This window comes from Corynebacterium guaraldiae, assembly GCF_053480195.1.
In genome coordinates this window covers 1-114,021 of sequence record NZ_JBRBAU010000001.1, presented here as the reverse complement: position 1 = coordinate 114,021, position 114,021 = coordinate 1, and the positions used below count along the sequence as shown (strand labels likewise).

Annotated in this window: 105 protein-coding genes, 1 tRNA gene and 2 pseudogenes (1 of these 108 only partly in view); 50 read left to right on the top strand and 58 right to left on the bottom strand. The window is 60.3% G+C overall.

Annotated elements, in window-relative coordinates; genetic code table 11:
* Nucleotides 1-1,304: the 5' portion of a CoA-acylating methylmalonate-semialdehyde dehydrogenase gene (locus tag ACUY3D_RS00540; protein WP_250223695.1), read on the bottom strand. The gene continues 211 nt to the left of window position 1, outside the view; 1,304 of the gene's 1,515 nt are visible here — the first part of the coding sequence; it begins with the start codon at nt 1,302-1,304; its stop codon lies off the left edge, out of view.
* Between the two features lie 232 nt (nt 1,305-1,536).
* Between ACUY3D_RS00540 and ACUY3D_RS00535 the strand changes: the two genes are divergently transcribed.
* Complete coding sequence (locus ACUY3D_RS00535) at nt 1,537-4,176, top strand: GNAT family N-acetyltransferase (protein WP_448240133.1); 2,640 nt, start codon at nt 1,537-1,539, stop codon at nt 4,174-4,176.
* Nucleotides 4,173-5,306 carry an acetoin utilization protein AcuC gene (locus ACUY3D_RS00530; RefSeq protein ID WP_448240132.1) on the top strand — a complete coding sequence of 378 codons (1,134 nt, stop codon included), beginning with the start codon at nt 4,173-4,175 and terminating at the stop codon, nt 5,304-5,306. The genes ACUY3D_RS00535 and ACUY3D_RS00530 overlap by 4 nt, the downstream gene beginning before the upstream one ends.
* Before the next feature lie 72 nt (nt 5,307-5,378).
* On the opposite strand, the gene ACUY3D_RS00525 is transcribed toward ACUY3D_RS00530, so the two are convergent.
* Together ACUY3D_RS00525 and ACUY3D_RS00520 are read right to left on the bottom strand one after the other, a co-directional pair.
* Nucleotides 5,379-6,128, bottom strand: a complete 750-nt coding sequence (locus ACUY3D_RS00525; protein WP_448240131.1) for an SDR family NAD(P)-dependent oxidoreductase — start codon at nt 6,126-6,128, stop codon at nt 5,379-5,381.
* A 49-nt stretch (nt 6,129-6,177) separates the two neighbouring features.
* Nucleotides 6,178-7,386, bottom strand: a complete 1,209-nt coding sequence (locus ACUY3D_RS00520; RefSeq protein ID WP_239248532.1) for an acyl-CoA dehydrogenase family protein — start codon at nt 7,384-7,386, stop codon at nt 6,178-6,180.
* Between the two features lie 229 nt (nt 7,387-7,615).
* On the opposite strand from ACUY3D_RS00520, the gene ACUY3D_RS00515 reads away from it, so the two are divergent.
* The 3 genes from ACUY3D_RS00515 (at nt 7,616) to ACUY3D_RS00505 (ending at nt 10,754) form a co-directional block, all read left to right on the top strand.
* Nucleotides 7,616-8,176 carry a TetR/AcrR family transcriptional regulator gene (locus ACUY3D_RS00515; protein ID WP_448240129.1) on the top strand — a complete coding sequence of 187 codons (561 nt, stop codon included), beginning with the start codon at nt 7,616-7,618 and terminating at the stop codon, nt 8,174-8,176.
* A gap of 159 nt (nt 8,177-8,335) precedes the next feature.
* Entirely contained in the window at nt 8,336-10,066 is a 1,731-nt protein-coding gene (locus ACUY3D_RS00510; RefSeq protein WP_448240128.1) for an AMP-binding protein, read from the top strand.
* A 187-nt stretch (nt 10,067-10,253) separates the two neighbouring features.
* Nucleotides 10,254-10,754: a MarR family winged helix-turn-helix transcriptional regulator gene (locus ACUY3D_RS00505; RefSeq protein ID WP_448240127.1), complete on the top strand. Its 501-nt coding sequence runs from the start codon at nt 10,254-10,256 to the stop codon at nt 10,752-10,754.
* A 77-nt stretch (nt 10,755-10,831) separates the two neighbouring features.
* On the opposite strand, the gene ACUY3D_RS00500 is transcribed toward ACUY3D_RS00505, so the two are convergent.
* The 5 genes from ACUY3D_RS00500 to ACUY3D_RS00480 form a co-directional block, all read right to left on the bottom strand.
* Complete coding sequence (locus ACUY3D_RS00500) at nt 10,832-11,596, bottom strand: enoyl-CoA hydratase (RefSeq protein ID WP_070563440.1); 765 nt, start codon at nt 11,594-11,596, stop codon at nt 10,832-10,834.
* A 40-nt stretch (nt 11,597-11,636) separates the two neighbouring features.
* Nucleotides 11,637-12,695 (bottom strand): enoyl-CoA hydratase/isomerase family protein, encoded by a 1,059-nt coding sequence (locus ACUY3D_RS00495; RefSeq protein WP_070563438.1) that lies wholly within the window; start codon nt 12,693-12,695, stop codon nt 11,637-11,639.
* Between the two features lie 37 nt (nt 12,696-12,732).
* Nucleotides 12,733-13,911 carry an acetyl-CoA C-acyltransferase gene (locus ACUY3D_RS00490; RefSeq protein WP_448240126.1) on the bottom strand — a complete coding sequence of 393 codons (1,179 nt, stop codon included), beginning with the start codon at nt 13,909-13,911 and terminating at the stop codon, nt 12,733-12,735.
* A gap of 198 nt (nt 13,912-14,109) precedes the next feature.
* Nucleotides 14,110-15,675: an aspartate-alanine antiporter-like transporter gene (locus ACUY3D_RS00485; RefSeq protein ID WP_070708415.1), complete on the bottom strand. Its 1,566-nt coding sequence runs from the start codon at nt 15,673-15,675 to the stop codon at nt 14,110-14,112.
* Nucleotides 15,676-15,797: 122 nt separating this feature from the next.
* Nucleotides 15,798-16,667, bottom strand: a complete 870-nt coding sequence (locus ACUY3D_RS00480; RefSeq protein WP_070520836.1) for a patatin-like phospholipase family protein — start codon at nt 16,665-16,667, stop codon at nt 15,798-15,800.
* Between the two features lie 35 nt (nt 16,668-16,702).
* Between ACUY3D_RS00480 and ACUY3D_RS00475 the strand changes: the two genes are divergently transcribed.
* A complete protein-coding gene (locus ACUY3D_RS00475) occupies nt 16,703-17,110 on the top strand; it encodes a hypothetical protein (RefSeq protein ID WP_070530594.1) in 408 nt (135 codons plus the stop codon).
* A gap of 6 nt (nt 17,111-17,116) precedes the next feature.
* Nucleotides 17,117-17,661, top strand: a pseudogene (locus ACUY3D_RS00470) (gamma carbonic anhydrase family protein).
* Nucleotides 17,662-17,789: 128 nt separating this feature from the next.
* Here the strand turns inward: ACUY3D_RS00470 and ACUY3D_RS00465 are convergent.
* On the bottom strand, nt 17,790-18,446 hold the full coding sequence (locus ACUY3D_RS00465; protein WP_144676580.1) for a sulfite exporter TauE/SafE family protein: 657 nt from the start codon (nt 18,444-18,446) through the stop codon (nt 17,790-17,792).
* 246 nt (nt 18,447-18,692) lie between these two features.
* Here ACUY3D_RS00465 and ACUY3D_RS00460 point away from each other — a divergent pair, with 246 nt between their 5' ends.
* The 3 genes from ACUY3D_RS00460 to ACUY3D_RS00450 are packed head-to-tail and all read left to right on the top strand — an operon-like array spanning nt 18,693 to nt 22,195.
* Nucleotides 18,693-19,889 (top strand): NAD-dependent epimerase/dehydratase family protein, encoded by a 1,197-nt coding sequence (locus tag ACUY3D_RS00460; protein WP_070563427.1) that lies wholly within the window; start codon nt 18,693-18,695, stop codon nt 19,887-19,889.
* A 6-nt stretch (nt 19,890-19,895) separates the two neighbouring features.
* The gene (locus ACUY3D_RS00455; protein ID WP_448240125.1) at nt 19,896-21,038 is read left to right on the top strand and encodes a glycosyltransferase family 4 protein; all 1,143 of its coding nucleotides are present in this window, start codon (nt 19,896-19,898) and stop codon (nt 21,036-21,038) included.
* A gap of 20 nt (nt 21,039-21,058) precedes the next feature.
* Complete coding sequence (locus ACUY3D_RS00450) at nt 21,059-22,195, top strand: DUF6882 domain-containing protein (protein WP_448240124.1); 1,137 nt, start codon at nt 21,059-21,061, stop codon at nt 22,193-22,195.
* A 3-nt stretch (nt 22,196-22,198) separates the two neighbouring features.
* Here the strand turns inward: ACUY3D_RS00450 and ACUY3D_RS00445 are convergent, their stop codons facing one another.
* Nucleotides 22,199-23,233: an enoyl-CoA hydratase/isomerase family protein gene (locus ACUY3D_RS00445; RefSeq protein ID WP_269948473.1), complete on the bottom strand. Its 1,035-nt coding sequence runs from the start codon at nt 23,231-23,233 to the stop codon at nt 22,199-22,201.
* Nucleotides 23,234-23,333: 100 nt separating this feature from the next.
* On the opposite strand from ACUY3D_RS00445, the gene ACUY3D_RS00440 reads away from it, so the two are divergent.
* Complete coding sequence (locus tag ACUY3D_RS00440) at nt 23,334-24,131, top strand: HAD family hydrolase (RefSeq protein WP_269948472.1); 798 nt, start codon at nt 23,334-23,336, stop codon at nt 24,129-24,131.
* 58 nt (nt 24,132-24,189) lie between these two features.
* Here ACUY3D_RS00440 and ACUY3D_RS00435 read toward each other — a convergent pair whose 3' ends face one another.
* Nucleotides 24,190-24,372, bottom strand: a complete 183-nt coding sequence (locus tag ACUY3D_RS00435) for a hypothetical protein (protein ID WP_070565752.1) — start codon at nt 24,370-24,372, stop codon at nt 24,190-24,192.
* Between the two features lie 226 nt (nt 24,373-24,598).
* Between ACUY3D_RS00435 and ACUY3D_RS00430 the strand changes: the two genes are divergently transcribed.
* A complete protein-coding gene (locus tag ACUY3D_RS00430; RefSeq protein WP_269948471.1) occupies nt 24,599-27,166 on the top strand; it encodes an acyltransferase family protein in 2,568 nt (855 codons plus the stop codon).
* Nucleotides 27,167-27,235: 69 nt separating this feature from the next.
* Here ACUY3D_RS00430 and ACUY3D_RS00425 read toward each other — a convergent pair whose 3' ends face one another.
* Together ACUY3D_RS00425 and ACUY3D_RS00420 are read right to left on the bottom strand one after the other, a co-directional pair.
* On the bottom strand, nt 27,236-27,556 hold the full coding sequence (locus ACUY3D_RS00425) for a putative quinol monooxygenase (protein WP_070563413.1): 321 nt from the start codon (nt 27,554-27,556) through the stop codon (nt 27,236-27,238).
* A 99-nt stretch (nt 27,557-27,655) separates the two neighbouring features.
* Nucleotides 27,656-28,246 carry a hypothetical protein gene (locus ACUY3D_RS00420; RefSeq protein ID WP_101736231.1) on the bottom strand — a complete coding sequence of 197 codons (591 nt, stop codon included), beginning with the start codon at nt 28,244-28,246 and terminating at the stop codon, nt 27,656-27,658.
* A 157-nt stretch (nt 28,247-28,403) separates the two neighbouring features.
* Here ACUY3D_RS00420 and ACUY3D_RS00415 point away from each other — a divergent pair, with 157 nt between their 5' ends.
* Entirely contained in the window at nt 28,404-29,318 is a 915-nt protein-coding gene (locus ACUY3D_RS00415; protein WP_448240123.1) for an AEC family transporter, read from the top strand.
* 36 nt (nt 29,319-29,354) lie between these two features.
* Here the strand turns inward: ACUY3D_RS00415 and ACUY3D_RS00410 are convergent, their stop codons facing one another.
* Complete coding sequence (locus ACUY3D_RS00410; protein WP_448240122.1) at nt 29,355-31,190, bottom strand: ABC-F family ATP-binding cassette domain-containing protein; 1,836 nt, start codon at nt 31,188-31,190, stop codon at nt 29,355-29,357.
* 91 nt (nt 31,191-31,281) lie between these two features.
* Here ACUY3D_RS00410 and ACUY3D_RS00405 point away from each other — a divergent pair, with 91 nt between their 5' ends.
* Complete coding sequence (locus tag ACUY3D_RS00405; RefSeq protein WP_448240121.1) at nt 31,282-32,592, top strand: hypothetical protein; 1,311 nt, start codon at nt 31,282-31,284, stop codon at nt 32,590-32,592.
* 27 nt (nt 32,593-32,619) lie between these two features.
* On the opposite strand, the gene ACUY3D_RS00400 is transcribed toward ACUY3D_RS00405, so the two are convergent.
* The 4 genes from ACUY3D_RS00400 to ACUY3D_RS00385 all read right to left on the bottom strand — a co-directional run bounded on the left by ACUY3D_RS00400 (nt 32,620) and on the right by ACUY3D_RS00385 (nt 36,650).
* Nucleotides 32,620-33,558 (bottom strand): 4-(cytidine 5'-diphospho)-2-C-methyl-D-erythritol kinase, encoded by a 939-nt coding sequence (locus ACUY3D_RS00400; RefSeq protein WP_448240120.1) that lies wholly within the window; start codon nt 33,556-33,558, stop codon nt 32,620-32,622.
* A complete protein-coding gene (rsmA, locus tag ACUY3D_RS00395) occupies nt 33,555-34,397 on the bottom strand; it encodes a 16S rRNA (adenine(1518)-N(6)/adenine(1519)-N(6))-dimethyltransferase RsmA (protein WP_448240119.1) in 843 nt (280 codons plus the stop codon). Before rsmA ends, ACUY3D_RS00400 begins: the two co-directional genes overlap by 4 nt.
* Before the next feature lie 33 nt (nt 34,398-34,430).
* The gene (locus tag ACUY3D_RS00390) at nt 34,431-35,579 is read right to left on the bottom strand and encodes a resuscitation-promoting factor (protein WP_070531704.1); all 1,149 of its coding nucleotides are present in this window, start codon (nt 35,577-35,579) and stop codon (nt 34,431-34,433) included.
* A gap of 246 nt (nt 35,580-35,825) precedes the next feature.
* Nucleotides 35,826-36,650 (bottom strand): TatD family hydrolase, encoded by an 825-nt coding sequence (locus ACUY3D_RS00385; protein ID WP_448240117.1) that lies wholly within the window; start codon nt 36,648-36,650, stop codon nt 35,826-35,828.
* A 24-nt stretch (nt 36,651-36,674) separates the two neighbouring features.
* On the opposite strand from ACUY3D_RS00385, the gene ACUY3D_RS00380 reads away from it, so the two are divergent.
* Together ACUY3D_RS00380 and ACUY3D_RS00375 are read left to right on the top strand one after the other, a co-directional pair.
* Nucleotides 36,675-37,169, top strand: coding sequence for a GNAT family N-acetyltransferase (locus ACUY3D_RS00380; RefSeq protein ID WP_448240115.1), 495 nt, complete (start codon nt 36,675-36,677; stop codon nt 37,167-37,169).
* An 8-nt stretch (nt 37,170-37,177) separates the two neighbouring features.
* Nucleotides 37,178-37,681, top strand: coding sequence for a GNAT family N-acetyltransferase (locus tag ACUY3D_RS00375; RefSeq protein ID WP_193629105.1), 504 nt, complete (start codon nt 37,178-37,180; stop codon nt 37,679-37,681).
* 216 nt (nt 37,682-37,897) lie between these two features.
* Here ACUY3D_RS00375 and ACUY3D_RS00370 read toward each other — a convergent pair whose 3' ends face one another.
* The 6 genes from ACUY3D_RS00370 to rsmI all read right to left on the bottom strand — a co-directional run bounded on the left by ACUY3D_RS00370 (nt 37,898) and on the right by rsmI (nt 44,670).
* Nucleotides 37,898-38,158, bottom strand: coding sequence for a HigA family addiction module antitoxin (locus ACUY3D_RS00370; protein WP_070520778.1), 261 nt, complete (start codon nt 38,156-38,158; stop codon nt 37,898-37,900).
* A gap of 34 nt (nt 38,159-38,192) precedes the next feature.
* Nucleotides 38,193-38,474 (bottom strand): type II toxin-antitoxin system RelE/ParE family toxin, encoded by a 282-nt coding sequence (locus ACUY3D_RS00365; RefSeq protein ID WP_070565735.1) that lies wholly within the window; start codon nt 38,472-38,474, stop codon nt 38,193-38,195.
* Between the two features lie 100 nt (nt 38,475-38,574).
* Nucleotides 38,575-39,768, bottom strand: a complete 1,194-nt coding sequence (locus ACUY3D_RS00360) for an MFS transporter (protein ID WP_448240113.1) — start codon at nt 39,766-39,768, stop codon at nt 38,575-38,577.
* A 5-nt stretch (nt 39,769-39,773) separates the two neighbouring features.
* On the bottom strand, nt 39,774-41,606 hold the full coding sequence (gene metG / locus ACUY3D_RS00355; RefSeq protein ID WP_448240112.1) for a methionine--tRNA ligase: 1,833 nt from the start codon (nt 41,604-41,606) through the stop codon (nt 39,774-39,776).
* Nucleotides 41,607-41,683: 77 nt separating this feature from the next.
* The gene (locus ACUY3D_RS00350) at nt 41,684-43,525 is read right to left on the bottom strand and encodes a BCCT family transporter (protein ID WP_070683862.1); all 1,842 of its coding nucleotides are present in this window, start codon (nt 43,523-43,525) and stop codon (nt 41,684-41,686) included.
* 296 nt (nt 43,526-43,821) lie between these two features.
* Nucleotides 43,822-44,670, bottom strand: coding sequence for a 16S rRNA (cytidine(1402)-2'-O)-methyltransferase (gene rsmI, locus ACUY3D_RS00345; RefSeq protein ID WP_070597491.1), 849 nt, complete (start codon nt 44,668-44,670; stop codon nt 43,822-43,824).
* Between the two features lie 38 nt (nt 44,671-44,708).
* Between rsmI and pmt the strand changes: the two genes are divergently transcribed.
* The gene (gene pmt / locus ACUY3D_RS00340) at nt 44,709-46,322 is read left to right on the top strand and encodes a protein O-mannosyltransferase (RefSeq protein WP_369816039.1); all 1,614 of its coding nucleotides are present in this window, start codon (nt 44,709-44,711) and stop codon (nt 46,320-46,322) included.
* Here the strand turns inward: pmt and ACUY3D_RS00335 are convergent.
* Nucleotides 46,319-47,008: a zf-HC2 domain-containing protein gene (locus tag ACUY3D_RS00335; protein ID WP_070520764.1), complete on the bottom strand. Its 690-nt coding sequence runs from the start codon at nt 47,006-47,008 to the stop codon at nt 46,319-46,321. The genes pmt and ACUY3D_RS00335 overlap by 4 nt on opposite strands.
* Complete coding sequence (locus ACUY3D_RS00330; RefSeq protein WP_070520761.1) at nt 46,995-47,408, bottom strand: DoxX family protein; 414 nt, start codon at nt 47,406-47,408, stop codon at nt 46,995-46,997. Before ACUY3D_RS00330 ends, ACUY3D_RS00335 begins: the two co-directional genes overlap by 14 nt.
* On the opposite strand from ACUY3D_RS00330, the gene ACUY3D_RS00325 reads away from it, so the two are divergent.
* Together ACUY3D_RS00325 and ACUY3D_RS00320 are read left to right on the top strand one after the other, a co-directional pair.
* Nucleotides 47,371-48,000: a methylated-DNA--[protein]-cysteine S-methyltransferase gene (locus ACUY3D_RS00325; RefSeq protein ID WP_448240111.1), complete on the top strand. Its 630-nt coding sequence runs from the start codon at nt 47,371-47,373 to the stop codon at nt 47,998-48,000. The two genes, ACUY3D_RS00330 and ACUY3D_RS00325, sit on opposite strands and share 38 nt — an antisense overlap.
* A gap of 41 nt (nt 48,001-48,041) precedes the next feature.
* Nucleotides 48,042-48,659 carry a DNA-3-methyladenine glycosylase I gene (locus ACUY3D_RS00320; RefSeq protein ID WP_448240110.1) on the top strand — a complete coding sequence of 206 codons (618 nt, stop codon included), beginning with the start codon at nt 48,042-48,044 and terminating at the stop codon, nt 48,657-48,659.
* Nucleotides 48,660-48,662: 3 nt separating this feature from the next.
* Here ACUY3D_RS00320 and sepX read toward each other — a convergent pair whose 3' ends face one another.
* The 4 genes from sepX to ACUY3D_RS00300 all read right to left on the bottom strand — a co-directional run bounded on the left by sepX (nt 48,663) and on the right by ACUY3D_RS00300 (nt 53,098).
* Nucleotides 48,663-49,892, bottom strand: coding sequence for a divisome protein SepX/GlpR (gene sepX / locus ACUY3D_RS00315; protein WP_448240202.1), 1,230 nt, complete (start codon nt 49,890-49,892; stop codon nt 48,663-48,665).
* A gap of 160 nt (nt 49,893-50,052) precedes the next feature.
* On the bottom strand, nt 50,053-50,769 hold the full coding sequence (locus ACUY3D_RS00310) for a GNAT family N-acetyltransferase (protein WP_448240109.1): 717 nt from the start codon (nt 50,767-50,769) through the stop codon (nt 50,053-50,055).
* A gap of 18 nt (nt 50,770-50,787) precedes the next feature.
* Nucleotides 50,788-52,080, bottom strand: a complete 1,293-nt coding sequence (gene glp / locus ACUY3D_RS00305; protein ID WP_070520746.1) for a molybdotransferase-like divisome protein Glp — start codon at nt 52,078-52,080, stop codon at nt 50,788-50,790.
* Nucleotides 52,081-52,168: 88 nt separating this feature from the next.
* On the bottom strand, nt 52,169-53,098 hold the full coding sequence (locus ACUY3D_RS00300; protein ID WP_070520743.1) for a UTP--glucose-1-phosphate uridylyltransferase: 930 nt from the start codon (nt 53,096-53,098) through the stop codon (nt 52,169-52,171).
* 70 nt (nt 53,099-53,168) lie between these two features.
* Between ACUY3D_RS00300 and ACUY3D_RS00295 the strand changes: the two genes are divergently transcribed.
* From ACUY3D_RS00295 to mscL, 3 genes are all read left to right on the top strand, one after another.
* Nucleotides 53,169-53,735: a 5-formyltetrahydrofolate cyclo-ligase gene (locus ACUY3D_RS00295; protein ID WP_070531661.1), complete on the top strand. Its 567-nt coding sequence runs from the start codon at nt 53,169-53,171 to the stop codon at nt 53,733-53,735.
* Nucleotides 53,736-53,790: 55 nt separating this feature from the next.
* Entirely contained in the window at nt 53,791-54,435 is a 645-nt protein-coding gene (locus tag ACUY3D_RS00290) for an SAF domain-containing protein (RefSeq protein WP_070531660.1), read from the top strand.
* A 374-nt stretch (nt 54,436-54,809) separates the two neighbouring features.
* Complete coding sequence (mscL, locus tag ACUY3D_RS00285; protein WP_070520733.1) at nt 54,810-55,238, top strand: large conductance mechanosensitive channel protein MscL; 429 nt, start codon at nt 54,810-54,812, stop codon at nt 55,236-55,238.
* 87 nt (nt 55,239-55,325) lie between these two features.
* Here mscL and ACUY3D_RS00280 read toward each other — a convergent pair whose 3' ends face one another.
* From ACUY3D_RS00280 to ACUY3D_RS00250, 7 genes are all read right to left on the bottom strand, one after another.
* Nucleotides 55,326-55,565, bottom strand: a complete 240-nt coding sequence (locus ACUY3D_RS00280) for a hypothetical protein (protein ID WP_070520730.1) — start codon at nt 55,563-55,565, stop codon at nt 55,326-55,328.
* The gene (locus tag ACUY3D_RS00275) at nt 55,565-56,158 is read right to left on the bottom strand and encodes a MogA/MoaB family molybdenum cofactor biosynthesis protein (RefSeq protein WP_448240108.1); all 594 of its coding nucleotides are present in this window, start codon (nt 56,156-56,158) and stop codon (nt 55,565-55,567) included. The genes ACUY3D_RS00280 and ACUY3D_RS00275 overlap by 1 nt, the downstream gene beginning before the upstream one ends.
* A gap of 108 nt (nt 56,159-56,266) precedes the next feature.
* The gene (locus ACUY3D_RS00270) at nt 56,267-57,757 is read right to left on the bottom strand and encodes a S1C family serine protease (RefSeq protein WP_448240107.1); all 1,491 of its coding nucleotides are present in this window, start codon (nt 57,755-57,757) and stop codon (nt 56,267-56,269) included.
* A gap of 132 nt (nt 57,758-57,889) precedes the next feature.
* On the bottom strand, nt 57,890-59,338 hold the full coding sequence (locus tag ACUY3D_RS00265) for a HAMP domain-containing sensor histidine kinase (RefSeq protein WP_448240106.1): 1,449 nt from the start codon (nt 59,336-59,338) through the stop codon (nt 57,890-57,892).
* A 158-nt stretch (nt 59,339-59,496) separates the two neighbouring features.
* Nucleotides 59,497-60,195: a response regulator transcription factor gene (locus ACUY3D_RS00260; protein WP_070520714.1), complete on the bottom strand. Its 699-nt coding sequence runs from the start codon at nt 60,193-60,195 to the stop codon at nt 59,497-59,499.
* Between the two features lie 239 nt (nt 60,196-60,434).
* Complete coding sequence (gene rpmF, locus ACUY3D_RS00255; protein WP_010187615.1) at nt 60,435-60,608, bottom strand: 50S ribosomal protein L32; 174 nt, start codon at nt 60,606-60,608, stop codon at nt 60,435-60,437.
* 15 nt (nt 60,609-60,623) lie between these two features.
* A complete protein-coding gene (locus tag ACUY3D_RS00250; RefSeq protein ID WP_070520710.1) occupies nt 60,624-60,893 on the bottom strand; it encodes a type B 50S ribosomal protein L31 in 270 nt (89 codons plus the stop codon).
* Between the two features lie 474 nt (nt 60,894-61,367).
* Between ACUY3D_RS00250 and rpmB the strand changes: the two genes are divergently transcribed.
* The 6 genes from rpmB (at nt 61,368) to ACUY3D_RS00220 (ending at nt 64,190) form a co-directional block, all read left to right on the top strand.
* Nucleotides 61,368-61,604: a 50S ribosomal protein L28 gene (gene rpmB, locus ACUY3D_RS00245; RefSeq protein WP_005279911.1), complete on the top strand. Its 237-nt coding sequence runs from the start codon at nt 61,368-61,370 to the stop codon at nt 61,602-61,604.
* Between the two features lie 2 nt (nt 61,605-61,606).
* Nucleotides 61,607-61,771, top strand: a complete 165-nt coding sequence (gene rpmG / locus ACUY3D_RS00240; RefSeq protein ID WP_010187624.1) for a 50S ribosomal protein L33 — start codon at nt 61,607-61,609, stop codon at nt 61,769-61,771.
* A 3-nt stretch (nt 61,772-61,774) separates the two neighbouring features.
* Nucleotides 61,775-62,080: a 30S ribosomal protein S14 gene (gene rpsN, locus ACUY3D_RS00235; protein WP_010187625.1), complete on the top strand. Its 306-nt coding sequence runs from the start codon at nt 61,775-61,777 to the stop codon at nt 62,078-62,080.
* Between the two features lie 15 nt (nt 62,081-62,095).
* On the top strand, nt 62,096-62,350 hold the full coding sequence (gene rpsR, locus ACUY3D_RS00230) for a 30S ribosomal protein S18 (protein WP_010187626.1): 255 nt from the start codon (nt 62,096-62,098) through the stop codon (nt 62,348-62,350).
* Nucleotides 62,351-62,590: 240 nt separating this feature from the next.
* Entirely contained in the window at nt 62,591-63,385 is a 795-nt protein-coding gene (locus ACUY3D_RS00225) for a hypothetical protein (protein WP_448240105.1), read from the top strand.
* Nucleotides 63,386-63,473: 88 nt separating this feature from the next.
* On the top strand, nt 63,474-64,190 hold the full coding sequence (locus ACUY3D_RS00220) for a TetR/AcrR family transcriptional regulator (protein WP_070597474.1): 717 nt from the start codon (nt 63,474-63,476) through the stop codon (nt 64,188-64,190).
* On the opposite strand, the gene ACUY3D_RS00215 is transcribed toward ACUY3D_RS00220, so the two are convergent.
* Together ACUY3D_RS00215 and ACUY3D_RS00210 are read right to left on the bottom strand one after the other, a co-directional pair.
* Nucleotides 64,187-64,867: a DNA-binding response regulator gene (locus tag ACUY3D_RS00215; protein ID WP_118854842.1), complete on the bottom strand. Its 681-nt coding sequence runs from the start codon at nt 64,865-64,867 to the stop codon at nt 64,187-64,189. The two genes, ACUY3D_RS00220 and ACUY3D_RS00215, sit on opposite strands and share 4 nt — an antisense overlap.
* Before the next feature lie 134 nt (nt 64,868-65,001).
* A complete protein-coding gene (locus ACUY3D_RS00210) occupies nt 65,002-66,342 on the bottom strand; it encodes a serine/threonine protein kinase (RefSeq protein WP_448240104.1) in 1,341 nt (446 codons plus the stop codon).
* Between the two features lie 144 nt (nt 66,343-66,486).
* Between ACUY3D_RS00210 and ACUY3D_RS00205 the strand changes: the two genes are divergently transcribed.
* Complete coding sequence (locus tag ACUY3D_RS00205) at nt 66,487-67,170, top strand: hypothetical protein (protein ID WP_070531647.1); 684 nt, start codon at nt 66,487-66,489, stop codon at nt 67,168-67,170.
* A gap of 17 nt (nt 67,171-67,187) precedes the next feature.
* Here ACUY3D_RS00205 and ACUY3D_RS00200 read toward each other — a convergent pair whose 3' ends face one another.
* Entirely contained in the window at nt 67,188-68,129 is a 942-nt protein-coding gene (locus tag ACUY3D_RS00200) for a serine hydrolase (RefSeq protein ID WP_232748470.1), read from the bottom strand.
* Between the two features lie 17 nt (nt 68,130-68,146).
* Complete coding sequence (locus ACUY3D_RS00195) at nt 68,147-69,061, bottom strand: hypothetical protein (protein ID WP_070531644.1); 915 nt, start codon at nt 69,059-69,061, stop codon at nt 68,147-68,149.
* Between the two features lie 277 nt (nt 69,062-69,338).
* Between ACUY3D_RS00195 and ACUY3D_RS00190 the strand changes: the two genes are divergently transcribed.
* Nucleotides 69,339-69,782 carry a hypothetical protein gene (locus tag ACUY3D_RS00190; protein WP_246818431.1) on the top strand — a complete coding sequence of 148 codons (444 nt, stop codon included), beginning with the start codon at nt 69,339-69,341 and terminating at the stop codon, nt 69,780-69,782.
* 115 nt (nt 69,783-69,897) lie between these two features.
* Here the strand turns inward: ACUY3D_RS00190 and purH are convergent, their stop codons facing one another.
* From purH to ACUY3D_RS00175, 3 genes are read right to left on the bottom strand one after another with little or no spacing between them, the layout of a single operon-like run.
* On the bottom strand, nt 69,898-71,430 hold the full coding sequence (purH, locus tag ACUY3D_RS00185; RefSeq protein ID WP_070565713.1) for a bifunctional phosphoribosylaminoimidazolecarboxamide formyltransferase/IMP cyclohydrolase: 1,533 nt from the start codon (nt 71,428-71,430) through the stop codon (nt 69,898-69,900).
* Between the two features lie 39 nt (nt 71,431-71,469).
* Nucleotides 71,470-72,075, bottom strand: coding sequence for a phosphoribosylglycinamide formyltransferase (gene purN, locus ACUY3D_RS00180; protein ID WP_070531639.1), 606 nt, complete (start codon nt 72,073-72,075; stop codon nt 71,470-71,472).
* A 41-nt stretch (nt 72,076-72,116) separates the two neighbouring features.
* Entirely contained in the window at nt 72,117-73,847 is a 1,731-nt protein-coding gene (locus tag ACUY3D_RS00175) for a cell division protein PerM (RefSeq protein WP_070565711.1), read from the bottom strand.
* 348 nt (nt 73,848-74,195) lie between these two features.
* On the opposite strand from ACUY3D_RS00175, the gene ACUY3D_RS00170 reads away from it, so the two are divergent.
* The 5 genes from ACUY3D_RS00170 to ACUY3D_RS00150 all read left to right on the top strand — a co-directional run bounded on the left by ACUY3D_RS00170 (nt 74,196) and on the right by ACUY3D_RS00150 (nt 80,305).
* Complete coding sequence (locus ACUY3D_RS00170; RefSeq protein ID WP_070520676.1) at nt 74,196-74,948, top strand: M23 family metallopeptidase; 753 nt, start codon at nt 74,196-74,198, stop codon at nt 74,946-74,948.
* A gap of 252 nt (nt 74,949-75,200) precedes the next feature.
* Nucleotides 75,201-75,752 carry a PadR family transcriptional regulator gene (locus tag ACUY3D_RS00165; protein WP_158011580.1) on the top strand — a complete coding sequence of 184 codons (552 nt, stop codon included), beginning with the start codon at nt 75,201-75,203 and terminating at the stop codon, nt 75,750-75,752.
* The gene (locus ACUY3D_RS00160) at nt 75,749-76,465 is read left to right on the top strand and encodes an ABC transporter ATP-binding protein (protein WP_070520666.1); all 717 of its coding nucleotides are present in this window, start codon (nt 75,749-75,751) and stop codon (nt 76,463-76,465) included. Before ACUY3D_RS00165 ends, ACUY3D_RS00160 begins: the two co-directional genes overlap by 4 nt.
* 1 nt (nt 76,466) lies before the next feature.
* Nucleotides 76,467-79,163 carry an FtsX-like permease family protein gene (locus tag ACUY3D_RS00155; RefSeq protein ID WP_070565709.1) on the top strand — a complete coding sequence of 899 codons (2,697 nt, stop codon included), beginning with the start codon at nt 76,467-76,469 and terminating at the stop codon, nt 79,161-79,163.
* A 386-nt stretch (nt 79,164-79,549) separates the two neighbouring features.
* Nucleotides 79,550-80,305 carry a M23 family metallopeptidase gene (locus ACUY3D_RS00150; protein WP_070565707.1) on the top strand — a complete coding sequence of 252 codons (756 nt, stop codon included), beginning with the start codon at nt 79,550-79,552 and terminating at the stop codon, nt 80,303-80,305.
* A gap of 4 nt (nt 80,306-80,309) precedes the next feature.
* Here ACUY3D_RS00150 and pcrA read toward each other — a convergent pair whose 3' ends face one another.
* Nucleotides 80,310-82,835 (bottom strand): DNA helicase PcrA, encoded by a 2,526-nt coding sequence (gene pcrA, locus ACUY3D_RS00145; protein ID WP_448240103.1) that lies wholly within the window; start codon nt 82,833-82,835, stop codon nt 80,310-80,312.
* 121 nt (nt 82,836-82,956) lie between these two features.
* Between pcrA and ACUY3D_RS00140 the strand changes: the two genes are divergently transcribed.
* The 3 genes from ACUY3D_RS00140 to pgi all read left to right on the top strand — a co-directional run bounded on the left by ACUY3D_RS00140 (nt 82,957) and on the right by pgi (nt 86,026).
* Nucleotides 82,957-83,319, top strand: a complete 363-nt coding sequence (locus tag ACUY3D_RS00140) for a chorismate mutase (RefSeq protein WP_070686363.1) — start codon at nt 82,957-82,959, stop codon at nt 83,317-83,319.
* A 68-nt stretch (nt 83,320-83,387) separates the two neighbouring features.
* Nucleotides 83,388-84,290 carry a chymotrypsin family serine protease gene (locus tag ACUY3D_RS00135; RefSeq protein WP_070565705.1) on the top strand — a complete coding sequence of 301 codons (903 nt, stop codon included), beginning with the start codon at nt 83,388-83,390 and terminating at the stop codon, nt 84,288-84,290.
* A gap of 101 nt (nt 84,291-84,391) precedes the next feature.
* Nucleotides 84,392-86,026 (top strand): glucose-6-phosphate isomerase, encoded by a 1,635-nt coding sequence (gene pgi / locus ACUY3D_RS00130; RefSeq protein ID WP_448240102.1) that lies wholly within the window; start codon nt 84,392-84,394, stop codon nt 86,024-86,026.
* Nucleotides 86,027-86,184: 158 nt separating this feature from the next.
* Here the strand turns inward: pgi and ACUY3D_RS00125 are convergent, their stop codons facing one another.
* From ACUY3D_RS00125 to ACUY3D_RS00105, 5 genes are all read right to left on the bottom strand, one after another.
* Nucleotides 86,185-87,252: an HNH endonuclease signature motif containing protein gene (locus tag ACUY3D_RS00125; protein ID WP_070520636.1), complete on the bottom strand. Its 1,068-nt coding sequence runs from the start codon at nt 87,250-87,252 to the stop codon at nt 86,185-86,187.
* Between the two features lie 52 nt (nt 87,253-87,304).
* Nucleotides 87,305-87,718 carry a YccF domain-containing protein gene (locus ACUY3D_RS00120; RefSeq protein ID WP_049155174.1) on the bottom strand — a complete coding sequence of 138 codons (414 nt, stop codon included), beginning with the start codon at nt 87,716-87,718 and terminating at the stop codon, nt 87,305-87,307.
* Nucleotides 87,719-87,728: 10 nt separating this feature from the next.
* The gene (locus ACUY3D_RS00115) at nt 87,729-88,550 is read right to left on the bottom strand and encodes a DNA-formamidopyrimidine glycosylase family protein (RefSeq protein WP_448240101.1); all 822 of its coding nucleotides are present in this window, start codon (nt 88,548-88,550) and stop codon (nt 87,729-87,731) included.
* 27 nt (nt 88,551-88,577) lie between these two features.
* Nucleotides 88,578-89,846, bottom strand: coding sequence for an alpha-hydroxy acid oxidase (locus ACUY3D_RS00110; RefSeq protein ID WP_448240100.1), 1,269 nt, complete (start codon nt 89,844-89,846; stop codon nt 88,578-88,580).
* An 87-nt stretch (nt 89,847-89,933) separates the two neighbouring features.
* Nucleotides 89,934-94,877: an Lhr family ATP-dependent helicase gene (locus ACUY3D_RS00105; protein ID WP_448240099.1), complete on the bottom strand. Its 4,944-nt coding sequence runs from the start codon at nt 94,875-94,877 to the stop codon at nt 89,934-89,936.
* 34 nt (nt 94,878-94,911) lie between these two features.
* Here ACUY3D_RS00105 and ACUY3D_RS00100 point away from each other — a divergent pair, with 34 nt between their 5' ends.
* A complete protein-coding gene (locus ACUY3D_RS00100) occupies nt 94,912-95,670 on the top strand; it encodes a 3'(2'),5'-bisphosphate nucleotidase CysQ (protein WP_239248575.1) in 759 nt (252 codons plus the stop codon).
* 41 nt (nt 95,671-95,711) lie between these two features.
* On the opposite strand, the gene ACUY3D_RS00095 is transcribed toward ACUY3D_RS00100, so the two are convergent.
* The gene (locus ACUY3D_RS00095) at nt 95,712-96,341 is read right to left on the bottom strand and encodes a TetR/AcrR family transcriptional regulator (protein ID WP_252970537.1); all 630 of its coding nucleotides are present in this window, start codon (nt 96,339-96,341) and stop codon (nt 95,712-95,714) included.
* Nucleotides 96,342-96,484: 143 nt separating this feature from the next.
* Between ACUY3D_RS00095 and ACUY3D_RS00090 the strand changes: the two genes are divergently transcribed.
* From ACUY3D_RS00090 to ACUY3D_RS00070, 5 genes are all read left to right on the top strand, one after another.
* Nucleotides 96,485-97,357, top strand: coding sequence for an NAD-dependent epimerase/dehydratase family protein (locus ACUY3D_RS00090; RefSeq protein WP_070563304.1), 873 nt, complete (start codon nt 96,485-96,487; stop codon nt 97,355-97,357).
* Nucleotides 97,358-97,427: 70 nt separating this feature from the next.
* A complete protein-coding gene (locus ACUY3D_RS00085) occupies nt 97,428-98,252 on the top strand; it encodes a thymidylate synthase (RefSeq protein ID WP_070563301.1) in 825 nt (274 codons plus the stop codon).
* Entirely contained in the window at nt 98,252-98,797 is a 546-nt protein-coding gene (locus ACUY3D_RS00080) for a dihydrofolate reductase (protein WP_448240098.1), read from the top strand. Before ACUY3D_RS00085 ends, ACUY3D_RS00080 begins: the two co-directional genes overlap by 1 nt.
* The gene (locus ACUY3D_RS00075; RefSeq protein WP_010187687.1) at nt 98,797-99,090 is read left to right on the top strand and encodes a mycoredoxin; all 294 of its coding nucleotides are present in this window, start codon (nt 98,797-98,799) and stop codon (nt 99,088-99,090) included. The genes ACUY3D_RS00080 and ACUY3D_RS00075 overlap by 1 nt, the downstream gene beginning before the upstream one ends.
* A gap of 71 nt (nt 99,091-99,161) precedes the next feature.
* Nucleotides 99,162-99,234 (top strand) — tRNA-Arg (locus ACUY3D_RS00070).
* Nucleotides 99,235-99,340: 106 nt separating this feature from the next.
* Here the strand turns inward: ACUY3D_RS00070 and ACUY3D_RS00065 are convergent.
* From ACUY3D_RS00065 to ACUY3D_RS00045, 5 genes are all read right to left on the bottom strand, one after another.
* Complete coding sequence (locus tag ACUY3D_RS00065) at nt 99,341-101,053, bottom strand: relaxase/mobilization nuclease domain-containing protein (RefSeq protein WP_448240097.1); 1,713 nt, start codon at nt 101,051-101,053, stop codon at nt 99,341-99,343.
* Nucleotides 101,032-101,493 (bottom strand): hypothetical protein, encoded by a 462-nt coding sequence (locus ACUY3D_RS00060; protein ID WP_448240096.1) that lies wholly within the window; start codon nt 101,491-101,493, stop codon nt 101,032-101,034. Before ACUY3D_RS00060 ends, ACUY3D_RS00065 begins: the two co-directional genes overlap by 22 nt.
* Nucleotides 101,494-101,754: 261 nt before the next feature.
* A complete protein-coding gene (locus tag ACUY3D_RS00055; RefSeq protein ID WP_448240095.1) occupies nt 101,755-102,066 on the bottom strand; it encodes a hypothetical protein in 312 nt (103 codons plus the stop codon).
* Between the two features lie 94 nt (nt 102,067-102,160).
* Nucleotides 102,161-104,383, bottom strand: coding sequence for a hypothetical protein (locus tag ACUY3D_RS00050; RefSeq protein ID WP_448240094.1), 2,223 nt, complete (start codon nt 104,381-104,383; stop codon nt 102,161-102,163).
* 372 nt (nt 104,384-104,755) lie between these two features.
* A complete protein-coding gene (locus tag ACUY3D_RS00045) occupies nt 104,756-104,968 on the bottom strand; it encodes a helix-turn-helix transcriptional regulator (protein ID WP_448240092.1) in 213 nt (70 codons plus the stop codon).
* Nucleotides 104,969-105,274: 306 nt separating this feature from the next.
* Between ACUY3D_RS00045 and ACUY3D_RS00040 the strand changes: the two genes are divergently transcribed.
* Nucleotides 105,275-106,489: a tyrosine-type recombinase/integrase gene (locus ACUY3D_RS00040; RefSeq protein WP_448240091.1), complete on the top strand. Its 1,215-nt coding sequence runs from the start codon at nt 105,275-105,277 to the stop codon at nt 106,487-106,489.
* Between the two features lie 192 nt (nt 106,490-106,681).
* Here the strand turns inward: ACUY3D_RS00040 and ACUY3D_RS00035 are convergent.
* A pseudogene (locus tag ACUY3D_RS00035) lies at nt 106,682-106,959 on the bottom strand (IS481 family transposase); the annotation flags it as partial.
* Between the two features lie 140 nt (nt 106,960-107,099).
* On the opposite strand from ACUY3D_RS00035, the gene ACUY3D_RS00030 reads away from it, so the two are divergent.
* From ACUY3D_RS00030 to ACUY3D_RS00010, 5 genes are read left to right on the top strand one after another with little or no spacing between them, the layout of a single operon-like run.
* Nucleotides 107,100-107,735, top strand: coding sequence for an MptD family putative ECF transporter S component (locus tag ACUY3D_RS00030; RefSeq protein WP_012714931.1), 636 nt, complete (start codon nt 107,100-107,102; stop codon nt 107,733-107,735).
* Nucleotides 107,732-108,457 carry an energy-coupling factor transporter transmembrane component T family protein gene (locus tag ACUY3D_RS00025; RefSeq protein WP_070529419.1) on the top strand — a complete coding sequence of 242 codons (726 nt, stop codon included), beginning with the start codon at nt 107,732-107,734 and terminating at the stop codon, nt 108,455-108,457. The genes ACUY3D_RS00030 and ACUY3D_RS00025 overlap by 4 nt, the downstream gene beginning before the upstream one ends.
* Nucleotides 108,454-109,923 (top strand): ABC transporter ATP-binding protein, encoded by a 1,470-nt coding sequence (locus ACUY3D_RS00020; protein ID WP_012714930.1) that lies wholly within the window; start codon nt 108,454-108,456, stop codon nt 109,921-109,923. The genes ACUY3D_RS00025 and ACUY3D_RS00020 overlap by 4 nt, the downstream gene beginning before the upstream one ends.
* 7 nt (nt 109,924-109,930) lie before the next feature.
* Nucleotides 109,931-111,679, top strand: coding sequence for an ABC transporter ATP-binding protein (locus ACUY3D_RS00015; protein WP_070529421.1), 1,749 nt, complete (start codon nt 109,931-109,933; stop codon nt 111,677-111,679).
* Nucleotides 111,672-113,444: an ABC transporter ATP-binding protein gene (locus ACUY3D_RS00010; protein ID WP_029158873.1), complete on the top strand. Its 1,773-nt coding sequence runs from the start codon at nt 111,672-111,674 to the stop codon at nt 113,442-113,444. The genes ACUY3D_RS00015 and ACUY3D_RS00010 overlap by 8 nt, the downstream gene beginning before the upstream one ends.
* A 359-nt stretch (nt 113,445-113,803) precedes the next feature.
* Here the strand turns inward: ACUY3D_RS00010 and ACUY3D_RS00005 are convergent.
* On the bottom strand, nt 113,804-114,021 hold a 218-nt coding region (locus ACUY3D_RS00005), incomplete at its 5' end, for an integrase core domain-containing protein (RefSeq protein ID WP_306495769.1).

The window sequence follows — 114,021 nt, the reverse complement described above, 5'->3', positions numbered from 1 at the left end:
TTGCAGAAGTCGCGGGCCGCGCCACCGTTCTGGGTGAAGATGGCGACGCCGTTGCCGTACATATGGTCATTCGGGTAAGAAACAGCCTCTTCCAGAGTTTCGGCACGGACCATAACCAGCACGGGGCCGAAGATCTCCTCGCTGTAGATAGACATGTCTGCGGTGACGTTGTCGAAGAAGCTCGGACCGGAATAGAAGCCATCCGCGAGGGAATCCTCGTTGAAAGACTTGTCAGACATGTCCAACTCCCGGCCGTCGGTAAGCAGCGTTGCGCCTGCTTCCACGCCTTCGGCGATGAGTCGGTGGACACGGTCGCGCGCCTCCGCGGTGACCAATGGGCCATAGTCGGCCTCTGGGTCGAGGCAGTGTCCCACCTTGAGCTCCGGAATCTTTGCCAGGATGGCATCGCGCAGGCGGTCTGCCGTCTCCTTCCCCACCGGAACCACGACGGACAGTGCCATACAGCGCTCACCGGCGGAGCCGAAGGCAGCGCCCACGATGGCGTCGGCGGTGGCGTCGATGTCGGCGTCGGGAAGCACAATGGCGTGGTTCTTTGCGCCACCGAAGCACTGGGCGCGCTTGCCGGTGGCCGCACAGCGCTCGTAGATGTACTGCGCAATCGGCGTGGAACCAACGAAGCCCACAGCCTTGATCGTCTCGGAATCGAGGATGGCATCGACGGCCTCTTTGCCGCCGTGCACAACGTTGAGAACACCGGCGGGGCCGCCGGCCTCAATGAAGAGCTCCGCCAGGCGAACCGGCACGGAGGGGTCGCGCTCGGAGGGCTTAAGCACGAAGGCATTGCCCGCCGCCAGGGCCGGGCCGGCCTTCCACAACGGAATCATGGCCGGAAAATTGAATGGAGTGATTCCCGCTACCACGCCGAGCGGCTGGCGCAGCGAGTAGGTATCGATGCCGGTGCCAACCTCCGAGGAGTACTCGCCCTTGAGCTGGTGCGGCGCACCGAGGGCAAACTCCAGAACGTCGACGCCGCGCAGCACATCGCCCTTGGCATCCGGGAAAGTCTTGCCGTGCTCGAGGGAGAGCTGGGTGGCCAGCTCATCCATGTTGGCATGGATGAGGCGGATCCACTCCATGATGATGCGGATGCGCTTCTGCGGGTTCAGCGCCGCCCAACCCGGCTGGGCCTTAGCGGATTCCGCAATGACGCTGTCCACGTCGGCCTTGTTCGCCAAGGCCACCGCGGCCTGCTCCTTGCCGGTCGAAGGATTCAGCACAGGCTGGGTATTGCCCGATGTCCCTTCAAACGTTTCTCCATTGACGTAGTGATACACAGTGCGCATGGCGCGTCTCCTTCCTGGAACCTTCGGCTCCCTGTATGGCTTGGGTCACACACTAACGTTGGACAACAACCGCCCGCCATAGAAATTGAGATACAGAACACGATTCACCCCCTGCAGTGATTTGCCATACATGTAATGTCCAGCGCTTTTGTGAATACCCTCCCCAAGGCCCTGTGGGGTGAATGCCGTTCACCTGTCCTGAGCTCAACGTAGCGTTGGCTAAGGTGATGGCATGGACCACCTGGAGCAGCCCACGGCTACCGCGCACACCGGCCCCGAGCCGCAGAATTGGGAAGCCGATGTCATCCTCAACGACGGCGACATCGCCACGCTGCGCCCCATCACACCCGCCGACCGCGACGCCATCCGCGCCTTCTACGACCGCGTCTCGGATCAATCGAAGTACTTGCGCTTCTTCGGCACGCACCCCGCGCTGACCGACGATGACCTAGACCGCTGGCTCCACACGGATGGCTATGACAAAGTCACCCTCGTCATGGTGGAACGCGGCAACATCGTGGCCGTTGCCGGATACTCCATTGTCGAGCAGTTCCTGCCCGCGCGGGTGGGCGATGTCTCCTTCCTTGTCCAAGATTCCCACCACGGAAAAGGCGTGGCTAATATCCTGCTAGAGCACCTCGCAGAAATTGGACGCGAAGGAAAAGTGGAGCGCTTCTTCGCCGAGATGCTGACGCAGAACCGCAGGATGGTGCAGGTTTTCGTTCGCGCAGGGTATTCCGCGAAGCCGGAACTTGAGGATGGTTTCATCCGGGTGGATTTCCGAATAGCGCCGAATGAGAACTCCCGCGATGTCATGGAGCGCCGCGAGCTGCGTGCAGAAGCGAACTCGATCCACCGTTTGCTCAACCCACGCTCCGTGGCGGTGGTCGGAACGCTGTCCAGCAAGCAGCTAGCTAGCGCCAACTTCGCCGGTACATTACGCCACCTTCACGGCGTGGAGGAGCTCAACGCCCTCGATGAGCCGGTGGATCTCGTCGTCATCGAGTTCCAAGGCCACGGCGGCGCGGAAGCTATGCAGGCTGCTGCCGCTGCCGGTGCCAAAGGAGTAGTCCTCATCTCCCGCAGCCAAAACCCCAACCTCTCCCCCGACCAGGCTCGCGACATCGTGCTCGCGGCTAGGGACTACGGCCTGCGAGCCCTTGGCCCAGCTGCGCTAGGCCTGATCAACACAGACGCGGCAGTGCGGCTCAACGCCAGCCCAGCACCCATGCCGCGTGCGGGACAGGTGGGCCTGTTTACTCAGTCTGCGGGTGTGGCGACGCTAGCTCTGTCTCATGCACTGCAGCTCGGATGCGGCCTAAGCAATTTCATTGCCGCCGGTTCCTTCGCTGACGTCACAGGCAATGACGTCATGCAATTCTGGAGCCAAGATGAGAACACACGAATTTGTTTGCTCTCCCTCGACTCGATTGGTAACCCGCGCAAATTCTTCCGGGTGCTGCGCCGCCTAGCGCTGGACAAGCACGTCGTCGTGTTCTTGCCCTCTCGGGCTCTGAAGTCGGCCCGCCACTACGCGGTGGAGGGACTATCGGCGGCGAGCCCGGCTGCGCTCGACGAGATCATTCGCTGCACCGGGGCAATGGTGGTCACCCGCCGCGATGCCATGCTCGACATCGCCCAGCTCCTCGCGCGCCAACCCGTTCCGCAGGGCCGCCGCATCGCAGTGATGTCGAATTCCTCCGGCCTCACCGCGCAGATGGAACAGGCCGCCTGGCGCTTCGGGCTGCGCCCGCACGCCACCACCGTCGTCGATGACCCCGCCCCCGCCATCACGGAACTGGCCCGGCGCGCCCTAGAAGATCCGGGTATCGACGCGGTGCTGTGCGCCGTCGTGGAAGTTGGTGAGTTCATCCTCAAGGAGGCCTACGTAAATCTGTCCCAGTTGGCGGCAACGACGACGGATACCCCGCTCATCGCCAGCTTCGTGGGTTTTGATATCCCCGATTTCCGCACCTCCGAGGGGCCAGAGGCGCCCGGCCAGCTTCCCGTGTTTGGCACCTACGCCGACGCCATTGAGGCTCTGGCCACCATCATCGATAATGAACGCCGCCGCGCTCTAGCACGCCCCAATCCTTCCGATGAGTTCGCCAACAGCACGGGCCTTGCAGAAGCGCGCGGTGTGGTCGCGGAGGTTCTGACTGATTCCCCCACGGGACGCTGGGCCACCGACGAGGAGTGCGCGCGAATCCTTAGGGCTTATGGCATAGAGATCGTCCCTTGGGCCCCGGTGCGCACCCTCGACGAAGCCATCGCGGCCGGCCGCGATTATGGTTGGGATGTCGTTCTCAAGTGCAGCTCGCAGATGGTGCGGGGCCGTTCAGAGCTGCCCACCGTCGTGCGAAGCATCCATGACGAGGAATCCATGGTGCGCGCGTGGACTACCATCACCCAGCTCACGCGCGATCTCCACTTGGGCGAGGATCCGGCCATTCTCATCCCAGTCGTGCAACGCATGGTCACAGCTGGCGCCTCTCTCACTGTGCGTGCCATCGAAGATCCCGTTGTTGGGCCCATGATTTCCGCCGGTTTCTCCGGTCTACCCTCGGATCTTTTGGGAGACGTCGAGTGGCGTGTGCCCCCGCTTCGTCGCACCGATGCACTCGACATGCTCAGCTGCCTCAAGGCGTCTCCCCTTCTTGCTGGTTACCGCGGCACCAAAGCTGCCAAACTGCACCGTGTCGAAGAGGTCATGATGCAGCTGGCACAGCTCAAGGACGACATCGCTGCACTCGTCGATATTGAGCTTTCCCCCGTCATCGCCGGGGTATCGCACACTGTTGTGGTGGGGGCTCGAATGCGCATCGCACCGCTCGGTGATGTCCGCGATCCTCTCGCGAGGTCCTTGTCATGAACCAGACGAAGCCTCTTCTTTTTGCCTCCGAGGAGATGCACCGCTATTCGCTGGGCCCAGGGCATCCGATGGGGCCGGATCGAGTCGCCGCAGCACTGTCGCTGGCCAAACACTTCGGGGTGCTGGAAGAATTCGACATCGAATGTCCCGCCCCGTTGAATACCTCCCACTTGGAGCTCGTTCACAGTCCTGATTACATCGCCGCCACCCGCGCCGAGGTGCCTTCCGCTCACTTTGGCTTGGGCACTGAAGACAACCCGATTAGCCACGGCTTATCGACGGTCGCCGCGCGCATCGCCGGTGGCACCCTAGCGGCCGCGCGCGCTGTGTGGGAGGGCCGCGCGCAGCGCGCCGTTAACCTTTCCGGCGGGTTGCACCACGCCTTCGCCGATTCCATGTCAGGGTTCTGCATGTACAACGATGCTGCGATTGCCATCCGTTGGCTTAAGGCAAATGGCGCCCAACGCGTGGTGTACTTGGACTTGGATGCCCACCACGGTGACGGCGTCGAAAAGATTTTTTGGAATGACCCCAACGTGCTCACCATCTCGGTACACGAATCGGGACTCTATCTCTTTCCTGGGACTGGTTATGCACACGAGATTGGTGGTCAAGGCGCGGAAGGGACCGCGGTTAACGTGGCCCTGCCCCGCGGGGTGAGTGACGAGGAGTGGCTGCAGGTCATCCATGCGGTCGTCCCGCCGCTCCTCAAGAAATTCCGCCCCGACTTCATCATTTCCCAACACGGTGCGGACCCGCACCGCTCTGATCCCCTCGCGGATCTGGAACTCACCATCGACGCGATGGCGCGGGCTTATCGCTCAGTGGCGGTGTGGGCGAAACAGTTTGCGGGTGGGCGATGGGTCGCGCTTGGCGGCGGCGGATATCACGTCGACGCCGTTGCCCGCGCGTGGACCCAGGTGCTGGCCGCAGTCGCCGACGTTGAGCTCGCAGCTTCGGAACGGATGCCGAACGGCTGGGAGGGCTCGCCCACCTTGGGTGATGAGGGTGCGTGCGCCGCCATTGGGGGTTTCGATCCCACCAAGGTCATGGCGGAAAAGCCGCACGCAGCGCTGGTGCAGACTACGCGCGCAGTCTTTCCCTGTTGGGGCCTGCCGGCTTATGGCTAGGCCCCGTATCGGAGGGGCGTCGACAATGCGCGCGTGATGGGTTTCTGAGGGTTGATTCTCGTGATGAGGCCCTTAGCGTGGCGGCATACGCAGCGCACCATCCAAGCGAATCGTTTCGCCATTGATATAAGGGTTCTCGGTAATGGACACAGCTAGGGCGGCGAATTCCTCCGGCTTTGCCAGCCTTGCGGGGAAAGGCACGGTGGCCTCGAGCTGTTCGCGGAACTCCGGAGTGATTTGTTCCATCATCGGGGTAGCTACGACGCCCGGCGCGATGGCATTGACACGGATTCCCAACGACGCGAGATCCCGTGCTCCTGTAATCGACAGGGCAGCCACCGCGCCCTTCGACGCCGCGTAGGCCGCCTGGCCAACCTGCCCTTCGAAGGCCGCGACGGAAGCGGTGTTGATGATGACTCCGCGCTGGCCGTCCTCGTCGAGTGGTTCTGCCTGGGCCATCGCCTCGGCGGCTGCGGTCATGACGTGGAAGGTCCCCATGAGGTTAACGTTGATCGTCTTAGAAAACAGCACCGGGTCGTGGGGGCCTTTTCGCCCGAAGATGCGTGCTGAAGGGCAGATGCCTGCGCAATTCACCGCCACGCGCAAAGGCTTTTGCTCGGATGCGGCGAGAACCGCCTCGCGTACTGCGGCCGCATCGGTGACGTCAACTGCCGTGTAATTGACTCCGTTTTGTTTCTCCTCCGGGACGGACAGATCGAGCACGGTGACCGTAGCTCCGTGCTCCGCGAGTGCTGCGGCCGTTGCGGCCCCGAGGCCGGATGCACCGCCGGTCACGACGGCGGATGCTTCGTGCAGGTTCATAATGTTTTCTCCTTGAATCACCGTGGGGTGTGGGGGTAGACAGGGCTGTTTAAACGAAAGCTGAAACGCCGGTGACAGCGCGGCCGACGATGAGCGAGTTGATGTCGTAGGTTCCCTCGTAGGTGAAGAGAATCTCGGCATCATCCATCATCTTCGACAAGTCGTATTCGGTCAGGATGCCGTTTCCTCCGCCGATGTTGCGGCCCGCCGCGGCGGATTCGCGCGCCAGGCGGGTGGTGGTTGCTTTTGCCAAAGCGGCAAAGGGCATTTCCAGCTTTCCTTGTTCTTGAACCTCTGCCAGCTGCGCCATCATGGCGAGTGACGCGGTGGCGTTGCCGAGGATACGAGAAAGCTGCTCCTGGACCAACTGGAATTTGGCGATTGGCCTGCCAAACTGCTGGCGCTTGACCGCGTACTCGCGGGCCTTGTCGAAGATGCCTAGTTGCAAGCCGGCTCCCTGCCAGCCCACCCAGGCGCGCGAGTAACACAGGAAGTCATTGACGTTGGCAAAGGATTCCGCACCCGGAATCAGGTTCTCGTGTGGGATGAGGACGTTGTCGAACTTAAGGTCCGCATTCTGCATGATGCGCAGGCCCATCTTGCGCGAAATCTTGCTGCGCGTTACGCCCTCGCGGTCGAGTTCAACGATGAAGGCCTTAATCTCATTGTCTGCTTTATCCCGTGCGAAGGTGATAGCAAAATCGGCGAAGGTGCCGGCCCCGATCCAACGTTTCGCTCCATTGATGAGCCAGCCTTCAGCGGTGCGCTCTGCTGTGGTGGCAAGGCCGCCGGCGATATCGGAGCCGTGCTCCGGTTCGGTCAACGCAAAGCAACCCACCTTGGTGAATTGGCGCAAACCTGCTAGCCAGGTGTCCTTTTGCTCTGGCGAGCCCAGTTTGTCGATGAGTCCGAGGACCAACTCGTTGTGAATGCCCACCAGGGCAGACAAGGACACGTCCGCGCGGGTTACTTCCGCGTACACCAGCCCGCGGTAAAGGCGCGAGGTATCCGTGAGTTCAATTTCGCCCAAGCCCATCTCCGCCATGCGGGGAAGAAGATCGAATGGCAGCTCCTCACGGTCCCAGTATTCGCCTACGACAGGGCGAATCTCCGTCTGCAAGAACTCGTGGATCTCTGCTAAACGCGCCTGTTCCTCTGGGACGAGACGATCTGCCACCGCGAAAATATCAGCGTGGGGGTACTTAATGCTCTCCAAATGTTTCCCGCTGGGGTGTTGCGAACTAAGAATCGGCGGCATAGCTTTCTACCTTTCTAGCTGGGTTTTAAGGTCGATGTATGGGCTTTCTCCAGGCCACATACAAGCTCTTGGACTCAGGCATCAATGGGCTCTTCACATTGAATGAGTACGAATATACATCTTTCCGTACTCTTACGCGCCGTGTTCTATGATCATTGTGCGCAACAGACTGGGGAGAACGCACACAAATACCCCACATAGCCAGGACCACCGAGAGGCAGAAAGACTCATGACCCAACCACTCACGCCACGACAACGCGAGCTGTTCAATGCCCTCTTGCAGGACTTTCTAGCCGAGGGCTTCGAATCCTTTACCATCGACGGCGCAACGAAGCGCTACCAATGCTCAAAATCGACCATGCACGCATTAGGCCCATCCAGAGACGCGATCATTCGCCGCGTACTGGTTAGCTTCTTCAAAGAAATCACCCGTCGCACCGCAGTCACCACAGCGCCCACATACGCCCAAGCTCTTGAGAAATACTTCTCCTCGATGACCATTGCCCTGGAACCCGCGAGCCCTGAGTTCATGCGCGACCTCGCCTCTGAACCCGCCGCTCAGGAGGTGTATAGCCTCAACACGAGGAGAGCTACCGAGACTATCCACAAGCTACTCAGCCAGGGCGTCGAGGCTGGGGAATTCACCGCCGAGTACACCGACTTTGTCTCCCGCCTTATCCAGCGCTCAATGAGTGATATTCAGCAGGGCTTTTACTCAGACACCCTGGCCCCAGCAGAGGCCTACCACACCCTTGGCCAGCTCATTCTCCACGGAATTTCACTACGCTAACCTGCATCTTTCAAAGGCAGTTCAGAAAATCTCTAGCCATTACTTCGAACTCGAAGTAAAGTAGGCTGCGACCCACGTCACAGAGACGAACGGTTTGGGACACGGGCCATAGCCAGTGCGCCGTCCTTCCCCATTTGAGCACAAGCTAGAGGAGAACCAATGACCACGGTGACCGAACAATTCCAAGCAGCCCGCGACCTGCTGGTTTCTTATCAGACTGATTATGAAGCAGCCCGCAGCAACTTCGAATGGCCGCGCTTCGAGCACTTCAACTTCGCACTTGATTGGTTCGATCACCTCGCCACTGCGGAGGAATCGAAGGACCGAGAGGCTCTCGTCATCTGTGAGACAGATGGCAGCAGCACCCGCCGTACCTTTGCTGAGATGTCAGCTCGCTCGGCACAACTGGCCAACTGGCTGGAGGCCCAGGGCGTCCAGCGCGGTGATCGCGTGATGCTCATGCTCAACAATCAAGTAGAACTGTGGGAGTGCATGCTGGCCTGCATCAAGGCAGGCTTCGTTCTTAACCCGGCGACCGCAATGCTTGGCGCGGCTGATCTGCAGGACCGCACTGACCGAGCCAATATTTCCTGGGTCGTGGCCAATGCCGAAGATGCCGTCAAGTTCCAAGATGTCAGCGGTGACTTCACCCTGATCCAGGTCGGTGACGAACCAGATGCGCAGACAGCGCATCCTACCCTGCGCTATTCGGATTCTTTTACTGGCTCGGAAAAGTACACGCCGAAGCAGGAAACCAAGGCTGATGAGACCCTCCTGCTGTATTTCACTTCCGGCACTACGTCGAAGGCGAAGCTCGTCGAGCACACTCACACGTCCTATCCAGTGGGTCACCTGACTACGATGTACTGGATTGGCTTGGCGCCTGGCGACGTCCACCTCAACGTTGCCGCCCCCGGCTGGGCCAAGCACGCATGGTCAAACTTCTTCGCGCCGTGGATCGCCGGGGCCACCATCTTCCTATACAACTATGCGCGCTTCGACGCCGCTGCGCTCATGGACAAGATGGAAGAAGAAGGCGTCACCAGCTTCTGCGCGCCCCCAACGGTCTGGCGCATGCTCGTCCAAGCAGACCTGGGCCGTATGAAGACCCCACCGAAGAAGCTGGTTGCGGCTGGCGAGCCGCTCAACCCCGAGCTCATCAGCACCATTTCCAAGGCCTGGAACACAAACGTTCGCGATGGTTTCGGGCAGACGGAGACGACGCTGCAGATTGCCAATACCCCAGAGCAAAAGGTGAAGCCAGGCTCGATGGGGCGTCCGCTGCCAGGCTGGGAAGTCGTACTCAAGGATCCCGCTACTGATGAGATTGGGGATACCGGAGAAATCTGCTTGAAGCTCGACCCCCGCCCAGTCGGCCTGACTGTGGGTTATTTCAATGACCCAGACAAGAACGCGGAAGTCTTCCGCGATGGTTACTACCACACGGGAGACACCGCGGAGCGCGATGAGGACGGCTACATTTTCTACATTGGCCGCGCCGACGATGTCTTCAAGGCCTCCGACTACCGCCTATCCCCTTTCGAACTCGAATCCGTTGTCATTGAGCACCCGGCAGTCGCCGAGGTAGCGGTGGTTCCCTCCCCGGATCCCATCCGCCTCGCCGTGCCAAAGGCCTACGTCGCTCTCGCCGGCGGCTACGAGCCGACGGCGGAGACCGCCGAGTCCATCCTTAAGCACTGCCGCGATGGGTTGGCCCCCTACAAGCGCATCCGCCGCCTCGAGTTCTATGAACTTCCGAAGACCGTCTCCGGCAAGATCCGCCGTGTAGATCTGCGCAAGCGCGAAAACGAGATCCACTCCGCTGACGGCGGCGAGACGAAGGCATCGACGGAATACGCGGATTCCGACTTTCCAGCTCTAAAAGGTTAACCCCACCGCCCTTCAGCAACGCAGGCCCCAGCCCACTGCTGGGGCTTTCGCACCTGCGACGCCATAATCCCCCGGTAGCTCTCCCCCGTCTGCGGCCCTATCTGCGATGCGTGTGGTCGGGTACTTAGAACAGCGAAGCTCTCATTTATAGTTATCTCACGTACCGCAAGGAGGTCCTTTTCCGCTCATGGATATCATCGCTGAAGCACGCCGTCAGTGGGCGAAGCGTTATTCCGCGCGCTCTGCTCGTGGCCTCGCCACGGTATCCTCCTTCGAACGTGCCGCACACATTTTGCGTAATGGCGCCGAAAATGTGCTGGCTCCTTATGGGGTGAGCTACAACCAGTTCGAGATCCTCGCTGTGCTCATGTGGTCACGTGCGGGAAGCATGCCCATGTCTAAAATCAGCGCTCGGCTTCAGCTTCCACCGGCGTCACTCACTCACACGGTGCGCAAACTTGAGAAGGACGAACTTATCGAGCGGGTCAGCGATCCAAAAGACAAACGCTCAACCTTGGTCATGATTACCGACCAAGGCATCGTGTTGGCCTCGGCGGCGGGGCCTGCTCTTGATCGCTATTTTGCTTCCGTTGCGCTTTCTACTGGCGAGCAAGACCGCATCATTGCTGCTGCCAACCGCATCCGTCGCGCAGCAGGCGAAGATGTCGAGGAGTCCGACCCCCAGTAGCCATCTGTTCTTTAAGAAGCGTGCCCCCCTCGCGCGTGCGGCCGAAGAAGCCAAAAAGGCTAACTCGCGGTTAAGGTTTAGGAGTGCTTAAACTCCGGGTCGCGCTTCTCTACAAAGGCTGCCATGCCTTCCTTCTGATCATGAGAAGAGAACAAAGCGTGGAAGGTACGGCGCTCGAACTGGATACCTTGGGACAATGAGAGTTCATCAACCGCATTGACTTGCTCTTTGATTTGAGACGTTGCCACGAAGGACTTCGAGGCGATGAGTTTTGCCGTCTCCAGCGCCGAGTCAAGGAGCTCACCCGCCGGAACCACGCGGGCTACCAAGCCGGAGCGTTCTGCTTCCTCGGCTGCCATCATGCGGCCAGTCAGGCACATCTCCATGGCCTTCGCCTTTCCGATAGCTCGGGTCAGTCGCTGGGAGCCTCCCATGCCTGGTGTGACTCCCAAGTTGACTTCCGGCTGGCCAAACTTGGCCTTGTCGCCAGCGATGATGAAGTCACACATCATAGCTAGCTCACAGCCTCCGCCGAGGGCGTATCCGTTCACTGCAGCGATGATCGGCGTGCGGGCTCGTGTGAGGACGTCCCAACCTGCGAACCAATCCGCGGTGTACATCTCTGTCGCCGACTTCGAAGACATTTCCTTGATATCTGCACCGGCCGCAAACGCTTTCTCTGAACCGGTAATGACGATTGCCCCTACTTCTGCATCGGCGTCGAATTCCTGAACTGCCTGGGTAACTTCAAGCATGGTGTCGTTGTTCAGGGCATTAAGCGCCTCCGGACGATTGAGCGTGATGAGTGCGACGCGGCCGCGCTTCTCGCTAAGAATTGCCATGGTAATAGTGTCCTTCCTGTGGTTCTTGATTGGTATTTAATCAGTGGTGATCGTTGAATTCTGGGGCTTCCACGCTGCCCTCGATGGGTTCAAGGACAGAAGCCACCACGTCGTCGGGGACGGCGCCGATGGACTCATATTCCCAGGAGGGATTGCGGTCCTTATCCACGATTTGCGCGCGAATTCCCTCCACAAATTCCTTGTGTTTTTGCATGTTCACGGACATCCAGAACTCCTGGGTCAAGGTCTCCGCGAAGCTCATCGTCGCATTGCGATTTAAGGATTCCTCGGTGACGCGAATGCCCAGCGGGGAATTCAAGCTCATCCGCTTGGCGGCCTTCGCCGCCCAATGCCCGTCGCCGCCTGCTGCTGCACGTTCTTGCAGGCGGGCAAGGGTCTCTTCAGCGGTGTCTGCGGCGTAGACGTCCACCATTTCGGCGCGGTCCTTACCGAAGCCTGGGCCCACTGACTCAGTGAACTTCTCAATATCGGCTGGGTCGCCCGTCTCCACCAGCTGCTCAACGAGAGCATCGAGCTTGTCCTTGGGCACGAAGTAGTCCGCGAAGCCGGTATCGATCGCCTCCGCGGCCCCCACGTGGATCGCGGTATACGCCAAGTGCCGGCCAAGACGATCCGCAGCTCGGGACAGAAGATAGGACCCACCGGCATCGGGCGAATACCCAATCCCAACCTCCGGCATTCCAATGCGCGAATCCTCGCAAACAATGCGGTGCGAGGCGTGCGCTGAGACACCAATTCCGCCGCCCAGCACGATGCCTTCCATGAGCGCCACATAGGGCTTGGAATAGGTGGAGATTAAATAGTTCAGTTCATATTCCGTCTTCCAGAAATGGGCGCCTGCCGTGCCGCCCTCCAGTGCATCGTGGTACAAGGCCGCAACATCGCCACCAGCACACAGCCCACGATCACCCGCGCCCCGGAGGATAACGAGCTTGACGCGATCATCGTCCTGCCAGTCCTTCAAAACTGACGTCATCTCATCAATCATTGTCTGATTTAGCGCGTTAATGGCCTTGGGCCGGTTTAGCGTAAGAACACCAGCATGGCCGCGGATGTCGTGGATAATTTCATTCGTCATCGTCTATTCCTCCTCTTTATGGACAATCGGGCGCGTTCTAGTGTGGAGCTTCAAGCAACAGCGCTTCACCCTGGCCACCGCCGCCGCACAAAGTGACACCCGCGCGATGGGCCTGGCCGCTCGCAAGGCGATGCGCCGCATGGGCTACGAGCCGGGCACCGGATGCACCGATAGGATGCCCCAGGGCAATCGCACCGCCCTGCGGGTTCACATCATCGGGATTGATACCGAGGACCTTGGCAGAATGAACCACCACTGCGGCGAAAGCCTCATTGATCTCAATGTGATCGAGATCAGCAATGCCCCAGCCTTGGCGCTCAAGGGCTGCGAGGAGAGCCCGAGCGGGTTGCTCCTGCAAGGATGAATCCGGACCGGCTACCTGCCCTGGCGCACGTAGGACCGCCATGACCGGCAGTCCTTCCTTTTCCGCGTGCTCACGTGTGGTGAGAACTACTGCAGCCGCCCCATCCGTGATGGGTGAGGAATTGCCAGCGGTAATACTCCCATCGCTCTGAAAAGCTGGTCGCAACCCGGCCAAGGTTTCTTCAGTAACCCCTTCCCGAATTCCTTCATCGCGTGAGATGAGGACCTCGCCGCGCTTGCTCGATACCGTTATGGGAGCGATCTCCTTGTCGAAGGCCCCCTCCTCACTCGCTTGCACAGCGCGCTGGTGGGACAACGCGGCACAGCGGTCTTGCTCTTGGCGGGTTGCGGGATAGCGTTCGGCATATTTCTCTGACAGCGACCCCATCGAAATCCCCAGGTCGGCCGCGCGCAAGCCATCGTGCTCCATATGATCGAGCAGTTCGACGGTACCGAACTTCTTCCCACTGCGTGACTGCGGCAGTAGGTGCGGCGCTTTTGACATCGACTCCATTCCCCCGGCAACCACCACCGTGGCTTCACCGGAGCGAAGGAGCCGGGAGGCGTCGATAACCGCGGTCAGGCCGGACAAACAGACCTTGTTGACCGTTGCGGTGTGCGCGTTCGGAGAAATCCCTGCCCCTAGTGCTGCTTGCTTCGTGGGATTCTGCCCCACACCTGCCTGCAGGACCTGGCCACACATCACGGCATCGACGTCGTCAGGGTGAACCTGTGCCTGCTCGAGTGCGGCAGCGATGGCGCGGGATCCAAGCTCCGTCGCAGACAAGGGTGCAAGGGAACCAAGCAACTTGCCGAAAGGCGTGCGGGCAGCGCCCGCAATAACGATGTCCATATTTCGCTCTCCAAACTGTACGAAGTTAACCAGAATTGTACCGATGGATTGTGTGCCGCGCCACCCTTTTGCATCAATGTATGCTCGCACAATGCCAAAGCAGCGCGACACAAAACAGTTTGAAGTGCGGTGAAGGCTCCAAAACGGCCAGCTGCGGGGAGCACTGACTAGGCTCCCCGCAGCAGTTTGCGTGTCGGATTAGACCGTGAGCATCAACGGAATGACCACGATTTTGACTATCTGCGCCACCACAATGGTGGCCGCGTATCCAGTCATAATGCGGGAATCCGTGCTGATTCCTGTGGCGTAGTCGACCACGGCAGGCTGGCCGAAGATGCCGGAAACGCCGCCCGCGGTGCGGGTTTCTGACTGGCCAAGGAACCTGTTAGCCACAGCGAAGAGGACGACGACAACCACGGTAATGATGGCGGCGAGAGCCATGCATTTCAGGCCCATCCAGGAGAATGCCGTGGACTGGAAAGCTTCACTTGAGGCCAGGCCCACCGAAGCCAAGAAGATAACCAGGCCCCACTGCTGAAGAGCCAGATTGATAGAAGCCGGAACCTTCCAGGGCACGCGGCGCGTGCGGTGCAGAGCTCCGAGAACAAGTCCGGTAATCAATGGGCCCAGCGCAAAGCCAAGCTCGAAGGACGTGCCACCCGGTAGTGGAACCACAATGAGCGCGATGAGGTAGCCCAGGAACAGACCACCACCGACAGCAACCCAGTTCAGCTGCGAGTAACCCTGAACCGAGTCACCGAAGTAATCGCGAATATCACCCAGGCGGTCCTGATCCACAATCACCGTCACCCGGTCGCCTGCATCGAGGTGCGTATCGAAGCTAGCCAGGAACTCTTCATCACCGCGTTGCACGTGGACAATGCGGCCACCGTAGCGCTTGAAGAGGTTGAGGTCCTCCACGGTTCGACCAGCAATATCGGAGTTCGACACCACCACGGTTTCAATGACCAAACGCTTGTCCACGAAGGGCACTTGAGGCTGACGCTTGCCTAGGGCAGCGGTAAGCTCGTGCCTTTTCGCCTTCGTCACGAGTACGCGCAGGATGTCACCCTTGCGAATCTCCGGATGGTCCCCGGCCACGGTTCGGATATTGCCGCGGCGAATCGTGGCGATAACAAACTGATCCTCGAATCGCTCCACCAGCTCCTCGTAGGTGATGTCCTTGGTCACCCGAATAGTCCGGGAGCGAAAGACCTCCTCCGCGGAATTGTCCTTGTCCTTAGTGGCCGGCCAGGACTGCTTGAGCAGAAAAGCTACCAGGAGGATAGCGACGGCCACGCCTACCGGATAGCCCAAGGAGTAGCCCACGGCGGGCAGTTCCTCGCCCGTTTGCTGTTGCGCCACGGCAAGCGATGCCGTCGAGGTCGTCGCACCGGAGAACACGCCCACGGAGAGCAAGGGCGACAGTCCCAACCAGCCGCCCGCGAGAAGTGCCACGGCGGCAGCACCCACCACCGCTATCGCGGCAGTAATCATGTGCTTGAGCTGTTCAGAGAAGCCTTTGAAGAAGCGCTCGCCGGCAGACAAGCCCTGCATATAGATGAAGAGGCCAAGGCCCATCTCCTGCAGGCTGCTTAAAATCGTGCCGTCGAGATCGATAAAGGCGCCGATGGCCAATCCCACGAACAAGGTGCCGGCTGCGCCGAAGCGCAGCGGGCCAAAAGGAATCATGCCAAATAACGTGCCGAGCAAAGCAATAAAGAAAATGCTCAGCCAAATATTTCCATCAAATAGTGCCAACACGGGAAATCATTGTAAGAAAACACTCAGAAAACTCCATGCATGGGTCCGCTTCTCCTCCCTAGAGGAGGCGCGACTCACACCGTGTTGGCAAAAGTGAGTCGCGCACGACCCCGCTGAGCTCACTAGCTGCTGAGGAATTCCTTCCACGCCGGCCATTCGGCATAGGTCTGCGCGCGCCCAGCCTCATAGTTGGAGCGCAGCTTTGTCACAGAACGCTCAGTCGATGCCACCTGCATATCCTCCGGGAAGAAAAGCTGTGCGCTCCCCTCCTTTTCCAGCTCCAGAAGCCGGTCCTTGGAGGCGTTGTACCGGGCCGGCCGAGCAATCATCGCCTCCGCTACGGCAGGGTACTTTCGGAAGATTCGTCGCAGCGCCGCCGGCCGCCCCACCTCAGGCCGCACGTAGCCACGCGGTTTCGACCCCAGGAACAGGAACTTCTCAAACCCGGCCTTCTCCGCCTGCTCGATGAGGATGCCGCCGGATTCCCCCATGGCGCCGTCGACATACGGCGCACCGTCGATGACGCGCATCGGCATGATCAACGGCAGCGTCGAGGAGGCGCGCACACGCACCATCAGGTCTTCCTGCGTCTTGATGTCTTCACGCCCCCAATACACGCTCTCCCCCGTATCTGCGCGCGCGGCGGAAATGCACACCTGCGCCGGGTTAGCGTCAAAGGCTTCCCAGTCAAAGGGCATGTCCTGGTCCGCAGCCTTCTCGTAGATGAACTCCGCATTGAAGTAGCCGCTACCGCGCAACAGTGAGCCCAGGCCGCCGAAGCTGGGGTTCTTGGCAAAGTCCACGAAGGATTCCTCGGAGCGAACCACATCGCGGGAAAGGAAGTTCACGGTGTGCGAGGAGCCCGCGGACACGCCTCCGACCCAGCCGAATTCCACCTCCTCCTTTAGGAGTTTGACGATGCACGCGGCGGTATAGGAATTGCGCATACCGCCGCCTTCAATGACGAGTGCTGTATCTTTCGCGTCAATCACACTGCACGATGGTACCCCCGCGCTAGGATCGCGCCATGAGTTTGTTTTCCGCGGTAAAGGATATCGTCGATAAGCTCGGCGGCTCCCCCACCGTCCGCTTGGCCTCCCCGGATCCCCACGCCGTCGAGGTCTCCGTAGACCACCTGTCCGTCCACACGGCCGGCGGCCTCATCATCCTGGTTACCTCCCCAGCCGGCGCACAGGTACTCAGTGAGGTGGCGCGCTCCGGCGAGCCCGCGCGCTTAAGTGGCTCTAAGACCACGGTGCATCTTTCCCCCACGACGAAGGCACAGCGTCCGGTCCATGATCCCAAGCGGGGCTGGGCCATCCCGCTATCCCCTGCGGAACGGGACATGCTGGCCCAGATCAGCGCCACGCCCGGCGATTATGAAGTCTCCGAGTCGCTTGCGGTCTCCATCGAAACCACCCCTGAAGAAAGCTAGCCTGCCATGCTCATCCTTCCCTTCCAAGGACGCACTCCCCGCATCCACCGCAGCGCCTGGATCGCCCCGAATGCCACCATCATCGGTGACGTCACCATCGGCCCTGACTCCTCCGTGTTTTATGGCTCCGTGCTGCGCGGGGACGTTGGTTCCATCCGTCTAGGCGCCCGCGTCAATATCCAGGACAACTGCGTCATCCACGTTGAATCCACCGAGCCGTGTGTGCTGAAGGATGATGTCACCGTGGGCCACATGGCCATGCTCCACGGCACGCGGGTGGGTGCGGGCACGCTCGTCGGGATGAAAGCCACCTTGCTCTCCGGCTCCACCGTGGGCCCTGGCTCTCTCATCGCCGCCGGCGCGGTGGTGCTCGAAGGCCAGGACATTCCCGCCGGCACACTAGCCGCCGGGGTTCCAGCCAAGGTGCGGCGCGAGCTGAGCCCTGAGGAATCCGCCGCCTTCATACCGCACGCCGCGCGCTACGTCGAAATTTCAAAAATCAGGCGCTGCTTGGCGACGCCCTCCCTCTCGACGCCGTCCTCTACGACTAGCAGTCGCAACTGCCGTTGTTGCCAAAACTCCCGAGCCTGCCGCACGATCTGGCCAGAATTTTGGCAACTAGGGCAGTTCCACCACCGCGAAGCTAGGACAGCTGCCGAGTCGCCTTGAAGGCAAGCCCCTAAAGCAGAGCGAAGATGCCCATGACCACCAGGAAAGCGGCCACGCCGTAGCCGCTCCACAATGTCACGGTGGTGGAGTTCTCCCGGGCCCACGCAAAGGCGCGTCCGGCCCAGGACTGTGGCTTCGCCCGCACAAGGGCGATGAATAATCCGCACACCGTCGGCAGCGAGAGCGCAAACGTGGCGTAGAAAAAGAGGCCACCATACTTAACGGTATTGCTAAAGTCCCCGGCCGCTAGGTGCATCAGGCCATAGAAAAAGGGCACGGAGGTCAAGGACTGGATAACGCCCATGGCATAGCCCACCACAACGGTCTTAGCCGAAGGAGTGCGCAGCGGGCCGAGCAGTTTCTGCACCATATCGTTGGGTTCGCCCTGGGAGCGCCAGGCTAGAAGTCCCAGAGCAAGGCCAATGACTACCAGCCCCCACCCCAGCAGAGGCGATTCCAAGGCCGCGGCAACCTTGTCCTGGATACCGACGAATACGAACATCACCACGGCGGCTGCGGTGAGCACACCGAACCAATCGCCGACGATGACGAGGGCCGCAATCTTGCGGTAGCTCCCCCGCGGAAGCATGATGCCGATAGCCACCAGGATTCCGATCAGTAGGGCGTTGACGGAATCGGCAAAGGCATTGAGCACGGCTTCAAGCATGCGGGCCAGTGTACAGGGCGCGTTTGCAGAACTTACTCTGGACACCGAGCCTCCTGCGCCCTGCACCATGCTTTGCTCTAGTGGTGCAGCCCGAGGAAACATTCACTCACTGTTTACCGTTAAGGGCCCTCATGTGAGGGCCGTCAACGGTAAGGTATTGAAAAGTGCTTGCCGCCGCGACGGGGTTTCCCCATCGTCGGCGGCGCCGTAGCTCGTGCCCCCGACAGTGATGTGGAGAGATAAGTAATGAAGGTAGCGATTCTCGGCGGAGACGGCTTCTGTGGGTGGCCCGCTTCCCTTTATCTCTCCGACCAAGGCCATGACGTCATCATCGTGGATAACCTCTCCCGGCGCGCCATCGATGAGGAGTTGGGCGCGGAATCCTTAACACCCATCGCCTCCATTGAGGAACGCCTGGCTGCGTGGACCGAGGTTTCCGGCAAGACCATTGGCTTCCGCAACCTCGACGTGGCCCAGGACTACGACGACCTGCTCGAGTTCCTGAATACCGAACGCCCGGATGCCGTGGTGCACTTCGCTGAGCAGCGCGCCGCCCCCTATTCCATGAAAAACTCGCGCACCAAGCGCTACACGGTGGATAACAACATCAACGCCACCCACAACCTGCTCGCCGCCATCGTGGAATCTGAGCAGGATATCCACGTCGCTCACTTGGGAACCATGGGTGTCTACGGCTACGGCACCGCCGGAATGAAGATCCCGGAAGGCTACCTGGACGTGCAGGTGGATGCGGGTGAGGGGGGCGTCGTCAAGCAGCAGATCCTGTACCCCTCCAACCCGGGCTCGGTCTACCACATGACGAAGGTGCTGGACCAGCACCTGTTTGCCTACTACGCCAAGAACGATGAGCTGCGCATCACCGATCTGCACCAGGGCATCATTTGGGGCACGCACACGGAGCAGACCCAGAAGGACGAGCGCCTTATCAACCGCTTTGATTATGACGGTGACTACGGCACGGTGCTCAACCGCTTCCTCATCCAAGCCGGCATCGACTACCCACTGACCGTGCACGGCACCGGTGGCCAGACCCGCGCTTTTATCCACATCCGGGACATGGTGCGCTGCATCGAGCTAGCTTTGCAGAACCCGCCGGCGCGCGGTGAGCGCGTCAAGATCATCAACCAGATGACGGAAACCCACCGCGTACGTGACTTAGCGGAGTTGGTTGCGAAGATCTCTGGCGCAGAGGTGGCCTACGTGCCGAACCCGCGCAAGGAATCCGCGGAAAATGAGCTCCACGTCACCAACGACACCTTCCTCAACCTGGGGCTGGAACCGACCACCTTGTCTGAAGGGCTGCTGCACGAGGTGGAGGAAGTCGCACGCAAGTACGCCGACCGCGCTGACCGCTCCAAGATTCCGGCGCAATCGCTGTGGACGCGCCAGCAGCACGCCGGCGTCCCCTCCACGGAGGCCTAGTCCTCCGTGCGCATCGCAATCGTTACCGAGGTCTTCCTCCCCAAGATCGACGGCGTGGTCACGCGCCTGACGCGCACTCTGGACCAGCTGGCCGCGATGGGCCATGAGGTCCGGATTTTTGCCACGGGCAAGGCCCCTGCAACCTACGCCGGCTTCGAGGTCACCCGCATACCCAGCTTGTCGCTGTGGGTCTACCCGGAAATCAAATTCGGCTTGCCTTCGTGGAAGTTCTTCAAGGAAATCAGGGATTTCGATCCCGATGTCATCCACGCGGTCAATCCCATTTGGACAGCGGCGCTCGGTGTCTTTGCCGCGCAGCGCGATGCCGTGCCGCTGGTGGCTAGCTTCCACACCAACGTGCCTGAATACGTCGATGCACTGGGCATCGGGTGGACCCGCCCGCTGACTGAGGCCGCTCTGAAGTACCTGCACAACCAGGCTGCGGTGAACCTATGCACCTCAGGCCCCATGGTGGATAAGGCTCGGGAGGTGGGGATCCACAACGCGCACCTGTGGCCCAAGGCTGTCGATACGCAGGCCTACCACCCCAGCCGCGCCACCGCGCAGATGCGCGAGCGCCTCACCGGTGGTAACCCGGACTCCCCGCTGGTGACCTATATCGGGAGGGTCTCCAAGGAAAAGGACTTGGAGCGCCTCGACCACGTAATGCACCTGGTGCGGACAGAGCTTGGTGACGCCCGCCTTGCCGTCGTCGGCGATGGCCCTGCGCTGGAGGAGCTCAAGGCCAACTTCGATCCTTCGCACACCGTGTTCACCGGTTACTTGTCCGGCGAGGAGCTCGCCGCTGCCTTCGCTGTCGGAGATGTCTTCCTCTTCCCCTCCGCCACGGAGACACTGGGCCTTGTGGCGCTAGAGTCCTTCGCCTCGGGTGTGCCGGTCATCGGCACGAATGCCGGCGGTATTCCCTTCGTCATTGAGGAAGGCGTTACAGGACATCTCATCGAACCCGATGCCGATGATGAGGCCTGGGCCAGCGCTACCGTCAATCTTCTTCGTGACGCCACGCGTCGGGAGACGATGGGTGCTGCCGCCCGCCGCGAAGCCGAAAAGTATTCCTGGGTAGAATCCACCCAAGCCCTCCTTCAGGCATATGAGGAGGCTATCGAGCATCCCTTCTTCAGGGAATAAAACCAAGTCAAGGAGCACTAATGGACTCAGCCCAGGACCTGTACTCCGCTGGCGCCTTCATTCAAGCCGGCATCGACGCCGCGTTCTCCTCACGCTTGGGCGACGTGCGCGACGTCGAGGTGAACTTTGCATCTTCCGACTCCGAGCCCGCCACCGATCAGCGCGCAGTGGTGCGTTTTACTACCGCCTCTGGGACCTATGACTTCGATGGCCTGCGCCTAGCCACAATCCAGGATGGCCGCTTGCACTGGTCTACGGGGTTGACGGAACACGCGCCGCAACCGGAGTTCCACGGCCCGCAACCCGATTCCGCCCTGCTCCGCGGCTTGGCGCGGCGGCTCGTGGGTGACCGCCCAGTCATCCGCGTCCCGCAGGGCGAGGGCGAGGCGCTCGTCGCCGTCAACTTCGCGGAGATCCACCCCGATCCCCGTGTCAGCATCCTGGCCGGGCTTGAGCATACGGGGGATATTGAGGGAGGCGTCGACGAACGCCTCGCCACCGCCGAGCTCGCTTCCTATGTGGGCGTGGCACCAGATGTTGTACAAGGCCTCGCGCACTTCCACGGCACCCGGATCACGGCTCTCCCCCATCCCTCAGGCCGCGACGGGCTCAGCGCACGCGATGTGCTGGCCGACGCCCACTTTATGGCCACCGAGCACAATTTCTTCCTGGAGGCCCGATTCCCCAACCTGTGGGCAGACCTTGACCCTGACACGTCGCGCACCGTGGTGAACTCCGATTATGGTTCGCTTACGGTTCCCTCCCATCTCATCGCCACCCTCAACGCCACAACGAACACCTTTACGTGGGCATGGGCAGACGAGCTCTCCGGTTCCATGTCCGCCCACGCCGCGGCGAACCTGCGCCGCTTCGGATATGACAATGCCATCCCCGAGCTGATTCGCGCCCGCGTACCCATCCCCGAGGCACGCTCTCTGCGCTTGCCGCAGTTAGCCATGCCAATTCTGGGGCTGTGGACCCTGCTGCCAGTGCAGCTACCCGACGGCCGCCAAGGGCTAGCACTGTCCGACGCCCCCGCGTTCCACCTGCCCGCGCCGTCACGGGCCGCCGCGCAGGCCACGCTCAATGTTGCGGTGCCGGCGGGAGTGGATGAGCAACGGGCGCGCGCCGCTTACCAGCGGGCACGCCCTATATAACCGCTAGGAGCTGAGCACCGCGCGGAATTCTTCGACGTCAACGTCCTCCGTGGTCGCCGGGTTAAACGCTGCGTCCTGGGTCTTATCCACCAGTACCGCACGCACGCCTTCGGAAAAGTCAGGGCGGCGATACATGTGCATGCCCAGTTTGAGTTCTAGCAGGAGCGCCTCCCGGATATCGTCGACAGCGGCTTCCGCCTCATAGAGCTCATTGGCCGCGATGATGGCGGCTGGGCACGCGGCTGCCATGAGGCGACGCACCTCGCCGGCAATCTGCGGGCGCTTGTCCAGCTCCGCGGAAATCTCCTCCCACGTGGGCAGCGCGAAGGTCTCCTCCAGGTCTTGAGCCACCTGCTCGAGCGGTGCTGGCTGCTGTGGCGCGGGTAGGGCCAGCTCTTCCAGTGCGGCATCAATACCGCGCTCGATAGCGGCTTCGATCAGCTCGGCCGCATCCTTGACCACGTGGGTTGCCACGCCCGTCCACAGCATGTCCGCGGCATACATGCGGTACCCGCTCAGACCCCAAAACTTTGCCAAACCCGGCGAGGCTACACCGCGAGTGCCCACCATGCGCTGGGCTGCATAGGCCACTCCGACGTCCGTGACGTAGCCGATATTCATCTCCGGCATCGAAGCGAAGGCCTTCTCCGTCACCACGCGGTGCGAACCGTGCAGGGAAATGCCCAATCCACCGCCCATGACGACGCCGTCGATGACGGCGATGTAGGGCTTCGGAAACTCGGCGATATCGCCGTTGGTGAGGTACTCGCTGGCGAAGAAGGCATCAACCTCTTCCAGCTTGCCTTCCTCGATTCCCTCCCGCGCGTGGCGCACGTCGCCGCCTGCGCAGAATGCCTTGGGACTGTTGGAGTAAATAAGGACCTGCTCGATGTCGTCATCCTGCGCCCACGCTTCGAGGGAGCGGCGGATGATGTCAATCATGTCCGGGTTCAAAGAGTTCAGGGCCTTCGGCCGGTTGAGTTCGAGGACTCCGGTGTGGTTGCGCACGGAAACGAGTACTGGATCAGTCGTAGTCATGCGCACCAGTGTTCCATATCACAAAAGTTTCAGCCACCTATTTCTTGGCGCTACGTTGGACATGGTTTCCCTGCCTCTAGCCCAACACTTTTAGATTGGTGTGACTTACTTGCTCCCACAACTTGTTGCCCTTGATATGGACGGCACGCTCCTCGACGCGCATGGCCAACTCCCTGCAGACTTTTTGGAGCTCCAGGACCTAGCCACTGCCCGCGGCTGCGAGCTGGTTCCGGCCTCGGGGCGCCAACTGGCCACCTTGAAGGACATGTTCCCGAAAGGCGAAACGTTTATCGCCGAAAACGGCTCGGTCATCATGCGCGGCGGGGAGATCATCGCGGCATTCCCACTTGCGGAATCCACCGTGCACGCGGCACGAGAGGCTGCTGCGGCCATCGGCGTGGAACATACCGTAGTTCTATGTTCCCCGGAGACCGCCTACGTTGCACGGGATGTGTCAGACGCGGCACGTACAGAGATTGCAAAGTACTACAAGGCGGTCACCTGGGTCGATGACTTGGATGCAGTGCCGGATAGCAACATCATCAAGATTGCTATTTTCTGCGAATCTGGTTCTGAGGCGCACATTTACGATCCCATCGTTCGCGCCGTCCCGGAGGACAATGTCGCGGTATCCGGCAAGGTCTGGCTCGATGTGATGGCCCGCGGCGTGGAAAAAGGTACGGCGCTAACTAAGCTCGCTGAGCTCGCCGGTATTCCGCTCGCAGCCACTGTGGCCTTCGGTGACTACCTCAATGATTTCGAGATGCTGCGCGCCGCCGGGACGGCTGTGGCCATGGAAAACGCGCATCCTCAGCTGAAGGAAATTGCAGATATCATCGCCCCGGCTAACACCAACAACGGGGTTAGCACCGTCCTTCGCCAGCTTTTGCGCACCTAACACGCTCCCCCGCAGCCTTGCCCGAGTAGCCCGCACGCACAGAGTAGGATTACTCGGGTTACTGAGCCTCAGTACCCGAACCCCGGTGTCTACCTGCGGAGTGTGTAGTGAAGAAGTTTTTGCGGTCGATGATGTCACGTTTGGCAAAGGGCGAGTCGTCTGCATCGAGTCCCGCTCCGTCCTCCTCGGCGGATTCCTCGAAAACTACCTCGCCTTCACCCGCTGCAGCTTCCGCGCGCACTGCGCCTGCTACGCCCTCTCAGTCCCCGCCACCTGCTAAGTCCACCGCGCCTGCCGCGAACGATAAACCTGCTAAGGCAAGCGCCCCTAAGACTCCACCGGCACCCACTGGGCACGGACCCCGTAATGCCCAGCGTCCTGCCGCTCGGCCTGGCCGCGTACGCCCGCGTTCGGCTGAAGACTTCACTCTAGATCTGACTCCTGATGCACTTCCCAAAGCCTCGGCGGTGAAAAAGGCCAAACTAGTTAAAGCCCGCGAAGAGGCCGAAGTAGCTTCGGCCGGTCGACGCGGCCCACGTCGGGCCATTCCGCGGCATCCGAACCCGCAGGCCCCCGCCCAACGACGCCAAGCACCTGCAACTCCCAGCGCCGACAAGGCTTCAACAACCAAGCCATCACAAACTCAGCCCGCTGCGAAGCAGCCACCTGCACACGGCGACAAAGCACAGTCTCCTTCCCCGGCTCCAGCACACCCCAAGCGGCAAGAAGGAGCCGAAAAGGCCGCGACGGCCCCGAAACCCAAGAAAGCCCCGGCGACTGCAAAGGCCAACGAGGAGACAAAGACCGAGGCGGCCGCAAAGCCCCGGGAAACCACAACGCCCCAAAAGAGCAAAGGAACCGGGGAATCCAAGCAACCTGAGAAGAAGGCTTCACCCGGCACCGAGAACGAGATTTCGCGTGCTCTGGCCCGCCGCTCGCAATCCGTCGGGGCGTTAAGCGCCAAGCAGGAAAAACGCCGATCAGAAAAGCGGCGAGTAGCACAGGCTTCCCCCACTGCCGCCGCTGCAGCCGCCCCTGCAACCGCAACCGTCGCGGCGGGCACAGCCGCCGCAGCTCCAGCAGCTGCTTCTGCATCCGCCCGCAACGCAACCGCCTCTGGCCCCACTGCCCCCACTGCCCCCGCTGGCTCAAAGCGGCGTGCGCGCGCCCGCCTGCGCCAAGTGCCGGGCCTGGATGGTCTGCGCGGTCTAGCGGTCCTCGCCGTGGTGATCTACCACTTCTTCGGGGATATTCTCCCCGGCGGCTACCTCGGTGTGGACATGTTCTTTGTCCTTTCCGGATTCCTCATCACCTCGCTGCTTGTTCGCGAGTTCAACGTCACTGGACGCATCAGCCTCAAAGGCTTTTGGCTCCGCCGCTTCCGGCGAATCCTCCCGGCCGCGCTCATAGTCTTGTCCATATGCACGGCGATAGTGGCGCTCATTGGTGGGGACCTGGCCGTTGGCATCCGCGAACAATTCTTGGGCACGTTCTTCTTTGTCAACAACTGGACCCAAATCGCCACGAGCCAAACCTATTTTGCGCCTAATGAAGTGCAGGTTTTCGCGCACTATTGGTCCTTGGCCGTCGAGGAACAGTTCTACCTGATCTGGCCGCTTTTGATGCTTGGCGTCTTTGCCATTTCCCGCCGCAAGCCCAAGCACCTGCCCATCGCCGTATCGCTCATCCTCGCTATTGCTTCAGCCGTCGCCATGGCACTGCTCTATAGCCCAGGCGAGGATCCCACGCGTGTGTACTACGGCACCGATACCCACGCGTTCGGTCTCCTCATCGGCGCGATGCTGTCCCTCCTCATGACCTCCACTGACAAGGACATGGACGCGGATTCTTGGCCGGCCGCAAACAAGGGCGTTCTCGCCGGAACCGTTGGTTCCTTCGCATTAGTTGGCTACCTCGCGCAATTGGTGTGGATGGGCGCGGATCGGGATTTCACCTACCGCGGCGGCCTCGTCCTTACCAGTGTCCTCGGCGCGGCAATGATTTGGGCAGTGGTGCGCGAATCTGGTCCCCTCACGTGGATCTTCCGCACCCGTGTGATGCGGTGGCTGGGCCAGCGCTCGTTCTCCCTCTACCTCTGGCACTGGCCGGTGGTAATGATTGTCCACGCGCTGTCCGACGCCCCCTCCTGGCTCCTAGGCCTCCTTTCGCTTCCGCTGAGCTGCGTGCTGGCTGAGGTGACCTACCAGTTTGTAGAAAATCCCTTCCGCCGCGCCGGATTCCGCCCTACGTGGCACGCCTACTGGGCTGCACGCCCCAGCGCGCAAGAGGTCAAAGATGGTTTTGGCAAGGCCATGTGGCCTGCCGTTCCCGTCCTCGTTGTTCTTTCCGTACTGGGCGTGGGCTACGCGCTGGTGACTTCGGAGGATAAGAGCGAACTGGAGCGCGAGCTCGAGCGCATGGCGCTGTCCAACGAACAGGCGGAGAATTCTGCCCCGGCACAGTCATCGTCTGTCCCCGCAAAGCCTTCCGAGACCACGAAGCCGAAGGAAAAGCGTGCGCTTCCCACTGGAAACGAGATTAGTGCTATCGGTGATTCCGTCATGCTCGCTGCCTCCGAGGCTCTCAATGAGCGTTTCCCGGGCATTAGCATCGACGCCACTATTTCCCGCCACTATTCGGCAGCCCTTCCTGTCATCAAGGCGCAAAAGGATTCCGGGCAGTTGCGCTCCACCGTCTTTGTGGGTTTAGGAACCAACGGGGCTACGTTTGAGGGCCAGATGGACGAGCTCATCGACATCGTCGGCCCCGAGCGCACGCTGGTCCTCGTCTTGCCCTACGGCGAGCGCGATTGGATGGGACAGGCACGCGCCGAGATCATTGACGCCGCGACTGCTCACGACAACGTCTACATCGCAGACTGGTGCGGCATGGCTCAGGATAACCCTGCCATGCTTTACGACGACGGCGTCCACCCGCTCCCCGAAGGCGCACATCTTTACGCGGATGCGCTGTACGACGCCGTGGAGCAATACGCCAACGAGGAGAAAGACCTCACCACCGTCTGCTCCCGCTAGCTAAAAGCCCCTGATGATCGCTAAAAGCCGCCCGGCTTCTGCCGGGCGGCTTTTGTAAACGCGTGGGGTTTAGACCGAGAATTCAGCCATCTTATCCCATGCTGTCTTACCAGGAATGGAAGTATTGATGATGTCCGGGGTCTCTACCAGGTACTTCGGCAGCTCCTCGCACGAGCGCTTGAAGTGCTCGGTGCTGACGTGGTCGACATCAGTGCCGTCCTTATAAGACTCGAGGAGCAGGAAGCGCTGCTTGTCTTCCGGATCGCGGAACCACTTGAAGTCAATGCAGCCGGGCTCTGCCTGGCAGGCCTTGGTGTACCAGTCGATCTCTTCCAGGAAGGTATCGGCGTACTCGGGCTTGACGTGGAACTGTACGTTGATCAAAATCATGGGCCCCACTGTAACCTTCTCCGCGAAAACGTGCAGAAGGCCCTGCCGCTACAGGCAGGGCCTTCTGTAATAGCGGCTTATCATTGGCCGCGTGAAGGTCTACTTGTTGAAGAAGTACTCCGCAACGTAGACGTGGGTGCCGTCGAAGGCCTGCGCAACGCCGAAGCCGGTGCCGTCAGTCTTGGTCACAGGAACATCGCGGTTGAGCCAGTTCACGCGATCCTTAGCTTCCTGCTCCGTGAGCTTGTAAATGTTACCGCTGCCCTCTTCCAAATGAGTCAGGCCATCGCCTGCATTGTCCTGGAAGGTAACCTTGCCGGCCGCAGCCTGGTTTGCCCACTCCTGGGCGATGTTCTTGGCGTTGGCATCTTCGTGGTGGCCCTGCTTAATCAGGTGGGCATGGGTTGCGCCAACGAGCTCATCGGCCACCGCCGGGGTCGGCTTCTTGATGAAGTCCGGCAGCTGGACGTTGTACTGCTTAGCCAGGTCATAAGCCTGCGCAGGAAGCTCAACTTCAAAGGAGTTAACCTGCTCCATAGCCTGGGAAGACAGCTGGTTCAGTTCCTGGGGCTGTGCGGACGATGGGTTAGCCGGGGCGGCCTGGGCCGCGGAGACCGAAAGAACGGCGGTGAGGGATACTGCCACGGCGGAGGTAGCGGACAGGCGGGAAACACGACGCAAAGAATTCATAACTACCACCGTGCCATAAGTCCGCCCGCCTTGAAAAAGACTTCCCGGTCATACGGCATTTTCGATATCACTTTGTTATCAGCTGCCGGTGGAAAAGACTGGCGTGGAAGAATGACCGAAGACTTGCTTTTAGAATTCTTCGAGAGGTTGATCACTGGTGCTGGATGTCTTAACCGGGTTTGCCATCATTTTTGTGGTTATCGGTGTGGGGTTCATTCTGGGGCACCGGGGCGTTATCGGCCACGGTGAGGCGCGCCTGCAGTTCAACCGCACTGCGTTCTGGGCTGCGACTCCGGCGCTCATCTTCTCCAGCGTGGCCACCTCGGATACCTCTACTTTTATGTCTCCGGTTGTCGCTGTCATCGCGATTGCTTCGGTCGCCACGATGGCGCTGTATGGCTTTCTCAGCCTGGTATTCTTCCGCCGCAGCGGGGCTGAGACGATGGCCGGAGCGGCCGCGGCCAGCTACTACAACTCCGTCAACATCGGGCTGCCCATCGCCACCTATGTCATAGGTGATGCCACCTTTGTGGTGCCAGCACTCGTACTCCAGATGGCAGTGCTCTCCCCCTTCATCATCGCCGGCCTTAACGCCCAAGGAACGAGCCTGCGTTCAATAAGCAGCTCTGTATTCTCTGGGCTTACGGCACCGGTTGTCATCGCTGCCGTCGCCGGCTTCATCGTTTCTGCAGCGGGCTGGCACGTGCCAGAAGTCATCATGGCTCCCCTCGAGATCCTCGGCGGGGCTTCCATCCCGATGATCCTGATGAGTTTCGGCGCTTCCCTCACCCGAGACGGGTTGCTGGCTAGCGACCGCCTACCAACCATGACCGCCACCGTGCTCAAGCTCGTAGCCATGCCAGCCATCGCCTTGGCGACGGGCCTAGCCTTGGGCCTGAGCGGCAAGGAGCTATACGCGGTACTCATCTTGTCTGCGCTTCCGACCGCGCAGAATGTTTATAACTACGCCGCGACCTACCAATCGGGAGAGACGGTGGCGCGCGATACGGTCTTCCTCACCACTTTTCTCTCCTTGCCGGCCATGCTCGCCATCGCAGCACTCTTCGGGTAAGACTGGCCTTCGCTGGCGAGCACTAGCCGTCGAACACTAGCCTTCCAGCTTCTCCCCCAGCTCCAGCCATTCCATCTCTAGCTCCTCGCGCTCGGCGGCTACCGCTTTGAGGTCGGCGTCGAGCTTGGCCAGCTCGCCGCTGTCTCCCTCTCCGGAAGACATCTTCTCCGCGGCCTGCGCCATCTTTTCATTCAGCTTCGCCGTCTTGTCGTCGAGCTTGCCCATCTTGCGCTCCAGCGCGTTCATCTTCTTGGTCAGCTCGCGCTCCTCTTGGGAACTCAGCCGTTTTACCGGGGCGGTTTCCGTACGCTGACCATCGGCGTTCTTCGAGGCCTCGCCCAAGTCGAGCACACCACCGGCGGTGGCGGCTTCCATCTCCTGGCGGCGACGCAAGTACTCCTCGATTCCGCCCGGCAGGTTGGTGAGCTTGCCGTCCCCAAACAGCGCATAGGTGTTGTCCGCGATGCGCTCAATGAGGTAGCGGTCGTGAGATATGACCACCAAGGTTCCCGGCCACGAGTCCAGCAAGGATTCAAGCTCTTGGAGGGTATCGATGTCGAGGTCGTTCGTGGGCTCGTCGAGAAGCAGCACGTTTGGCTCCGCCATGAGCACACGGGTCAGCTGCAAACGGCGGCGCTCACCGCCCGATAGATCACCGACGGGTGTGCGCTGGCGCTTGGCGGAAAAGCCCAGGCGCTCGGCCAGCTGAGAGGCAGAAAGCTCTTTCTTGCCCAGGTGGACGTAGGTGGCGACGTCTTCGACAGCGTCGAGAAGCCGGCGCTGTGGATCCAGGTCATCGAGCTCCTGGCGCAGCCAGCCCAGACGCACGGTCTTGCCCTCAATGCGCTTGCCAGCGGCAAGCTCGACTTCGCCAGCAAGCGCGCGCAGCAGCGTGGTCTTGCCGGAACCATTAACGCCGACGAGGCCAATGCGCTCGCCCGGCGCCAGCCGCCAGGTGAGGTGATCTACCAGCGTGCGGCCGTCCGGGGTTGTAACCTTTGCGTCCTCGAGCTCAATGACGACTCGCCCCTGGCGCTGCTTGGAAAAGGCCATGAGCTCAACCTTGTCGCGCGGCGCGGGAACATCCGCGATGAGCGCCTCAGCCGCTTCGATGCGGTAGCGCGGCTTCGAGGTACGGGCAGGCGCCCCGCGGCGCAGCCACGCCAGTTCTTTGCGCGCCAGATTCTGGCGGCGCTGCTCGATGGCATCGGCTTGGCGGGTGCGCTCAGCGCGGGCAAAGGTCCAGTCGTTATAGCCGCCCTCGTAGGCATCGACGACACCATCGTGGACCTCCCAGGTCGTGGTGGCCACAGTGTCGAGGAACCAGCGGTCGTGCGTGACGACGACGACCGCCAGTTTGCGCGAAAGCAGGTGGCTGGCCAGCCACTGCACGCCTTCGACGTCGAGGTGGTTGGTCGGCTCGTCGAGAACCACGATGTCGAGGTCTTGAACGAGTGCGGCGGCCAGGTTGACGCGGCGGCGCTCACCACCAGAGAGCGAGCCCACGGGAGTATCCAGCCCAAGGTCAACGATGCCGAGGCCGCCGAGGACATCGCGCACTTTGGCGTTAGAAGCCCACTCGAAGGTTTCCAGCCCGAGCGGCTCAATGATGACTTGGGCGATGGTGAGGGACTCCTCCAGCTCGAAGCGTTGGGTCACCACCGCCATGCGCAGGTCAGAGTTATGGGATACGCGGCCCGCGTCCGGTGGCTCAATGCCGGTGAGGACCTCCAGCAGCGTGGTCTTGCCGCCGCCGTTGACGCCGACGATGCCGATGCGGTCACCGGTTTGAACACCGAGGGAGACCCCGTTCAGCAGGGTCTTGAGCCCGAAGGACTTGGTTACGTTTTCGAGGTTAATGAGGTTCGCCATATCGAGAGTTCATCTTAGTGCTTCAGCACGGTTACCCCCGCACCATTACCTTTATTGCTATTGATTTTCACTTCCAATACTCTGCAACACCATGAAAAGAGAACGTCTCATCCTGTGCGCCGCACTTTCCGCAAGCATCATCACGCTGACCTCCTGTTCCTCCCCCGAAAGCAACGAAGCTTCATCGCCCTCCAGCGCTGCAGCCTCCCACGCGCATGCCGAACACGGCGAAGGCCATGACGGAGAGCACAGCCATGACGGCTTCGAAGCCTCTGGTGGCGAAACCGAGGTGGCAGAGCTTCCACCTCGTGTCCTCATCTCCCATAAGGACGGTCTCACCACGCTCGATGGAGAGACCGGTGAGGTCATCGACAACGAAGAACTGAAAGCATTTCTCCGGCTTAGCGATGCCGGCGATAACCGCCACATCATGGTGACCAAAGGCGATAGCTTCCTCACCTACGACACCGGGCGCATCACCAAGCCACACGGAGACCACAAGCACTACTACGCGGCACAGCCGCAGCTTGACGACGCTTCCATCGACGCACCTCACGCCGGCCACGTGGTTCACCACGATGGTTTTACCGCGCTCTTCTCCGACGGAGATGGTGTAGCAAAGATTTACAAGACCGAGGACTTCGGCAAGGAAGACGCCCAGCCGGTCAACATCGTCGAGACAGGTGCCGCGCACCACGGCGTCGCGGTTCCGCTGAAAGACGGCTCCGTGGTCACTACGAAGGGCACCGAAGATGAGCGCCACACCATCCAGCATGTGAACAAGTCTGGCAAGGTCCTTGCGGAAACCACCGAGTGTCCTGGTGTTCACGGCGAAGCTGCCGCTGGCAATGGCTCCCTCTTCTTCGGATGCGAGGACGGGCCCATCGTCTTCGACGGAACTGAATTCCACAAGATCGACGCTTCCGCCTATGCAGGCAAAGACGGCTACCAGCGCTCCGGCAACTCCGCGGGATCAGAGGAATCCAACATCATCCTGGCGGATAACAAGACCGACAAAGATGCCGACTTCGAGCGCCCCACCTCAGTGACCCTCATCAATACGGAGGACTACTCCGCCACGAAGGTCGAGCTCGGCGAGTCCTACTGGTTCCGTTCCTTGGCCCGCGGGCCCTTGGGTGAGGCACTGGTGCTCACGACCGACGGCAAGCTCAACATCATCGACCCGGATTCCGGCGAGATAACCAAGAAGATTGACGCCATCTCCCCGTGGAAGGAAAACGAGGAGTGGCAGCAACCAGGGCCGATCCTGAAGGCAGCCAACGGCTATGCCTACGTCACCGACGCAAACAAGCAGGAACTGGTCGTTCTTGACCTCCTCGGCGACCAAGAACCACAGCGCTACAAGCTCGATGTCAAGCCAGTAGAGATGGCCGTCCTCTAAGGGCCTCCACCATTCACCCTGCTGGTGCTAGACCAGTGTTGCGCCGGTGGCTGGGCCGCGGGTCACCAATCCGCGAGTACCGCGGTTATCGGCGCACACCTGGGCCACCACCTCCTGCGCGGTCCCCTCGTCTTCGCAGAGGAAGGCGCAGGTAGGACCGGAACCGGAGACAATTCCCTTGAGGGCACCGGCGGCCTCACCAGTATCCAGAATCTTGCGCAAGTCCGGGCGCAGCGAGAGCGCTGCTGGCTGGAGGTCATTGTGCATCACTGCGGCGAGCTCACGGGGGTTGCCTCCTACGAGGGCTTGACCCACGGCTTCCGTGTCCAAGTGCGGTGTGCTTCCACGGCCGGCAGCGCGCAGCTCATCCAGCTTGCGGAATACCGACGGCGTAGACAAGCCCTCAGCATTGGTGATGATCGCCCAGATATAGCGCCCACGCGCCAGCATCGGAGTCAGAAGCTCACCGCGGCCGCGTCCCAAAGCCGTGCCGCCCATGAGGGTAAAAGGCACATCGGAGCCGAGTTCTGCGGCTAGTTCGTAGAGCTTTTCCATGCTGAGAGGCTCACGACCAAACTCAGCGCTCAGCGCGTGATTGGCCAAAAGCAGAGCCGCGGCGGCATCGGCAGACCCGCCGGCCATCCCGCCGGCAGCGGGGATGTTCTTCTCCATCGTCAGCGTGCCAGCTGCCGGCAGCATGAGGTTTTGCGCCACCAGCTCGATGGCGCGCCATGCCAGGTTCTCGGTCGATGCCGGAACGCCTGTCGCGTGGTTACCCGTGACCTCCACGGCGCAGCCCTCGCCCCAGCGGTAGCTCACGCGGTCGTGTACATCGAGGGATTGGAACACGGTGGCCAGCTCGTGGAAACCGTCCGCGCGGGCCTCACCTACGCCCAGGTGCAGATTAACCTTGGCGTGGGCACGCGCCTGCCACAGCTGCGTGGAATCAGTCACTGTATTACTCATGAGGCTTCCGCCAATCGGACGAAGTCCTCCACACCTAGCTTCTCGCCGCGCAGGCGCGGATCGATATTCGCCGCGCGCAGCGCCTCCTCGGCTGCCGCAGCGGAGCCATAAAAGCCCGCCAAGGCGGCGCGGAGGGTCTTACGGCGTTGGGCAAAGGAGGCGTCGATCAGCGCAAAAAGCCGCGGGCGCAGCGCCTCGTCATAGGGGCGAGTGCAGTCGATACGCACCAGGCCCGACTCAATCTTCGGCGCCGGCCAAAACACGTTCTTGCCGATTGTCCCGGCTTGCCTAACCAGGCCATAAAAAGATGCCTTCACGCTAGGAATGCCGTAGACCTTGCTGCCCGGAGCGGCGGCGAGGCGCTCAGCCACCTCCAGCTGCACCATGACCAAAACGCGGCGAATCGATGGGTAGGCCTCCAGCAGGTGGAGCAACACCGGTACCGCGACGTTATAGGGCAGGTTGGCCACCAAAGCGGTGGGCTCCCCCAACTCGCCCGCCTCAACGGTGAGCGCATCCTTTTCCACGACCGAAAGACGGTCAGCAAAATCGGCTGCGCGCGCGGCCACGGTATCCGGCAGTTTACCAGCCAGACGCGAGTCAATTTCCACGGCCGTTACGTGCGCAACTTCCCCCAACAAACCCAGGGTCAGCGAGCCCAGCCCGGGGCCCACCTCCACCACGCGGTCCTCTGGGGACAAATCGGCAGCAGCAACGATGCGGCGGATGGTGTTCGGGTCATGCAGAAAGTTCTGGCCCAGCTTCTTCGTCGGCGTCACGTCAAGCTCAGCGGCGAGTTCGCGGATCTCCGCTGGGCCCAGCAGATGGGGTTGAGTCATACCACTCAGACTAATACGCGTGGCTCGTAAGCTTTAGCGCAGGCCGAGCTTGGCGGTACACGCAGGCCATGCACCCCAGCCCTGCGCGGCTTGAACCTTCTCTGCCACAGCGATCTGCTGCTCGCGAGAAGCCTGCCATGCCTCCGGGGCATACTCGGTGCCACCAAAAGCAGCCCAGGTCGACGGGGTGAACTGCAGGCCACCGGAGAAACCATTGCCTGTGTTGATTGCCCAGTTTCCGGTTGCCTCACACTGTGCGATGGAATCCCACACGGAGCCATCCGCAACGGCCGGCGCGGTGGACTTCGGCTTGGTTCCGCGCGCAATCACGGCGGCAACGGCCTCCCTGCGCACGTCTTCCTTGATAATCTCGTTGGATTCTTCCTTGCCGTTGACCTTGACAATCTTGCGGGTCACGGCGCGCGAACCGGGGGTTCCCTCCTCGCGGACTTCCTCAGTGCCTTCCTCGAGCTCTGGGTCATCGACATAATTAGCCGGCGCGTCAAAGTCCTCCGTCTTTTCCTCTTCGGAGATCTCGACGCGGTCCACGGTAATGGCAGTACCGGCCTTCACCGGCGTATCCAGAGCTGGGGATACGCGGTCATCCTTGCCCACCGTGATTCCACGAGCCTCGAGCACGTCCCCCACAGTCTTGGCCGCAACGCTGGCATAGGAAACGGAACCGCCGTCAGTAAGCTTAACGATCTTCGGGGACACCACTTCAAGGTTCATTCCCTCAGTCACCGTTTCATCCTCCTCCACGGTCTTGGAACCGGAAGTGATGGCAGCACCCGGGGCGATTCCATCGAGGCCGCCCAGCAGGTCAGACACCGTGAGATCGGTGGAAGAGAGCTGCTTTTCGACGCCATCGATGGTAACCGCGACAGGCTTGGCAGTGCGAACGGTGATCGAGTCACCGTCAGCGACCTGCTCCGACAGGGCCGGGTAGACAACGTCTTCTCCCTCAACGTTGACTCCGGCAGCCTCGAGGGCAGCGTTGACATCACCGGCGAAGGTGGCCAGCTGAGTGGTCTCGCCGTTCACGTCAAGTGTGATGTCCTTCTGCGTGCTGACGGCAACGACGCCGCCCACGGCTAGGGTGCCAAGCACACCACCGGTAGCCATGCGCAGCGGCAAAGAGCGGGAATTGTTGATTCGCTTGATCTGCTTCTTCGGGGACATAAACCTTTACTCGTCTTCACGATGCTTCGTGTTCACAATGCAGGAACCCGCATTCTGAACACCTGTCTCGGCGCGCCCCACGCGCGCCTGCCGGCGACATCAATACCGGACTAACTTTGAATAACAATACGGTAACAGAACGTAACTTACGAAATGCATTCACGCGCCGCGACCACTAGCAGCACACTCGTCACAACAAACACGTGCGCCACCACTGAGCAGCACCTTTAGATAAAGTGAAAATCCTCACACGCCAAAGACCCGCGCGAAGGTCGTGGCCACCTCCGCCGCGAGGTCTTCCACTTCTTGACCACGCGCCTGCGCCACGCAACGGTACGTGTGCCCAATCAAGGAGGGCTCATTACGCGCACCCCGGAAAGGCTCCGGCGTCATGTACGGCGCATCCGTTTCAATCAGCAGTTGCCCAGCTGGGGCAATGGCAGCGGCCTGGCGCATCTCCTCATTACGCTTGAAAGTAACGTTGCCGGCGAAAGACAGAACATAGCCGCGCTCAAGGGCTTCTTTGGCCACGGCGAGCGGCGAGGAAAAGCAGTGCAGCATCACCGTCGGCGGCTCTGGGCAGTCCCCCAACACACGCATGAGATCCTCATCGGCCTCACGGTTGTGGATCATCAGCGTCTTTCCCACCTTGGCCGCCAATTCCGCGTGCCAACGAAGAGCCTCTTCCTGCACTTCAAGGGGCGCGGTGGTTTCCGGCTCGTGGTGAATCCAGTAGGTATCCAGGCCTGTCTCCCCGATGGCCACGCAACGCGGATCCGCAGCCATCTTGCTCAAGCGCAAACGAGCAGCCTCATCAAGTTCAGCCGCCTTAGTGGGGTGAATGGCGCACGCGGCATACACGTTGTCGAATTCCTGCGCCGCCGCCAAAGCCTTCTCCGCCTCAGCCAAGCCATCACCCACGGTAACGATGCGCTCTACCCCGGCTGCGCGAGCGCGGGCAACGAGCTCGGAATCATCGTCACGGCAGGAGGCAAGGTGCGTGTGGGCGTCGATAAGCTGGCTCAAACCTTCGGCGGGAACGGGCGTGGGGCGTGGCTTCTTCTTAGACATGGCTGCGAGTGTAGTCTTGCCCGCATGATTATCCGTGAAGCGACGGACGCCGACGTCCCCGCGATGACCGCCACGCTGAATTGGGCCATCCGGGAGACCCACTTCATCTTTCGCAGCGAACCCGCCACGGTGGAAGAGCGCACCGAGTATCTCCACCAGCTGCGCCGCGACGGCTGTCCTTGTTTCGTGGCTTTCACTGACGACGGCACGTACTTGGGCTGGGCTCTCTACCGCCCCTACCGCGATGCCAAGGTGTGGCTGGGATGCTATGAGACGACGATCTATGTTGATCCCACCGCCCACGGCCGCGGGGTAGGCACGCGCTTGCTCGGTGCAGTCGTTCAGCATGCCCGCGCAGCCGAACAGGTCCATACGCTGCTGGCACTCATCGTGGCGGACAACGCCGCATCCATCAAGTTGCATGAAAAGTTCGGCTTTGCCACTGTAGGAACGTTAAAAGAAGTCAGCCGCAAAGCTGGGCGCTGGATAGACCTCACCCACTTGCAACTCATGGTTTAAGGAACATCATGCACGTTCGTCCCGCAGAGCTTGCCGACGCCTCCGCAATCGCCGCCATCTACAACTCCGCCTCCGCCGCGAAACCGGCCGCCAACCTCGTCACATGGCAGGAGTCCGTAGAGGACCGCGAGAAGTGGCTGGCGCAGATGGAAAAGGATAACTATCCGGTCTATGTCGCCGTGGACGACGACGAAATTGTCGGCTGGGCCGCTTACTTCCAGTTCGTCACCCCAGCCATCTACTACGGCACGGCAGAGGACTCCATTTACATCGCGGAATCAGCGCGCGGCAAGGGCGTGGGCAGCGAGCTCATGGACACGCTCATGGATCACGCAAAGGAAAATGACTACGTGGAGACGATGATCACCTACATCGTGGACACCAACGAGTCCTCCATCGCCCTGCACAAGAAGTTCGGCTTCGTGGAAACCGGCCGCATGCCCAATATCCACACCAAGGACGGCGTGCGGCTAGGGCTGGTGCACCTGCAGCGCGACTTCGACCGCTCCTAAAGCGGCTTGATTGCCGCCCCACCCCAGTGACGGCACTGCCCTACGCCCCCGACCCAGTGACGGCACTGCCCTGCGCCCCCCCGACCCAGTGACGGCACTGCCATTGTTGCCAAAGATCACGCCAGATCTTGAGGCGAAGCGGGAAACTTTGGCAACAACGGCAGTTTCAACCCAAGAGACTCACACTGTGCTGCTCAATCACTCCCAGCGCACAAGTTAAGCCGACGCTGCCTGAAGCGGCACAATATCGTCCAACTCAGCAAGAATTTTGTCTTCCGCGACATCCAAATCGTAGTGAGTCTGCAGTCCCAGCCAGAACTGTGGGGACATTCCAAAATATTTAGCCAAACGAAGAGCCGTATCGGCGGTAATAGCCCGCTTTCCGTGGACGATTTCGTTAATACGTCGAGGCGGGACCCCTATCGAAACAGCGAGTTTGTGTTGGGTAATCCCCATGTCCTTGAGAAAGTCCTCCATAAGGATTTCACCTGGGTGTACTGGGGGGAGCTTGTTAGTGGTAGTCAACGATCTCAACCTCCTCTGGCCCTAAAGCGGTCCACCGGAAGCAGATCCGCCATTGGTCATTGATACGAATACTATATTGACCCCGCCGATCGCCCTTCAAAGCTTCGAGCCTATTTCCTGGAGGAATCCGAAGCTCATCGAGCCTCTGAACGTAGCCCAATTGCCTCAGCTTGCGAAGAGCTACCGAGTGAATACGTGAATCAATCGAGAGCACCCTCTCTCGATTCCATAGACGCTCAGTGGCCCTATCCGCGAACGACTGAATCATAAACGCACCATACCCCCCATAACGCGACACGTCAATAACGCGAGACGTTAACTCTAACTAACGCTGTAACACAAAAGCTACCGCAACTGGCGAGGACCTGCTAGGCAGCGAGCTCGTCGTCGATGTAAACACGCGTCGTCGCACGCAGGCCCGCGACCAGCATGCAGAAACAGAGCACCATGAGACCAATGAGCACAGCGGTCCAATCCCCGGTGGCCCCGCGCACCACTCCCACGGACAGCGGTACGAGGCCCGCCAAGACGTAGCCGCCCGGCTGAACGAAGCCGGAGAGCCGCGCCGTGGTGAGCGCGGTGCGCGTGCGGGCAGTGAGCAGAGCAAGCGCCAATGGGAAGCACATACCGCCGATCCCCATCAACGAGGCCCAGATCAAGGGGGCGGCGTCGGCAGCCACCAGCACTCCACCCCACCCGGCACACGTGCACAAAGAAAGCACCACGGGAACGGGAGTAAGGCGGTTAAGACGCGAGATGAGCCACGGCATGACTACGCCGCCGAGAATATTGAAGACTCCGATGACAGCCAGCGCCACACTGGCGGTGTTCTCACTCACGCCTTTTTCTACCAGCATGCGCGGCAGCCACCCCATCTGTACATAGGCCATGGTGGACTGCAAACCGAAGAAAAAGAGCATGGCCACCGCTGTGGGCGAGGTGAACATGGGGCGTTGTGCGTCCGCGCCATCAACCGTGCCGTGGGCGACGTCCTTTCCGGCCTTAGGTAGGACCACTATCCACGCCGCCAGCTGGGCGATGGCGGGCAGGCACCAAATCCACAACGCACCTTGCCACGATTTTTGTGTCACCGCGGACAATGGGCCGAGTGCACTGGAAACGCCCAACATCGTGGTGTAGGTGGTCATCAGCGCCACCAACGTGCGGCCCGACCCATGCTGCTTGATCCATGCAGGAAGCAGCACATTTGCCAGCGCGATGCCGGCAACAACGCACAGGGTAAGCGCGACGAAAAGCGGAAAGCTACCTACCCATGGACGCAGGCCGAGCCCCACAACCAAGGCCACCGTGCCGCCGGCCAAGGTACGGCTTAGGCCCACACGGCGCGCGATGGGAACCGCCGCCAACCCCATGGCGGCAAAACACAGCCCCGGCAGCGCGGTCAACAAACCTGCCTGCCCAGAGCTGATTCCAAAGAAGTCTTGGATCTGCCCCAGCACCGGTGCCACCGAAGCAATACCGGAGCGCAGGTTCAGCGCGGTCAGGCAAACAACTGTGAAGAGTAGGACAGGCGCAAGTGTGCGCCGAAACGCCAACCCCACCCCTTCTACTTCTGAACCGGGGCCCACTCAGGGCCGGTCTCACCGAGCTCTGGGGCAAGCTTAGCCACCAGCGGCTTCGGCTTCTGCAGCGCGGTCCCCGGGGTTATGTCGAATCGCTTCCACGCGGCCTGCTGCGCGGAGTAGTCACCCGTGATGATCGGGTACGGGTGATTCTCCGGCGGAAGGTTTACGCCAACAAGCTCAACCGGCATGTCATCCGTCACTTCCTCGATGCGCGGCTGCGCGGCCCACACTCCCTCGCGGCCCAGGGTCTCGTGCACTTTTTGGGCGGTAAAGGGCAGGAACGGGGTCAGCATCACGTTGCAATCGGAAACCACCTGCAACGCGGTCCACAACACCGTGGCCAGGCGCTCGCGTTGGGTCTCATCCTTGGCTAGCTTCCACGGCTCCATCGCAGCGATGTAGGCATTGGCCTCACCCACGACGTGCATGATGGCGGTCATGGCCTGCTTGAACTTGGACTGCTCGAGGAAGCCCGCGGCGGTGGCAAAGGTTTCCTCTGCCAGCGACAGGATATCCTCATCTGCCTGCTCCAGCGCGGCCGGTGCCGGCACCTCACCGAAGTTCTTGTGAGCCATCGACACGGTGCGGTTAACCAGGTTACCCCAGCCGTTGGCGAGCTCGTTGTTAATGCGGCGCACGAACTCATCCCAGGTGAAGTCGGTGTCGTTGTTTTCCGGACCGGCAACGGCAATGAAGTAGCGCAGCGCGTCAGGACCGAACTCCTCAAGGAAGTCCTTGACGTAGATAACGACGCCCTTGGAAGAGGAGAACTTGGACCCGGACATGGTCAGGTACTCCGAAGACACGATTTCCGTCGGCAGGTTGAGCTCACCATAGGTGTGCAGCTCACCGCCCTTGGAGCCCTTACCCGCATAGCCCAAGAGCTCCGCTGGCCAGATCTGGGAGTGGAAGGTGATGTTGTCCTTGCCCTGGAAGTAGTAGTGGCGCGCCTGCGGGTTCTGCCAGTAATCCTTCCACGCGTCCGGGTTGCCGGTGCGGTGTGCCCACTCGATGGAAGAAGACAGGTAACCAATGACCGCGTCGAACCACACATAGAGCTTCTTCGCGCCATTGTCCTCCCAGCCCTCGACTGGAATGGGAATTCCCCAGTCGATGTCTCGGGTCATGGTGCGCGGGCGCATGTCCTCCAGCAGGTTGAGGGAGAACTTGAGAACGTTGGGGCGCCAATCCTCACGAGTCTTCAACCACTCTTCGAGGACCTCCTTGACCGCAGGCAGATCCAACAGGAAGTGTTCGGTGTCAATAAACTCCGGAGTCTCTCCGTTGATCTTGGATACTGGATTAATCAGGTCCACCGGATCGAGCTGGTTACCGCAGTTATCGCACTGGTCACCGCGCGCGCCATCGGCGCCACACAGCGGGCAGGTGCCCTCAATATAACGGTCCGGCAAAGTGCGGCCAGTGGACGGCGAGATCGCGCCCTGGGTGGTCTCCTTAATCATGTAGCCGTTCTCGTAGAGACCCTTGAACAGCTCCTGCACCACCGCGTAGTGGTTGCGGGTGGTGGTGCGGGTAAAGAGGTCATAAGACAGGCCGAGCCCAGCCAGGTCGGTGATGATCTGGCGGTTGTAGCGATCCGCCAACTCACGCACCGTCACGCCTTCCTTGTCCGCCTGAACCAGCAGCGGGGTGCCGTGTTCATCGGTACCAGAAACCATGAGGACGTCGTTGCCACGCATTCGCTGGAAACGGGCGAACACGTCGGAAGGAACACCGAAGCCCGCCACGTGTCCGATGTGGCGGGGTCCGTTGGCATAGGGCCAAGCAACATTAACGACAACTGTCTCAGTCATGGCCTCTACTCTATCGAACACCCCCTCACCGGCAATGCAGTGAGGGGGTGCAGAGGAGAAAAGCTCGCGCGCCAGAACTAGTTCTTGTGGCTGTGCTGGCGACGGCGGGCCTTGAAGGCCTGTTCGCGCTGGAATTCGCGGTGCAGGCGACGCTCACGTGCCATCTTGCGCTGGAAGGCCTGGGATTCGCGGTACTCGCGGTAAATCACGTCATTGCGCAAGTCCTTGAAGATAGCGAACATGAGCCCGACAAGGATGAAGAGGAATGGCAGTGCTGCCACGATGGTGACGTTCTGCAGGTTCGACAGGGAGTCCTCGCTCGACAGCAGCAGGGTCAGGCCGACGGCTGCAGTGAGCACACCCCATGCCGCGGATAGCCACGGCTTGGCGGTGGTGGCGCCAGACTGAGACATCGAGCCCATGACTGTCGACGCCGAGTCGGCCGACGTGATGAAGAACGTGGCCAGCAGCAGGGCGGCAACGATGCCCGCAACGAAGCCACCAGGCAGGTTCTGCAGGAGGTTGAACAGTTCTTGCTCAGCAGAGTCGCCAGAGATGGAGTTGCCGTTTTGCTCCATGTGGATAGCCGTACCACCGAAGATGGCGAACCATACGGTGGAGACGCCCGCTGGAACCAAGAGCACACCAATGCAGAATTCGCGGACAGAACGGCCGCGGGAAATGCGCGCAAGGAACATGCCAACAAACGGCGACCAGGAAACCCACCAAGCCCAGTAGAAGATTGTCCACGTCGACAACCATTCGCCAGCGGTTCCATTGTCGGACTCAGCGGTACGAGCGATCATCTCGGTGAAGTTCGCCAGGTAGTTACCGATGGAGCCCGGAATCTGGTTCAGAATCGACACCGTCGGGCCAAAGATGAACACGAAGATGGCCAGCAGAGCTGCCAGGACCATGTTGGCGTTAGAGAGGTACTGAATGCCTTTGCCCACACCAGACATGGCAGACAAGATAAAGGCCAAGGTCAGTACCACAACGATGCCAATCACGACGCTTTGCGTGGGGTTCTCAATAATTCCGGACGCTTCCAGGCCCGCCTGGATCTGCATAGCGCCTAGACCCAACGAGCAAGCAGTGCCGAAGACAGTGGCAAAGATGGCCAAGATATCAATGATCTTGCCCACGGCGCCGTCGGCAGCACGCTGGCCGATGAGCGGCACAAAGGCCTGGCTCAACAGCTGCTTACGGCCGATACGGAAGGTGGAGTAAGCGATGGCGAGGCCAACGACGGCATAAACCGCCCACGGGTGCAGAGTCCAGTGGAACATGGCCGTAGCCATTGAGGTTCCTACCTCGTGCTCACCATGTCCGGGAACTCCGTTCTTAAAATAGTTGAGCGGCTCGGAAGCACCGTAGAACATCAGGCCGATGCCCATGCCAGCCGCGAACATCATCGCAATCCACGAGACCGTGGAGAATTCCGGCTCTTCGTTGATCTTGCCCAAACGAATGGTGCCGAACTTAGAGGCCGCGATGCAGATGACAAAAATAACGAAGATGGTGCCGAAGAGCACATAAGCCCAGCCAAAGTTTGTCACCACAAAGTTGAGAGCGTTGCTGGAGAATGAACCGAAGCTCTCCGGCGCGACCAGTCCCCATGCCACGAAGGCAGCGATGAGGAGGCCCGCGATACCGACGATGCTCCAATCAATCGGTGAGTCGATGCCACCGGGCCCAAATTTGTCGTCCTCTTCTGCTTCTACGGGCAAAGCTGCAGCCGAAGGATCAAACTCCTTATTGGTGAGCATGTCCTGAAGCTGGCTCGTAGCTGACGTCGCCTCTAGGCGCTCGTCGACAGTGCGGTAATCATCCGACGCGGCCGGCGAGCTTTGTTCTTGGGAGGCGGCCGAAGACACCCCCGTGTCCTTCACATTGTCTGTATTGGTCGAGTCTGTCATACCTTCAAACCATGGTGCTGTCCCATCAACTAGTCAAACCATAGCGCTCATAAAAAAGCTGCACAGCGGGCCTATTTCACAGCCACAGTGCTCGGAAGGCGGGCAATTTCCTCCATGTACTTCCCCACACAGTGCACACCCTTCAGCACCATCCTGTATGCCAACTGTGCAGCGTGTCCATACAATCCGGCTCTGTCTCCAGCTACCGCCCAGGCTCCCTCAACCTTTCTGCGAATAACGATGCCATAACGATTGCCCGAAAAGAGACGGTCATCACCAGAAACCTGAGGTGGTGCTCAGCCGCGCGCAGCAAGGTAAGCGTCATAGAGCTCACGGTTGGACCATGCCGTTCCCGCCGCCGCCTTCTTGCACGCATCCTTGGCACGCACACCCCGCTCTACTTCTGCGCGGACCTGCTCAACAAGGGTCTCCATCGACACGGGTGCGGCCTCACCGCCCTCGATTACTACGGTGATTTCGCCCCGCGCATTCTCTTCAGCCCACTCTGCGAGCTCGCCTAGGCAGCCTCGCTTAATCTCCTCGTAGGTCTTCGTCAGCTCCCGGCACACAGCGGCGCGACGGTCGGCGCCGAGGATCGCGGAGGCGTCGCCAAGCGTCTGCGCCAAACGGTGCGGGGACTCGAAGAACGCAATCGCGCGCTGCTCCCCCACCAAGGACTCCAGCCACGCCTTGCGCGGCCCGGGCTTGCGCGGCGGGAAGGCATCGAAGAGAAAATGCCCCACTCCCAAACCAGACAGCGCAAGAGCCGTCGGCACCGCCGAGGGTCCTGGGAAGCAGGTCACGGGCACGTCTGCTTCCACTGCTGCGGTGACGATGGAGTGCCCAGGATCAGACACTAGGGGCATACCGGCGTCGGACACCACGAGCACTGTCCCGGTCCGGGCGGCGGCGACGAGAGCGCGCGAACGCTCCTCTTCGTTGTGGTCGAAATTGGACACCACCCTGCCGCGGATCTCCACCCCTAATGCCTGGGCCAGATTGCGAACGCGACGGGTATCTTCCGCGGCAATGACATCTGCGTGACCCAAAGCTTGCATCAAGCGGGCTGAAGCGTCACCGGGATTTCCCAGCGGCGTGGCGGCAAGGATGACCCCACGCGGCAAGGGTTCAAGCTGAAGACTCATACTCCCCAGCATGGCACACGCACGCTAGACTCATCCGAGTGAGTATCGCAACCCCTACCGATCGATCTGGCCGCATCAAGCGCCCGCGTCCGTCTATCGCACGCGGCGCCCATACCCGGCCAGCGCCTCCTGCTCCCCGGCCCTATGTCTGGACAACGGCTGACACGATCAGCACCGTGATCATCGCGGCGCTGGCTTTCCTCACGCGCTTCATTGGCCTGACCTCCCCGGTCTCCGAAGGCACGCCCGTCTTCGATGAGAAGCACTACGTGCCGCAGGCCTGGGACATGGTTACCAGCTGGCATAACCTTTTTATCGGCGGTATTGAGTCCAATCCGGGCTATGGCCTTGTCGTCCACCCGCCGCTGGCCAAACAGATTGTTGCGATTTCGGAGGCTCTCTTCGGCTATACCCCATTGGGATGGCGCTGCATGGCCGCGCTTTTTGGCGTGGGCACGGTCCTGCTGACAATGGCGCTGGCTCGCCGATTGTCCGGTTCATGGCAGGTTGGATTCCTGGCCGGTCTCCTCGCAGTGTGCGATGGTGTGCTTCTCGTTGCCTCCAAGTTTGGCATGCTGGACATCTTCCAAGTCTTCTTCGTCGTTGCCGCCGCATGGGCCTTGGCGCGCGACCACCAGCAGATGCGCGAGCGCCTCCACGCCGCTTTCTTTTCGGGCACTATGGGTGATTCCGACTTCGGTCCTCGTTTTGGTTTCCGGTGGTGGCGCTTTGCAGCCGGTGTCTTCCTGGGGCTAACACTTTCTGTGAAGTGGTCGGGCCTGTATTACATCATGTTCTTCGGCCTCATGAGCGTCTTCTCGGACCTCGCGCTGCGCCGTCTTTATGGCGTGCGCCGCTACATCGTGGGCACGCTGGTACGCGATACGCCCGCGGCCCTCGCCTCCATCGTCGCGGTTCCTGTAGCGCTCTACGCGTGGTCATGGCGCGCTTGGTTCGCCGATGAAACCGCCGTCTACCGCCACGCCAAGGTGGACGGCACTATCGAAGAAGGGTCCTGGCTGCTCAACCTCCCCGAGCCCCTCGCCGGCTGGTTCTACTACCACTCCTCCGTGCTGGAATTCCACGCCTCCTTGACCACTTCAGGCGGCCACAGCCACCCCTGGGATTCCAAGCCGTGGGCCTGGCTGGTGGCCGCGCGCCCCATCCTCTACTACTCCTCCACTGACATTTCCTGTGGCGACGGCGGATCCTGCCGCAAGATGCTGTACCTGTTTGGCACCCCGGCCATTTGGTGGCTGGTCATTCCAGCGGTGCTGTGGGGACTGTGGTCCTTGCTCGTGCGCCGCAACCGCGCCTTCCTCATTCCGCTCGTGGGCGCCGCGGCGGGTTTCCTACCCTGGCTAGCGGTCTTCGACCGCCAGATGTACTTCTTTTATGCCACGGCGTTTATCCCGTTCATCATCGTGCTCATCGCGTTGGCCTTGGGCCAAATGATCGGGCGCGGCCGCAAACTGGAATGGCACTGGCTCACAAGGCTCTTCGGTTCCGCGATGCCGCTGGGCACCTTCATCACGGTGTGCTACGCCGCACTCGTTGTCGCGATGTTTGCCTACTTCTCCCCGATTCTCTACGGCTACATGATCCCGGATTCTTGGTACAACTCCATCATGTGGCTGCCGTCGTGGACCTAACGCGGGCTAGCAGATAGCGTCCGATAAACGTCCCGCAGCAGGAACCCCCGGTCCGCCGCCCAAGCCCAGCCCAGGCAGGCGGTGGCGAGCCCGGTGCCGATGAGGATATAAAGCTGCCCCGCGGCGACGCTGCCCAGGGCAAAATCGCGCATGGTAAAGCCGCACAGGAACGCGAACATTGTGCACGCCACCGGCAGCAATCCGGGCGCTGAGGCAGGGCGCCATGCAGCAAAACCCAAACCGCTGGCAAGGCCGAAGCGCAGTGCTGCGGCCTCGATCAACAGGCGCGCGCGCTCCGGGTCAGCGCCTTCTGCAAGGGTCCCTTCGCTCTCCAGGGTGGTCAAACCCGAAGCACTGACGACGACCACAATCGCCCACACAAGAAATGCCACGGACAGCACACCGAGGGCTACTCGCGCCAACGACAGCGAAGCCTGCCGGGTGCTCGAAGCTCGCTGCCATTCTGGCTCCACGCCAGCGAGGATTACCTCGGATAGATCCTGCGGCGGTGCTCCATCCGGTTCCACAAGGCTCAACGACCGGGATAGAGCCGCTGCCTTGTCCCGGAAGGCCGCACAGTCTGGGCAGCTGGAAACGTGTGCCTCGATGACGTCAGGCGACAGCTGCGGGGCTTCCCCGTCTAACTGCGCGGAAATCGCTGCCTGCACTTGCTCATGCGTCAGCACGGCTCAGCACTCCATCCACGCTCGCCCGGCCGGAACCGAAGACCACGATCATGAGCAATGACACGATGAGAACCAGCGGGTACTCGATGCCGCCATCGGCCGCGAAGAGACCGTTACCGATGTGCACGAAATACAATGCGCACGCCATGAGCAGCGCTAAAGCCCCCGCAACAAAGGTCGTGAGAAGGCCTACCACCAGGGCCGCCCCGCCCAGCATTTCCGCGAAGGCAGCCAAGTATGCCGAGGTCTGCGGCTGTGGGACCCCCATGGCGGAGAACTGCCCGGTAATTTCGTCCATCCCGCTAAAGAACATCTTGTCCACGCCGTGCGCCACGAAGATTACTCCCAGCACCGCGCGGAAGATGAGGAGCGCGGCATCGCGTACGGCGGGTCTATTCATGGTTCATAGACTACCCTGGATAGCCACCTCCCTCCGAAAGGACTCCCCACCCAGCATGCTTACGTGGACCACTACGAACACGCCTCTAGGTTGCCTCACCCTCGTGGGATCTGCGCGAGGTTTATCTCATGTGTATTTCGACGGCGAATCTCCGGATCTTAGAAGCATGCAACGCCTCACGGATGTCACCGAACCTGGCCCTGCGGGCGCGGTGCTTGTCGACGCCTCTCAACAAATTGCCGAGTACTTTGCCGGCACGCGGAGGGATTTTGAGCTGCTTCTCGCCGTGCCTGAGTCCCCGCGCACCTTCCGGGATCGGGCGCAGCGTGTCCTGCGCGACATCCCATTCGGGGAACGTTGGACCTATTCGACTCTTGCCACCGCCGCCGGTAGCGCGCAGGCCGCACGTGCCGCGGGGAGCGCCTGTGCCACCAACCCGCTTCCTATTGTGGTGCCGTGTCACCGCGTCGTACCAGCTGGCGGCGGTGTTGGTTCCTATCGCGGCGGCGCAGCCGCGAAGCAGATGCTTCTGGACCACGAGGCCGCATGCTGCGGCACTAATCCGCAGAGAGCCCTTGGCAAGCACGGGTAGCCCTGGGGAACCGATGAATAACTTCTGCAGTCTAAAAAGGCATGACTAGTACAAAGATGGCAAACGATACGAGACTTGTTTTTGACTCCGCGGGGCTCGGCCGCCCTGCTTGGGCAATGACCTCCCCACTCCTCAAGGAGTACTACGACACCGAATGGGGTATGCCCATCCATGAGGAATCCGCACTGCTAGAGCGCCTCTGTTTGGAGGGCTTCCAGGCTGGGTTGAGCTGGGAGATCGTTCTGCGCAAACGCGAAGCCTTCCGCGCCGCTTTCGTGGGGTTTGATGCTGACCTTCTGGCAAGCTTCGGCGAGGAGGAAGTGGAGCGCCTGATGAATAATCCTGGAATCATCCGGAACCGCCTCAAGATCAATGCGGTACTCGCCAACGCGAAGGCCACGGTGGCCTTAAGAGAGCAGGGCGGACTCGATGAGTTCATCTGGAGCTTCTTGCCGGAAGAGACCATCACGCCGGAGCGCGAAGAAGACATCCCTAAATACACGCAAGAAGCCTTGGACATGTCCAAGGCTTTAAAGAAGGCCGGGTTCAAGTTTGTCGGCCCAGTAACGTGCTTCTCACTCATGGAGGCCATCGGCATGGTCGATGCCCACCTCGTGGGCTCGCACCGTCGCGGCACATCCGGTGTGTGGCCGGCCTAGCTCTTAGCCAACTCGACGCTCCGCCAAATCATCACGCCGCTGGCGCGGGGTGGGATGAGGACCGTCAAACCCACCGTCGGAATCATCCTCCGAGTACACCGGAAGGTAGTCAAAGTCCGGGCTTTCATCATCGATTTCCAGGATGAGCGCGCCCGGGCGGCGCAGCTTCGGCGGAAGCGACTCGGCGGGGTTCTCCGCGTTACGCACTCCGAGGCGGGCGCGGCGTAGGTGGTAAATGCGGCGCCGCAGCAGCTCCCGTTCACGACGCACCTGGGCGCGCAGCGCCACCAGGTAAACCGTGGTCATAACACCAGCGATAGCCGCCAGCCACCACGTCCATCCGCCCACGACGATGCCGAGGCATACCGTAGCTACCACTGCTACCGCCAACCCGATGAGCGTACGCTGACGGCGCTGGTAACGCGTGGCAGAAGCTTCCTTCTCCTTCACCGGATCCCAGCCGCCGCGGCCAAGGCGGCGCTGTGCGAAGGCGAGCTCGTCCTCAGACAGCTCGGTATCGCTGCCGCCGGCCTCAGAGTCCTCGGCGTTCAGCTCCGCGGCATCAGCGTTCTCGCTTTCCGCCGCCGTGGATTTTTCCGCGTCGGGAGCATCATCAGCCCCATCTGAATCCTCGGCGTTGGGCGTCGTCAGCGCCTCCTCCACAGCGTCAATAGCACCCGGGTACATCAAATCGACCGGAGAAGTGTAGGCATCATCGAAGTCATAAGCATCCTCCGCCACCTCAGCATTGGCTGGGGCTGTAAACACTTCAGCAGCATCTGCTTCAACGTCCTTGGTGTCCTGTCCTGCTTCCTGCTCGGCCTCGGCGACGTGGGCGGGCTCCGCTTCGAGCTCGAAGTCCTCTTCAACGGCGTCTTCCTCAACAACCTCGCCGTCAATCGTCTCCGCGACGTCCGAAGTAGCTTCATCAGAGGTAGCGGTTTCAGCGCGGGAGGACTGCGAATCCTCGCTTACGCCTTCGACCTCCACCAGCTCGTACTCCGCTTCGTCCGCTGCAGCCCCCGTTCCTGCCTGGGCGCGCGGGCGGATATCTTCCTTGCCCAGGCGCGGCTTGCGACGGCCCGGCACAGAGCCGGAATCACCTTCGAAGAGCACGCGAGTCTCTTCAAAGGCCTCACCCGTGTGGCTCATCGGACGCTGCGAACGCAAAAGCAACGGGGCGAGGATGAAGAGCCACAACACGATTACGAGAATGATCGGCACGGCAGTCATCATGCGGCTGTGTCCCACTTTCAGGGGTCGACGAAAAGGGAATATAACTAGGCCCCTACTCTAGCCGCCCACACCGGCTCCATGGGCATCAACGAGCCCATAAATTACAAGGTTGTTACTTAAGTGAAAACAGAGGTAGTTGAACTAATCCAAGCGCGATCTAGAGGCCGAGGATCCGCCCCGCCGCATGCAGGCGCGCCACCGCGCTCGAGGCAAAATCCTCACGATTGAGCGCCAAGAAGTGGTGGTCCCGCCATGCGCCGTCAATGTGTAAGTTGCGGCGCAGAAATCCCTCATCCCGAAAGCCATTGTTGTGTAGCACCTTGCCCGAAGCAGGGTTCTCCGGCAGGTAGGTGGCGGTGACTCTGTGCAGCCCCACGCGGTAAAAAGCGTGGTCCACGCCGAGGGCGCACGCAACGGTGGCCACGCCTGCGCCGTGTACCCCGGAATGGACCCAATAGCCTATCCAGCATTCACTGACCCCTCCGTGTTGAATATTTCCCAGGGTTAATTGGCCTCGAAATTGCCCATCGACGTCAATGACGAGCGGCACCACCGTTCCAACGCGGGCAGAATCGCGCAAAAACATCAGGTGATTCCACCACGCAGACTGCGAATGCGCCGCATCCCATGACGTCGGCAGCGTAGGTTCCACGGGCTTAAGAAAATCCCGATCCGCCATGCGCTGCTGCCGCCACGCCTCACCATCCCGACGCAACAGCGGGCGCAGGCGCACCGTCGCTCCGTGCGGGAAGACGCTGGAACCTCGCAGCCGCACAGCAGGGGTCGCCTCAGGCCACCCCGGATGCTCGGGGTGAGCCTCACCGCTGGCGGGAGTGGAAAACCGCCCTGCGGCAGTACCAAAAGGATCAAGCATGGCGTGCGTAGCTGCCGGCTAGCTTCGTTGGGTCAGGAAGAGGACGTCGACCACATCTCCCGGGCGGATCTCGGTGACCTCCTCCGGGATGCGAATCATAGCGTTCGCCTCTGACAACCCGGCGAGCAGGTGCGCCGGCGCGCCCGCCGCGCCACCTAGCCCTTCCACGAGGTAATCGGAGGTCTCGGCGTCACGCATCAGCCGGGCACGGATGTATCCGCGACGGCCCGGGCGGGACTCCATGTGGTTGAGCACGCGTGCGCGTACGACGCGACGCTGACCGCTGCGCTTGCCTAGGGACAACCGAATCAGCGGGCGCACAAAAACCTCGAAGATGACGAGCGCAGACACGGGGTTCGAAGGCAACAGGAAGGTGGGGATGCGCTCCTCCCCCAACAGACCAAAACCTTGGACCGAACCGGGGTGCATTGCCACACGAGTAGTATCGACATCCCCCAGCTCATCGAGGACTTCGCGGATTTCATCCGCCCCCGCACCGCCCACGGCACCGGAAATCACCAGCACCTCGCTGCGCGCCAGGTAAGTCTCCAAGGCCTCCCGCACGCGGCGCGGCTCACCGGCAGCAATGCCGACGCGATGCACGTCCGCGCCGGCCTCCTTCGCGGCCGCTGCGAGTGAGTAAGAGTTCACGTCGAAGACTTGGCCCAGGCCGGGCTCACGGTCGACGTCGACAAGCTCCTTGCCGTAAGAGACGATGGTCACGCGCGGGCGTGGGTACGCCAGCACCTTCGAGCGCCCCACCGCCGCGAGCAGGCCAATCTGCGCCGGCCCCAAGACAGTTCCAGAGGACACTGCCACATCGCCGGGTTGGATGTCATCGCCCACACGGCGCACGAAGTCTCCCGAACGCACTGGCCGGTGCGAGGTCACGCGCTTGCGTCCGCGGTCGGTCCACTCGAGGGGAAGGACGGCGTCGGCAAGCGTGGGCAAAGGCGCGCCCGTATACACCCGCACCGCCTGCTTAGGCTGCAAACGCAAAGGCTGGCGCGAGCCTGCAGGCACCTCCCCCACCACCGGAAGCGAGCGCTCAATCTCAGTCTCCGAGGCAGGAGCATCCGCATCCTCAGCGTCGTGGCGAGTGCGCGCCTTGAGGGCTTTTTCTCCCCCGACGTCCACGGCACGCACGGCGTAGCCATCAATCGCCGCCTGCGGGAAGCCCGGCAGCGGCTGATTAGCCTGCACCTCCTCCGCGCACTTGAGACCCAGCGCATTCGCGATGGCGATGCGTACCGGCTCCGGAGTCATCGCTGCATCAAGAATGAACGCCATCTGGTCATCGACCGAACGCATGTACCGCCTACCTTTGCTCTGGGGTATGTGGGGCCTAAAGGGATGGAAGTTACTGGAGTAGAGCTTAGCGCGCTTGGTGCGTCAAGACTTAGCCCTTCAGCCCGTTTTCTTCTTCGTAATCCTCCACAATCTTCTTAATCGCCTTGTAGAGCGCAGGACCGTATTTCTCATCGCGCAGACCAAAGTCCACGTTGGCTGGGATATAACCGCCCGGGTTGCCAAGGTCGTGACGCTTGCCTTGGTGAACTACGACGTGAACCGGGTGTCCCTCCTTGATGAGGAGCTCGATGGCATCGGTCAACTGCAGCTCTCCACCCTTGCCCGGCTTGATACGGCGAAGCGCATCAAAGATCTTCCTGTCGAGCAGGTAGCGCCCGGTGGCCACAAGGTTAGACGGCGCATCAGCCGGATCCGGCTTCTCCACCATGCCCACAACCTTCTTCACTCCCGGCGCGTCGGTGTCTTCGACGTCGAACACACCGTAGTTAAAGGTCTCCTCGCGCGCGACCTCAAAGGCGCACAGCACGCTGCCGCCTAGAGCTGCGCGAACACGGGCCATCTCCCCCATGACGGTGGCGGGCAGAACAATGTCATCCGGTAGCATGACGGCGAAGAATTCCTCGTCATCCTCGAGCACGGATTCCGCCAAGCCCACCGCGTGGCCCAAGCCCAGCGGCTTTTCCTGCTCCACCGAAATCGGGTGAATCAGCTGGGCGGCGCGCTTGACCTTAGCAACCTGCTCGTCTTTGCCGCGGGCGTCGAGTGTCTCAACCAGATCCGGAAACTCCTCGAAGTGCCGCATCACTTCTTGCTTGTTTGGTGCAGTGATCACCGCGAGGCGCTGAGCACCAACCGAAGCGGCCTCTTCCGCAATAAGCTCGATGCCCGGCGTATCAACGACGGGGAGCAGCTCCTTGGGCACGGTCTTGGTGGCAGGCAGGAAGCGAGTGCCCATGCCAGCAGCGGGGACAACGACCGTAGCGATCCCGGTGTGGGAATCCTCGTGTGCAATAGCCATAAGTTCCACTTTACAATGCACCCACCGCTCTCCTGCGCTGCGCTACGCCGTCACATTATGATTAACAACCATGACGACCTCCCCCAAGGACGCCTTAAGAGCCTCACTCCTTAGCGCCCGCCGCGAACGCACCTCTGAACAGCGAACTGACGACAACGCCGCGTGGTGTGCTGGTGTGAGAGAGCTCCTGACTCCCGCGATGCGCATTGCCGCCTACCACCCACTGGGCACAGAGCCGGGCGGCCCCAGCTTCGTAGATACCGTGGCACAGCTCTGCAAAGAGGTTTACCTGCCTATTTCCGGTGCAGACGGGGAGCTTTTGTGGACGCTATATACCGGCCCACAGGCCATGCGCCCGGGGGCGCTGGGGATTGCGGAGCCCGTCGGCCAGCGCCACAGCAGCGAAATCCTGGCCCAGCTCGATCTCATCCTCGCGCCCGCGATGGCAGTCAGCGAATCAGGCATGCGCTTGGGCAAGGGGGCAGGGTATTACGACCGCGCGCTCACGCCTCTCCCCACTGGGCGCCCGCCTGTCGTCGCCTTGGTGCATTCCAGCGAGATCCGCGATGTCCCCTTCGATGAGCACGACCGTCCAGTCGATGGCGTCCTGACCGAGCGCGGGTTGCGCTGGCTTTAATCGCTTTCGGGCCCCGCCCGGGAACCACGCGGCGCCACGCGCAGTCTAAGAAGGTATGGATTTTCTACATGTTCTGCGCACCCCGGGACATCGCCGCAGCGTGTTCCTGCGCCGCGTTATCGCAGCTGTCCTGCTCGTGACCGCCGCGGCCAGTGCGCTCGCTTCCACGCGTGAGCAGCCCCGCGTCGTGGTCATGGCCCGGGACGTGGCGGCCGGGGAGACGCTAGCGCTTGGCGATGTCTCCGTGGCCCGCGTCCCCTCCTCCGCTCTTCCCGCCACGGCGTTGGGAAATAACCCAGAGGATGCCGTGGGACGCGTGCTGGTAGCGGCCGCGAGCGCTGGCGAAATCTTGACCACAACTCGCCTACTCAGCTCAGATCTCGTCGCAGATTTCGGTATGGACAACGGCCACCTCATCCCGCTTACGCTGGCTGAGCCGGAGATTTCTCGTAATCTCCACCATGGAGATACGGTCAACATCGTCGGCACGGTCGAGGATGGGCCCGACGGTACCGCCCCCGCACGCGGAAAGACTATTGCCCGTGGCGCTCGCGTCGTGTCGGTAGGAACAGGCGGAGATGATGCACGCACACAATCGTTGCTCGTTGCCCTCCCCGCCGAGGCGGCCGAGGACGTCGCTGCCGCTTCCCTTGCGCAACCGCTCACGGTCGTCATCGTGGGCGACCGTGCCCACAATTAAGATGACACTGTGAAGATCGCCGCGTTTGCGCATCAATGGTGCCGCGGGATGTTGCCACCACCAACAATCTCTGCCTAGTATGGGCGCATCCACTCAGGCGCTAATGTTTGTGTGTCTTTCCTGTCTCACAACGTCGTGGCAACGCATGCTGTGAGCGCTCAACAGTGGTCTTTTCTATTCCAGCAATTTCCCCCGATGCTTCTTCCTAAGTAGGCACTCCTACCGCTTCAAGAATCTCGCTCCTTTCGGCCCCTTCCGGCTCATCACGTGCTAGGTACCGCCTCATTGAACAGCGTTGGTTCTCTCACCGCGCGCTGCGCCGCAGCCGCGCACTACCGAAGAAGCATTTACTCCGCAGAAAAGGACATATTCCCATGCTTAAGGGCTTTAAAGATTTCATCTTGCGCGGCAACGTCATCGAGCTGGCCGTGGCCGTCATCATCGGTGCTGCATTCACCGCAATCGTTACCTCCATCACGGACCACCTCATCCAGCCGCTGATCAACTCCTTCGGTTCCCCGGACTTCGGTGGCCTGGGCTTCGCGATTACCGACAATCCCGAGACCTTCCTTGACTTTGGTGCGGTCATCACGGCACTCATCAACTTCCTGATCGTCGCTGCCGTCATCTACTTCGTCATTGTCGCTCCGCTCAATGCCGTCACCGAGCACGCTAAGCGCCGCCAGGGTGTTGACCCGGAGGAGCCGGCTCCGACCGCCGAGCAGCTGCTCGCTGAGATCCGCGACCTGCTCGCTGCTGAGAACGGTGGCACCACCACTGAGAAGCCAGGTTCCAGCTTCTAATTCACAAGCAAAACCTGCAATCCCGCAGAGCCAGCACAATGCTGAAGCTCTGCGGGATTTCCTTATGCGCTCTAGGCCCTCGACGCGCTACTGCGTAGTACCAAAGTGCGGCGGCATATTCTCGCGGTAGAAAGCCTCACCGGTGACTTCGTCTTCGCTGTTGCCATCAAGGCTTACGATGCGCAGCTCATCGGCGCCAGCCCCAGCAGAGGTACCAGCCGCCTGCGATACTGGCCCGCCGGGCACGTCGAAGCTGCGGTCATAATTCTGGGCGGTCGACGGGCGCTGAGCACGACGACGGCGGGCACGTGGTGCGGAATCAGCCATTAGACGCTGGATTTCTGCAGCTGATCAACTAGATGATGCACCAAAGGCGTCAAGGTTGCCATGCCATCGCGCACCGCCGCGCGGGACGAAGCCACGTTGACGATGACCGTCGAACCGGACACTCCTGAAATACCGCGGGAGGTGCAGGCATCCACCGCGCCGCATGCCTGGCCGGAAGAGCGCAGCGCCTGCGCCACGCCCGGAACCATTTGATCCAGCACCGCGCGGGTTGCCTCAGGAGTTTTATCGCGGGGGCCAACGCCCGTGCCACCGATAGTCAATACGAGGTCAACTCCCCCGACCACACCGGTTTCAATCGCCTGTCGGATTTTGGATTTCTTGGAGCGAACAATCACTGCGCCGTCGAAGGTGAAATCGGCTTCGGCCAGCAATTCACCCGCCAAACGCGATGTGTCATCCGTTGACTCATCTGGGTGGTCGGTAACGATCACGACGAGCGCGCGACGCGGCGCCTGAACGCTTTGTTCTTGCTCGCTCGCAATGAGGAAGGCGTCATCGGGCTCGGTAACATCATCAAGTTCGTGTGAGGCATCGCGCCCCAACAGCTCAGTTGCGTCGGTGTTGTCTGCCACGGAGGTTCTCCTTAAAGGTGGGACGGAATCTTCCGGAAGTAGTTGCTTAAAAGGTGTCAGGGTGCGGTATTCACGCGGTGCTTGCGCACCGCCCGAGTATTTGTAAACTTACTCGCTCGCCAGCGTTACCTCTACCTTTCTCACGTCTTCGTTGTCGCGGCCCTTAACTTCCAGTGTCACGGTTGCCCCAAATTCCTGCGAGCGGGTTGCCGCAATCAGGGCATCGGAGCTTTCAATGAGCCGGTCGTTGACGCGAGTGACCACATCACCGGACTTCAGTCCTGCCTTATCAGCTGGGCTGCCAGATTCCACATCAACGATTTCCGCGCCAAGGGTATCGCTCTGCGCACGGACCTTAACGCCCAACGTGGGATGCTTGACCTTGCCGTTATTGATGAGCTCATCGGCCATCCGCTTAGCAAAATTTGAGGGGATGGCGAAGCCCAGGCCGATGGAGCCGCCTTCGGCATTCGAACCGCCAGATAGCGAGGCGATCATCGAGTTCATGCCAATGATGTTGCCCTCCATATCCACCAAGGGACCGCCGGAGTTACCGGGGTTGACGGCTGCGTCGGTCTGGATGGCGTCGATAAGCGAGGACTCCCCACCTTCCTGTGACGCACGCACTGGGCGGTTCTTGGCCGACACAATTCCGGACGTCACCGTGGCGTTGAGCCCCAGCGGGGAGCCAACGGCAACTACCTCCTGCCCCACTGCGGCCGCGTCCGAATCACCAAACTGGAGGAAAGGAAGATCGCTGACGTCGTCGATTTTGATGACCCCGACGTCTGTCGTCGCATCGGACGCGACAAACGTAGCGCTATGGCGCGAACCATCATTCATCGTCACTTCGAGTCTCCCGCCTTGATCCGCGCCAGCAACCACGTGGTGGTTGGTCAGCACATAACCATCCGGGGAGATAATTGAGCCGGAGCCCTCGGCGCCGCCAGAGCGGGTCATGGAGTAGATCGACACCACCGACGGCAAAACCTTCGATGCTACGTCCTCCACAGAGCCAGCGGCCGGCTCGTTACCGGTGCTATTGGCCACCGGCTGGCGCTCGAGAACCTCGTTGACCGTCGAGGTGGAGGATTTATCGTCACCGGCTTTGCCAACCACGGCACCGGTGACGCCGCCAGCTGCAATGAATGCAACGAGCATCATCGCCAACGCGGTGCCCATTCCTACTTTGCGCTTGTTCTTCGGTTCGCTTCCCGGCTCCACGACGTGCGCGCCTGCGCCTGGCTGACCAGCGAAGTGTTCGTTCTGATTCCCCTCGGACGCAGCACCGTAGCGCTGTCCTGCATATGGTTGCGCTGTGCTCTGTCGCACCTGGCTTTGCTGACCGAAGCCATAAGTTGAGCCGCCATACGGTGCTTGCCCCGCGTTTGAAGCCTGAGAGGGCTGAGTACCAAACGACGATGGGCTTCCCTGCCCGCCCTGTGCACCGTAGGGTGCTTGCTGCCTTCCCTGTGCCCACGAGTCCGAGCGCGGCTGATTCCAGCCGTTTGATGAGCTACCCGCAGAAGGCGCCCCGCCCTGCTGCTGTGCTTGTCCCCGTCCATCAGAGTTCTGCGGGGTATCCATGGGATTATCCATGTTCGAATTCCTCATATTCATGTCAGGTAGTGTGCACCATTGCGCTGGGGTGTATCTGTCTCTGCTCTGCCAGTGTGCTAGGAAAAGCTGTACATTTCCTGTGCGCACTGAACTGGGGCGATACTTTGCAGACTAGCTTTGGTTAAACCACCGCTCTGCAAAGATATGCCCCCGGTCGTGTGGGTTCTCCGAGTGCTCCTCGGCTGGCTCCTGAGATGTCTCCTCTGCTTCTTGCGCATCGAAGGATTCTGGCTGAAACTCGTTCGGAATTTCTTCCAGTCCATCCACCATGGCATCCCCCTCGGTGGGATGCCCCGGCAGGATAACCTCCATGCGTGTTCCACCGTCCGCGGAATCCTTAATGGTGATCTCTCCATTGTGCCGCTCAACGACGGATTTCACGATGGCCAAGCCCAATCCGGAACCAGGCATTGCACGAGCTTCGGCCGAACGGTAGAAACGCTCGAACACCTTGTCGCGCTCCTCGGGCGCGATACCGGGACCCGAGTCATCCACACGCAGGCACACCTTGTCCTCTGCCACTTGCCGCATGGACACGCGCACGGTACCCGTCGGCGGCGACCACTTCGCGGCGTTATCCATGAGATTGAGCGTGGCACGCCCCAAGGCAAATGGGTCACCATCCAACATCCACGGAATAAACCTCACGCGGAAGTCCACGTCAGGGCGCCGGCGCTTGGCACGATTAAGGGAATTCTCCAGGACCTCGTGCAGCTCGACCGGTTCCGGTTCCTTCTCAGTGGCATCTTCGCGTGCCAAGTCCACGAGATCACCGATCAGGGTCGACAACTCCGACATCTGCGCCATCACGTCGTCTTCCAAATCACGACGATCTTCCTCGCTGATGCCGAATCCGCCGCCGGATTTATTCAGCATCATGAGCAGCTCGATATTGGTACGCATGGAAGTTAGCGGCGTCTTCAACTCGTGGCCGGCATCTGCCACGAACTGCGATTGCTGCACGCGCGCATGCTGCAGGGCAGACAGCATTCGGTTGAAGGACACCGTCAGCTGCGACATCTCGTCATTGCTCTCCACCGCAATCGGCCGCAAGTCATTAGTCTGCGTCACATAATCTGCCGCGCGCTTGAGGCGCGCGATGGGTTCCATACCGGTCTTGGACACCACCATTCCCGCGAAGACGGAAAGCAGCACGCCGAACGCCACGATAATGAGCAGAGCCGAGCCCACCGCGGAAACGATTTCCTCGGTCGGCCCTAGGTCCTTAGCTAGGACTACCGTGGTCCCGCCGTCCTCATGCTTAGCCAGCACGCGCTCCCCACCCAAAGTGCGGATGGAGCTTTCCATAGTGTCCCCGTCGGGCTTAAAATCGCCGCCCACGGGCAGTGCGTCACCAAATGCAAACGCGGCCGACGGTGGGGAGATTGAGATCCGAGTCGAGGGGTTATAGAGCTTGAATGAGGAAATTTCCTGGTCGATGTTCTCCACAAAGGCCGGATCCTGCGCCTGCTGTATGAGTACGTCGGCTTGCTGCATAATCTGCTTATCGGCGCTCGCCGTCATCGAAGCCGCGACAAGCCAATAGGTCACAAACGTCATTACTGCCACGGAGAAGGCAACAACAACACCGGTAACCAAAGAAAGGCGCCACCGAAGCGGCGCCCGTGAAGCCCAGCCGCGTCGGCCTGAGCGGCCTAACCACGCAGTGGTATCCAGGTCTTCAGAAGGCACCGCATCAGGCGCGGGCCTCCGCAAAATCACGCGATAGCCTCCCTCATGACATAGCCAACACCGCGCACGGTGTGGATAAGACGCGGCTCACCATTCTCCTCGGTCTTTTTGCGGAGATAGCCAATGTAGACTTCAAGCGCATTTCCGGAGGTGGGGAAATCATAGCCCCACACTTCTTCCAAGATGGTGTTGCGGGAGAGCACCTTGCGGGGGTTCTCCATCAATAAACGCAGGAGAGCAAACTCGGTACGGGTCAGGGAAATTGGACGGTCGCCGCGAGTAACTTCACGCGTATCTGCATCAAGCTTGAGGTCCTCGAAGCTTAGCTGCGTCTCAACCGGCTGCTTCGCCCCGATGGAGTCCGCAGCGGCACGCCGAACCAAAGAACGCACGCGAGCCAAAAGCTCCTCCAGCGCAAATGGCTTGGGCAGGTAATCGTCGGCGCCAGCATCGAGACCTGCAACGCGATCGGACACGCCATCACGAGCCGTCAGCACGAGAATGGGGCGGTCCCAGCCTTCGCTGCGCAGGGTGCGGCAGACTTCAAGGCCGTCCATGTTCGGCATCATCACATCGAGGATCAGTAGCTCGGGGTTATCACTGTGAACCATCTCGACAGCCTGAACGCCGTCGGCGGCCAGCACAACCTCGTAGCCATTAAACTTCAGGGAGCGCCGAAGCGATTCACGTACGGCCTGCTCGTCATCCACGACAAGAATCTTCATAATCTCAATTATGTCCTATCTAGGACGTTTTCACGAAGTAGGCCGCATTCTTTCGCCCCCTTATACCCCCTTAGGCCGCTGGTTTCCCCAAAAAATTCAAGGCCGCCTCGGCGGCCCACGCCTTAGCAATCATGGAGCGCTGCGAGCGCGCACTACATGCGCACGACAAAAGCCCCGAAGATTCACTCAAAGCGGTGAATCTTCGGGGCTACAGTCACAGACTGAAGACCTGAGAGGCCTTAGAACTGCTCGACGTCAACCAGGCCGAGCTTTGCAGCCTTGACCAGGCGGCGCGGGATGCGCACGGTCTGACCGTCGATGGTGACTTCCTGGAGGGCGACATTGTCAGCCTTCCACTGGGAACGGCGAGAGTGGGTGTTCGCGCGGGACTTCTTAAACTTAGGAGTTGCCATCTTTTCCTATCCTCCTTACGCGTTCTTCTTCTTGCGGCGAGCCATTGCACCGAAGCGCTGGTTGAACTTCTCAACGCGGCCAGCGGTATCCATAACGCGCTGCGCACCGGTCCAGAACGGGTGGGACTCAGCGGTCACGTCGACGACGATGAGCGGGTACTCGTTGCCGTCTTCCCACTCAACGGTGCGCTCGGAGGTAGCGGTGGACTTGGTCAGGAAGGAGTGGCCGGTACCGGCGTCCTTGAAGACCACCGGGTGGTAATCCGGGTGGATGTCTTTCTTCATATGTCGATTCCCTCAGGGTTGAACTACGGGTCGGTTCCTTCCGTGACGCGTGAGAGCGTGAAAGGATCGTGCCCGAGTTGGGTCTCTATACTTACAAACGTGCGGCTCGCGCCGACAACTTGAAACATCCTACAGGCCGCAGGCATCAAAATCGAAATCGCCGCAGTTCATACTCCTCAGAGCAACGCAACGGCAAGCGAAAACAATCACCCCGCCAGCACCTTCGACGGAAATGGCGCTTGGATAATAGGTATCAAAGCCGGGTTGCACGACAGCGGTGATTAGGTTCTACAGGCCGCGGCATGTAAGATTTCCCCTTGCTGTTGTCAAAGTAATCGTTTTACGCCCCATCAACTGGTGTTCAACGGATTAAGCCTCCTGCTCAACCTCACTTTTTAGAGCGCCGCGCCTCACCGCGGATATAGGCACTCCGTTAGTCGCTTTCGATGTGGGCGGCTAGGAGAAAGAAGACCCATGTCGGCTATTTGCCAGGTAACGGGCCGCAAGCCGGAATTCGGCAAGCAGGTCTCGCACTCGCACCGCCGCACCTCGCGCCGTTGGAACCCCAACGTGCAGCGTCGTCGGTACTACCTGCCCTCTGAGGGCCGTACCATCACCCTGAATGTTTCCACCAAGGGCATGAAGATCATCGACCGTGACGGCATCGAGTCCGTCGTGGCCAAGATTCGCGCACGTGGGGAGAAGATCTAAAGATGGCACGTAATGACATCCGTCCAATCATCAAACTGAAGTCCACTGCGGGCACCGGTTACACCTACGTGACCCGTAAGAACAAGCGCAACAACCCGGATCGCATCACCTTGAAGAAGTTCGATCCGATCGTCCGCAAGCACGTCGAATTCCGCGAGGAGCGATAATTTATGGCTAAGAAGTCAAAGATCGCCAAGAACGAGCAGCGCAAGGAAATCGTCGCCCGCTACGCGGAGCGTCGCGCTGAGCTCAAGGCAATCATCAAGAACCCGAACACCCCGGACGAAGAGCGCCTCGAGGCGCAGTTCGAGCTGAACCGTCAGCCGCGCGACGCCGCTCGCGTCCGCGTCCGTAACCGCGACTCCGCCGATGGACGTCCGCGCGGTTACCTCCGCAAGTTCGGTCTGTCCCGTGTCCGTATGCGCGGCATGGCTCACCGTGGTGAGCTGCCGGGCGTTCGCAAGTCCAGCTGGTAAAGGGGTACCCATACAATGGCTGTCAAGCGTAATAATCACAAGAAGTTCCGTATGGAGCAGACCCGTCGCCCGAAGAAGAACCCGCTCAAGGCCGAGGGCATTGAGAAGGTTGACTACAAGGAGATCAAGACCCTGCGTCTGTTCATCTCCGATCGTGGCAAGATCCGCTCCCGTCGCGTCACCGGTCTGACCCCGCAGCAGCAGCGCCAGGTTGCTACTGCCGTCAAGAACGCTCGCGAAATGGCTCTCCTGCCGTTCACGTCCCGCTAAACACTAGCTGGTTTCAACAGCGCACTTTTGCCGCTGTACTCGTGACTCACTAGGACAGGACAAAAGAGCTTTTAAGCCGCCGCCTACCTCCCCGTTTAAGGGGCATGGTAGGCGGCGGCTTTCGTTTTCCGCTGTCCTCTTGGAGATCGTGCACCGCACCTGTCTTAGCCAGAGCTGGCACCCCCGAGTGCTACATTGAAGGGTTAGAACGCCCCTGATGGAAAGGGAACTTAAGCCTTTATGCCACTGCACGAATCACTCACAGACCTCAGCGAACTCGCTACCCACTGCCAGTCCCCCGCCCATGCACGCGGCTTGCTAGAAGAAGCGCAGGATTTGGTGCGCAACGCAACTGCCCACCGGGGAGACGGTGTGGAACTCGCTGCGTGGTTTTCTCGCGTGGTCACGGACATCGTCCGTTCTCCAGGTCTCGCCAGCCCGGTTCGCCTCACCGGCGCCGCTGCCCGCGGCGACCTCCTCCCCTCACTACCCATCACGTGGTTAGGCACTGACGAGCAGCTCGAGAAGCTCATCACCGAGGCCGGCTTGACCTGCGGCGCGGTACAGGATTGCGCATCAACCCGTGCCGATGCTGGCCTCCCACTAGGGTCTGGCGGCGAGGAGGAGCTCTACGCCGAGGCCGTGTCACAGCGCCCAGCACCGCTCAAGCTCGTGGATGGGCTTCCCGATCGTTTAGCCGATGTGTCCATTCGTTTTTCTTTGCTGGCGCCCATTTCTGCCATCGCGCGTTGGGCAGCACCAGCGCCCCGCCCCACCCAAGACCGTCTTGCCATCGGCGTGGAGCGTGAGCTGCTCACCACCGCGGAGGCGGAGGGCCTGAGTCTCGCTTGGGGCACGGGCATCGCGCTGGAGTTGGGGCGGTGGTACGAGGGCGTCGTCCAGCACAGTGTCGTGCTCGGGGATCTGCCTCCACTGGACCGCACCGCCTATGGATCGGCGTGCCGCACAGTCTCCGCTGCCTTTGAATCCATCATGATTCGGCACGGTAATGTGGTTGGCAGTAGTGAAAGCTGAGCTTTAGCAATCGCCGTTTGCGGCGGAGTGTACGATTACTGATTTGCCGTCAGTTATTGCTTGAACATTATCGAAGGGAGTCCGCCTCATGGCAGGTAGCGTTGGCAGGCCACGGAAGAATAGCCCACGCCGCCGGGGTAATACCGCGCGCGAAGAAATCCTGGATGCCTCATCCGAGCTTTTTACCACCCAGGGTTTTGCTACAACTTCCACGCACCAAATTGCTGATGCCGTCGGCATCCGTCAGGCTTCGCTGTACTATCACTTTCCTTCGAAGACGGATATCTTCCTCACTCTGCTGAATTCCACCATCGAACCCTCGCTGGAGCTGGCGGATGAGCTTGCGGCCTCCGATGCCGCGCCGGCGCAGCGCCTGTGGTCACTGGTAGCAGCCGAATCTCGCCTGCTTTTGACCTCGGCGTGGAACGTCGGCCGCCTTTATCAGCTGCCGGTGGCTAATTCCCCCGAGTTCGGTGAATATCACGAGCAGCGCGACCGCCTCAAGGATCACTTCCGTACTGCCGCCGCAGGAATTGTGGGCGAGGACGATCCGCGCATCGAGCTCCCCTTCCACATCGCGCTCTCCGTCATTGAAATGCGCCCCAATGATGGCAACGCACCGTTTGATGCCTCGCAGCGCGTGCCGGAGCAGTCCGCCATGCTTGCCGACGCCGCCCTAGCAGTCCTCGGCGCCACCCCTCCCGACGACGCCGAGGCGACCACCCTGGAGCTGCTCAAGAACCGCAACGACTCTATTTCTTCCGCCGCCGCGGCCGCCGCGGACCGCAAGAGGTCGGCCCGCTAGCGGCCGTGTCGAATGGCGTAGTGCGCCAAGAAGGTCTTATAAGGCTTGTAGGCCTTTTCGCCGTCAGCGCGGAGGTTATCGACGAGGCGATCCATCTTGTGGTTCGTCTTCTTTTCGGTCCACCCCAGCGCCTCAGCAATGTCGCGCACCGAGGGGATATCGGCGTCGGTGGAGCCCGGCTTCTTGAGGTAGCTGGCTAGCTGGCGCAGCAGCTCTTCTTGCTCATCATTGGGCACGTGACGGGTGCGTGTGCGCTCTTCATCAACGTCCTGCTCGCGCTTGGTACGGCGCGAATAGTTGCTGTTTTCTACGTCGATATACAGCTCGTAGGGGCATTCTGGCGTCTCAAAGGTAACCCTCGATGGCCCTGGGGGTACCGCCGCGACAGAGCGGGGGCCGAGATCAATGCGCGAAAATCCTTTGACCCCGCGCAGCTCTATGCGCAGTGGGATGTGACTGCCCACGTTGCAGATCATCCACCCCTGGCCGCCATACCACAGCTGGAAGAGCTGGCGGTGCAGGCTGAGGTCCTCCTCACCCACCCGGAAGTCACCGGCGCGGCCGACGATGAGTTCCTCCCCCGGGGAAATAACCTTCACGCCGCCGATCAGGTCATCGATGCGCAGCCTGGGCCCCCGCGGTGCGTTCTGCGGCGTGCGTGGTTGTTGCTGGCTCATGGACACCTCCGTAGGGCTGGACAACTCGCGCTCTTCGCCGGGTATGTCGGCGAGGCGCCTTCAAACAGTGCTCTTCAGTGTAGCGGCATTCACTTTGTTTCGGCGTGCTAAGCCACACCCCACCTCAGCTGGCGCTAGGCCACGATAGCCCACGTCACTAAGAAAATAAGGATGATGACCACGACGGTGACCGTGATGATGAGGGCATTCGAATTATCCTTCGCGGCCGGCTTGCGGGTTGCCCGTTGAGGAGTAGACCGTCGCTGCACCGTAGACCCTGGCATCGCCGGGGTAACTGGTGTGGAGGGTGACACGGTTCCCGAAGACGCGATCGGGTTAGAGGGAGCGACGAAGCCAGTTGGCCTTGCCCGATCCATGGACCCAAAGGAGGCGGAGGGCTCCGGCCAACGCTGGGGTGATTGCCCCTGTTGGCCAAACTGTCTCGGCCGCGCAGTGCTTCGTGTATTCCGCGGCTGCTCTGGTTGCGACGAAGGCTGCGGGGCTGGGGCGCCGCGCAGGGCTGGGGCGCTACGCGGGGCAGAGGAAGTAGGGCCGGAAGCGGGCTGGGAGGGGCGGGAACGGGAGACGTCGTCAAGCGCGGCGATGAAGTCCTGGGCCCGCGCATAGCGCTGCATGGGCACGCTGTTGAGCGCCTTGTTCAGCACGGTCTGTACCTCCGAGGCAACGCGGGCAGTGTCTTCTGCAAGGAATGCGGCGAAGGCATCGCTGGACAGATCCGGGATACGGCGCTGTCCTTCCCACTCGCTGCGCGGCATCGTGTCCTTGAGGTGGTGAAGCGTGAGCATCTCGAAGGCGATAAGCGCCAGCGAGTAATCGTCCGCGCGCGCCGACATGTCATCATCACCATAAGCATGGCCGTTATTCTCTGGGGCCAAATACTTTTCGGTACCCACGATGTGACCGACCTTAGTCAGGCGCGACTGGCCTTCCTCGATACTGATTCCGAAGTCACTCAGCACAGCCGGCGGCAGGCTGCCCGGGTTTTTGCGCAGCAAGATATTGGCGGGCTTGATGTCCCGATGCACCCACCCGGGGTGCAGCTCGTGGTGCATATAGTCCAGCGCCGCGGCAATCGGTTTGAGGTAGTACACCACCTCGGTGACCGTAGATCCCCTCCCCTTGTTGGCCCGTTCCCGGATCGCCTGCGCTAAGGTTCCACCGTCGATGAACGCCATGACCATCACGTCATCCCCGCGCGGCGTCGATTCCTTGGAATAGAACTGAACCACCCCCGGGTGGCTACCGATCCTGGTGAGAGCCTTCATTTCGTTGTGGAAACGGGCTCGAGAGGCCTCATCCCGGACATCATCCAGCAGCACTTTAACCGCGAGCTCACGGGACAGGTCCGGATCGGTTGCATGAAAAACCTGCCCCATGCCGCCCTCGCCCAGCAGGTACACGGTGGTATACCGCTTTTGCTGGGTAAGCCATTGCACGAAGTAGGAATTAGTCACCGCCCCATTGCACCATATGCATAGCAAGGCTTGAGGTTGCCATGTCCCATCGCCCCCAAATGGAGGGTGCTACCCCGCAGTTCCGTCTGGTTGTGCGGAGCCAGATATGCTACCTGTAGTTCTCTACTGTTTTCCAAGGACCCTATGAGCACCCCAGGATTTGGCACTAACCATTACGCACATAAGCCCCCTACGCCGGCGTCGGGCCAGACTCAACGGCCCCAGTCAGAGCAGCGCAACCTCGTTCCGATCATCTGCGCCATTGCAATCCTTATCGCACTGCTGATTGCCGGAATCGTGATTTGGAATGATGTCCGTTCCACCAGCCAGGCAAGCCCCGAAGCCGGCAGCGCAACGGAGCAGGAACCCACCCGCGTAGGCGGGGCTGCGCCGGAGGAAACGGCCGCAGAAGAAGGAACAGCTGACGACGAGGAAACTGCTGACGACGAGGAAGCCGCTGATGAGCAGGCACCAAAGACTTCTCTAAATCCTGATGCTGCCGATGTCCCCGAAGGACTCACCGCGGCCGGATGGTCCGACTACCCGGAGGCACGCTGCCAGCACGGCGAGAACATGATTTTCGCTGCCCATGGCTCGGATCCCGATTCGCACATTGTGGTCTGCGAAAAGCAGGACTCCCTTTTCTACCGCGGAGTCTGGTCCAGCGGTGCTGCCTTTGGTCCGGCGCGCGGTGAGGGAACCTCCTTTAGCGCCACAATCCTCGATCCCACCAGCGGGGATGACACCGGCTCCGTGCTCAACATCCGGGGTACGGACTATGACATCGACGGGGAGGCCGGAAAATTCGAGGACTACTGGCCTCACTAGGAACCGCACTAGGGCTTTTAGACAGCTCCCTGCTGGCATCCCGCGTCCGGCCACTCCACCTGTGCGGTTTCTAGTTGCCTGACTAGTCGGGTGAGCATCTGCTGGGCTTCGCCGTAATCACCGGATGGTGCTGCGGCAAAAATTGCCACCGCCACCGTGTGCCCACCCAGCGTGATAAGCCCCATCTGACGGGCCTCATAGGAACCGTCCTCGGCAGGCCCCCAGCCGCCCTTCACCACTGCCCCGTCGAGGGTGCGAAGGCCATACTGTTGTGCCGGATCATCATCACCCATGGCCGCGAGGATGGGATCTGCGCCTTCCTGGCATCCCAGTGCGGCGACGAATGTCGCTTGCTCCGACACCGGCCACTGCGTTTGGCCGAAGGCGCTAAACCCTGGGCGCGGTGGCGTGGCGGGAACGGTGGCTGTTCCGATGATTTTCTGGGTAGCTTGTGCCGCCTGTGCTCCCCCGCCGAGGGCTTCCCAGAGAGAATCGGCCGCAGCGTTATCGGAAAAAGTAATTGCCCGAGACACAGCGTCCGGATCCGCTACCCCGGCGCGTTCGGCGGCGATGGCCAGGGGGACTTTCGCCGTGGACCATGCGGGCCGCGGGTCGGTGATGCCGGCAGCCGCGACGGTCTGTGACCCAGCCACCGCGATTCCGGTTCCCGGGTTGTCGGCGGCGATGGCGTCGACGGCTTCCTGAAGGTCGGTGGCCTTAATCACGGATGGTTCCTTGTCGAGGATGGAATCAGGGGCAGGACTTGCGGACGAGCCGGAACCAGAATCAGGAAGGGAAGGCTGCGGGCTGCTTGCTGGAGCACTTGGTTCCGGCTGAGAGACGTCCCCGATGGTGCAGGCGCTAAGCGACGCCACCGCGATCCCCACCAACGCTGCCAGTGCCGCAGGCCGGCGCCGCGGGCGTTCATGCGTGCGGTCTGGGCGTGTTCTGAGTTTCATCGTTGATCGCCTACGCATTAGAGGATGTATACAACCGCGTTATTGCCGCCAGCGCAGGTCACGTACTCGCCGTTATCGGAACAATCCATGGTGTAGAACTGCTTGGTCCACGGACTAAAAGCCCTAATCGTGGCGTCGAACTCGTGGGTGTCCACGTAGTGTTTGACGTATTCATCGCGCACGGAGTTGGCGAACGGCTCCGTCGTCACCTCAGTGCCGCGATAGACACTGTTGAAGTTGCCGCCGGGCTCGTTGTTACGCGCGGCGTCGTTCGCCGGGATCGCGCCCGCGGGCAGGTCAGGGTGCTCGGGGCGCTTCTGCGCCTTGGAGGTCGTCGTAGCCTGCTCTGAAGTCTTTTCAGGCTCTTCCGCAGCTGAAGTTCTATCTTGTGGCCCCTCATTCTGCTCGGTGAGTTGGGCAGAGGTCTGGGGCGATTCAGCCTGGGATCCTGAGTCAGCGTGTTTAAAGAAAATGAGGTAGGCCAACGCGGCAATAACGAGGATTACTGCCAGGATCAACACGCCGATGAGCACAAGCTTTCCGGAATTAGAGGAACCATGGTTTCCGGCATCGTCCTGTGCATAGGAATTCGCATAGGCAGCCGGCTGCTGATCGTACTGGCCAAATCCGTCCTGCGGCGCCGCCTGGGGCTGGAACTGTTGCGTGGGGAATTGCTGCTGCTGAGGATACTGGCCCTGGGATCCGGAGGGTGCAAAAGGATTTGAGTAGTTGCGCTCACCCGATGGCGAGTAGCTCGGATTATTGCCCATGTTTTGGGGGTATTGCTGGGGCTGTACCGGGCGCTGTTGTGTTGGCGGGGCTTCAAAATCCGCGGTTTCCGGGTGGGTTTCTTGATGAGAAGGCTGCGGCTGGCTGCCGTTTCCCTGCTGGGGATGCGCGCCGAATCCATGATTGCGATCTGAATCAGTCACCGAAGCCTCCGTAGATCGTGACGTTTGCAAATGCCAATAGGCGTTTTCTATCTGTCCTATTTTTGCACAGTCACAATTCTCTGCGCAGCGTTTACGTTTTTACTCGCGCTTTGCACAGTGTGTACTCTGCTGTGCTGCCAGCACTTCCTGCCCCACTGGGGAGTATTCCCACGAGCTTCCATTGAAGTCCCCACGGACGGTGCTCGAGGGTTTAGATTGTTAGAGGTATCTCGATGCTCTAACTTCCTGTGCACGGAAAGGTTGCTGATCTCCCGCCATGTCATTTCCTACTGGTCCTTCGGGCACCCCTCCACGCAACTCCGGTTCCTCCGGCTTCGGTTCACCTGCTCCCGGGTTTGGCCGCCCGGGCCATCCCGGCGGCACGAATGGTCCGAGCGGCGGATTCGGAAGCACTCCCCCGTTCGGTGGGCACCCCGCTAGCCCCGCCCCGCAGCCGTTCAGTGGTGGCGCGCCAACACCCCCAAATCCACCCCAGCCCAACTCTTATGCCGCTCCTACCCCGCCGAAAGGCACAGGGCGCTTCAGCGGCGCCATCGCGGCGCTGATTGCTTTGCTCCTCATCCTGGCTGTCGTCCTTGGCATCGGCGCGTGGTTTATCTGGGGCCGCGAATCATCCGATACGGAGCAGACTGGTACAAGCTCCGAGCCAACCTCGACGGCCGCGCTTGCGACCACGCCTATGACCATCACGGGCGCTTAAGAAACTGAGATCACAACTGCCCTAGCCGCCAAATCTAGCGCTTCCGCGTCGAATTACGCGGCTAGATTCGTCAGCTAGGGCAGTTGAAGTTTGCTGGAACGCTTTGGTTCAGGCTCTAGTGGAAGAAGTGGCGGGTTCCGGTGAGGTACATGGTCACGCCAGCCTTCTTAGCGGCCCCGATGACTTCTTCATCGCGAATGGAACCGCCCGGCTGAACCACGGCCTTGACACCGGCATCGAGGAGAACCTCGAGACCATCCGCAAACGGGAAGAAGGCGTCCGATGCAGCGAAGGAACCTTCGGTGCGGTTGGTGCCGTCGGCCAGCGTGTTGGCGCGCTCAACCGCGAGCTTGGCGGAGTCGACGCGATTGACCTGGCCCATGCCCACGCCCACGGTGGCATTGTCCTTAGCCAACAGGATGGCGTTGGACTTCACCGCACGCACGGCGCGCCAAGCAAACTCGAGCTGCGCTAGATCGGATTCGTTCAGGGCCTCGCCCGCAGCCAGCGTCCAGTTGGCCGGGTTATCGCCCTCCGCCTGGTAGGTATCCGGCTCTTGGGTGAGCACGCCACCGGAAATGTACTTGCGCTCCACCTGCGGAGCCTCGTACTCAGCTTGCAGCACACGGAGGTTCTTCTTGGCCTTAAGAACCTCGATGGCGCCCTCCTCGTAGGACGGGGCCACGATGACCTCGGTGAAGATCTCCTTGACCTGCTCCGCCATCTCCACGGTGACCTCGCGGTTCACAGCGATGACGCCGCCGAATGCGGACATCGGGTCGCAGGCATGGGCCGCGCGGTGAGCAGCCGCGATGGACTCGTCAGACACCGCGATGCCGCACGGGTTCGCATGCTTGATGATTGCCACGCACGGGCGCTCATGATCCCAGGCGGCGCGCCACGCGGCGTCGGCATCCTGGTAGTTGTTGTAGCTCATTTCCTTGCCGTTGAACTGCTTCGCATTGGCCAAACCAGTGGTGCCGATGCGGGTCACGGTCGCGGACTGGTGCGAGTTCTCGCCGTAGCGCAGCGGGGTGGTCTCCTCGCCCTCGCTGAGCTGATCGACGAACCACGCAGACACCGCGGCGTCGTAATCAGCGGTGTGCAGGAAGGCATCGCGGGCTAGGCCGCGGCGCTGGTCCAGCGTGAAGCCACCGTTGGCCACGGCGTCTGCGACCTCGCCATAGCGCGCAGGGTCTACAACCACAGCAACGGAGGGGTGGTTCTTGGCGGCCGCGCGCACCATGGACGGGCCGCCGATATCGATCTGCTCCACGCAGCCATCAAAGTCGGCTCCGGAGGCCACCGTCTCACGGAAGGGGTACAGGTTCACCACGACGAGCTGGAAGGGCTCTACCTCAAGCTCCTGGAGCTGGTTGAGGTGATCCTCTTTGCGTGTATCCGCCAGGATTCCCGCATGCACGCGCGGGTGCAGCGTTTTCACACGGCCTTCAAGGCACTCCGGGAAGCCGGTGAGCTTCTCGACGGGCGTGACGTCAATGCCCAAGTCTGCGATCTTTTTCGCGGTGGAACCGGTGGAAACAATCTCCACGCCAGCGTTATCGAGGGACCGGGCGAGGTCTTCCAGACCGGTCTTGTCATAAACGCTAATCAGCGCGCGCTTGATGTTCTTACGATCTTCGCTCATGGTACGGGGACTTAAGCCTTCCTTGCGGTAATGAATTAATTAGAGCTGAATGCTGAGTGCTTCGCCCTCCACGCGCGCCGCGCGGAGAACGCTAACGATAAGTTCTCTTTCGACCACTTTGATGCGCTCGTGCAAGCTGGCCTCATCATCCTCTGCCAGAATCCGGACGGGTTCCTGGGCAATGATGGAGCCGGTATCGACGCCGGCATCAACGAAATGGACGGTCGAGCCTGTGACCTTGGCACCATAAGCCAGCGCATCGCGTACGCCATGCGCGCCTTTGAAAGCAGGCAAGAGCGCTGGATGGGTATTAATGGTGCGACCTTCGAAGCGATCCAGGAAATCTTTGCCCAAGATCTTCATAAAGCCTGCAGAAACAACAACGTCTGGCTGCGCAGCATCCACTGCGGCAACCAGACGTTGGTTCCATTCGGCGCGGTCAGCGCCCATCTCTACGACTTCGGTGGCAATTCCCGCCGCCCTCGCGCGCTCAATGCCCTGGCAAGGCACGTCCGCGATGACTTTCACGACGCTGTAATGCTCATCCTGGCCATCGACGATGGCCTGCAATAGCGAGCCAGTTCCGGAAACCAGAACAACAACGTTGAGGTGGGCAATAGCAGCGGGCTGATGCGGTGTAGTCACGCGCTACAGCCTAGCCGCTACCGCCGTGAACCGCGGAATTTTTACTCTTTTGTGGGGCCTTCAGCTTCTTGGTGTTCCTCTGCGTCTGTGTCGAGCTTCCCCGTGGCTTCAGCGGTCTCATCGGTTTCAGCCTCGGTTTCGGCACTTTCTACGTCCACGACTTCTGCGTCAATTACGTCGGTTTCGGTCTGGCTTTCGGCCTGTTCCTCAACTGGTGCCTCAGCTTGCTCCTTAGTCTGGCCCTCTTGCTCGTCCTCTATTTCGTCCTCAGCGTCGGCCTCGGCTTCGCTTTCTTCGTCGGGGTTGGATTCCTCCGCGTCAGTCTCTGCTTCTTCCGCTTCGGCAGCGGTGGCGTCGCCAAGCACTGCAGAATCCTGCTCCGGCTGAGCAGTGTCGGTGGAGTCTGTCGTTGCCTCCTCGGCGGCCGCGGGGGCTTCTGCCTCAGCAGCCGGGACGGTAGCGCGGCGAGCGCGCCATGCGGACACCGCCTGAGACGTCGCAAATGCACACCCCACGACGAGGCACCACAGGGAGCTCAAGCCCACCGCAGTCCAGAGTTCGGGCCCGGTGTAGCCGTACACGCCTAGCGCGCCGGACACGGCGTAGTACGCCACGAGAGAGGACACAGCAACAGTGATGGTTGCAACAAGCGCTACGTGGAAAGACACCAGCGCTCGGCGACGATAAAACGCCGCCACCGCAGCGAGTACTGGAACAACCAAGAAAACCGCGAACCACGAGCTGATTGAAGGAGGAACAGCTGCGGCCAACGGCAGCGGCGGGAGTGGAACTACGTGGCCGCTGAACAGACTCACGCTGGTGCCTTCCCCAATGTGCAGCTCCGAACCGCTCAGCACCGCCCCCGCAGCAACAGCGGCATTCGGGAGATACAGAATACTTAGCAGGAAAAGCCCCACGGTCCCCATCGCTGTGAGAACCGGATAGCTAGCGAGCATCTCAGCCTGGCGCGACCAGCCACACCCCCACATAATCACAACGAGAACCAGCCCTGCGGCGCCAAGGTAGCCAAGGTAGCTCAGGCCGATTTGAGCGGCGTCGACAAATACGCGGGGAACCCCGCTGCGCTTAGCCAAGGCCTTCCACAAGCGCGGGCCCATGCCTCCGATGAGAGCAGCAGCATGCAGAAGGAGCATGCGGGGCACAACGCGATACAACTCCGGAGGAGAGACGTCATAAACCTTTCCGGCATCCCAGAGCATCAGCCACGCGATAATGGTCAGAACCACCGGCACCGCCAGCACACAACAGCTCAGGACAAGCAAGTCATTAATACTCACCTTGTCCTTAACCGCCGCTCGAACGCGGCGGCCTACTAACCAGGCCAAGAACGCGGCCGGAAGAACAGGTAGGACACCGATATCAATCCCGCCAGCCCGGATTGGAGCCAGATTAAACACCATCCACGCCTCCCCCACGATGGTGTTCAGCCACGCAAAGGGAGAGCTGGTAAGAAGGAGCGCGGCGATAGCGACCACGAAGATGCCCAGAACCACGACGAGGTGCGGGACACCGACGACGATAAGCATGCGGCGAATACGCCCGCGCAGCGTCGTCGGGGCCTGCGCGCGACGAGCGCGAGCCTTATCCGATTCAATTCCCTTGATGCGCTCTGCAGGAGCCCGGCGATCTCGCCGGTAGCCTCGCTCAGAGTGCTCGGCGCTATCACCGCGACCACGCACATGCGCGCGGGGGCGAGCTGACGTCCTGGACTGGGGACTCGTGTTCTTATTCATCGGCGTCCACTTTGCCACGCGCGCCTCCCCCACCGGGGGTGGCACGTCGATATCCGATCCGATTGATCCGATACACCCCCGAATCAACAACTCTGCGGGACTCCTTTACTTGCGTCCTCTGCGCTGACTGCCCGGTTCCCTGACCATAGCTTCACTTCATTCACAGGAAACAGCTGTCGTATCATGACATAGAAATCTTTCGGCATATTCAGAAGAAAAACTGCAATCCGGGTTGCTCTGTGCCCGTCGAGACGCTACTGTTACATCTCGTTGGTAACAGGAAGGTCACAATCGGATAACCAACCAGATTTAGACGTAACGATTATTTTGGTTGGACGATAGTGAATTAAGACGGAAGAAGAGTTCATGCGAAGCAAGACTCAGCGAAGCGCAGGTCGCCACCGCAAAATCACCACCTCGCAGACCGCGAAGGGGCGTCTGGCGGTTATGACCATCGCGGCTGGTGCCGTGTCTACCGCAGGCGTTGGCGGTGCGGCAGCAGGCACCATTCAATCCGCCGGCACCGGCGAGACCAAGGCGCAGTCCATCGATTACACCTTGCAGGCAGACACCGATCCGCTCAAGGACGCACAGGCCGCCGTTGAGGACGCAGCACCGCAGATCCTCTCCATCGCGGAAACCAAGCCGGTCGCTGACCTGTCCACGCAGCTGGATAAGGCCATTCAGGCCGCTGATGCCCGCGCCGCCGCCGATGAGGCAAACCGCGCGCCTTCCGTAGCCCGCCCGGCAGAAGGTACCTTCACCTCGGGCTTCGGCCCCCGCTGGGGCTCCTTCCACTCCGGCATCGACATCGCTAATGCCGTGGGCACCCCGATCCTTTCCGTTATGGATGGAACCGTCATCGATTCCGGCCCGGCTTCCGGCTACGGCCAGTGGATCCGCATCAAGCACGATGACGGCTCCATGAGCGTTTACGGCCACATGCAGACCCTTGACGTCGCTGTTGGCGAGCGCGTCCACGCTGGCCAGAAGATCGCCGGCATGGGTTCTCTCGGCTTCTCTACTGGCTCCCACCTGCACTTCGAAATTCACCCCACCGGTGAAGGTGCCGTGGACCCGGTTCCGTGGCTCGCAGAGCGCGGCATCGACGTCGCTTAAAACTCACGCGACCAAACCTTCCAACACCACGTAGGCGGCATAGAGCGAATCTGCTCTATGCCGTCTTTTGCGTATTTCACCCCACTCACCGATGGTCAGGCGCGTAGGGTCGCGCGCCACCTCGCGGGACACCGGGCGGGGGTAAACACCACTCTCCGTTCCGGAACCTCTTGCCAAGCCGATAGTTACCCGGTAACTTACCGGGTATGCACCTAACTAATCCTCCCCTTGTCCTCCGCGCAGGAGGTGACCATGTCCGTCAAACACTCCGTTCTCGCGCTGCTCAGTGATCAACCTTCCACAGCCAGCCACATCAAGACCCGCTTTGCGGAGACCTTCGACAACCTCTGGCCGCTCAACATGGGCCAAGTAGCCCAAACCTTAAGCCGCCTAGAGCGCGATGGGCTCATAACCACCGACGGCGAGCTCACCGGCCCCACTGGGCGCCGCGCCACCAGCTACGCCATCACCCCTGACGGGCGCGCAGAGCTCTCGCAATGGTGGAAGTCCACCTTGCACAGTGACGCCATCGAGCGCGATGAGCTCGTGCTCAAAGTGTCCCTTGCCGCTCGGCGCTCCGACGTCGACGTTATCGCCGTCCTTGACGCCCAGCGTTTCGCCACCGTTCGCCAGCTCCGCGAACTCAACCGCCGAGCCTCGGAATTGCCCGCGGAGCGCAGCGCCCAGCGCTTGGCCGTGGAGCGCCAAATCTTCGACTTGGAATCTCTCTCACGTTGGCTCGACCGCGTGGAATCTCTGACCAACCCGACCACCCCCACCGCCGCCGAGGAGGAACCGCGATGACCCCCGACTCCGTGCCCACCACCCAGCACATTCCTTTCCCGCTCGAACTCGAAAACATCACCTGTATCTTCGGCAGCGGCGCTCGCCAGGTCACCGCGCTGGATTCCGTCAACCTGCAGCTACAACCGGGCGAGTTGGTAGCCGTCATGGGCCCCTCCGGCTCCGGCAAATCCACCCTGCTCAACGTCGCAGGACTGTTGCAACCGCCGACATCGGGACGCGTGCTTCTCGACGGCGCCGATGCCTCCCAGCTCTCCAAAGCCAAGGCCGCAATTGCCCGACGCCGCCACTTGGGCCTCGTGTTTCAGCACTTCAACCTGGTTTCTTCCCTGACCGTTGGTGAAAACGTTTCCCTTCCCCTTGAACTCGATGGCCTATCGCCTGCGCAGTGCCGTGAGGCAGCAGAGGAAGCGCTGAGCGAGGTCGGCCTCGACGGCACCATTGACCGCTTCCCCGAGGAAATCTCCGGTGGTCAGGCCCAGCGCGTGGCGATTGCCCGCGCGCTCATTGGACCGCGCAAAGTTCTGCTCGCGGATGAGCCCACCGGTGCCTTGGATACCTCGACGGGCGAGGAGATCATGAAGGTTCTACGCGCGCGTATCGACGCCGGTGCTTCCGGCATTCTGGTCACCCACGAGCCGCGTTTCGCGGGCTGGGCCGACCGCGTCGTTATGGTTCGCGACGGGCGCCTCACCGGCGAGGAGGTGCGCTAATATGTCCGGCATTAATGCCGCTACCCGCCCGACGAGGCGTGATCTCAAGCTTCATCCATGGCGCACTCTGGCCGCCGTGATGCTCATTGCCTTGCCGGTGGCCCTAGTCATCGGAATTGCGCTCTTTGATAATTCCTCCGGACGGCTCTCCGCAGCCTTGAGCTCGCCCGATCGGTCCCTTCAGGTGAGCAACGAGCGTCAGGACATTGCCAACGAAGACGTTCCCCGCCTGGCCGCCCAGGTGCTGCCAAAAGGCCTCAGCGTCAGCCCGGTCACCACTTTTTCTAGCACGTCACTTATCCATAATGGGAAGTCAACCAACTCCTGGGTAGATCAGTTCGACACAGAGAATCCGCCGGAACCGGCACAGGAGGCCGTCGATAAGTTCAACCTTGGCCCCAACCAGGCAGTTCTGTCGCGTTCGACCGCACGCAAGATCGACGCCTCCGTCGGAGACGTCATCACCGTGCGCACCAACGCCCTCAGCGGCGATCGCCAAGCCACAGTCGCGGCCATTGCTCCCGAAAACTATGACTTTGTCACCTCCCCCACCCTCAATGACGCTCACGGCGACCCGTCCTTTCAGATACGCACATCCTGGGTCATCGTGGGTGACACGCCGCTGACCAAAGAGGACGCCGACCGCGCCCATGAAGCTGGGCTGGAAATCTGGGCACCGGAGCTGCGAGATACGGACCGACCCGATTCTGAGTCGGATTCCTTTGGTGGAATCCTGAGCAGCATTCTTTTCGTGCTTTTCTTCTTCGGCCTCTACGCCATCGCCGGATTGCTCATCCTTTTCCTTCTCGCGCCCGTCTTCACGCTGGCTACCGGACGCAATACGCGCCTGTACGCGCTGATGTCGAGCCAGGGCGCGCTGCCGCGCCACATCATGTTCGCAGTGATGGCCTATGGCCTGCTGATGGGACTAATCGGCGCCACCATCGGTGTGATCGTTGGCCTCACGGTCTCGTGGGTGTGGTGGACAGCCCGCTATCCGGACTTTGCTGCACGCCTGCCCTTCCTAGCGATTGCTCTCGCGTGGCTCGTGGCGGTGGCAGGCTGTGTCATTGTCTCCATCGTTCCCGCATGGTTGGCACAACGTGGTGCCCTCTCCGCTGCAATCCAGGGAGCCGCTCCCGACCGCCTGCTGCGCTTTAGGAAGTGGATGGCCATCGGCCCTGCATTCCTGCTTCTCCTCGTGTTATTCAGCTTCACCCCCTGGGGAGAGTACATCCCCACGGTGCTGGCTCTCTTCGGAGTCATCGCGGTTGCCGCGTCTGCCCCGGCCTTGGTCTTCCTGTGCTCCCTGTTGTCTCGCCGAGGCCCGCTCGCGTTGCGCCTTGCCGGGCGTGGCCTGACCCGGCGCAGCATGCATGCCTTGCCGACATCCATTGCTCTCGTATCGGTCTCCTTCACAGCCTCCCTGTTTGGTGTGGGCGTCATGACCGATAGCGCAAAGAGCGTAGCCGAAGAAGCGCTTGTGATGCCGGAGACCACAGCGCTGATTGAGGAGACAACGTTTGACCAACCAACGCAGGTGTCCACGCCGGAAGAACGCGCAGCGGTAGAGGCCATCCAGCAGGCTACCGGTGCTCGCACACACTCCTTCTATGCTTTCCCCTCGTGGACCACGTCTTTTAGCCTTCCTGACGATGGTGAATTCTATGAGCTCAGCACCGAATTTGACTACCAGTGCGAACAGGTCGATCTCAGCAAACCAGTTGAGAGGGCAGTCTTCGTGGACAACCAAGGGCGGCGCACCGATGAGTCCGAAGAGGCCCGTCAAGAGTGCGCGCACGAATTGATGACGACCTTCCCTTATAGCCCGTTGATCTATCAAAGCAGGATGATCCAAGCTGATTCCTCGCAGCTCGAGCTGTGGCAGTTCGACTCGGAAGAGGATCGACGTGCGGCGGCACAAACATTGGAGGCCGGCGGCATCGTGCTCCCCCACAGCAGCCACGTCGGGGACAAGACACACGGCACGGTAACCGTAAAGACGTATAACCGCGTCGACAGTCAAGAGCCAAGCGGAGCCCACAACGCCGATCTGCCAGTTGTTGAGGCCTTGCCTACCGTGGATCGTGACGTGGTCCTGATTAGCCAGCAGGCCGCTCAAAAGCTGAACATGAAGCCCTTCTACGTAGGCCAGGCCCTGGCGTTGGATGAGGCGCCGAGCGAAGCAGAGCGAGAGGAGCTGCGAGACCTAACAGCGAGCGCTTCGCAGTCGCGATACTCACTGGAGTTCGGTGTCTCCTCCCCCGAGAGCTTCCGCTACTACCTCGGCCTAGGAATGGGAATCATCTGCCTCATCGTGCTCGCGCTCATCATCGCCAATGCGGCTAACACCATGCGCCATGAAAGCACCGTGCTGCAGTCGATTGGCGCGCACCCCTCGCTGATGTCCAAGGTAGCCGCGTGGCAAACCTGGATAGTGGCCACCGCAAGCATGCTCTTCGGAGTGATCGCGGGACACCTTGGCACGTTCCTCTTCACTGATAGGTCCGCCTTCACCTTCTCTGAACCCCCACATGGCCTGCGCCCGCAGGACTACTTCACCCCGGATTGGTGGCAGTTCCTCGCCGTGCTTGTTGTGCCGCTCATAGCCGCCGCTATAGCGGCCGCGGTCAATCGCAGCGATAAGACAGCCCCGCTCACCGCACGGGATCGCAGCGAGTCGCGTTCGTTGACCTAGCCTTCGTGGCCCACCGTTCCCCGACCGAGCCTTCGGCCGGGGAACAACTCTTTTCACACCCCCAACCCCTACCCCCATTCTTTAAACCTTCACTTTACCCCTGTAACAATCTTCACTTCTTTCACACACGTAACACGCTGGGCTGTTCGATAGTTTTTCGAACAATTCCTGTATTTACCTGCATTTTTGCGCATTGCGCAGGGTGATAGCACGGGATAGTTTGTATCTCGTTGCCACGGAAGCTCAGCACACGGCCGAAACCGCACCGGCGTGTCGCAGGCTTCAAGGCGCATCGCGGCTGTTATGGCCGCGCCCTATCGCTCACAGGCTTCCTGCCGCCTTCGTCGGCGGAAGCGAGCCACAGCAGGACTTAAGGACGTGAAGTTATGAAGCGCACGCTCAGCGCACTCGCCGCCGTGGCGGTCACCACCGCTACCGTGACGACCCCAGCGTTCGCCGCCGAACCGGCAGCAAGCGTGGATGTCTCCGACGGGTCCTCCCAGGGCCCTACCGCCGGCGACATCGAAGTCAAGGAAGACTCCAAGGCCGACCTCTTCAAAGCATTCTCCGGGCTAATCGTGTCCACGGCCGGAGCCCTCAACGGGGCCTCCACCCCGGAGATCAACTCCACGCAGGACGGCTTCGATATCGTCCTCGATCCCTCCAGCATTCCTGGTCTCGCCGAGGCCTTCGCCCCGCAGGGCGATCACTCCGGCCTCACTCCTACGCGCGGCCAGGATGCCAACGGTAATACCGTGGTCTTTCCGACCTCCGGAACCTTTACCTCTGGCTTTGGCCCGCGTTGGGGTTCCTTCCACAACGGCATCGACGTGGCGAACCCAATCGGCACGCCTATCTACGCCGTCATGGATGGAGAGGTCATCTCCTCCGGCGCAGCCCAGGGCTTCGGAAACTGGATCCGCATCCAGCACGACGACGGCACCATCACCGTCTACGGTCACATGCCCAGTGATCAGCTCTTGGTTAACGTCGGTGACCATGTCTCGGCCGGCGACCAGATCTCCGTCATCGGCAACGAGGGCCACTCCACCGGCCCACACCTGCACTTCGAGGTGCACCCGGGCGGCGGCGCGGCTGTTGATCCGGTGGATTGGTTCAGCGAGCGCGGCATCCTCATCTAAAGCTTTAAAGCTTTTCCATCGGCACACCGCCGATGAGCATGAGGCGGACCTTGCCCGCTGAGCCGAAGTCCACGGTGACCGTTGCCCGCGCGCCGGTGCCGGAGGCTTCGATGACCGTGCCCAGCCCGTATTTCGCGTGGTTGACACGGTCCCCCACAACTAAATTGAGATGGTTATTCTTCGGCATCGATGTCGCCGGAGCCGGCTTGCGCGAGCGCTGCGAAGGGGAAGACGCAGCGCCCCGCGAGCCATAGCCGCCCCCACGAGAACGGAAGAACCCGCTATCTGAGCCGAAGGTTCGTCCGTATTGGTAGGAATCATCTCCACCCCACGCGCTGGACAGCGAGCTGTCTGGTTCTTCACGGCGCCAGTCGATGAGGTCTTCTGGGACCTCGGCGAGGAAGCGACTGGCCGGATTCGTTACCGGGTTGCCCCAGGACGAACGGAGAATCGCGCGCGTGAGGTAGAGCTGCTCCCTAGCTCGCGTAATGCCCACGTAAGCAAGGCGGCGCTCCTCACTAAGCTCCTTCGGGTCCCCCAGGGAGCGCATGTGTGGGAATTGGCCATCCTCCCAGCCGGTGAGGAAAACGACGGGGAACTCAAGGCCCTTTGCGGTATGCAGTGTCATCAACGTGACCACTCCGGACTCATGATCCGGAATCTGGTCCGCATCCGCCACGAGCGAGACCTTTTCAAGGAAGGCTTGAAGCGAGCCCGGCGCGGCTTCGCCTTCCGATAGCTCCGGGGCCTCCTCTGCGTCTGCACCCAAGAAGGCCATCTCATTGGCCGCCTCAGAGCTGAACTCGCGCGCCACCGATACCAACTCGTTGAGGTTGTCGAGGCGTGCCCCATCCTGCGGGTCATTGGAGTTTTCAAGCTCCGCGCGGTAACCGGTGGCGTCCAGAAGCGCGTTGAGCAACTCCCCCAAATCCGGCTGGCTAGTCACCTCATTGACCATGCCCGGAATCTGCGCGCGCACGCCCTCCATCATCTCGTTGAATTTGGTGACGGCATTGACCGCCCGCGTGCCAAGGCCTACGACCTTTCCTTCCGCCGCATCACGGAGAGCCGCCCCAAAACTAACGCCAAGGTTCTCCGCATGAAGCGCGATCTGCGCCTGCGCCTTGTCACCAATGGCGCGCTTAGGCACGTTGATGATGCGGCGCAGGCTCACGGTGTCATCCGGATTATCCATGATGCGCAGATAAGCCACCACGTCCCGGATCTCGCGACGCTCGTAGAAGCGCGTGCCACCGACCACCTTGTACGGGATGCCCGAGCGCACGAAAATATCCTCCAACGCGCGGGAGGCATTGTTGGTGCGGTACATCACCGCAATATCGGAATATGCCGTGCCTTTATCCGCCAGGGAATCAATTTCTGAGGCGATATACCGCGCCTCGTCGTGCTCGTTATCCGCCACGTATCCAACGATCTTTTCGCCTTGGCCGTGGGCGGTCCACAGATTCTTCTCGCGGCGGCCCTCATTCTTCGCAATCACCGCGTTCGCCGCGTTCAGAATGGTCTGCGTCGAACGGTAGTTTTGCTCAAGCAGAATCGTGTGCGCTTGCGGGTAGTCCCGCTCGAACTCCTGGATATTCCTGATGGTGGCTCCGCGGAAGGCATAGATCGACTGATCAGAATCACCCACCACACAAAGTTCCGGGGCATCCGGCGGCAGCTCGCCCCTGCCCACCAAGGCCGAAACGAGCGCGTACTGCGCATGGTTGGTGTCCTGGTATTCGTCGATAAGCACATGCTTAAAGCGGCGGCGATAAAACTCCACCACCTGCGGGTGCTGGTTAAAGATGCGCACCACTTCCCCGATGAGGTCGTCGAAATCCACCGCGTTCGCGGCGCGCAGGCGGCGCTGATACTCCTCGTACACGCTCGCCACAGTGAGCTCAAAAGGATTCTTCGTCCGCTCTGCCTCCGCCCGGGCCTGCTCCGGCGAAATGAGCTCATTCTTACGGTTCGAGATCTGGTTAGCCAAAACACGCGCAGAGTACTTCTTCAGGTCCAGCTGCATGTCTTTGGCAATCATGGTGAGCAGCCGGCGCGCATCATCGCCGTCATAAATGGTGAAGTTCGTGTTCAACCCCGGCACCAGCTGAGCATTGTTGCGCAGGATGCGCACGCAGATGGAGTGGAAGGTAGACACCCACATCCGCTCAGCCACGGGGCCGACAAGCTGGCCGACGCGTTCCTTCATCTCCGCGGCTGCCTTGTTGGTAAAGGTAATGGCGAGGATCTGCCACGGAGCGACCCCGCGCTCGCGCATGAGATACGCAATGCGACGGGTCAACACCGCGGTCTTCCCCGAGCCCGCGCCGGCCACGATGAGCAACGGCGAGCCCGAATGCGTCACGGCCTCCTCCTGTTGCGGGTTTAAACCTTCCAGCAGAGGATCATTTCCCTGGCTGGAAGGAGCATCCGCGTTGTGCGCGGACGCGGGAAACAGGCCACCGGCGGAGGTGTCGGCGGAAGGATCAGACGAAGAACGAGGCCTAAACGGAGAAGTGTTGTTCATAATGCTCTCCAACCTACTAGCACCACCGGACATTGCCGTCCACGCCGCTTCTTATCGACGAATACCGACGTCACGGCACGCGATTCCCGTTTGTCTTAACGTGGTGGCACAATCTTCACTCATGAGCGCTTCACATCCTGACACCGCAGATTCGGGCTTAAACCCCGAGCACCAAGACCCCAACGTCGTGGACAACGGCCTCGACATTCGCATGCCCTCGGGCACGGATGACCCGCTCAGCGATGCCGAGATTCAGCGCTACCGCGAGGAGATCAACCGCCTCGACCGCGTTATCCTCGACGCTATTAAGCGCCGCACCGATATTTCCCGCACGATTGGTAAGACGCGCATGAGCTCGGGTGGTACCCGTTTGGTACACACCCGCGAAATTGCCATCCTCAATGAGTTCCGCGACGAGCTTGGCGAGGAAGGCCCCGCGATTGCCTCTGCCCTGCTGCGGTTGGGGCGCGGCAAGCTCGGCTAATCTAGCACCAACTCGGACTAATCCCCAACGCACGCGCACCTGAACTAGCGGTGTTTTAAGCTCTCAGCATGCATGTGTCCTCTCGCCCCGCTGTAGTTCTCACCGCAGCTGTCACTGCCTTAGTTTTGACCGCCTGCGGCAGCTTTTCTTCACCTGAGACCTCAAATTCCGCTACTCCACTCGACCATCCCTCCGTCAGCGACTCCGAACGCAGACAAGGTTCCGGAGCATCCGGAACAACGCAAGGCTTCGAGGAGGTCCTCGACGGCGATGCGCTCTGGGTTAACTCCACTGAAATCCCCCATGCAGAGCTGCTTGAGCCCCGCAATAACTTGTACAACGCACTAAAAGCCGACTACTACATGGACGTGGGAGTATTGACGCCAGGTGCGGCCATCTATAACCGCACGAATGATGGCCGGTGCTCTACCGGTCATTTCGCCGGCGATGGGCAGCGCCTCTTTATCCTTACCGCCGGACACTGCGGGGACAAGGGCGACAGCTTCTACTATGAAGATCGCTCCGGCAGCGAGGTAGAGATAGGCCAGATGGTAATGAAGGCCAGCAACACCAACACAGATAGCATCAACTCGGCCGACATTGCGCTGATCGAAGTGTCCAACCCCGACGCCGAAGTATCTACCTCACCGGCGCTCAATGCGCCTTTAGCCGGATGGATGAGCTTGGAAGAAATCACGCGAAAGAAGCCCACGTTGTGCTTTGCCGGTTCCACAGCAGGCATTGCCTGCGACCCTTTCATCGACCGATTCGGTGATCAAGGGCTTTTCACCTTCGGCAGTTACAGCGATACCGGTGATAGCGGTGGTCCTGTCTACGCCTCCATCGACGGCAAACTATATGCAGTAGGGGTCGTGTCCTTTGGCGACTATCACGATTACTCCGGCTCCGAGACGGGCGCCATGGAGATCGCAAACACAATGAAGCAATTCGGCCTCAAGCTTTACACCTAGCTCAACCCAGCGCAGCCTTCTGTCTCGGCACCGAAGAGATTTCTGGACTACGGTGGACACAGTAAGTTTCATGTCTGCTACCTGCCAGAAAGGCTTTTGCAATGGACATCACCGCTCAGCCGCAGTGGGCCGCGCTCACCTCGCTTTTTGAGAGCAAGAAGGACCTCAACCTGCGTGAGCTTTTTGCCAACTCCGCTTCCCGCGCCGCAGACTTTTCTTTCGATGCTGCGGGCCTGCACGTGGACCTGTCGAAGAACCTCATCGATGAGGAAGTCGTCACCGCTTTGGTGGATCTTGCCCGCGCCGCGGACGTCGAGGGCCGCCGCGACGCCATGTTCACCGGCGAGCACCTCAACAACACCGAGGACCGTGCTGTGCTGCACACCGCGCTGCGCCTGCCTGTGGAGAAGGACTTGAGCGTCGACGGCCAAGACGTCGCCGCCGACGTCCACGAGGTTCTGGGCCGCATGCGTGACTTCGCCACTGCGCTGCGCTCCGGTGCGTGGCTGGGGCATACGGGCCACACCATCAAGAAGGTCGTCAACATCGGCATCGGCGGCTCCGACTTGGGCCCCGCGATGGCTGCCAAGGCGCTGCGTTCCTACGAGGTAGCGGGCATTAGCGCGGAGTTCGTCTCCAACGTCGACCCGGCAGATCTCGCCGCAACTCTCGACGGGCTCGACGCAGGCTCCACCCTCTTCATCGTCGCGTCCAAGACCTTCACCACCCAGGAAACCCTAGCCAACGCTCACGCCGCGCGCCGCTGGCTCATTGAGCAGTTTGATGGTGACGAGTCGGCCGTCGCCAAGCACTTCGTTGCAGTCTCCACCAACGCGGAGAAGGTCGCGGAGTTCGGCATCGACACCCAGAACATGTTCGGGTTCTGGAACTGGGTCGGCGGGCGCTACTCCGTCGATTCCGCCATCGGCCTGTCCCTGATGTGCACCATCGGCCCGCTGGACTTCATGCGTTTCCTCGAAGGCTTCCACGCCATGGATGAGCACTTCCGCACCGCGCCTCTAGAGCAGAACGTGCCGGTGCTCATGGGCCTGCTCGGCGTTTGGTACTCCAACTTCTTTGGCGCGCAGACCCACGCGGTGCTGCCTTACTCCGAGGACCTCGGACGCTTCCCGGCCTACCTGCAGCAGCTGACTATGGAGTCCAACGGCAAGTCCGTGCGCCGCGACGGCACCGCTGTCACCACCGGCACCGGTGAGATTTACTGGGGCGAGCCGGGCACCAATGGCCAGCACGCCTTCTTCCAGCTCATGCACCAAGGCACCCGCCTCATCCCGGCGGATTTCATCGGCTTTGCTCGCCCGAAGGAGGACTTCCCCACCGCGGACGGCACCGGTTCGATGCATGACCTGCTCATGGGTAACTTCTTCGCGCAGACCAAGGTTCTGGCTTTTGGTAAGACTGCAGAAGAGATTGCCGCCGAAGGCGTGGACCCAGCCGTGGTCCCGCACAAGGTGATGCCGGGCAACCGTCCTACCACCACCATTCTGGCGGAGGAACTCACCCCGCAGGCCCTCGGCGCGCTGATCGCGCTCTACGAGCACATCGTGTTCACCCAGGGCATCATTTGGGACATCAACTCCTTCGACCAGTGGGGCGTGGAGCTGGGCAAGCAGCAGGCTAATGACCTGGCACCGGCAGTCTCCGGCAAGGAGGAGGCCGCATCCGGCGATGGTTCCACCGATGCTCTGATCGGTTGGTACCGCAAGCACCGCTAAGCACTGCTTGGCGACGTCCCCCGGCCGAACGGTCGGGGGTTCACGCGTTTTTAACGCGCAATCGACATGTGGGATCGCCAACGCCGCGGAGGCCCTGTGGGCGCCCGCGTGACGATTGACCTGTCGGGCGGCCCCTGTGGGCTCGCCCGCGTGGCGGTTTACCCGCCGGGCGGTCCGAGTCCGCGTTGTGCGGCTTGATATGCCACTTGAGCGGTGATTGGTTCTCCCCAGGGCGGGATGTAGTCCACACCGCCGCGAATCCTAAACACGTAGCCAGCACCTGTTGGTTTCTCTGGGTCGTCATCATTGACGCCGTTGTGATAGGCACACAACATTGTCAGATTCGGTGGATCGGTGGTACCTCCTGCTTTCCACGGCACTAGGTGATGCACCTGGGCATAATCAGCAGGTTTATTACATCCCTTCCTGGCACAGGTGGGATGCTCGGCGCTGGCCATCATGCGCTGCTCAAACCCGGCTAAACGCTTCATCCGGTGCAGCCACACCGGCCCGATCGTGGGGTGGATGAGGGTTACGTAGCCGATCTCGGCGAACTTGTAGTTCAGAAACTCCGCGCCGGTCATCCGGCCGCCATTAGTTAGCTCAAGCACGATGTCATCACCATCGCCGCTAACAATTTTGTCGAGCTTGTCCAAGGTGACGACCACGCTGGTGAGAACGGCAGGTTTGGTTCCACCGTGGGATTTATTGAAGAAGACGTGGTTGGCTGCTTCCAGCAGATTGCTCTGGTTGATGGATTCCAGCACGCCGCGCATCTCGGTGACGGTCAGAGGGTCATCAGTAATGGTCAGCGAGTGCGGCCCATCAGCACGGTAGGTCATGCGCACCCCAGGCGTAGGAATACGTTTGGGCTTGAGCTCCTTTAAGCGCTTTGCCGCCACGGCGGGAATGCTGTGGGCGGGCGTGCCGGCGAGCTTTACACGCAGGTTCCACACATGAAGCTGATTCTGCAGCTTCTTCGTGTAGGCCTCGATGAGGCTCAGCGTGGCCAGGTCATGGCCTTGTTCTAAAGCTCGGCTGCGGGCCGTGCGTTGCTTACCCGTGAACTTGGTGGCGCCGAAGTAGATGTAGTTTAAGCGCGCCAGTTCGACGGCGTCAGCTGATGAAGCGCCGAGTGCGCGTAATCGCTTCTCGCCTCCTACCGCTTGCTTCACCAGTGTGATCCCCGAGTTGCGGTAGGAGAAGTAGGTTTCTAAATCCCCCATGACTCAGAACCCTAAGGCACCCCAGGCAACCCCGCAACCGGAGAGATACTCGTTAGAGCTTAATCATCGATTCCCAGCCAAAGGGGATGTGGTCAGAGTCCACGATCTTGCGGCCGAACGGGAAGCAGGTCACCGGGATCATCTTCAGGTTGGCCAGAGCCACCGGGATGCCCACGATGGTCACGGCCTGCGCCGCTGCAGTGGTGACGTGGCCGATAGCCAGCCACAGGCCAGCGACAAGGAACCAGACAACGTTAGAGAACCGCGACATGCCACCGGTACCTTTGACCGGTTGAATGACGGAGCGCCCGAAAGGCCACAGCGCGAAATTCGCCATACGCATCGAGGCCACACCGGCAGGAATCGTCACGACGGGGATGCAGGCCAGGATGCCTAAGAGAAAGTAGCCCAGTGCGAGGACAAGGCCACCAGTTGCCAACCAGATGATGTTCAAAATGATCTTCATGCATCCCAGCCTAGCGACGCGGCTGACAGTGCGGGCACCACCAGATGACGCGCTCTAACTCCCCTTCGTCACCGCCGGCATCCACACCACCCAGCGTGGACTTCTCAATCAGCGTGCCGCAGCGTCGGCAGCGCTGACGGTTGCGTCCGAAGACATAGGTGGTCTCCCCTGCCCTTTTCACGCCGGTGGTCACACGTACCGGCGAGTCTCGGTTGGCCCAGATGAGGCGACGGGAGATGGTGAGGATATGAGGGGCGTCGACAAGCGCTACAGGTGTTGCTGGATGAACGCCGGCCAGGAAGCAGATCTCGGCGCGGTATTCGTTGCCCAAGCCGGCCACGTTGCGCTGGTCCAGGAGGGCCGCGCCGATGCTGCGCTCGGGGCGCAACTCGATGCGGCGAACGGCCTCCTCGAATCCGCCTTCTTCCCATTCTGGCGCGAGGATGTCGGGGCCTAGGTGCGCCATGCGCTGTTCAAACTCGCGGGCTGGAAAGACCTCGACCAGCCCTAGCCAATGCCCTACCAACTCAATATCGCGCGGGGTGTTCTCCATCTGCAGCACCACGCGTGCGCTGTGCCCGGGCTTGCGCCAGCGGTCCCCGGCATAGTGGATGGCCCACGTGCCTTCCATCTTGAGGTGGGTATACAGGATGAGCTCGCCGCCGAAATCCATGAAGAGGTGCTTGCCATAGGGCCAGACCTCCTCGCACACCAGCCCGTCGAAACGCACGGTGGCATAGCGCGGCACGCGCAGGGAGGAGGAGGTCACGCGCCGGCCTTCCATGAACTGCAGCCGGTGCGACAGCTGCAGAACGGAATCACCCTCAGGCACAGCAGAACCTCCTCACCAAACGGGTGCCTACTCTACCGGCGCATCCTTTCCCGCACCGAATGCCAGCGCGCCCGGCTCCCACGGGGTGACCACATGCTGGCGAGACAGGTCTTCGATCCTCTTCACACCGAGCAGCTGGAGGGTGTTCTTGAACTCCTCTGCCAACAGCTCAATGACGCGGTCCACGCCTTCCTTGCCGCCGGCCATCAGCCCGTAGAGGTAGGCGCGGCCGATAAGGACGAAGTCCGCCCCCAGAGCCAGCGCAATGGCGATGTCGACGCCGGACATGATGCCGGAGTCGTAGATTATCTCCACGTCTGGGCCCACCTCTGCGCGCACGGCCTCAAGAGCCTGGAGGGTGTTGACCACGCGGTCGAGCTGGCGCCCGCCGTGGGAGGAGACCACGATGCCGTCGGCGCCAAGGTCGATGACCTTGCGTGCGTCTTCGGGGTTGACGATTCCCTTGACGAAGAGCGTGCCCTTCCACTGCTTGCGAATCCACGCGAGGTCCTCGAAGTTGAGGCCTGGGTCAAACATGGTGTTGACCAGCTCGCCCAGGGTGCCGGTGGTCGAGGTCAACGACGCGAAGGTGACCGGGTCTGTGGTGAGGAAGTTGAACCACCACTCGGGGCGCCACGCGGCGTCGAAGACGGTGCCGGCGGTCAGGCGCGGCGGGATGCGCATGCCGTTGCGGGTATCGCGCAGACGCTGGCCGGCCACGGGCGTATCCACGGTGACCACGAGGGTGTCATAACCGTTGGCGGCAGCACGCTCGATGAGTTCTTGGCAGGCAGAGTGGTCCTTCCACAGGTAAAGCTGGAACCAGCGGCGACCGCTAGCGCCTTGCGACGCCGCGACCTCCTCGACCGAGCGCGTGCCCATCGTGGAGAGCGTAAACGGGATGCTTGCGTCGCGGGCGGCTTGGGAACCGGCATCCTCGCCTTCGGCATGCATGAAGCGGGTAAAGCCGGTCGGCGCGATGCCGAAGGGCAATGCTGCCGGCTCGCCGGCGATCTCGGTGTTTAAAGAGATGTCGTGTGCGCCGTTGAGCACGTTGGGCATGAGGCGAACGTCGCGAAAGAAATCGCGGGATTCGCGGTAGCTGACCTCATCGCGGGCGGCGCCATCGACGTAGTCAAAGGCCGCCTTCGGGGTGCGGCGCTTGGCAATCTTGCGCAGATCCCACACATCAGCGGCCTCTGCCAGGCGTGCTGCCCGGCGGTCGAGGTTGGGTGCTTCGAACCGCATGAGGTTCTTGAGCTCGGACACGTTGGGCAGTTGGCGCTTCAGCCGCATGAAAACAAGACTCCTTTTCTATTGGGCTATCAGCTTTTGAGGTTAGACCCATGAAAAGCCCGTGGGCTAAATGAAGGTGAATATCATTCAGCGGCGTCGGCGGCGCGGGCGGAAACCACCTGGGCTGCCCGGTGCAGTCGATGAACCACCAGACTCAGTGGAATCCTCCGGATCATCGAAGGTGAGCTCCTCCATCGCCTCGACGGCACGGCGCCCACCGCGACGTGCGGGACGGTAAGGCTCGGCGGAGCGCGCGGCTTCTCCAGATTGGCCGTGCTGTCCTGCACGGCCGGAAGAGGCGGTGTGGGCAGAGCCAGTAATCCGCACGCCCTTCGGGGTTAGTGCCGCACCCAGTGCACGCAGTTCGCCGCCGAGCTTCGACTCGAAGATAGGCCGACCGTTCGCCTTCTCAATAACCACCTTGCTCAAGTGCCCGGCGGCAACCAGCTCGTTGAGTCCTGCAAGCACTGCGGCTAGTACCTCGGTGCGCTCGATTCCCTCAGGAAGGGCGTTGAAGAACGTGGTCAGTGTCTTCCCGCCGCGGGTCAGGTGCGCCACCGGCAAGCCATCCATGAGCACCACCAAGGCACCCGCGGCGCGGGTCGGCCGGGCCGCGGATTCGCCGGCATCCGTAGTGGGCCACGACAGCGCCGCACCATAGGGGTTGGCCGGGTCGGTCGCGGCAAGGACATAGGCCTGCGGCTCGCGGGTGCCGGAGGGCCAGCCCGTAACATCGGGGGAATCATCCACGCCGCGCAGGCGATCAATGACCGCAGGCGTGGAGAACTGCGCGGCCCCCAAGCCTTCAATGACATAGCCGCGCATGGCCTTGCCGGATTCCTCGAAGCCGGAGAGCACTTTATAAGCCAGGGCGAAGCCACCCAGGACGTCCTCGGCCACCACGGATCCGCGGGTGAGCACGCCGTAGCGGTCCAACCAGGCCTCGCCGTGCGCGATGGAGCGCGACGTCGCATCCGTGGCGGCGGGCACGGACAGCGACCACCGCCCCACCACGTCTGGTGCGGCCTGCGCACCAGACACATTGAGCGATTGCGCAAAGGAAGTGCGCCCCATGCGCAGTCGCGAACGCGATGGTCTGCGCCGCGCGCGATGCGCCGCACGCCCAGCGGGACCGCCTGCGGCAAGGTGGGCCCGGATAGGAGCGAAGGAATCGGGGCTGACTAGGCCAGCCTCCACCAGTCCCCAGAGGGCCTCGCGAACCTCCTCGGGCGTACCGCTCAGCTGCGGTTGAATATCGGAGATAAGATAGCTGCCGCCGCCCTGTAAGGCCTCGAGCAGCTGGGTTTGCAGCATGGACAAGCCCACCTCCTCTGCAGAAACCTGCGGGGCGAGCTGTGCGGCATAGTCCGCCGGTAGCAGCATGATCCAGGGGTCGTTCGAGCCAGCCTTGCCCGCGCCCACGATAAGGACCTCGCCGCCGGTGGTCAGCTCATCGAGCATCGTCGGCGAATAGTCCCCTACACGCGCAGGCAAGATGAGGCTCTCCCAGGCAGAGGCTGGCAGGCGCACCCCGGCCAGCTGCTCGATGACCGCAAAGACGCCGTCCACCCCGCGCAGCACCGGGCGCCGGCCCACCGCCGCCACCTGCTGCCAGTCAGGGAGGAAACGCCCAAAGGCCGCAGGCGAAACCGGCTGCGTGGCCGCCCGCGCGGCCGCCAGCGAGCGCGATCGGATGACCTTGAGCACCTCCGCCGCGCAGTACTCCTGCTCCTCCACGCCCTGCCGGTAGTGCCCAGCCAGGATGGAGTCCAGCCCATTGAGCGTGGAATGCGTCACCGCGGCCGACAGGCCAAAGGCCTCCTGCACATCGCGCGCCACAAAGGGCCCGCGCGTGCGCGCCCAGCGGCTGACTAACTGATCCAGGGCGTCGGTAATCGTGGCCTGCTGGGCGGGGATGCCGGGCGGGACGGGGATGCCCAGGCCGTCGCGAAGCAGCGGCGCATCAAGCGCCTGGGCCACGTGCTCGCGGCCGTTGATGCGCACCCGCATGATCCGCGAACCGAGCGCATCGAGTGCACTCAATGGCACCGTGGCGTGCGCGCCGAACTCCTCGACCGGGATGGGGCCCAGCACGCGCAGCAGGTCCGCGACCTCCTCGGTGGTCCGCGCCTGGCGTTCTACAGTGGTGCGCTGCAGCTGGGCGTGGACTTCAGCAATAACTTCAGCGGAGAGAAGCTCGCGCAGCTCCACCGTGCCCAGAAGCTTCGCCAACAGCGCGGGGTCTAGGGCCAAGGCCGCCGCGCGCTTTTCCGCCAGGGGCGAGTCCCCCTCGTACATGAACGCGCCGGTGTAGTTAAACAGCAGCGAGGACGCGAAAGGTGAGGGCTGCTCCGTGGTGACCTCCGCGATGCGAATGCGGCGATGCGCCAGCTCCCGCATGACCTCCGTGAGCGCCGGCAGGTCGTAGACGTCCTGCACGCACTCGCGCACGGTCTCCAGGATGATGGGGAAAGAGGGGTAGTTGCGGGCGACGTCGAGAAGCTGCTCCGCGCGCTGGCGTTGCTGCCACAAAGGCGCGCGCTTGCCCGGGTTACGCCGCGGCAGAAGCAGCGCTCGTGCTGCGCACTCCCTAAACCTAGAGGCGAAGAGCGCGGAGTTTCCCACCTGTTCGGTGACGATGTCCGCGATCTCATCGGCGTCGAAAAGAAACAGCGCGGCATCTGGGTCCGCCTCCCCCTGCGGCAGGCGCAACACGATGCCGTCATCGCCCGCCACGGCTTGGGCATCCATCCCGGTACGCTCCGCCACGCGCTGCCCCACCGCCAGCGCCCACGCCGCATTCACCGGCCTGCCAAACGGGGTGTGCAGCAGCACGCGCCAATCCCCCAGCTCATCCGTGAAGCGCTCCAGCAGAAGCGTCTTCTCATCCGGGATGAGCCCGGTGGCCTCGTGCTGTTCCTGCAAGTAGGCGGCGATATTACGCCGGGCGCGCTCATCAGCGTCGCGCACCACGGACGGGTCCGAAAATGCTTCACGCCGAAACGTGCCCAATGCCTTACCCAACTCATAGGGCCGCCCCGCGGAGTCACCATTCCAAAAAGGCAAACGCCCCGTATGCCCCGGCGCGGGTGTCACCCGCACCTGGTCGCGCGTAATCTCCTCCACGCGCCAGCTCGTCGCGCCGAGGGTGAAGATATCCCCCACCCGGGTTTCATAGACCATTTCCTCATCGAGCTCGCCCACGCGGCGCGGCGCGGAACCGGCCTCACCAGTTCCCACGAGGAAGACCCCAAACATGCCGCGGTCCGGGATGGTGCCGCCGTTGGTCACCGCCACGCGCTGCGCGCCGGGACGCGGGGTGAGCACGCCGGTCACGCGGTCATAGACCACCCGGGGTTTCAGCTCCGCAAAATCCGTCGAGGGGTACACGCCACTGACCAGGTCCAGCACGGAGTCGAAGACCTCGCGCGCCAAGTCCTTATAGGGCCAGGCGCGGCGCACGGTGTCATACCAAGCGTCGGCCTCGAGCCCCTCGCTCGTGCCCGCGCTTGCCGACGCCACCACCGCCGCCACCGTCTGCTGTGCCAAGACATCCAACGGGTTGCGCGGGGAGTGCATCTCTTCAATGAGGCCCTCCTCCATGCGGGCGACGGTGAGTGCTGATTGCACGAGGTCCGCGCGGTGCTTGGGATAGAAGGAACCGTGCGAGACCGCGCCCACGGAGTGCCCGGCGCGACCCACGCGCTGCAGGCCCGAGGCCACCGATGGCGGGGATTCCACCTGCACCACCAGCTCCACCGCACCCATGTCGATGCCCAGCTCCAGGGAGCTCGTGGCAACCACGGCCTTGAGCGTGCCTTCCTTGAGCATGGTCTCCGTCAGCGCGCGCTCGTCCTTGGATACCGAACCGTGGTGCGCGCGGGCGATGACGGCAGGGGCCTTGCCTGCGACGTCGACCTGCTTCATCAGCTGGGCCGGATCGCGCCGGGTGGTTGGGCTCAAGGACTCCGGGTCGTGCTCCTGGGCATAAAGCTCGTTGAGCCGGCTGGTGAGCCGCTCGGCGGTGCGGCGCGAGTTGACGAAGACGAGGGTGGAGCGCTGCTCCATGATTTCGGCGTAAAGCTCTTCTTCGATGAAGGGCCAGATGGACTTCGCCGTGGGCAGGGCGGAGTCTCCTACCCCGCCTTCTTCCTTGCGGTGCGCGTGCACGCGTACCGCGTCTTGGGGGCCTTCGGTGATGCCAAGGGGGTCGTCGACAGTCGCTTCCCCGATGGGGGAACCCTGCTCCGGGGTGGGCAGGTCCGACATGTCCTCGACCGGCACGTGGACGTCGAGCTGCCAGCGCTTCTTCGCGGGCGGGACGATGATGTCCACGGGACGGTCGCCGCCCAAGAAGTTCGCGACAACACTCAGCGGGCGCACCGTCGCCGACAATCCAATGCGTTGAAACTCCCCGGCGATGAGCCCGAGGCGCTCCAGAGTCAGCGCCAGGTGCACGCCGCGCTTGGTGCCGGCCAGCGCGTGGATTTCATCGATGATGACGGTATCCACAGTCTTCAAAATGCCCGCCGCCTTGGAGGTGAGCATCAGGTAGGCCGATTCCGGCGTGGTGATGAGGATGTCCGGCGGCTTGCGTACCTGGCGGGCGCGCTCTGCCTGCGGGGTATCCCCGGAGCGCACACCGACGGTAATATCTGGCACCTCCAGGCCCAGCCGTTCGGCGGTGCGGGCAATGCCGTTGAGCGGGGCGCGCAAATTGTTCTCCACGTCCACGCCCAAAGCCTTGAGTGGTGAGATATACAGCACTCTCACGCCATCATGAGCGCCCTCGCGGGACGGCTCATTGCTCAGCGGCAGGGCGGTCTGGCCCTCGCGTTCCACCAAAGAATTTAGCGCCCACAGAAATGCCGCGAGCGTCTTACCGGAACCGGTTGGTGCTACAACCAGTGCGTTCGCGCCGCCGGAAATCGCCTCCCACGCCTGCTCTTGGACCGGGGTGGGGGCAGCAAATACGTCGGCGAACCAGCCAGCAACCTGCGGGCGGAATTTCGCCAGAACGTTTTTGGACATGCCCTACTGTATCGCGCGCGCTAATCTGGTCACTATGACCGTTGAGATTTCTGATTCCCGTCTGACCAACTCCCTCGCCGATGGCTGTGGCGAGATCCTCAAAGGCGTGCGCAACGGTGGCCTGCTGCGCGGCTTGGCGCTGGGTGATGCCGGCGATGAAGCCGCTCAGGAATGGATCGCCCGCGTCCTTGAGCAGCACCGCCCGCAGGATGGCGTCCTGTCGGAGGAGGCCGCCGATGATTTGAGCCGTTTGAAGAAGGACCGCGTGTGGATCATTGACCCGCTCGACGGCACCAAGGAGTTCGCTACCGGCCGACAGGACTGGGCCGTCCACATCGCGCTGGTAGAAAACGGCACCCCGATCCACGCGGCCGTCGGAATGCCGGACATGGGCGTGACTTTTAAGTCCTCCGATGTGCGCGCAGTGACGGGCCCGCTGTCGAAGAAGTTCGTGGTCTCCCGCAACCGCCCGCCGAAGGTTGCGGGTTATGTTGCGGAGAAGATGGGCTTTGAGACCGTCGGCGTGGGCTCCGCAGGCGCGAAGGCCATCCACGTGCTCTTGGGTGACTATGACGCCTATATCCACGCCGGTGGCCAGTACGAGTGGGACCAGGCCGCCCCGGTGGGCGTGGCCTTGGCCGCGGGCCTGCACTGCTCGCGCTTGGACGGCTCCCCCATCAAGTTCAATAACGAGGACACCTTCATCCCGGATCTGCTGATCTGCCGCCCGGAGCTAGCAGACGAGATCCTGGAGCACGCCGCCGCCTACGCGGAGGCCAACGGCGGCTACTAAGCCCCACGCGCTGCGCTAGCTACCTACGCAGCGCAAGAAAGTCAGATTCCCAACTCGTCAGCCAGACGAGAAACCATTCGAGCATGAAACTCATGGTAGTCATGCAGCGTGTCTGTGCCGAGGTAACCGAATACCTCGGCATTAATCACGCCAATTATCTGTATCCACACCTCAAGCGCCTTTTCCATGACGTCAGTGGGAAGTTCCACATCAAGCTCCTCAGAGGTCGCCGCAAGGTCTTGCGAGAACTGAGATGAACGCGGTTCTAGCTCTTTAACCGAGGCCTCAGTTAACAACGCGGCCAGACGCCTACTAACTTTCGTACCCGCGCCCGTTGTCTCTGAAGCAGGCGCTTCGTATCCAATGATGGGTGTGCCATAAATAAGCGCCCACCTTTGAGGAAACTCCAAGGCCCACGCCCTCATGGCAAACACAAGGCGCAGGAATCTGTCCCGCGTCTCGGTAGCCTCACCGATTCCTCGCGCGACGGCATCATCAAGTGCTTCAAACGCATCAACGATCAGCATCGTTAATAGGTGGGCCCTGTCGGGCACATAGCGGTAGATACCCGAAGAAACTATCCCCAAATCACGTGCAATTGCACGAAGATTCAAGGCTTCTGGGCCGCCTTTATCAAGCTGCTCCCGCCCTACCTCAACAATGCGCAACATCGTCTGTTCGCGAGCACGCGCTCTTGGGGTCATTGACATATAGAAACTATATCAACAAGAAAGAGAGCACTGCTCTTGAATCTGAGTAACTGCAATTATAGAATTAGAGAGCACTAGTCACTATTTAGAGCAGAGGTCACCTAATGCATTTTCTCATCACCGGGGCAGGCCCCGTGGGCCGATCACTTTCACGCGAACTCGCTAAAAGAGGGCACACATGCACAATCATGACGCGACGGCAGCCCCATTTCGCCGCCAGTAGGAACGTGCAGTTCAAGAAAGGCGATGCAACACACAGTGACGCGTACCCAGAACAGATCGACGGAATTGCCCACTGCATCCATGCCCCATACGACGCACAAAAGTGGCGCGACCTGCTCATTCCAGCTGAAGAAACCGTGCTAGAGGTAGCCGCCCAACGGGGCATCCCCGTTGTCTTTCCCGAATCGATGTATGGGTTCGACCAGACTTACGAGGTAATTTCGCCTGACACGCCCCGAACCCGATCCCACAATGGCAAACCCGGTGTTCGAGCGACCCTAATCGAGAACCGCTTAGCCTCTCCCTCGCGCACTACCTCGGTAATCGCGGCCGATCTGTACGGACCCGATGCCGGCCCCGGATGCGTTTACCATCAGCTCATCATTGGGAAGAAGCGTCCCCTTGCTCTTTTTAACGCACACGCTAAACACTCGGTCACGTACCTTCCCGATTTCGCCCGTGCGCTAGCTGACGCACTACTGAACGAATCGACACCCCCTATAGTTTCCACGCCTTGCGCGCCCGCGCTCACCCAAGCTGAATTTGCTCGACGCGCCGGATGCCAACACTCCCCCATCACGATTCGCCCATGGATGCTGAAGCTAGGTGGCATTGTCAGCACGGACCTGCGAGGCCTACAAGAAATGAGCTACCTGTGGGACCGTCCCTCCATTCTTACCGGAGCTAAGTCCGCATGGCAGGCGACCCCAACCGACGAAGCATTAAAGGCTATTCATCAAGCTCAGTCGGCGTAGTGACAAATCCAACCACTAGTAGCCCTACCTCACTACCTAAGACTTTTTGAACGCTCTACACTTGGACGTCATGAGTGAAAATCCCACTGCTTCTTCATCCCTCAAAACACCGTACGAGGACCTCCTGCGCCGTGTCCTCGAAGAAGGCGCACCCAAAGGCGACCGCACCGGTACCGGCACCCTCTCCCTGTTCGGCGCCCAGCTGCGCTATAACTTGGCGGAGTCTTTTCCCCTGCTGACCACCAAGAAGGTCTACTTCCACGGCGTGATTGGTGAGCTGCTGTGGTTCCTGCGCGGCGACTCCAATGTGAAGTGGCTGCAGGAAAACAAGGTCCGCATCTGGAACGAGTGGGCCGATGAGGACGGCGAGCTGGGCCCTGTCTACGGCGTGCAGTGGCGCTCCTGGCCCACTCCGGATGGCCAGCACATCGACCAGATCCAGGTCGCCTTGGACACGCTCAAGAACAACCCGGATTCGCGCCGCAACTTGGTCTCCGCGTGGAACGTTTCTGAGCTGGACAAGATGGCGCTCATGCCCTGCCACCTGCTCTTCCAGCTCTACGTCGCGGACGGCAAACTCTCCATGCAGGTTTACCAGCGCTCCGCCGACATGTTCCTCGGCGTTCCCTTCAACCTGGCTTCCTATGCCGCGCTGACCCACATGTTCGCCCAGCAAGCAGGTCTAGAGGTAGGCGATCTCATCTGGACGGGTGGGGATTGCCACATCTACAACGACCACATCGAACAGGTCAAGGAGCAACTGTCCCGCGAGCCCCGCGAGTACCCGCAGCTTATCCTCCACAAGGCCGAAAGCCTCTTTGACTATAGCTTCGATGATTTTGAGGTCATCGGCTACGACCCCCACCCCACCATCAAGGCGCAGGTGTCCGTTTAATGCTGGGCGCAATCTGGGCTCAATCCCTCGACGGGGTCATTGGTGACGGCGTGGTCATGCCCTGGCACGTGCCGGAGGACCTCAAGCACTTCAAAGAGGTCACCATGGGCGCGCCTGTCATCATGGGCCGCAAGACGTGGGAGTCCCTCAACCCCAAGTTCCGCCCGTTGCCAGGCCGGGAGAACATTGTGCTGTCCAGCCGTCAGCCGGGCGAATGGTCCGCGGGTGCCACCGTGGTGGACAACCTCGACGCCGCACTTGACGCCACGCTTGACGACGCCTGGATCACCGGCGGCGGCCAGCTCTACAGCTCCGCCCTCGACCGCGTGGATACAATCGAGCTCACCCTCATGGGTGTACAAGTCGGCGATGCCTACGGCGCAGATGCCGTCCTGGCCCCGAGCGTTCCGGAGGAATTCAGCCTATCTGCCGATAGTGACTGGCTGACCTCCGAATCAGGCCACCTCACCATTCCCGGCCAGCCGCCCAGCGAGCTGCCGATGAAATACCGTTTCCTCACCTACGACAGAAAGGCTGCTGCTTAATGAGCACCAACGTTGCCACTCCCGAAACCACTGAGCACGTCACCATCTTCTTCGCCGATTGGTGCCCGTTCTGTGCCAAGCTGATCAAAAACCTGGACCGCACCGAAACCCCATACGAGCTCGTCAACGTCGAAGCGGATTCCCCCGACACCGCCGACATCAACGCCTGGATCGAGTCCGTCAACGACGGCAACCGCATCGTGCCCACCGTCCTCTACTCCGACGGCACCCACGCCACCAACCCTTCCGCCAGCGAGGTCCGCGCCAAGTACGCGGAGCTGGCCGGCGAATAAACGAAAGGCGACGCATTTAACGCCGCCCCACGCGGGGCTGCTAGTCTTACCTAGGTGCGCAACGCACCCCCGCCCCAGTAGCTCAGGGGATAGAGCACGGCTCTCCTAAAGCCGGTGTCGCTGGTTCGATTCCAGTCTGGGGCACAGAATAACCCCCGTGACCTGCACATGCGGGTTACGGGGGTTTCCTAACTCTTGGGCAAATTCGGGAAAGTACTAACTTAAGTACTGACTTTGCCGCAAATCGGACTCAGCGAGGCGAACCGAAATCAGCCGAGTTTTGGCCGTGCTGTTGCTGATTTTGTCGCTGCTGGCGCTGCCGCCGTCGAGCCTCAACGAGTCGCCGGTTCTCACCAACAGACCGAAGGAAGTACTCGCGGCGGTCTCCTACCGGATTAAACAGTCGCGTACGTGCGTGCGCGTAGGCGGCATGCTCTTCAGCTACGGCGCTGTCATCGTCGAGAAGGTGCGCGAAGTACTCAGCGTCCGTACCGTCAAACTCGCTGCGCTGGAATTGCCGAAATTCATCATCCATGACGCGCTCCTTGAGGAAGTTGTAGTCGACTTGACGCATGCCGTTTACCGATTCGTCGGGCGACCACGGCGCGGGCGTGCCGCGTCCCGTAGTAGTCGACTCTGCCGTTCCGTGCTGCGGCGCTGGAATTGGCGGTATTGTGCTTCCGCCGCCGCCAACTGCTGCTTGATGTCGCTGTTCTCCTCGTCCGGGAAAACCTCGCTCATCCTCGCGCGGGCGACCGTCGTCGCGTCCCTCTCCGACATCGTAAAGAGTTCGTCGCGTTCCGTCTCCGTGAAGAGTGTCGGTGTAGTCTTCTTCGGCTCCTGGCGCTGCGGCTGCAGCTTCGGTGTCGGCGGTGGTGTCGGTGTCGGTGAGGATATCGGCGTATCTGTCGGTGAGGGATTGGGTTCCGCCGGCATCTTCGATACCGCCGGCCGTGACTGCTGCGGGTTCTGGTGTGGTGTCAAGTTCCTCTTGCGTTTGCGGACCATCGTAGTTCTCCTGTTGTGTTCTAACTTGCTGCTGTCGGATTAACTGCTGGTACTGCTGTTGTTGCTGTTTTATACGCTCCTCCACTGCTGCGAGTGTGTACTTATCCTTTCCCAATCGCGAGCCTGTTCGTTGGGTCGAGCGAGTACCGCGCGAGGTCGAGTAGCGGATCATTTCACCGTCTTCGTCGACCAGGGCGTACGTCGTCGCCGTCACATCGTCGCGTTTTTCCTTCTCGTGCGTTGTAACGCGGAAAGAAACGCTGTAGTCGGCAGCGATAGCCTGCGCTACTTCTAGGCCGTCAGCGACCGAGGGGGCGGCGGCTACGCGGGGGTCTGCAAGTACAGCATCTACGCGCTGCGTCATCGCTTCGCGCCAGTTCTCTTTGGTGATTTCCGGCAGCGGCGAGTTTTTCAGATGCGAGTAACCTTGCCCCGACCCCGGCCCCGGTACCGGTTCCGGTTCATAGACCTCTAAGCCGAGTTCTTCCATCACTTCGTCGTTGAAGTGTTTGACCTTGTGGAAGTAACGAACATCGCGCGGCGTGTTCCCGGTTACCCTGTCGTGATTCGCGAAGGTCAAATGATTGTGCAAATGACCGCTGTCGGAATCCGTGTGTGTCGCTACTACAACGTCACTGTTCGGCGCTATTCGACGCGCTAACTCCATACCGGCGAGGTGCGCGAGATAAACGTCAAACGGATTGTCTTTATCGAGTTCGTCCGGGTGGAAAGATTGGATAACTAAAGCCGCTTGATTCTCGCGCTGAGGGTGCCGGGTGTGCTCCGTAACGGTGTCGTGAACAAACTGCATCGGTGTAGCGTTCGGCGTAGCACTGACAACGCTGTACGCGGCCGCGCGGACATCGTCGTTGCGCATATTCTCGTACGTACCGTAAACGGCGTACACGGTGGCCGCGCCAACACTTTTCGATTCTAAGATTTTGACGACTGACATGCGGCCTCCAATTTCCCTCGCAGCTTCACGAGTTCAAGAAATATCTCTTGCATCTCGTTTTTGAGTACGGCGCGCAAATCTTCGAGATCTGTACGCGCCTTCTCAATCTCCTTCGGGTCTGCACCGTCTTCCTCGGCTTCGAGGATGAACATCTCATCAACAACGCGAGTGTTGACCGCGCGGACCGCTTGATTCACATTCGTGCCGATACGGTTCACCTCTTGCGTGAGCCGCGCGAGTTCTTTACGAGTCTCCGGCGGCAATTCGCGCAATTCTTCAAACATCGAGGGCGGTACGCGGTCAGTCAGTGAATCGAGCGCCAGGCGTACAGTCTCCGCTGCCGAAATCTCCATACGGTCAGACAACGCGCGTACATAATCCGCGCGTTCTTTGTCGAATCGGCATGTGAGCCGCAACGCGTCTAAGTTCTGTTTCGTCATAATCTAATCTGCTTTCCTGTTGTTAAACTTCGTATCGCCTCTATCGAGGCGAGGCGGACAAAAGCGCTAATCACGCTTCTGTCCTGGACTTACTTCCCAGTCGCGCATTGAGCGATTACCGTCACTCCGAAACTGCGTTGTCGTAGCGCGCTGGTAATCGTCAAAGTCGGACTGGAAAGCAAGTGGCAAGCAGGCCACTGAGCACCGCTTCGCGGCACTCGTGTCAGCTTGCGAGGGGCTAAGCCGCCCCCTCGACCCCGGCTAGTACGTCGTCGCTGCCGCGTCTCCGTAATCGACCTCCGGCGCGTTCGCACCGTCGTCGTCCCGACCAACATCTTCGGCTTCATCGACCGGGTCGATAATTCCGAGATGCGCGGCGAGTTCGGCGACAGTCTTATTCAGAAATCCGCCATAGTTCTTGCCGCCGTTCGCGGCGTCGATGAGCGCTTCACCGCAGAGACGTTGCATCTCAGCTTTTTGTTCGCGCTCTTTCTCCGCTGCGCGGCGCTTCTCTTCCTGAATCTTCCGCATACGAGCGGCAGCTTTTTCAATCTGGTTTGTCTTTGCAGACATGGTTTTAACCTTTCAGTCGTTTTGGATTTCTACGTGATGGGCAAGACGCGCAAGCGCCTTACGCCAGGGGGTCCGCGTGCGCGGCCTAAACGGGTCATGCTGCACCCCCTGCGGTGATTGCAGAGAAGATCTGTTGCAGTTCTTCGTCGGTCACTGCCGCCGTGGCCCAGTTCGCGCGGTTGATAACGGCTACAGCTTCGTCGGCGTTGAATACGGTCTGTTCAAGACTGACGTGCGTGGCGCTGTCCACTAGTACGGCGGCGTGACGCTTTAGGCGCTGCGGCGTACCCATTGGAAAACTGTCGTTGTTTTCGCTGACTACGCGGATAACGTCGCGGGTATTCGCGGAAATCCTTACTTCGAGATTCGTACGTTCCTTGTCGTCCTTACCGGGTTTACACCAGATGTAGGTCTTGCCCTGACTGGTGACGCACAATTTTTCAGAATTGGCCGGTTCTCCAGCGATGAGTACGTCGTTGCCTACCGCCGTATGCACCGAGGCTGGCGACGCGTCTAGAGCGCCTGTAGTGCGCGTAGCGGGGCCGATAATGTCGTACGTCATCGAGGCGACATAGTTCGTGTAACTGCCGTCGAGATTCTGCACCTGCAAAATACGGTGTTGCTGGCCGTTCTCCGTACCGTCGAGCAACCAAGCACCAGGCTGCGCGGCGGGGTTCGCGCGAATCGCGGTGCAAAGGAAATCCGTCGGTGAAAAGTATTCACTCTGCTGCGTGTCCGCGACGGCAAAGTTCATCGGCGGCGGATTAATCCGCGAGGTCTGCGCGGCGACCGGCGTACCTACATGAGCGAAGTCGGCAAGTAGCGTCTCTGCGTTCTCTGCTGGCGCGGCCGGGTCTCCGTCGAGAATCTGTTTAATAATTTCCACAATCGGCGCGACCGTCTGCGCTTCAACTCGCTTAATCGTCGCGGCACGCTCTTCCGGGTCTGCGATGTTGTTCGCTCGGCGAAGAAGCCCCTCCAAGTCCTGCGAGAATGTACCGAGGGTGATGTACTCGAAGTAGTCGCGAGTGCCGTGGAAATAGCCCTTATTCAGGCGTATCGTGTATTGCCCCTTCTCCACTTCGATAATGATGGGAAACCGGCGATAGGCCTGCTCCTTACCTTCTGCTTTGTGTTTCCGGCCCGAGCGGTCTTCGTATTCGCCCGCGAGAGCTGAAAGAAATTCATCTGAAGCAACTTCGGAGGTGACAATGTTCAGCGCCGGGGAGAGCGGCGCGCTGGAATACTTAATGTTGACTTCTGGAAGGTCTTCTTTCTGCGGATAGGGCGAGAAAACGTTATAGACTGCGCCGGGGTGGCCTAAAGCGCGAATCAACGAGGCGGCGCGGCAGTCACCCCAAATAACGCACCGCTGGCCGTCATAGCCTTCGAATACAACGCCGTCCGAGTTTGTCTTAAACGCCGGCATTTCGAGCGTGTGCGAAACCGCAAGTCCAATCGCGTCTTTGCCGGTGCCGGCTTTTCCGGTGATGTGGAGCGTTGCAACGCGCGGCGGTACCGGGCGGTGCCGCAGATAATCGGCGCGCAGCTTTTTCAGGTGCGAAATCATATTCGGCTGCACGTAAAGGTGCCGGTAGTCGCGGCGTACATCGTCAGGGGTCATTTCACCGTTCGAAATTGCTTCAAAGATGTCGGTCAGACTGACCTGGGCCTTCTTCCGGTTCTCCTTGTGCTTATCGAGGCGTTCCCAGAGATCCGCGACGTTTGTAACTACTTCGCTTCGGCTGTAAAGGTGTTTACCTCTTTCCTGCTGGTCAGGGTGCTCATGTGTCAAATATTCGACGAGGTCGTAGAAAGCGCTAGCAGCTTTCTTCTCTACCTGCTGCGGAGGTACACCGAACATGCGAGCAATTGCACCAACGGTGGCCATCGACTTCCGACGTACGACAGCGTGAATGTGGTCAGCCTTCGGGTCATCTACAGCGGCATCTACCGGCGCATTACCGCTGGCAATGTCTTTGGCGCTGTAGGTATCGCGGTCGTGGAGAATGTATGCGTATTCCGTCATACCTTTTCTGTCGCAAGCACTTTGCGCCTGGTCAAGCGAGAATATTTCGACATCGTTGTAATGCGTGTTTTGCGTGATGAAGAAACAGCGGCTACGCATGTTCTCTTTGTCCGCGTATGCCCAAGGACCGCCGTTTTTGTACGGGTCTTCGTTAGTACCGACGAGCGCGAGGAGCCGTAGCGCTTCTGGTAGTTCCGGCGACTTCGGCGACTCTGTCGGCTGCTCTGGCGTACCCGACGGCAGCACTACCGGAGTGTGAGTTTCGTCACTTTCAGAGCGATTTAGCATAGCGGACCCCCTCCGAAGCGAGGAAATCCGCCAAAAACAACAAAAACAACAGTTGCTGTTGCTTTTTGTTGAAAGTCGCTGACCTGCGCTGTTGCGGGAAAAACAACAAAAACAACAGTTGCGAGGGCGCGGGACACAAGCCCAAGGTCCCGCGCGCGCACTTGCTGGTAGACGCATTTTCCGGCCGTGTTTTTATCGAATACCTTTGCGGAAAACAACAAAAACAACAGCAGTTTCGGTAAAGTTTTTTCTCGCGGGGGTGCCTGAAAATTACCCCCTTGCGGCACGGTAGCGATTCGCGTAATCTTGTAAGCGAAGTGTTTTTAGTAGGCTCCGCTGTTACCGCAGCGGAGTTTTTCATTTGCTGCATGGCTACGCACCACCGCCGAAGGTGATGACGGTCTGGCCCTTAAGGAAGGCATCGACGTCTTCTAGCCTGTAGCGCACATCGTTGTGGCCGAACCGGACATAATTCGGGCCTTTACCACTATGCCGCCAACGACGGACGGTAGCGACGGAGATCTTTAGGCGCTCGGCGAGTTCTGCCGTGGTGAGCAACTCGCAGGTTGATACCGATTTTGGCATGACTGAAAACCCCTCCTGGGGTGGCGGTCATCCAACCAAACGCGGGACTTATGCGTAACGCGTGCTGCCCTATAGGTGACCGGTCATGCTTCTGCAGGAAATCACGGCGGTGAGCGATTCTTTCCAGTGCAATACTGAGAATCCTTGACTGTCGGCTTATTAATTCTGCCGCCGGACGCTGCCTCGGTGCGAGTGTGAAATTTTCACCAACAAGAGTACACAGTTACTACTGGGTTACGCAAGAGCGTAGGCAATATTCCGCATCGAACTCCTCTAACATGTACCAACTTTGCTAGGGTTTGTGGCATGGCAAGAGCAAAGTTACAACCAGGCGAAAACACGATTAAGCAGGTCAAGGCGACGAACTTCCGTAAAGGCAAAGCAATCCGCTGGCGGGGCAGGGATTATACGGGTCGAGTGCATGACAAAAGGACTCAGGGAAAGGACGTGGGAGAATGCCGAGCACGAGCGCTTATGCAATGGGAGAAGATTCTCGCGGAATCGGCGGCGGTTACATCATCGAGCAGCTGGACGTTAGATGACTCAGTGACCGAGTTCATTGACGACGTGGTAATTCCCGCCGTTGAGGGTGCGGACACGAAGCCACGCACGCAAGCGCGCTACCTAGAGGTTCTTCACCTGTACCGCCACTACACCGAAGACCGGTCAATGCGGTCGCTAACCACGGCGGCGGGAATTAAGGCAGTGATTAAGACCATCGCCGAGCAGCACGGGGCTGAGAGTGCACGACAGGCGCGCAGTGTGGTCAGCGCATATGTCATCCAACAACAGATCGAGTACGGACTACTGGATAGAAACCCGATTCACGGGGTCTCAATGCCCTTCACGCGGGCGAAAAAGGAGCACACGGCTATTCCCACGGTCGAGGAATGGAAGACCCTTCTGCGCTTCATCTTGCACGAGGAAGACGCTACTGCGCCGATGCCGGGGCAGAATTCGCCGCAAGCGAAGAAGTTAAGTGCGCGAGCACGCCACGCACGAGTGATGGAGCTGACGGTATTGCAAATGGCTACGGGCCTGAGAATCAGCGAGGCGCTTACTTTGACCTGGGAAAATGTCGAAATCGACAACGAAGGCACGGCCTGGGTGACTGTCACCGCCGAGCTGGCGAAGACGGGCAAGGCGCGCAAGGTGCCGGTCCTGGTACCGGAGGTATCGGCGGCGCTAACGAAGGCGCACAAGAGGACAGGGCTAGTGATACCCGCCCCTACCGACGCAAACAAGGCCTGGGAGCGAGGCGGCGCGACGAAGGCGGTAAGACACTATTACACGGGGCTGGCGGATACACAGGGGTTCGAGTTCTTGCGCGAGAACAGATCTCATGTGTGGCGCAAGGTACTCACTACGGCAATGGCCGGGATTCTCCCGCCGCACCTGATTTCCGCCTACTTCGGGCACACGCCGGAGGTGAGCGGGGCGTCATACACGGACGCGGTGAGCGTGAAACCCGTCATCGAGACGAGCAAGTTAGTACTTTTAGAGAATAACGATATGTACTAACTTATGTACTAACTTTAGGTGCATAACCGAGTAGTAACCGCGTACTAACCTAGTACCTACCTAGACGGCAAAAAGGCTAGTTAAGCTGGTTACTTCAGTACGTTTATCCTGGCGATATTGCTTCGAGTGCCCCTAAAGCCGGTGTCGGAAGTTCGAATCTTCTCTGGGGCACGCTGTGAAGTCTCGAGACATCGTTCCGGTCGGTGTCTCGAGATTTTTTAGTTGCCCCGACTGGGGTTGAGTTCGTTGTCTTTCTAGTTGTAGTAGATCTTTTCTTCGGTGAGTGTGTAGGCGGCGATTTGTGCCCCAGTGATGGCTATTTTGACGTCGACGTGGTTGTCGATGCAGACCATGGTGATTGGTTCCCCGCCCCATCTGCGTCCGATGTAGAGGCGGCGTAGTTTGCCTCCCCATCGCAGGGTTGTCTTGCCGTTGGTGCCGATTTTGTCGGTACTTAGTCGGTAGTCGTGGTCTGGTTTGATGTCTACTTATCTGCATTCACCCCCATTAAGGGTGAATCTTCAGATCAAAACTTGAAATGTTTTATAAACAGTATTACCTAACTTAGGTAAGCCTTACCTTTCCTGCTGTTCATAAATCGAGGTTTACTATGACCCAACAGTCCTCTACGCCCGCACGGAGTGCAAGCTCATCCAGTGGGTCGACGGCACGTTTAAACACCAGAGATCTCATCAACGCTGGCATCTTTGCTGCACTTTACTTTGTAATCACCTTTGTAAGCGGAATGATTGGATTCGCAGGACCACAATTCATGTTTATTGGATGGTTCATCGCGGCAATCGCAAACGGAATCGTGCTAGCGCTTTATGCCGCCCGCACGCCCAAAATGGGTGCTTTCACCCTCGTCGGTGGTATTAACGGACTAGCATTCATGCTCACCGGACACTACTTCTGGACCCTGCTGGGAAGCATAATTCTAGGGTTTATCGCGGATTTGATTATTACAAAAAGCCACCTCAGTATTGCCAAATCCTTCCCTATTGCCTACAGCGTCTTCTGTGTCTGGATTTCTATGCCTTTTATCCCGCTAATTCTGGATACGGACTCCTACTACGTCGATATCGCAGACCAAATGGGTCAAGAGTATGCCGATGCCATGTCGGATATCTTCCAGCCATGGACCATTGGAGTACTGGCCATTTGTGCGCTCATCGTCGGCTTTATCGGAGGAAAGGTCGGAGTTCGCGTCAGCCGCAAACACTTTGAAAGCGCTGGTCTCCTGTGAGCCTGCCAAAACAGGGCGTGCTTCATCGATCTTCGATCGATCCACGGACCGTGCTGCTTTCTGTTCTAGTAATCAATGCGGTAGCTCTCAGCCACGGCCACCTACCGACACTGCTGATTTCTATCGCTTTCAGCTCCATCGCACTAGCTACAGTAAAGCCACACTATGGTCTTATTTGCCTGTTCGCTTTTGCATTATCCTATCTAGGGTACTGGGGCCTATTACAGCTTCCTGGCTCCACATTTTTCGCTTTTTCAGCGGCAATTTTTTCGTGGCTAAGCCGTTTTGTCATCAGCATGTCCATCGGCACATTCGGCTTGCTCACTCTCACACCATCCACGTTGACCTCAGCACTGCGGGACCTGCGTTTACCAGGCTGGGCCACCATTCCACCGGCGGTATTCCTGCGCGTTTTGCCGATCATCGTGGCAGAAGCCAAAGCCATCCGCGATGCCATGGTCCTTCGGGGTCTCCAGCCTGGAGTAAAAAGCTGGATCACACAGCCCACACAATCGTCCGCGATGTTGATCATCCCCTTATTAGGTGCCGTCGTCCGCGCTGGTGATGAGCTCGCTGCCTCTGCTCTTGTCCGGGGATTGGGAGGACCCGCACGCCCAACCACCACCGCCGATCTTTCCTTCAAGCTTGTCGATGCAACTGCACTAGCTGGGTTGGGCCTCGTTGTTGCCTCTGTCTGGCTTCCCACGGAGGTCCACTTATGAACGAACGCAGTATCGCAACCAGTGTAGACGCCCACAACGTTTCTTTTACATATCCATTGGGAGCTCGGCCAGGTATTCAAGGTGTATCTGATGTGTCTTTTTCTGTCTCTCCAGGACAGTGTCTACTGATTACCGGTGATTCCGGATCGGGAAAGTCCACGGTACTCAAGTTGATCAACGGACTCATCCCCCATTTCAATCCAGGAGAGCTACTAGGCACCATCACTATTATAAAGGATGACCAGGCTTTTACCCCTGCGGAAGAACCGCTGTCCCGAGCCATCGAGTTCAGCGCCTCAGTATTCCAGAATCCAAGGACACAATTTTTCACTGAAAGCGTCAATGCAGAATTGGCCTTCGGGCTAGAAAACCTTGGTGTAGATCCCAAAGAAATTGAGTCGAGGATTCAATCAGCGGTCGAGCTACTAGGCATTAACGATCTTCGGGGCCGGCGATTCAAAGAATTATCCGGTGGGCAGTTACAAACCGTGGCATGCGCATGCGCGCTTGTGTCCCCGGGCAGTCTCGTGCTTCTCGATGAACCCACGTCCAATCTCTCTATGGAAAGCATCGATATTCTTGCACGCGTGCTACACCGCTTGAAGGAATTAGGCACAACGATCATTATCGCTGATCACCGTCTCTTTTTCTTAAAAGATATCGCTGACCAAGTTATTTACTTGACTCAGGGAAAAATAACGCGGAGTTTCCGCGCTCAGGAGTTTTATGCCTTAGACGAACCCGAACGCAAACAATTGGGGCTACGCAGCTTACACCATGTTCCCCTGCCCGCGAGCGTGCCGGTACCACCCACGCTCGAAAACGCCGATCCCCAGCGGAGCGGACTCGAGCTAAGCAACATCTGTTTTTCTTATGGCGCACATGAGGTATTAAACATTGACCACGCATTTTTCCCCAGCGGCGAAGTCACCGCCTTAATCGGGCCCAACGGCGCTGGAAAAACCACCCTCGCCAGGATCATTTGTGGTCTTGCTTCTCCCAAACGCGGCGGTAGTCTCCGTTTGAACAGCAAACGAGTAGGAGCGGCTGCCCGCAGACGTGCCGCGTACATGGTGATGCAAGATGTTGGCCGCCAATTATTCGCAGCCACCACCGAAGAAGAAGTCACGCTCGGACTGGCAAAGAAGAAGCGGGACCACATCGATGTCAATGAGATTCTCCATCGCCTCGATCTGGCAGGAATGGCCCAACGGCATCCGCAGTCTCTGTCCGGTGGGCAACGGCAACGCTTAGCCATAGCTTCAGCCCAAGCCGAGCAAGCAGCGATCTACATCTTCGATGAACCTACCTCTGGCGTGGGCTGGCGCCAACTGCAATCCATCTCTGCGCTACTTCGATCTCTTGCAGCAAGCGGAGCAGTGGTCATCGTCATCACCCATGACCACGAATTCATCCAAGAATCAGTCACCAGAATCATCGATATGACTGACATCAACAAGAATTGAGAAAGAAATGTCTGAACTAAAACAAAGTTCCACAGAATCAAGCAGAACCCACGCACCAGAATCACACGGTGCGTCACCGGAAGAAGAGGCTCGCGCAAAACTAAAAGCCGGCCAGGTCGCTCTAAAAAAACTACTGGCCCCAGTGCAAACAACCATCTACTTCGCACAGTTTCTCGCGCTTATATCCTCGGTACTCGCCGTAGCACCCTACGTCGCGTTGGTGGCACTGGGAAATGCTCTAATCGACGGCAATACTGATGACGTCGCGTCCATTGTGAAATGGCTACTTGCTGCATTTTTGGGCCAGCTATTCTTCTATTTCCTTGCCCTTGCAATCACCCACTTCGCTGATGCAAAGTTGGTGGGGATTAACCGGCGCCGAATTATTACCGCTATTGCGAAAGCACCACTCTCGTGGTTTAGCCAGACTAATTCCGGCAAAGTCCGCAAAGCCGTCGAGGACGATACGTTAACTCTGCACACCCTGACAGCCCATGCTCCTGTAGAGAAGGTCGCCGCGATCTTTACGCCCCTCGCGCTTCTGGTTTATGCCTTTATCTTGGATTGGCGCCTTGGTCTACTTTCTATTGCCACTGTGCCCATTTTCCTAGCAATCCAAGCATATTCAATGAAAGATATGGGCACAAAAACTGCGGAAATGGATAATTATCTGGGTGAGGTCTCTGCGACTGCGGTGGAGTTCTCCGAAGGTATTTCCGTCGTCAAGGCTTTCGGCACCGTTGGCAAAGCCCACGCTCGATATCGCGAAGCTGCCCAAAAATTCGCGGAATTCTATTACGAGTGGGTACGTCCGCTTCTGCGTGTTTCCGCAATCTCAGAGTCTGTGGTGGCGGTTCCTGTCCTCATCCTTATCAATCTAGGAGTCGGTTCCCTGCTGATAGCTGGTGGCTATGTCACGGTCGCTGAAGTCATCGCAACAACGTTAATTGCGCTGGTGCTCCCGGGCACGATTCAAACCGTCGGCCAAATGATGTGGTCTTACCAGCTCGCTGGCAATGCGGCGTTGCGCCTTGATGAAGTCATGACAATTTCCCATGTGAAAGAAGGCCAAAAGAGCCTCGACGCCAATAGTCAAGACATGGAGGTGGAGTTCCATAAGGTCAGCTTTAGCTACGCCCCAGACACACCAGTCCTCCAAGACTTTTCTGCGCAACTAAATGCAGGCACTGTCACGGCATTGATTGGCCCCTCCGGGTCTGGCAAATCCACAGCAGCAACGATGTTGGCGCGTTTCCAGGATCCAGATTCGGGCACAATCACTATCAACAACGTGGATATCCGTGATCTCACTTTCGACAGTTTGTACCGCACTGTGGCTTTCGTCTTACAAGATCCTCACTTACTGCGTATGAGTATTCGGGAAAACATTCGCCTTGCACGCCCAGAAGCCCGCGATGAAGAGATCTGGCAAGCCGCAGAGGCTGCGCACATAGCTGCTGATATTCGCGCTTTACCGGCTGGGCTCGACACCGTTGTTGGTGAGGACACCTCTTTATCCGGTGGACAACAGCAACGCATTTCTATTGCCCGGGCAATCATTACCAATGCCCCAATCTTGATCCTGGATGAAGCTACTGCGGCAACTGATCCTGACTGCGAAGCAGAAATTCAAGCAGCTCTAGCCACACTCGTCAGAGGCAAGACCGTCTTAGTCATCGCCCACAAGCCGGAGTCCATCCAAGGAGCAGACCAAATAATCTGCCTCAAGCCTATGAAGGATAATTCTCATGTCTAATGCCACTACGCCTGTTAGTTCGCGTCTTCGTGATCCGCTACTCACTCGCAGTGTCAAAAAGCTGCAAAGTCCTGTAGGCCATAAGCTCAATAAAAGGTATGCTTGTCTATCGCTTATCGTTGGCGTGCTTGATGGCCTCGCCGTTCTCACGCTCGTGCCACTTACAAAGGCACTCGATGGGGATACGACGATCGCACCATGGATGTGGACGCTTTTGGCAATTGCGCTCGTAGCTTTTGCGCTACGATTTTTCGCAACCATGGCCTCTTACCACACGGCCTTGGATTTCATCCGAGCCGCGCACACGACTGTGGGCGATAAATTAGCAACGCTACCGCTCGGCTGGTTCGTACCGGCTAATACCGGCGGCCTATCTCGCCTCGTTTCAGATCGCTTTATGGTGGCGGCCGAGACCATTGCGCATATTCAAGGAACGATATACCGCGATAGCGCGGCACTTGTCACCTTGTTAGTAGGAGCGTGTTTCTGGAACCCGAAGCTGGGCTTGGTCCTTCTTATCATCGCACCATTGGCGCTCGTGGTGATGCAGTTGGCTGCATGGATTCGTGAGAAAGCATCGAACCGCGCACTGGGGCCGAGTAAAGAGCTCTCCCAGCGCATCGTAGAATTTGCTAACCGTCAACCAGCCCTGCGCGCGGCAGGACAATCACAAGTTTTTGCGCCACTAGAGCAAGCGCTAGAAATCGACCATAAAGCACGAATACGCGAGCTATGGGTATCCACATTAGCTTTGCTACTCAACGGCATAGTAGTGCAGATCTTCATTGTGGCTCTCATTATGGTCTCCGCGGATCTTGCCGTTGAAGGCGCCCTATCGCCACTAGAAACAATTGCGATCATCGGAATCAGCTTGAGGTTTACCCGCACGCTTGAGCAGCTGGGTTCTTCTTTCGTCGGTTTAGATGCCGGCCGTATCGCGCTCACAGAAACTGAGCTCATCACCGATGCCCCTTCCCTACCGGAACCCACTACTCCGCGCCCAGGCGATGGTTCGGGAAGTGTAGAGCTGCGTAATGTCACGTTTGGATACGGCGATAAACCAGTATTGGTAGATATCGCTTTCCATGCTCGACCAGGCACCGTTACCGCCATTGTCGGTCCTTCTGGCTCCGGAAAGACCACAATTGCGCGCCTTATTTCGCGATTCTGGGATGTAGATTCCGGGGCGGTGATGGTTGACGGCGTAGATATCCGCGAGCTTGGAACCGAACAGTTAATGTCCAGACTGTCCATGGTTTTTCAGGATGTCTACCTCTTCGACGACTCGTTAATCGCTAATATCCGCGTTGGTCGTCCCGACGCCTCCGATGAGGAAGTCTTCCGCGCAGCTGATCTTTCAGGCGTGACTTCTATTGCCAACCGCCTAGGGTGGCATACTCCTGTTGGTGAAGGCGGTCGGCTTCTATCCGGTGGTGAACGCCAGCGCGTATCTGTAGCTCGCGCGCTTCTCAAGCAAGCGCCGATTGTACTCTTTGATGAGGCTACCTCCGCGCTCGATGCAGAAAATGAGGCAAACATTCTTGCTGCGATGGACGAGCTACGGGAGCAATCTACTTTTATTGTCATCGCCCATAAGCTGGATACAATCAAATCTGCTGATCAAATCGTAGTCTTGGATGAACACGGGCAAGTCAGCCAGCTGGGCACGCATTCTGAGCTTTCCGATGTCCCCGGTATCTACCGTCACTTCTGGCAGCAACGCAAAGCAGCACGCGGGTGGAAAATCAGTTCGGGACGCGATTAACGCGGGCACCGAGATCGGCGTTGTTTGCGGGGGCACCCTTCTCCCCCATTACGTTGTTGGCAGTTCCGCTTGAAGGAACTCAGGATTCGTACTCCTAGCCCCATGCTGGGGCAGGTTATGTTTGTCTGCGTTCCTTCTGCCTTGGGGCAGTGGAACTAGTCGCTGGCTTCGGTATGGCTTGTTTTCGTCCCTGTCTGAAAATGATCCGGGGGGTGATGCCGCCGAAGGCAGTGGCATACTCCAGACTGCTAATAGGAACCTGACCCGCACAGAATGTGCGAGGTCTCAAAGTAATGTGGATGCCAGCGTGAAGTATGTCCGACCACCAGTGAAGCGTCCTGGGTTTAGTTCCGCTTCTTTTACGGCCCTGTGTTGATGGGCTGGGTGAGATAGTACTCGGTTTCTACTTCTTGTGGGGTGGCGTAGTCCAATGCTTCGTGAAGCCGCTTAGTGTTCCACCAATGCACCCACCGCAAGGTGGCCAGTTCGACTTCTCCGACCGATGTCCACGGGCCTTGGGCATGAATCAGTTCCGCCTTGTAGAGACCATTGACTGTTTCGGCTAGTGCATTGTCAT

Coding starts and splice junctions, on each gene's coding strand:
- ACUY3D_RS00320 (WP_448240110.1), top strand. CDS start 48,042: ATGACTAGTACAAAGATGGCAAACGATACGAGACTTGTTTTTGACTCC.
- ACUY3D_RS00420 (WP_101736231.1), bottom strand. CDS start 28,246: ATGAATTCTTTGCGTCGTGTTTCCCGCCTGTCCGCTACCTCCGCCGTG.
- ACUY3D_RS00190 (WP_246818431.1), top strand. CDS start 69,339: ATGTCATTTCCTACTGGTCCTTCGGGCACCCCTCCACGCAACTCCGGT.
- ACUY3D_RS00525 (WP_448240131.1), bottom strand. CDS start 6,128: ATGAACCTGCACGAAGCATCCGCCGTCGTGACCGGCGGTGCATCCGGC.
- ACUY3D_RS00150 (WP_070565707.1), top strand. CDS start 79,550: ATGAAGCGCACGCTCAGCGCACTCGCCGCCGTGGCGGTCACCACCGCT.
- ACUY3D_RS00530 (WP_448240132.1), top strand. CDS start 4,173: ATGAACCAGACGAAGCCTCTTCTTTTTGCCTCCGAGGAGATGCACCGC.
- ACUY3D_RS00265 (WP_448240106.1), bottom strand. CDS start 59,338: ATGACGTTTGTGACCTATTGGCTTGTCGCGGCTTCGATGACGGCGAGC.
- ACUY3D_RS00105 (WP_448240099.1), bottom strand. CDS start 94,877: ATGTCCAAAAACGTTCTGGCGAAATTCCGCCCGCAGGTTGCTGGCTGG.
- ACUY3D_RS00055 (WP_448240095.1), bottom strand. CDS start 102,066: ATGTCTGCAAAGACAAACCAGATTGAAAAAGCTGCCGCTCGTATGCGG.
- ACUY3D_RS00370 (WP_070520778.1), bottom strand. CDS start 38,158: ATGGAGGACTTTCTCAAGGACATGGGGATTACCCAACACAAACTCGCT.
- ACUY3D_RS00050 (WP_448240094.1), bottom strand. CDS start 104,383: ATGCTAAATCGCTCTGAAAGTGACGAAACTCACACTCCGGTAGTGCTG.
- ACUY3D_RS00450 (WP_448240124.1), top strand. CDS start 21,059: ATGGACTCAGCCCAGGACCTGTACTCCGCTGGCGCCTTCATTCAAGCC.
- ACUY3D_RS00270 (WP_448240107.1), bottom strand. CDS start 57,757: ATGGATAATCCCATGGATACCCCGCAGAACTCTGATGGACGGGGACAA.
- ACUY3D_RS00135 (WP_070565705.1), top strand. CDS start 83,388: ATGCATGTGTCCTCTCGCCCCGCTGTAGTTCTCACCGCAGCTGTCACT.
- ACUY3D_RS00535 (WP_448240133.1), top strand. CDS start 1,537: ATGGACCACCTGGAGCAGCCCACGGCTACCGCGCACACCGGCCCCGAG.
- ACUY3D_RS00445 (WP_269948473.1), bottom strand. CDS start 23,233: ATGACTACGACTGATCCAGTACTCGTTTCCGTGCGCAACCACACCGGA.
- ACUY3D_RS00075 (WP_010187687.1), top strand. CDS start 98,797: ATGAGCACCAACGTTGCCACTCCCGAAACCACTGAGCACGTCACCATC.
- ACUY3D_RS00160 (WP_070520666.1), top strand. CDS start 75,749: ATGACCCCCGACTCCGTGCCCACCACCCAGCACATTCCTTTCCCGCTC.
- ACUY3D_RS00225 (WP_448240105.1), top strand. CDS start 62,591: ATGCCACTGCACGAATCACTCACAGACCTCAGCGAACTCGCTACCCAC.
- ACUY3D_RS00165 (WP_158011580.1), top strand. CDS start 75,201: ATGTCCGTCAAACACTCCGTTCTCGCGCTGCTCAGTGATCAACCTTCC.
- ACUY3D_RS00045 (WP_448240092.1), bottom strand. CDS start 104,968: ATGCCAAAATCGGTATCAACCTGCGAGTTGCTCACCACGGCAGAACTC.
- ACUY3D_RS00465 (WP_144676580.1), bottom strand. CDS start 18,446: ATGCTTGAAGCCGTGCTCAATGCCTTTGCCGATTCCGTCAACGCCCTA.
- rpmF (WP_010187615.1), bottom strand. CDS start 60,608: ATGGCAACTCCTAAGTTTAAGAAGTCCCGCGCGAACACCCACTCTCGC.
- ACUY3D_RS00425 (WP_070563413.1), bottom strand. CDS start 27,556: ATGATTTTGATCAACGTACAGTTCCACGTCAAGCCCGAGTACGCCGAT.
- ACUY3D_RS00250 (WP_070520710.1), bottom strand. CDS start 60,893: ATGAAGAAAGACATCCACCCGGATTACCACCCGGTGGTCTTCAAGGAC.
- ACUY3D_RS00100 (WP_239248575.1), top strand. CDS start 94,912: ATGACCGTTGAGATTTCTGATTCCCGTCTGACCAACTCCCTCGCCGAT.
- ACUY3D_RS00085 (WP_070563301.1), top strand. CDS start 97,428: ATGAGTGAAAATCCCACTGCTTCTTCATCCCTCAAAACACCGTACGAG.
- ACUY3D_RS00375 (WP_193629105.1), top strand. CDS start 37,178: ATGCACGTTCGTCCCGCAGAGCTTGCCGACGCCTCCGCAATCGCCGCC.
- ACUY3D_RS00095 (WP_252970537.1), bottom strand. CDS start 96,341: ATGTTGCGCATTGTTGAGGTAGGGCGGGAGCAGCTTGATAAAGGCGGC.
- ACUY3D_RS00220 (WP_070597474.1), top strand. CDS start 63,474: ATGGCAGGTAGCGTTGGCAGGCCACGGAAGAATAGCCCACGCCGCCGG.
- ACUY3D_RS00120 (WP_049155174.1), bottom strand. CDS start 87,718: ATGAAGATCATTTTGAACATCATCTGGTTGGCAACTGGTGGCCTTGTC.
- ACUY3D_RS00200 (WP_232748470.1), bottom strand. CDS start 68,129: ATGAAACTCAGAACACGCCCAGACCGCACGCATGAACGCCCGCGGCGC.
- ACUY3D_RS00410 (WP_448240122.1), bottom strand. CDS start 31,190: ATGGCGAACCTCATTAACCTCGAAAACGTAACCAAGTCCTTCGGGCTC.
- ACUY3D_RS00295 (WP_070531661.1), top strand. CDS start 53,169: ATGACGACCTCCCCCAAGGACGCCTTAAGAGCCTCACTCCTTAGCGCC.
- ACUY3D_RS00290 (WP_070531660.1), top strand. CDS start 53,791: ATGGATTTTCTACATGTTCTGCGCACCCCGGGACATCGCCGCAGCGTG.
- ACUY3D_RS00310 (WP_448240109.1), bottom strand. CDS start 50,769: ATGCTTGATCCTTTTGGTACTGCCGCAGGGCGGTTTTCCACTCCCGCC.
- ACUY3D_RS00215 (WP_118854842.1), bottom strand. CDS start 64,867: ATGAGCCAGCAACAACCACGCACGCCGCAGAACGCACCGCGGGGGCCC.
- ACUY3D_RS00065 (WP_448240097.1), bottom strand. CDS start 101,053: ATGTCAGTCGTCAAAATCTTAGAATCGAAAAGTGTTGGCGCGGCCACC.
- rsmA (WP_448240119.1), bottom strand. CDS start 34,397: ATGACTCAACCCCATCTGCTGGGCCCAGCGGAGATCCGCGAACTCGCC.
- ACUY3D_RS00110 (WP_448240100.1), bottom strand. CDS start 89,846: ATGCGGCTGAAGCGCCAACTGCCCAACGTGTCCGAGCTCAAGAACCTC.
- ACUY3D_RS00060 (WP_448240096.1), bottom strand. CDS start 101,493: ATGACGAAACAGAACTTAGACGCGTTGCGGCTCACATGCCGATTCGAC.
- ACUY3D_RS00010 (WP_029158873.1), top strand. CDS start 111,672: ATGTCTAATGCCACTACGCCTGTTAGTTCGCGTCTTCGTGATCCGCTA.
- ACUY3D_RS00380 (WP_448240115.1), top strand. CDS start 36,675: ATGATTATCCGTGAAGCGACGGACGCCGACGTCCCCGCGATGACCGCC.
- ACUY3D_RS00505 (WP_448240127.1), top strand. CDS start 10,254: ATGGATATCATCGCTGAAGCACGCCGTCAGTGGGCGAAGCGTTATTCC.
- ACUY3D_RS00080 (WP_448240098.1), top strand. CDS start 98,252: ATGCTGGGCGCAATCTGGGCTCAATCCCTCGACGGGGTCATTGGTGAC.
- pgi (WP_448240102.1), top strand. CDS start 84,392: ATGGACATCACCGCTCAGCCGCAGTGGGCCGCGCTCACCTCGCTTTTT.
- ACUY3D_RS00475 (WP_070530594.1), top strand. CDS start 16,703: ATGAGTTTGTTTTCCGCGGTAAAGGATATCGTCGATAAGCTCGGCGGC.
- ACUY3D_RS00495 (WP_070563438.1), bottom strand. CDS start 12,695: ATGACGAATGAAATTATCCACGACATCCGCGGCCATGCTGGTGTTCTT.
- ACUY3D_RS00170 (WP_070520676.1), top strand. CDS start 74,196: ATGCGAAGCAAGACTCAGCGAAGCGCAGGTCGCCACCGCAAAATCACC.
- ACUY3D_RS00365 (WP_070565735.1), bottom strand. CDS start 38,474: ATGATTCAGTCGTTCGCGGATAGGGCCACTGAGCGTCTATGGAATCGA.
- ACUY3D_RS00490 (WP_448240126.1), bottom strand. CDS start 13,911: ATGGACATCGTTATTGCGGGCGCTGCCCGCACGCCTTTCGGCAAGTTG.
- ACUY3D_RS00510 (WP_448240128.1), top strand. CDS start 8,336: ATGACCACGGTGACCGAACAATTCCAAGCAGCCCGCGACCTGCTGGTT.
- ACUY3D_RS00140 (WP_070686363.1), top strand. CDS start 82,957: ATGAGCGCTTCACATCCTGACACCGCAGATTCGGGCTTAAACCCCGAG.
- ACUY3D_RS00330 (WP_070520761.1), bottom strand. CDS start 47,408: ATGAATAGACCCGCCGTACGCGATGCCGCGCTCCTCATCTTCCGCGCG.
- rpmG (WP_010187624.1), top strand. CDS start 61,607: ATGGCACGTAATGACATCCGTCCAATCATCAAACTGAAGTCCACTGCG.
- ACUY3D_RS00090 (WP_070563304.1), top strand. CDS start 96,485: ATGCATTTTCTCATCACCGGGGCAGGCCCCGTGGGCCGATCACTTTCA.
- ACUY3D_RS00205 (WP_070531647.1), top strand. CDS start 66,487: ATGAGCACCCCAGGATTTGGCACTAACCATTACGCACATAAGCCCCCT.
- metG (WP_448240112.1), bottom strand. CDS start 41,606: ATGACTGAGACAGTTGTCGTTAATGTTGCTTGGCCCTATGCCAACGGA.
- ACUY3D_RS00405 (WP_448240121.1), top strand. CDS start 31,282: ATGAAAAGAGAACGTCTCATCCTGTGCGCCGCACTTTCCGCAAGCATC.
- ACUY3D_RS00040 (WP_448240091.1), top strand. CDS start 105,275: ATGGCAAGAGCAAAGTTACAACCAGGCGAAAACACGATTAAGCAGGTC.
- ACUY3D_RS00325 (WP_448240111.1), top strand. CDS start 47,371: ATGAGGAGCGCGGCATCGCGTACGGCGGGTCTATTCATGGTTCATAGA.
- pcrA (WP_448240103.1), bottom strand. CDS start 82,835: ATGAACAACACTTCTCCGTTTAGGCCTCGTTCTTCGTCTGATCCTTCC.
- ACUY3D_RS00400 (WP_448240120.1), bottom strand. CDS start 33,558: ATGAGTAATACAGTGACTGATTCCACGCAGCTGTGGCAGGCGCGTGCC.
- sepX (WP_448240202.1), bottom strand. CDS start 49,892: ATGACTGCCGTGCCGATCATTCTCGTAATCGTGTTGTGGCTCTTCATC.
- ACUY3D_RS00385 (WP_448240117.1), bottom strand. CDS start 36,650: ATGTCTAAGAAGAAGCCACGCCCCACGCCCGTTCCCGCCGAAGGTTTG.
- ACUY3D_RS00390 (WP_070531704.1), bottom strand. CDS start 35,579: ATGTCCCCGAAGAAGCAGATCAAGCGAATCAACAATTCCCGCTCTTTG.
- ACUY3D_RS00300 (WP_070520743.1), bottom strand. CDS start 53,098: ATGGCTATTGCACACGAGGATTCCCACACCGGGATCGCTACGGTCGTT.
- purH (WP_070565713.1), bottom strand. CDS start 71,430: ATGAGCGAAGATCGTAAGAACATCAAGCGCGCGCTGATTAGCGTTTAT.
- ACUY3D_RS00460 (WP_070563427.1), top strand. CDS start 18,693: ATGAAGGTAGCGATTCTCGGCGGAGACGGCTTCTGTGGGTGGCCCGCT.
- ACUY3D_RS00280 (WP_070520730.1), bottom strand. CDS start 55,565: ATGGCTGATTCCGCACCACGTGCCCGCCGTCGTCGTGCTCAGCGCCCG.
- ACUY3D_RS00020 (WP_012714930.1), top strand. CDS start 108,454: ATGAACGAACGCAGTATCGCAACCAGTGTAGACGCCCACAACGTTTCT.
- ACUY3D_RS00500 (WP_070563440.1), bottom strand. CDS start 11,596: ATGGCAATTCTTAGCGAGAAGCGCGGCCGCGTCGCACTCATCACGCTC.
- glp (WP_070520746.1), bottom strand. CDS start 52,080: ATGCGTTCGGTCGATGACCAGATGGCGTTCATTCTTGATGCAGCGATG.
- ACUY3D_RS00030 (WP_012714931.1), top strand. CDS start 107,100: ATGACCCAACAGTCCTCTACGCCCGCACGGAGTGCAAGCTCATCCAGT.
- ACUY3D_RS00350 (WP_070683862.1), bottom strand. CDS start 43,525: ATGACAGACTCGACCAATACAGACAATGTGAAGGACACGGGGGTGTCT.
- ACUY3D_RS00260 (WP_070520714.1), bottom strand. CDS start 60,195: ATGAAGATTCTTGTCGTGGATGACGAGCAGGCCGTACGTGAATCGCTT.
- rpsN (WP_010187625.1), top strand. CDS start 61,775: ATGGCTAAGAAGTCAAAGATCGCCAAGAACGAGCAGCGCAAGGAAATC.
- rpmB (WP_005279911.1), top strand. CDS start 61,368: ATGTCGGCTATTTGCCAGGTAACGGGCCGCAAGCCGGAATTCGGCAAG.
- ACUY3D_RS00015 (WP_070529421.1), top strand. CDS start 109,931: ATGTCTGAACTAAAACAAAGTTCCACAGAATCAAGCAGAACCCACGCA.
- ACUY3D_RS00155 (WP_070565709.1), top strand. CDS start 76,467: ATGTCCGGCATTAATGCCGCTACCCGCCCGACGAGGCGTGATCTCAAG.
- rsmI (WP_070597491.1), bottom strand. CDS start 44,670: ATGAGTCTTCAGCTTGAACCCTTGCCGCGTGGGGTCATCCTTGCCGCC.
- ACUY3D_RS00515 (WP_448240129.1), top strand. CDS start 7,616: ATGACCCAACCACTCACGCCACGACAACGCGAGCTGTTCAATGCCCTC.
- mscL (WP_070520733.1), top strand. CDS start 54,810: ATGCTTAAGGGCTTTAAAGATTTCATCTTGCGCGGCAACGTCATCGAG.
- ACUY3D_RS00520 (WP_239248532.1), bottom strand. CDS start 7,386: ATGCCGCCGATTCTTAGTTCGCAACACCCCAGCGGGAAACATTTGGAG.
- ACUY3D_RS00125 (WP_070520636.1), bottom strand. CDS start 87,252: ATGGGGGATTTAGAAACCTACTTCTCCTACCGCAACTCGGGGATCACA.
- rpsR (WP_010187626.1), top strand. CDS start 62,096: ATGGCTGTCAAGCGTAATAATCACAAGAAGTTCCGTATGGAGCAGACC.